110 protein-coding genes, 5 tRNA genes, 1 pseudogene and 1 riboswitch (2 of these 117 running past the window's edge) are annotated in these 115,343 nt (G+C 48.5%); of the genes and pseudogenes, 71 read left to right on the top strand and 45 right to left on the bottom strand.

Translation table 11 applies throughout. The features are described 5' to 3' along the window. The 7 genes from codA to C8J48_RS09780 form a co-directional block, all read right to left on the bottom strand. On the bottom strand, positions 1-834 hold the 5' portion of the coding sequence (gene codA, locus C8J48_RS09810) for a cytosine deaminase (protein ID WP_107726346.1). The gene continues 438 nt to the left of window position 1, outside the view; only the first 834 of its 1,272 coding nucleotides appear in the window; it begins with the start codon at positions 832-834; its stop codon lies off the left edge, out of view. Then, complete coding sequence (gene codB / locus C8J48_RS09805) at positions 824-2,077, bottom strand: cytosine permease (RefSeq protein WP_107727684.1); 1,254 nt, start codon at positions 2,075-2,077, stop codon at positions 824-826. The genes codA and codB overlap by 11 nt, the downstream gene beginning before the upstream one ends. Positions 2,078-2,500: 423 nt before the next feature. Continuing rightward, the gene (locus C8J48_RS09800; protein WP_107726344.1) at positions 2,501-3,175 is read right to left on the bottom strand and encodes a methionine ABC transporter permease; all 675 of its coding nucleotides are present in this window, start codon (positions 3,173-3,175) and stop codon (positions 2,501-2,503) included. Continuing rightward, positions 3,147-4,187: a methionine ABC transporter ATP-binding protein gene (locus C8J48_RS09795; RefSeq protein ID WP_107726342.1), complete on the bottom strand. Its 1,041-nt coding sequence runs from the start codon at positions 4,185-4,187 to the stop codon at positions 3,147-3,149. Before C8J48_RS09795 ends, C8J48_RS09800 begins: the two co-directional genes overlap by 29 nt. A gap of 23 nt (positions 4,188-4,210) precedes the next feature. Further along, positions 4,211-5,026 carry a MetQ/NlpA family ABC transporter substrate-binding protein gene (locus tag C8J48_RS09790; protein WP_107726340.1) on the bottom strand — a complete coding sequence of 272 codons (816 nt, stop codon included), beginning with the start codon at positions 5,024-5,026 and terminating at the stop codon, positions 4,211-4,213. Continuing rightward, complete coding sequence (locus tag C8J48_RS09785) at positions 5,023-6,123, bottom strand: iron-containing alcohol dehydrogenase family protein (RefSeq protein ID WP_170105350.1); 1,101 nt, start codon at positions 6,121-6,123, stop codon at positions 5,023-5,025. The genes C8J48_RS09790 and C8J48_RS09785 overlap by 4 nt, the downstream gene beginning before the upstream one ends. A 73-nt stretch (positions 6,124-6,196) precedes the next feature. Continuing rightward, positions 6,197-6,305: riboswitch (SAM riboswitch) on the bottom strand. Between the two features lie 287 nt (positions 6,306-6,592). Further along, positions 6,593-7,732 carry a hypothetical protein gene (locus C8J48_RS09780; protein ID WP_107726336.1) on the bottom strand — a complete coding sequence of 380 codons (1,140 nt, stop codon included), beginning with the start codon at positions 7,730-7,732 and terminating at the stop codon, positions 6,593-6,595. Between the two features lie 368 nt (positions 7,733-8,100). Between C8J48_RS09780 and C8J48_RS09775 the strand changes: the two genes are divergently transcribed. From C8J48_RS09775 to C8J48_RS19195, 8 genes are all read left to right on the top strand, one after another. Continuing rightward, positions 8,101-8,799, top strand: a complete 699-nt coding sequence (locus tag C8J48_RS09775) for a SatD family protein (RefSeq protein ID WP_170105348.1) — start codon at positions 8,101-8,103, stop codon at positions 8,797-8,799. A 5-nt stretch (positions 8,800-8,804) separates the two neighbouring features. Further along, positions 8,805-9,698, top strand: a complete 894-nt coding sequence (locus tag C8J48_RS09770; protein WP_107726332.1) for a DUF3307 domain-containing protein — start codon at positions 8,805-8,807, stop codon at positions 9,696-9,698. A 113-nt stretch (positions 9,699-9,811) separates the two neighbouring features. After that, entirely contained in the window at positions 9,812-10,864 is a 1,053-nt protein-coding gene (locus C8J48_RS09765) for an NAD(P)H-dependent flavin oxidoreductase (protein WP_107726330.1), read from the top strand. Positions 10,865-11,184: 320 nt separating this feature from the next. Next, on the top strand, positions 11,185-12,438 hold the full coding sequence (locus C8J48_RS09760) for an extracellular solute-binding protein (RefSeq protein ID WP_107726327.1): 1,254 nt from the start codon (positions 11,185-11,187) through the stop codon (positions 12,436-12,438). 170 nt (positions 12,439-12,608) lie between these two features. Then, the gene (locus tag C8J48_RS09755) at positions 12,609-13,916 is read left to right on the top strand and encodes a sugar ABC transporter permease (RefSeq protein ID WP_107726325.1); all 1,308 of its coding nucleotides are present in this window, start codon (positions 12,609-12,611) and stop codon (positions 13,914-13,916) included. Positions 13,917-13,972: 56 nt separating this feature from the next. Then, the gene (locus C8J48_RS09750; protein ID WP_425430478.1) at positions 13,973-14,755 is read left to right on the top strand and encodes a sugar ABC transporter permease; all 783 of its coding nucleotides are present in this window, start codon (positions 13,973-13,975) and stop codon (positions 14,753-14,755) included. Positions 14,756-14,769: 14 nt separating this feature from the next. Then, a complete protein-coding gene (locus tag C8J48_RS09745) occupies positions 14,770-15,960 on the top strand; it encodes a glycoside hydrolase family 13 protein (protein WP_281261198.1) in 1,191 nt (396 codons plus the stop codon). A gap of 41 nt (positions 15,961-16,001) precedes the next feature. After that, positions 16,002-16,523, top strand: coding sequence for an alpha-glucosidase C-terminal domain-containing protein (locus C8J48_RS19195; RefSeq protein ID WP_483863832.1), 522 nt, complete (start codon positions 16,002-16,004; stop codon positions 16,521-16,523). An 82-nt stretch (positions 16,524-16,605) separates the two neighbouring features. Here C8J48_RS19195 and C8J48_RS09740 read toward each other — a convergent pair whose 3' ends face one another. Beyond that, positions 16,606-16,932: a TetR/AcrR family transcriptional regulator C-terminal domain-containing protein gene (locus tag C8J48_RS09740; RefSeq protein WP_107726321.1), complete on the bottom strand. Its 327-nt coding sequence runs from the start codon at positions 16,930-16,932 to the stop codon at positions 16,606-16,608. Positions 16,933-17,055: 123 nt separating this feature from the next. Between C8J48_RS09740 and C8J48_RS18545 the strand changes: the two genes are divergently transcribed. Next, a complete protein-coding gene (locus C8J48_RS18545) occupies positions 17,056-17,256 on the top strand; it encodes a hypothetical protein (RefSeq protein WP_146160473.1) in 201 nt (66 codons plus the stop codon). A gap of 242 nt (positions 17,257-17,498) precedes the next feature. On the opposite strand, the gene C8J48_RS09735 is transcribed toward C8J48_RS18545, so the two are convergent. The 6 genes from C8J48_RS09735 to garR form a co-directional block, all read right to left on the bottom strand. Then, on the bottom strand, positions 17,499-18,935 hold the full coding sequence (locus tag C8J48_RS09735) for a HAMP domain-containing sensor histidine kinase (RefSeq protein ID WP_107726319.1): 1,437 nt from the start codon (positions 18,933-18,935) through the stop codon (positions 17,499-17,501). Between the two features lie 7 nt (positions 18,936-18,942). Next, positions 18,943-19,662 carry a response regulator transcription factor gene (locus C8J48_RS09730; RefSeq protein WP_107726317.1) on the bottom strand — a complete coding sequence of 240 codons (720 nt, stop codon included), beginning with the start codon at positions 19,660-19,662 and terminating at the stop codon, positions 18,943-18,945. 161 nt (positions 19,663-19,823) lie between these two features. Beyond that, positions 19,824-20,408 carry a class I SAM-dependent methyltransferase gene (locus C8J48_RS09725; protein WP_107726315.1) on the bottom strand — a complete coding sequence of 195 codons (585 nt, stop codon included), beginning with the start codon at positions 20,406-20,408 and terminating at the stop codon, positions 19,824-19,826. 193 nt (positions 20,409-20,601) lie between these two features. Further along, a complete protein-coding gene (locus C8J48_RS09720; RefSeq protein ID WP_107726313.1) occupies positions 20,602-21,945 on the bottom strand; it encodes a GntP family permease in 1,344 nt (447 codons plus the stop codon). A gap of 171 nt (positions 21,946-22,116) precedes the next feature. Next, a complete protein-coding gene (locus C8J48_RS09715) occupies positions 22,117-23,541 on the bottom strand; it encodes a four-carbon acid sugar kinase family protein (RefSeq protein WP_107726311.1) in 1,425 nt (474 codons plus the stop codon). Further along, positions 23,528-24,436 carry a 2-hydroxy-3-oxopropionate reductase gene (gene garR, locus C8J48_RS09710; protein WP_107726308.1) on the bottom strand — a complete coding sequence of 303 codons (909 nt, stop codon included), beginning with the start codon at positions 24,434-24,436 and terminating at the stop codon, positions 23,528-23,530. The genes C8J48_RS09715 and garR overlap by 14 nt, the downstream gene beginning before the upstream one ends. A gap of 153 nt (positions 24,437-24,589) precedes the next feature. Between garR and C8J48_RS09705 the strand changes: the two genes are divergently transcribed. Both C8J48_RS09705 and C8J48_RS09700 read left to right on the top strand, forming a co-directional pair. Further along, positions 24,590-25,261 carry a GntR family transcriptional regulator gene (locus C8J48_RS09705; RefSeq protein WP_211316614.1) on the top strand — a complete coding sequence of 224 codons (672 nt, stop codon included), beginning with the start codon at positions 24,590-24,592 and terminating at the stop codon, positions 25,259-25,261. A 187-nt stretch (positions 25,262-25,448) separates the two neighbouring features. Beyond that, a complete protein-coding gene (locus C8J48_RS09700; protein WP_170105344.1) occupies positions 25,449-27,461 on the top strand; it encodes a DUF6359 domain-containing protein in 2,013 nt (670 codons plus the stop codon). Positions 27,462-27,730: 269 nt separating this feature from the next. On the opposite strand, the gene C8J48_RS09695 is transcribed toward C8J48_RS09700, so the two are convergent. The 7 genes from C8J48_RS09695 to C8J48_RS09665 form a co-directional block, all read right to left on the bottom strand. Then, entirely contained in the window at positions 27,731-29,737 is a 2,007-nt protein-coding gene (locus C8J48_RS09695; protein ID WP_245891205.1) for an alpha-glucuronidase family glycosyl hydrolase, read from the bottom strand. Between the two features lie 25 nt (positions 29,738-29,762). Further along, complete coding sequence (locus tag C8J48_RS09690) at positions 29,763-31,019, bottom strand: ABC transporter substrate-binding protein (RefSeq protein ID WP_245891204.1); 1,257 nt, start codon at positions 31,017-31,019, stop codon at positions 29,763-29,765. A gap of 21 nt (positions 31,020-31,040) precedes the next feature. Continuing rightward, a complete protein-coding gene (locus C8J48_RS09685) occupies positions 31,041-31,874 on the bottom strand; it encodes a carbohydrate ABC transporter permease (RefSeq protein ID WP_245891117.1) in 834 nt (277 codons plus the stop codon). Further along, positions 31,875-32,813 (bottom strand): carbohydrate ABC transporter permease, encoded by a 939-nt coding sequence (locus C8J48_RS09680; RefSeq protein ID WP_245891116.1) that lies wholly within the window; start codon positions 32,811-32,813, stop codon positions 31,875-31,877. Beyond that, the gene (locus tag C8J48_RS09675) at positions 32,746-34,845 is read right to left on the bottom strand and encodes a beta-galactosidase (RefSeq protein WP_245891115.1); all 2,100 of its coding nucleotides are present in this window, start codon (positions 34,843-34,845) and stop codon (positions 32,746-32,748) included. Before C8J48_RS09675 ends, C8J48_RS09680 begins: the two co-directional genes overlap by 68 nt. Further along, positions 34,820-36,493 (bottom strand): glycoside hydrolase family 43 protein, encoded by a 1,674-nt coding sequence (locus C8J48_RS09670; RefSeq protein WP_107727679.1) that lies wholly within the window; start codon positions 36,491-36,493, stop codon positions 34,820-34,822. The genes C8J48_RS09675 and C8J48_RS09670 overlap by 26 nt, the downstream gene beginning before the upstream one ends. A gap of 227 nt (positions 36,494-36,720) precedes the next feature. Further along, positions 36,721-37,656 carry an AraC family transcriptional regulator gene (locus tag C8J48_RS09665; RefSeq protein ID WP_245891114.1) on the bottom strand — a complete coding sequence of 312 codons (936 nt, stop codon included), beginning with the start codon at positions 37,654-37,656 and terminating at the stop codon, positions 36,721-36,723. Positions 37,657-37,909: 253 nt separating this feature from the next. Between C8J48_RS09665 and C8J48_RS09660 the strand changes: the two genes are divergently transcribed. The 6 genes from C8J48_RS09660 to C8J48_RS09635 all read left to right on the top strand — a co-directional run bounded on the left by C8J48_RS09660 (position 37,910) and on the right by C8J48_RS09635 (position 43,929). Then, a complete protein-coding gene (locus C8J48_RS09660) occupies positions 37,910-38,470 on the top strand; it encodes a thioredoxin family protein (RefSeq protein WP_107726299.1) in 561 nt (186 codons plus the stop codon). A gap of 155 nt (positions 38,471-38,625) precedes the next feature. Then, positions 38,626-39,648 carry a LacI family DNA-binding transcriptional regulator gene (locus C8J48_RS09655; RefSeq protein WP_107726297.1) on the top strand — a complete coding sequence of 341 codons (1,023 nt, stop codon included), beginning with the start codon at positions 38,626-38,628 and terminating at the stop codon, positions 39,646-39,648. A gap of 102 nt (positions 39,649-39,750) precedes the next feature. Next, the gene (locus C8J48_RS09650) at positions 39,751-40,914 is read left to right on the top strand and encodes a cysteine desulfurase family protein (protein WP_107726296.1); all 1,164 of its coding nucleotides are present in this window, start codon (positions 39,751-39,753) and stop codon (positions 40,912-40,914) included. After that, positions 40,911-42,107, top strand: a complete 1,197-nt coding sequence (thiI, locus tag C8J48_RS09645) for a tRNA uracil 4-sulfurtransferase ThiI (RefSeq protein WP_107726294.1) — start codon at positions 40,911-40,913, stop codon at positions 42,105-42,107. Before C8J48_RS09650 ends, thiI begins: the two co-directional genes overlap by 4 nt. A gap of 119 nt (positions 42,108-42,226) precedes the next feature. Next, complete coding sequence (locus C8J48_RS09640) at positions 42,227-42,820, top strand: YkoP family protein (protein ID WP_107726292.1); 594 nt, start codon at positions 42,227-42,229, stop codon at positions 42,818-42,820. Then, on the top strand, positions 42,817-43,929 hold the full coding sequence (locus C8J48_RS09635; RefSeq protein ID WP_107726290.1) for an MGDG synthase family glycosyltransferase: 1,113 nt from the start codon (positions 42,817-42,819) through the stop codon (positions 43,927-43,929). Before C8J48_RS09640 ends, C8J48_RS09635 begins: the two co-directional genes overlap by 4 nt. Before the next feature lie 76 nt (positions 43,930-44,005). Here C8J48_RS09635 and C8J48_RS09630 read toward each other — a convergent pair whose 3' ends face one another. Beyond that, entirely contained in the window at positions 44,006-44,830 is an 825-nt protein-coding gene (locus C8J48_RS09630; RefSeq protein WP_107726288.1) for a metallophosphoesterase, read from the bottom strand. A 146-nt stretch (positions 44,831-44,976) separates the two neighbouring features. After that, positions 44,977-45,051: transfer RNA gene (locus tag C8J48_RS09625), tRNA-Gln, on the bottom strand. Between the two features lie 184 nt (positions 45,052-45,235). Between C8J48_RS09625 and C8J48_RS09620 the strand changes: the two genes are divergently transcribed. The 14 genes and pseudogenes from C8J48_RS09620 (at position 45,236) to C8J48_RS09555 (ending at position 56,647) form a co-directional block, all read left to right on the top strand. Then, positions 45,236-46,354 carry a GspE/PulE family protein gene (locus C8J48_RS09620; RefSeq protein WP_170105342.1) on the top strand — a complete coding sequence of 373 codons (1,119 nt, stop codon included), beginning with the start codon at positions 45,236-45,238 and terminating at the stop codon, positions 46,352-46,354. Then, positions 46,314-47,366 (top strand): type II secretion system F family protein, encoded by a 1,053-nt coding sequence (locus tag C8J48_RS09615; protein ID WP_107726284.1) that lies wholly within the window; start codon positions 46,314-46,316, stop codon positions 47,364-47,366. The genes C8J48_RS09620 and C8J48_RS09615 overlap by 41 nt, the downstream gene beginning before the upstream one ends. Positions 47,367-47,558: 192 nt before the next feature. Continuing rightward, positions 47,559-47,960 carry a transposase gene (locus C8J48_RS09610; protein ID WP_107726282.1) on the top strand — a complete coding sequence of 134 codons (402 nt, stop codon included), beginning with the start codon at positions 47,559-47,561 and terminating at the stop codon, positions 47,958-47,960. Between the two features lie 30 nt (positions 47,961-47,990). Beyond that, positions 47,991-48,416, top strand: a pseudogene (locus C8J48_RS09605) (RNA-guided endonuclease InsQ/TnpB family protein); the annotation flags it as partial. A 157-nt stretch (positions 48,417-48,573) separates the two neighbouring features. Beyond that, a complete protein-coding gene (locus C8J48_RS09600; protein ID WP_170105340.1) occupies positions 48,574-48,912 on the top strand; it encodes a competence type IV pilus major pilin ComGC in 339 nt (112 codons plus the stop codon). 4 nt (positions 48,913-48,916) lie between these two features. After that, positions 48,917-49,357: a GspH/FimT family pseudopilin gene (locus C8J48_RS09595; RefSeq protein ID WP_107726276.1), complete on the top strand. Its 441-nt coding sequence runs from the start codon at positions 48,917-48,919 to the stop codon at positions 49,355-49,357. Then, the gene (locus C8J48_RS09590) at positions 49,354-49,737 is read left to right on the top strand and encodes a type II secretion system protein (protein WP_107726274.1); all 384 of its coding nucleotides are present in this window, start codon (positions 49,354-49,356) and stop codon (positions 49,735-49,737) included. Before C8J48_RS09595 ends, C8J48_RS09590 begins: the two co-directional genes overlap by 4 nt. Next, positions 49,674-50,207 (top strand): competence type IV pilus minor pilin ComGF, encoded by a 534-nt coding sequence (locus C8J48_RS09585; RefSeq protein WP_170105338.1) that lies wholly within the window; start codon positions 49,674-49,676, stop codon positions 50,205-50,207. The genes C8J48_RS09590 and C8J48_RS09585 overlap by 64 nt, the downstream gene beginning before the upstream one ends. After that, positions 50,191-50,562, top strand: a complete 372-nt coding sequence (locus tag C8J48_RS09580; protein WP_107726270.1) for a hypothetical protein — start codon at positions 50,191-50,193, stop codon at positions 50,560-50,562. The genes C8J48_RS09585 and C8J48_RS09580 overlap by 17 nt, the downstream gene beginning before the upstream one ends. A gap of 157 nt (positions 50,563-50,719) precedes the next feature. Then, positions 50,720-51,868 carry a glycosyltransferase family 4 protein gene (locus C8J48_RS09575; protein ID WP_107726268.1) on the top strand — a complete coding sequence of 383 codons (1,149 nt, stop codon included), beginning with the start codon at positions 50,720-50,722 and terminating at the stop codon, positions 51,866-51,868. Positions 51,869-51,885: 17 nt separating this feature from the next. Beyond that, on the top strand, positions 51,886-52,815 hold the full coding sequence (gene galU, locus C8J48_RS09570) for a UTP--glucose-1-phosphate uridylyltransferase GalU (protein ID WP_107726266.1): 930 nt from the start codon (positions 51,886-51,888) through the stop codon (positions 52,813-52,815). Then, complete coding sequence (locus C8J48_RS09565) at positions 52,812-54,149, top strand: UDP-glucose dehydrogenase family protein (RefSeq protein ID WP_170105336.1); 1,338 nt, start codon at positions 52,812-52,814, stop codon at positions 54,147-54,149. The genes galU and C8J48_RS09565 overlap by 4 nt, the downstream gene beginning before the upstream one ends. A 281-nt stretch (positions 54,150-54,430) precedes the next feature. Further along, the gene (locus tag C8J48_RS09560; protein ID WP_107726262.1) at positions 54,431-55,768 is read left to right on the top strand and encodes an aminotransferase-like domain-containing protein; all 1,338 of its coding nucleotides are present in this window, start codon (positions 54,431-54,433) and stop codon (positions 55,766-55,768) included. Positions 55,769-56,089: 321 nt separating this feature from the next. Then, positions 56,090-56,647, top strand: coding sequence for a dihydrofolate reductase family protein (locus tag C8J48_RS09555; protein WP_245891113.1), 558 nt, complete (start codon positions 56,090-56,092; stop codon positions 56,645-56,647). A 129-nt stretch (positions 56,648-56,776) separates the two neighbouring features. On the opposite strand, the gene C8J48_RS09550 is transcribed toward C8J48_RS09555, so the two are convergent. From C8J48_RS09550 to C8J48_RS09540, 3 genes are all read right to left on the bottom strand, one after another. After that, positions 56,777-58,030, bottom strand: a complete 1,254-nt coding sequence (locus C8J48_RS09550) for a M20 family metallo-hydrolase (RefSeq protein ID WP_170105334.1) — start codon at positions 58,028-58,030, stop codon at positions 56,777-56,779. Positions 58,031-58,051: 21 nt separating this feature from the next. Further along, entirely contained in the window at positions 58,052-59,287 is a 1,236-nt protein-coding gene (locus C8J48_RS09545) for a M20 family metallo-hydrolase (RefSeq protein WP_107726257.1), read from the bottom strand. A 99-nt stretch (positions 59,288-59,386) separates the two neighbouring features. Continuing rightward, on the bottom strand, positions 59,387-60,847 hold the full coding sequence (locus C8J48_RS09540) for a YfcC family protein (RefSeq protein WP_107726255.1): 1,461 nt from the start codon (positions 60,845-60,847) through the stop codon (positions 59,387-59,389). 225 nt (positions 60,848-61,072) lie between these two features. Between C8J48_RS09540 and C8J48_RS09535 the strand changes: the two genes are divergently transcribed. Further along, complete coding sequence (locus C8J48_RS09535; RefSeq protein ID WP_107726253.1) at positions 61,073-62,710, top strand: PucR family transcriptional regulator; 1,638 nt, start codon at positions 61,073-61,075, stop codon at positions 62,708-62,710. 60 nt (positions 62,711-62,770) lie between these two features. Here C8J48_RS09535 and C8J48_RS09530 read toward each other — a convergent pair whose 3' ends face one another. The 7 genes from C8J48_RS09530 to C8J48_RS09500 form a co-directional block, all read right to left on the bottom strand. Next, positions 62,771-63,532 (bottom strand): ABC transporter ATP-binding protein, encoded by a 762-nt coding sequence (locus C8J48_RS09530; RefSeq protein WP_107726251.1) that lies wholly within the window; start codon positions 63,530-63,532, stop codon positions 62,771-62,773. Positions 63,533-63,544: 12 nt separating this feature from the next. Next, complete coding sequence (gene ssuC / locus C8J48_RS09525; protein ID WP_107727676.1) at positions 63,545-64,321, bottom strand: aliphatic sulfonate ABC transporter permease SsuC; 777 nt, start codon at positions 64,319-64,321, stop codon at positions 63,545-63,547. Next, complete coding sequence (gene ssuD / locus C8J48_RS09520; protein ID WP_107726249.1) at positions 64,321-65,472, bottom strand: FMNH2-dependent alkanesulfonate monooxygenase; 1,152 nt, start codon at positions 65,470-65,472, stop codon at positions 64,321-64,323. Before ssuD ends, ssuC begins: the two co-directional genes overlap by 1 nt. Positions 65,473-65,492: 20 nt before the next feature. After that, a complete protein-coding gene (locus C8J48_RS09515; RefSeq protein WP_245891112.1) occupies positions 65,493-66,269 on the bottom strand; it encodes a sulfonate ABC transporter substrate-binding protein in 777 nt (258 codons plus the stop codon). 201 nt (positions 66,270-66,470) lie between these two features. After that, a complete protein-coding gene (gene ssuE / locus C8J48_RS09510) occupies positions 66,471-67,040 on the bottom strand; it encodes an NADPH-dependent FMN reductase (protein WP_107726247.1) in 570 nt (189 codons plus the stop codon). Positions 67,041-67,391: 351 nt separating this feature from the next. Beyond that, the gene (locus tag C8J48_RS09505) at positions 67,392-68,072 is read right to left on the bottom strand and encodes an LrgB family protein (RefSeq protein ID WP_107726245.1); all 681 of its coding nucleotides are present in this window, start codon (positions 68,070-68,072) and stop codon (positions 67,392-67,394) included. Next, positions 68,069-68,446: a CidA/LrgA family protein gene (locus C8J48_RS09500; RefSeq protein ID WP_107726243.1), complete on the bottom strand. Its 378-nt coding sequence runs from the start codon at positions 68,444-68,446 to the stop codon at positions 68,069-68,071. The genes C8J48_RS09505 and C8J48_RS09500 overlap by 4 nt, the downstream gene beginning before the upstream one ends. A gap of 286 nt (positions 68,447-68,732) precedes the next feature. On the opposite strand from C8J48_RS09500, the gene C8J48_RS09495 reads away from it, so the two are divergent. The 10 genes from C8J48_RS09495 to ispG all read left to right on the top strand — a co-directional run bounded on the left by C8J48_RS09495 (position 68,733) and on the right by ispG (position 76,668). Next, positions 68,733-69,755: a LacI family DNA-binding transcriptional regulator gene (locus C8J48_RS09495; RefSeq protein WP_107726241.1), complete on the top strand. Its 1,023-nt coding sequence runs from the start codon at positions 68,733-68,735 to the stop codon at positions 69,753-69,755. Positions 69,756-69,772: 17 nt separating this feature from the next. Next, positions 69,773-70,684 (top strand): ribokinase, encoded by a 912-nt coding sequence (gene rbsK / locus C8J48_RS09490; RefSeq protein ID WP_107726238.1) that lies wholly within the window; start codon positions 69,773-69,775, stop codon positions 70,682-70,684. A gap of 94 nt (positions 70,685-70,778) precedes the next feature. Continuing rightward, positions 70,779-71,666, top strand: coding sequence for a dihydrodipicolinate synthase family protein (locus C8J48_RS09485; RefSeq protein ID WP_107726236.1), 888 nt, complete (start codon positions 70,779-70,781; stop codon positions 71,664-71,666). A gap of 16 nt (positions 71,667-71,682) precedes the next feature. Then, entirely contained in the window at positions 71,683-72,645 is a 963-nt protein-coding gene (locus C8J48_RS09480; protein WP_107726234.1) for a tripartite tricarboxylate transporter substrate binding protein, read from the top strand. A gap of 54 nt (positions 72,646-72,699) precedes the next feature. Continuing rightward, on the top strand, positions 72,700-73,137 hold the full coding sequence (locus tag C8J48_RS09475; protein WP_107726232.1) for a tripartite tricarboxylate transporter TctB family protein: 438 nt from the start codon (positions 72,700-72,702) through the stop codon (positions 73,135-73,137). Positions 73,138-73,150: 13 nt separating this feature from the next. Beyond that, positions 73,151-74,635 (top strand): tripartite tricarboxylate transporter permease, encoded by a 1,485-nt coding sequence (locus tag C8J48_RS09470; RefSeq protein WP_107726230.1) that lies wholly within the window; start codon positions 73,151-73,153, stop codon positions 74,633-74,635. A gap of 125 nt (positions 74,636-74,760) precedes the next feature. Next, the gene (locus C8J48_RS09465; RefSeq protein WP_107726228.1) at positions 74,761-74,970 is read left to right on the top strand and encodes a YqzE family protein; all 210 of its coding nucleotides are present in this window, start codon (positions 74,761-74,763) and stop codon (positions 74,968-74,970) included. Further along, entirely contained in the window at positions 74,967-75,146 is a 180-nt protein-coding gene (locus tag C8J48_RS09460; protein ID WP_107726226.1) for a hypothetical protein, read from the top strand. The genes C8J48_RS09465 and C8J48_RS09460 overlap by 4 nt, the downstream gene beginning before the upstream one ends. 5 nt (positions 75,147-75,151) lie before the next feature. After that, the gene (locus tag C8J48_RS09455; protein ID WP_107726224.1) at positions 75,152-75,406 is read left to right on the top strand and encodes a YkuS family protein; all 255 of its coding nucleotides are present in this window, start codon (positions 75,152-75,154) and stop codon (positions 75,404-75,406) included. A gap of 167 nt (positions 75,407-75,573) precedes the next feature. Beyond that, entirely contained in the window at positions 75,574-76,668 is a 1,095-nt protein-coding gene (gene ispG / locus C8J48_RS09450; protein ID WP_107726221.1) for a flavodoxin-dependent (E)-4-hydroxy-3-methylbut-2-enyl-diphosphate synthase, read from the top strand. A gap of 106 nt (positions 76,669-76,774) precedes the next feature. Here the strand turns inward: ispG and C8J48_RS09445 are convergent, their stop codons facing one another. Continuing rightward, positions 76,775-78,301: a BCCT family transporter gene (locus C8J48_RS09445; RefSeq protein WP_107726219.1), complete on the bottom strand. Its 1,527-nt coding sequence runs from the start codon at positions 78,299-78,301 to the stop codon at positions 76,775-76,777. A 332-nt stretch (positions 78,302-78,633) separates the two neighbouring features. Here C8J48_RS09445 and C8J48_RS09440 point away from each other — a divergent pair, with 332 nt between their 5' ends. Next, positions 78,634-78,861, top strand: a complete 228-nt coding sequence (locus C8J48_RS09440) for a DUF378 domain-containing protein (protein WP_107726217.1) — start codon at positions 78,634-78,636, stop codon at positions 78,859-78,861. 148 nt (positions 78,862-79,009) lie between these two features. Continuing rightward, on the top strand, positions 79,010-79,753 hold the full coding sequence (locus tag C8J48_RS09435; RefSeq protein WP_107727675.1) for a gamma-glutamyl-gamma-aminobutyrate hydrolase family protein: 744 nt from the start codon (positions 79,010-79,012) through the stop codon (positions 79,751-79,753). A gap of 20 nt (positions 79,754-79,773) precedes the next feature. Here the strand turns inward: C8J48_RS09435 and C8J48_RS09430 are convergent, their stop codons facing one another. Both C8J48_RS09430 and C8J48_RS09425 read right to left on the bottom strand, forming a co-directional pair. Next, a complete protein-coding gene (locus tag C8J48_RS09430; protein ID WP_107726215.1) occupies positions 79,774-80,808 on the bottom strand; it encodes a cytochrome d ubiquinol oxidase subunit II in 1,035 nt (344 codons plus the stop codon). Positions 80,809-80,825: 17 nt separating this feature from the next. Next, positions 80,826-82,148 (bottom strand): cytochrome ubiquinol oxidase subunit I, encoded by a 1,323-nt coding sequence (locus tag C8J48_RS09425; RefSeq protein ID WP_107726213.1) that lies wholly within the window; start codon positions 82,146-82,148, stop codon positions 80,826-80,828. 253 nt (positions 82,149-82,401) lie between these two features. Between C8J48_RS09425 and C8J48_RS09420 the strand changes: the two genes are divergently transcribed. The 4 genes from C8J48_RS09420 (at position 82,402) to C8J48_RS09405 (ending at position 86,657) form a co-directional block, all read left to right on the top strand. Beyond that, entirely contained in the window at positions 82,402-82,671 is a 270-nt protein-coding gene (locus C8J48_RS09420; protein ID WP_107727674.1) for a DUF1294 domain-containing protein, read from the top strand. A 76-nt stretch (positions 82,672-82,747) separates the two neighbouring features. Continuing rightward, positions 82,748-83,806, top strand: a complete 1,059-nt coding sequence (locus tag C8J48_RS09415) for a VanW family protein (protein WP_245891110.1) — start codon at positions 82,748-82,750, stop codon at positions 83,804-83,806. Positions 83,807-83,979: 173 nt separating this feature from the next. After that, the gene (locus C8J48_RS09410) at positions 83,980-85,008 is read left to right on the top strand and encodes a resuscitation-promoting factor (RefSeq protein ID WP_107726211.1); all 1,029 of its coding nucleotides are present in this window, start codon (positions 83,980-83,982) and stop codon (positions 85,006-85,008) included. 170 nt (positions 85,009-85,178) lie between these two features. Beyond that, on the top strand, positions 85,179-86,657 hold the full coding sequence (locus tag C8J48_RS09405) for a YecA family protein (protein ID WP_107726209.1): 1,479 nt from the start codon (positions 85,179-85,181) through the stop codon (positions 86,655-86,657). A gap of 143 nt (positions 86,658-86,800) precedes the next feature. Here the strand turns inward: C8J48_RS09405 and C8J48_RS09400 are convergent, their stop codons facing one another. Together C8J48_RS09400 and C8J48_RS09395 are read right to left on the bottom strand one after the other, a co-directional pair. Next, entirely contained in the window at positions 86,801-88,162 is a 1,362-nt protein-coding gene (locus C8J48_RS09400; RefSeq protein WP_245891109.1) for a sodium-dependent transporter, read from the bottom strand. A gap of 133 nt (positions 88,163-88,295) precedes the next feature. After that, positions 88,296-88,643 (bottom strand): hypothetical protein, encoded by a 348-nt coding sequence (locus C8J48_RS09395; RefSeq protein WP_107726207.1) that lies wholly within the window; start codon positions 88,641-88,643, stop codon positions 88,296-88,298. A 155-nt stretch (positions 88,644-88,798) separates the two neighbouring features. Here C8J48_RS09395 and C8J48_RS09390 point away from each other — a divergent pair, with 155 nt between their 5' ends. Then, the gene (locus C8J48_RS09390) at positions 88,799-89,638 is read left to right on the top strand and encodes a PHP domain-containing protein (protein ID WP_245891108.1); all 840 of its coding nucleotides are present in this window, start codon (positions 88,799-88,801) and stop codon (positions 89,636-89,638) included. A gap of 37 nt (positions 89,639-89,675) precedes the next feature. Here C8J48_RS09390 and C8J48_RS09385 read toward each other — a convergent pair whose 3' ends face one another. After that, positions 89,676-90,113 carry a GNAT family N-acetyltransferase gene (locus C8J48_RS09385; RefSeq protein ID WP_107726205.1) on the bottom strand — a complete coding sequence of 146 codons (438 nt, stop codon included), beginning with the start codon at positions 90,111-90,113 and terminating at the stop codon, positions 89,676-89,678. A gap of 12 nt (positions 90,114-90,125) precedes the next feature. Continuing rightward, on the bottom strand, positions 90,126-90,638 hold the full coding sequence (locus tag C8J48_RS09380; RefSeq protein ID WP_107726203.1) for a 2'-5' RNA ligase family protein: 513 nt from the start codon (positions 90,636-90,638) through the stop codon (positions 90,126-90,128). 269 nt (positions 90,639-90,907) lie between these two features. Here C8J48_RS09380 and C8J48_RS09375 point away from each other — a divergent pair, with 269 nt between their 5' ends. The 8 genes from C8J48_RS09375 to C8J48_RS09340 all read left to right on the top strand — a co-directional run bounded on the left by C8J48_RS09375 (position 90,908) and on the right by C8J48_RS09340 (position 94,544). Further along, entirely contained in the window at positions 90,908-91,447 is a 540-nt protein-coding gene (locus tag C8J48_RS09375) for a phosphatidylglycerophosphatase A family protein (RefSeq protein WP_107726201.1), read from the top strand. Positions 91,448-91,748: 301 nt separating this feature from the next. After that, the gene (locus C8J48_RS09370; RefSeq protein ID WP_107726199.1) at positions 91,749-91,982 is read left to right on the top strand and encodes a hypothetical protein; all 234 of its coding nucleotides are present in this window, start codon (positions 91,749-91,751) and stop codon (positions 91,980-91,982) included. 69 nt (positions 91,983-92,051) lie between these two features. Beyond that, positions 92,052-92,127: transfer RNA gene (locus tag C8J48_RS09365), tRNA-Met, on the top strand. A 6-nt stretch (positions 92,128-92,133) separates the two neighbouring features. Then, positions 92,134-92,210 (top strand) — tRNA-Asp (locus tag C8J48_RS09360). Positions 92,211-92,218: 8 nt separating this feature from the next. Further along, positions 92,219-92,294 (top strand) — tRNA-Ile (locus C8J48_RS09355). Between the two features lie 15 nt (positions 92,295-92,309). Further along, positions 92,310-92,384, top strand: a tRNA-Val gene (locus C8J48_RS09350). 444 nt (positions 92,385-92,828) lie between these two features. Next, positions 92,829-93,920, top strand: a complete 1,092-nt coding sequence (locus tag C8J48_RS09345; protein WP_107726197.1) for a M23 family metallopeptidase — start codon at positions 92,829-92,831, stop codon at positions 93,918-93,920. 93 nt (positions 93,921-94,013) lie between these two features. Further along, positions 94,014-94,544: a phosphatase PAP2 family protein gene (locus tag C8J48_RS09340; protein WP_107726195.1), complete on the top strand. Its 531-nt coding sequence runs from the start codon at positions 94,014-94,016 to the stop codon at positions 94,542-94,544. A gap of 75 nt (positions 94,545-94,619) precedes the next feature. Here C8J48_RS09340 and dinB read toward each other — a convergent pair whose 3' ends face one another. Beyond that, entirely contained in the window at positions 94,620-95,843 is a 1,224-nt protein-coding gene (gene dinB, locus C8J48_RS09335) for a DNA polymerase IV (protein WP_107726193.1), read from the bottom strand. Between the two features lie 104 nt (positions 95,844-95,947). Beyond that, on the bottom strand, positions 95,948-96,373 hold the full coding sequence (locus C8J48_RS09330; protein ID WP_107726191.1) for a DUF1885 family protein: 426 nt from the start codon (positions 96,371-96,373) through the stop codon (positions 95,948-95,950). A gap of 219 nt (positions 96,374-96,592) precedes the next feature. Here C8J48_RS09330 and C8J48_RS09325 point away from each other — a divergent pair, with 219 nt between their 5' ends. From C8J48_RS09325 to treR, 5 genes are all read left to right on the top strand, one after another. Next, the gene (locus C8J48_RS09325; protein WP_107726189.1) at positions 96,593-97,030 is read left to right on the top strand and encodes a hypothetical protein; all 438 of its coding nucleotides are present in this window, start codon (positions 96,593-96,595) and stop codon (positions 97,028-97,030) included. Between the two features lie 128 nt (positions 97,031-97,158). Continuing rightward, positions 97,159-97,464, top strand: a complete 306-nt coding sequence (locus tag C8J48_RS09320) for a DUF3055 domain-containing protein (protein ID WP_107726186.1) — start codon at positions 97,159-97,161, stop codon at positions 97,462-97,464. A 214-nt stretch (positions 97,465-97,678) separates the two neighbouring features. Then, positions 97,679-99,268: a PTS transporter subunit EIIC gene (locus tag C8J48_RS09315; protein ID WP_170105331.1), complete on the top strand. Its 1,590-nt coding sequence runs from the start codon at positions 97,679-97,681 to the stop codon at positions 99,266-99,268. Positions 99,269-99,284: 16 nt separating this feature from the next. Beyond that, on the top strand, positions 99,285-100,967 hold the full coding sequence (treC, locus tag C8J48_RS09310; protein WP_107727670.1) for an alpha,alpha-phosphotrehalase: 1,683 nt from the start codon (positions 99,285-99,287) through the stop codon (positions 100,965-100,967). A gap of 16 nt (positions 100,968-100,983) precedes the next feature. Then, the gene (gene treR / locus C8J48_RS09305; RefSeq protein ID WP_107726182.1) at positions 100,984-101,691 is read left to right on the top strand and encodes a trehalose operon repressor; all 708 of its coding nucleotides are present in this window, start codon (positions 100,984-100,986) and stop codon (positions 101,689-101,691) included. Positions 101,692-101,866: 175 nt separating this feature from the next. Here the strand turns inward: treR and C8J48_RS09300 are convergent, their stop codons facing one another. After that, positions 101,867-102,511: a flavodoxin family protein gene (locus tag C8J48_RS09300; RefSeq protein WP_107726180.1), complete on the bottom strand. Its 645-nt coding sequence runs from the start codon at positions 102,509-102,511 to the stop codon at positions 101,867-101,869. 145 nt (positions 102,512-102,656) lie between these two features. Between C8J48_RS09300 and C8J48_RS09295 the strand changes: the two genes are divergently transcribed. From C8J48_RS09295 to C8J48_RS09255, 9 genes are all read left to right on the top strand, one after another. After that, positions 102,657-103,511, top strand: coding sequence for a LysR family transcriptional regulator (locus C8J48_RS09295; RefSeq protein ID WP_107726178.1), 855 nt, complete (start codon positions 102,657-102,659; stop codon positions 103,509-103,511). A gap of 231 nt (positions 103,512-103,742) precedes the next feature. Beyond that, on the top strand, positions 103,743-103,868 hold the full coding sequence (locus tag C8J48_RS09290; protein WP_107726176.1) for a GapA-binding peptide SR1P: 126 nt from the start codon (positions 103,743-103,745) through the stop codon (positions 103,866-103,868). A 301-nt stretch (positions 103,869-104,169) separates the two neighbouring features. Then, positions 104,170-105,204, top strand: a complete 1,035-nt coding sequence (locus tag C8J48_RS09285; RefSeq protein WP_107726174.1) for an extracellular solute-binding protein — start codon at positions 104,170-104,172, stop codon at positions 105,202-105,204. Positions 105,205-105,214: 10 nt separating this feature from the next. Continuing rightward, entirely contained in the window at positions 105,215-106,342 is a 1,128-nt protein-coding gene (locus tag C8J48_RS09280; RefSeq protein WP_107726172.1) for an ABC transporter ATP-binding protein, read from the top strand. Then, positions 106,339-108,048: an ABC transporter permease gene (locus C8J48_RS09275; protein WP_107726170.1), complete on the top strand. Its 1,710-nt coding sequence runs from the start codon at positions 106,339-106,341 to the stop codon at positions 108,046-108,048. The genes C8J48_RS09280 and C8J48_RS09275 overlap by 4 nt, the downstream gene beginning before the upstream one ends. A gap of 13 nt (positions 108,049-108,061) precedes the next feature. Then, positions 108,062-108,832 (top strand): HAD-IIA family hydrolase, encoded by a 771-nt coding sequence (locus C8J48_RS09270; protein WP_107726168.1) that lies wholly within the window; start codon positions 108,062-108,064, stop codon positions 108,830-108,832. 124 nt (positions 108,833-108,956) lie between these two features. After that, positions 108,957-109,280 (top strand): spore coat associated protein CotJA, encoded by a 324-nt coding sequence (locus C8J48_RS09265; protein ID WP_425430455.1) that lies wholly within the window; start codon positions 108,957-108,959, stop codon positions 109,278-109,280. Beyond that, on the top strand, positions 109,204-109,485 hold the full coding sequence (locus C8J48_RS09260; protein WP_107726164.1) for a spore coat protein CotJB: 282 nt from the start codon (positions 109,204-109,206) through the stop codon (positions 109,483-109,485). Before C8J48_RS09265 ends, C8J48_RS09260 begins: the two co-directional genes overlap by 77 nt. Before the next feature lie 19 nt (positions 109,486-109,504). Beyond that, on the top strand, positions 109,505-110,074 hold the full coding sequence (locus tag C8J48_RS09255; protein WP_107726162.1) for a manganese catalase family protein: 570 nt from the start codon (positions 109,505-109,507) through the stop codon (positions 110,072-110,074). Positions 110,075-110,991: 917 nt separating this feature from the next. Here the strand turns inward: C8J48_RS09255 and C8J48_RS09245 are convergent. Then, on the bottom strand, positions 110,992-113,391 hold the full coding sequence (locus tag C8J48_RS09245; protein ID WP_107726158.1) for an RHS repeat domain-containing protein: 2,400 nt from the start codon (positions 113,389-113,391) through the stop codon (positions 110,992-110,994). 60 nt (positions 113,392-113,451) lie between these two features. Next, positions 113,452-115,343, bottom strand: the 3' portion of a protein-coding gene (locus C8J48_RS09240) for a DNRLRE domain-containing protein (protein WP_107726156.1). The gene runs 1,264 nt beyond the window's last position; the window shows 1,892 of its 3,156 coding nt (coding positions 1,265-3,156); its start codon lies beyond the right edge, outside the window — the gene reads right to left on this strand; it ends in the stop codon at positions 113,452-113,454.

Here is a 115,343-nt window from a genome sequence, read left to right as displayed (position 1 = left end):
CCGTCCCTGTAGATGGATATTGACCAAGGGGTTGGCCACAATGTTGATGTCCGCCAGTTTTAACAGCCGAAACAGCTTAGAGGTATAGGCGTCGTTGTAAGAGTGCATCGCGGTAGTATGGCTGGCGGTCACTCTGTTGCCCATATCGAGACGATACGCTTCAGCGGCCACCGTTTCCACAAAACGGGATTGTTCATCATCGATTTCATCGCAGTGGATATCGACTAAACGGTCATATTTGGCAGCCAGGGCGAGTGCCATCTTGACGGATTCGACGCCGTACTCCCGTGTAAATTCAAAATGGGGAGTCGCTCCGACAGCATCCGCCCCCATCCGGATCGCTTCTTCCAATAGCTCAGCCCCTTGAGGGAAGGATAGGACTCCCTCCTGGGGAAAAGCGACAATCTGCACATCGACCCAGGGTTTCATCTCACTTTTGACTTCCAGCATCGCTTGTAGCGCCGTCAGCTGGGGATCGGTGATATCGACGTGGGTGCGGATAGATTGGATCCCCTGTGCGATCTGCCATTTTAATGCTTGTTTGGCTCGTGTTTTCACATCTTCGATCGTCAGCCGCTCTTTTCGTTCCGCCCAGCGTTCAATCCCTTCAAACAACGTTCCGCTTTCATTCCAACGGGGTTCACCGGCAGTTAAGGCGGTATCCAGGTGGACATGAGGTTCCACAAAAGGGGGTAACAGCAGCTGTCCTTCAGCATCGATCACCGGCTGCTCTAAAGGGTTAAAGTCTTTCCCGATTCGGGTGATGATTCCGTCTGTGACGACGATGTCCCACAGATCGGCACTGCCCCTTAATTTGGCCCGTTTAATCAGCATATACCTTCTCCTTTTTCGCAGTGATCAATGTGAGTATAGCATAAAGGATACCGGATCCCAGGATTGCATTTAACGGTGGGATTCCAGGAGCAAATATTGCGAGGATCACGCCACCGATCCAGGCAAGGATCGCCACCCAATTGATCATTTGAAAGGTTGCCTCGGACCACGGGCCAATTTTACCGCGCCGGATGAGGAAATAGTCGGTCAGAATGATCGCCCCGATCGGCGGCAAGGTAGATCCGAGAAAGGTGAGCCAGTCGATAAAATGATAATAAAGCCACAACGCCATTACCGTGCCCAGTATGCCGTTAAATATGACGGTGACGGTTTTAGGGAGCTTAGTGATGTTGGAAAAACCGAGCCCAGAGGCGTATAACGCATTATCGTTGGTTGTCCAGATATTTAATCCCAGCACGATAATGGCGGGAATGATCAGTCCTTGTAAAAACATCACTTCCGCGATATCCGATTCACCGGTAGCTACTGCACCGGCGGCGCCAAAGGCGAACATGAGGGAGTTACCGATAAAAAAGGCGATAACAGTCGTAATGACACTAATCCCTTTCGTTTTAGCGAAGCGGGCAAAGTCAGGCGTCAACGTTCCACCGCTGATAAAAGAGCCGATCACAATCGTCAAAGCTGCCGCCAGTGATAGGGTGTCCGTCGGCTGGTACCGGATCAGCTCGTCCCATCCACCGATAGAGTCGACCGCCCGAAAGACGGAGAGGCTTCCCAATAGGGTAATGGCGGGAACGGCGATAAAGCTGAGAATGGTTAACGCTTTTATCCCGAAATAAGCGGTGACAGTCATCAAGAGGCCGGCAACGACGATCAAGATAGAAATGTTTATCCCGGTCACTTTTTGTACCGGCAAGGCAAACATGGTGACTCCGACCCCAAACCAACCCACTTGTGTGATTCCTAGCAAAAAGGAAGCGAGATAAGAGCCTTTTTCGCCAAAGGCGTAACGGGCCAGCAAATGAGTGGATAGTCCGGTGCTTGCTGCGATATAGCCCAACAAGCCGGTGTAAGCCCCGAGGATCAAGTTACCGAACAGGATCACGATCAAAAAATCTTTTATCGTTAATCCGGTACCCAGTGTTCCTCCGGAAATCATGCTAGCTGAAAAAAAGGTAAAGCCGAGCATCACCGCAAACATCGCCCAAAATCCCCGGCGGTGGGAAGGGGCTACCGGGGATAAGGCAAAGTCTCGGTTTGCGGGATTTTGTTGGTCGCTCATGATCGTTCCTCCATAGGTTGTCGTGGGAATGTGAGATAAATTGACATAGATATCTATTATCTTAACCAGTGCCGTGGAAAGGGTCAACAAAGAGCGCGATTGGTGTATGTGGAAATGATGTCCATTATCCTCCGCCTCTATAAATAAAGCTTCCCGCTGAGGGAAGCTTAAGGCTGCTGAAAACTGGTCGGGGTGGTTATCCGTCTCCGCTCCATGCACTACAAAGCACAAGTCTCACTACAGTCGCTTCGTTCCTGAGTCTCACTGTGCCCAGCGGAGTCTCCTTAGACCCCAACCGTTTAGCGGCTACACATGCTTTTCTTTTGGCCGCTGATTGGGGACGAAAGATGGAGCGGACAGCCCCACATCCTTGAGAGGGAAAGAGGAGCGAAACGGAAGTCGTGACCCAGGACCACTTTGTCATCAATCCTTTTTCAAGGTGGCTGCCAGACGGTTTCCGATTGATTGCAATCCTTGTACCAATAGGATCAGCAAAATGACGGTCACATACATCACATCGGCTTCATAGCGGAGGTGGCCAAAGCGATAGGCAAGGTCGCCCAATCCGCCGCCACCGACCAAACCGGCCATCGCTGTAGCGCCGATCAGGCCGATGGTGGCGATGGTCAATCCCAGCACAATCGAGGGACGGGCCTCTCGCACCATCACATGCCAGATGATTTTGTGGGTGGGGATGCCCATCGATTCATACGCTTCCAACACCCCGCGATCCACTTCCAACAACGCCGATTCCATCAAGCGGGCAATATAGGGAGCGGTGTAGACCACTAGCGGAACAATTACGCCTGTGACGCCGATGCTGGTTCCAACGACCCATTTGGTAAAAGGTAGGATAAAGAATAGGAGAATGATAAAGGGAATCGAACGGATGATATTGATAATGGCGTTTAGGATTTGATAAACCCAACGATTGGAAAGGCTTGCTCCCGGTCGGGTGAGTACCAGCAATATCCCTAGTGGTAAGCCAATCGCCACCGCGATCGCTAGGGCAATCGACGTCATCTGGAAGGTTTCCACCGTCGCTTGCCCGATTTGATCTCCCCATCGGTCAAGAAATTCGTTGATCGCGGCGATCATGGTACTCCACTCCTTTCACGCGAATCTGTTGCTCTTCGAGGAAACGAATCGCCCGTTGGGTCTCTTCCGGTTTTCCTTTTAAATGAACCATCAAGCGGCCGTAGGGCTGCTGTTTTAGTTGGGTGATATTGCCCGACAAGATATTGGGATAAACATCAAACCGCTTTGCCACTGTAGCCAGGGCGGGATCGCCGGATTGAGCCCCTACAAAGGAGAGGGTGACGATCGGGCCGCTATCCTTCAATTCCGCCATAAGTGCGGGAGGGAGGTCCTGTGGGAAGAGGCTGTTGATAAATTTTTTGGTGGTGGGATGTTGTGCCTCGGTAAAAATGGTTAGCACATCCCCCTGTTCCACGATCTCTCCATCTTCCATTACCGCCATGCGATCGCATACTTTTTGGATGACGGCCATCTCATGGGTGATCAACAGGATGGTGATGCCCAATTCCTCGTTGATCTTCAGCAACAATTGCAGAATCGATTCTGTCGTATCGGGGTCCAAGGCACTAGTGGCTTCGTCACTCAACAATACCTCTGGTTCATGGGAGAGGGCGCGGGCGATGGCCACCCGCTGTTTTTGACCGCCCGACAGTTGCGCCGGATATGCGTCTTTCCGTTCAGTTAAGCCTACAATATCCAGATAAGTGTCTACTCGCCGTTCCACTTCTTGCTTGGAGTGTCCGGCCAAACGAAGCGGGATGGCGATGTTGTCTCGAACCGTCGCCGTTTTTAGCAAATGAAAGCCTTGAAAGATCATCCCGATCCGTTTACGCGCCTCCCGCAATCGCTGGGGGGAGAGGGCGGTCAACTCCTCGTCGCCAACTACTACCGTACCTTCTGTCGGCCGTTCCAACAGGTTGACACAACGGATCAGGGTGCTCTTGCCTGCGCCACTGTAGCCGACCACTCCAAAGATCTCACCCTTTTTTACATGGAGGGAGACCTGATTTAAAGCTTTGACAGCCCCTTTTTTCGTTTGGAATGTCTTGCTGATCTCCGTTAATCGGATCATGGGAATCTCCTTTCACGCTGCCCTTACCACGAGGGAAGGACGGATCCTTCGTATTTTTCCTGAATAAAGGCTTTTACTTCTTCGGAATGATACGCTTTTTCCAGCTTCTTCAGGACGGAATCATCCTTATTTTCGGTACGGACGGCCATCAGGTTGACGTGGGGAGAGTCTTTTCCCTCGATAAAAATGGAATCCTCTGTTGGAACAAAGCCGTGTTCAATGGCAAAATTGGTGTTAATCGCCGCTGCGTCCAACTCGCTCAGTTGTCGCGGAATTTGAGAAGCTTCTAATTCCACAAACTGAACGTTCTTTGGATTATCTACGATATCCGCTGGAGTGGCGAGTGTCCCGGAATCTTCTTTTAACTTGATCACACCGGCCTTTTCAAACAATTGCAGGCCGCGGGCTTCGTTGACGGGATCATTGGGAACACCTAGTTTTGCTCCCTTGGGAATCTTTTTGATATCCTCGATCTTGTCGGAATAGATGCCCATGGGGAACGTGACGGTATCAAATACGGCCACTATATCCAGGTTGCGATCTTCCTTGAATTGTTCCAAATAGGGGTGTGTTTGGAAGCTGTTTGCGTCCAATTCATTTTCCGCTAAAGCGACATTGGGCATCACATATTCATTAAACACTTTCAGCTCAATCTCAAGACCGTCTTCAGCGGCTACTTCCTTCACTTTTTCCATAATCTCTTCATGGGGGCCGGCGGTAACGCCAATGACCAGTTTATCGTCGGGAAGTGGACCGCCGGATTGGTCAGCACCGCCGCCGCAAGCGGATAAAATTAAAATCAAGGCGGCTAAGCCGGCAAAACGGGTGAGTGATTTCATTGTGTTGTCTCCTCTCGGATTGCATTTGTCAATGGTTCTAATCGTTGAAAGGCGTCAATCAGATCCTCTACGGTAACATTGTCGTCCATGAGATGGATCGACTCTTCTGGTGCCAGTGTGGCTTGTGCCAGGGTTAGGAGTTGATCGTGATCAGTGGGGTCCAATCCCAGCTCAGTCAAGGAAGAAGGGAGTCCCACGTTGTGATAGAAGGGAAGGAGGCGCTTGATTTCCTGCTCTTGTTGCAACAGAGCCAGTTGTACCAAAATTCCATATGCCACTTTATCCCCGTGCAGCCACCGGTCAGTTGTCGGTAGTCGAGTAAGGCCGTTATGAACGGAGTGGGCGGCAGCGGTGCGGCCGTATCGTTCAGCAAAGCCGCCCACGGTTCCACCCAGCACCAAAATGGCATCCACCACCCGTTGAAAAGCGGGGGTTACCTGCTGCTGTTTGGCGGTGTGCAATGCTTCCTCCCCGTCGGCCAGCAACACTTCGCGGCAGAGGAGAGCGGCCTTTAAACCCATCCGGACCGGTACGGGCGGATGGTCAAGGGAGGTGGCGAGCACTTCTGCTTCATACCATTTGGCCAGTGTGTCACCGATACCGGCACGCAGCCCGGTCAGCGGAGCTCGCACCAGAATTTCCGGTTCTACCCATACGGCAGTGGGAGCATGGGGATGAATATCATAGCGGATAAACGAACCGCTCTCATCATAATAGACACTCAAAGGCGTATAGGCCGCACAAGTGGCGGGAAAGGTGGGGATCAACAGATGGGGTAGCCCGATTTGGTTGGCGACCGCTTTGGTGATATCCATCCCTTTGCCGCCACCCACCCCGATGATGATATCCGTCTGTGCAGCGGATATCTGTTGTACCAATCGCTTCACTTCCTGATCGGTACACTTCCCTCGATAAGGCACCTCTTTGCATCGGTCCAAGATTGTAGGAGGAAGATAAGGGTGGGCCGCCTCCCAAGAGGGTTCGCCGTGAATCAAAGCTCCTCGTCTCCACCCCCGTTCCTCCCACAGTGACTCCAATCGGTCTAATACGCCGTTTTCGTGCAGATAATGATCCGGTCCCGGCCGTACAGGAATCATTCTCATTCCTCCCATCACAATAGAAAATCGCTTCCCTGATAAGAGGGAAGCGATGGGGTTCTCAGTCGCTTTCCTCTTATCTATCAGGATCAAAACATCCTGCAGGAATTGGCACCTATACTGCAGATACAGTCGGTTGCCGGGCGTCATCGGGCCAGTCCCTCAGCCTCTCTGGATAAGAGTTTAGTCGTATATCGTTTTTCTGATCATTGCGATTGGAATTACTACGGATTATAGAGCGACTCTGACAAAGCGTCAAGCGTAAGGGGGATAGTTGTTTAATTCGGACAGTTGGAAGCCTTTTCAAGGGAGCTTTCATAAGAAATCACGGCTGTAGTGAAAATGGTCTGTGTTCAGTTGGTTAGGTAGTATACAGCGGAAGGATTGATTGATGATTTGACAGAATGCAAACGGGAGGGTTTCGACTACAGGGAATCGATTATTTCGAAATATAAGCCGATTGCTGGGATTATTGATTCCGCCGTGCTAGCCATGTTTCATCCCCTTCCATTCCATACTGGGCAATTAACCGGATCCATTTCTCTTCCGCCTCGTACCAAGCAGCCGTATTTTTATAAGATTCAATCGATCGAAACAGGTCGGCAAAAGCATGGAAAGGGAAGTCATCGGTACAGATATGACGCTTGGAGTAGATGTCCATCGGTGCATCACAAGCGTGGTATCTCCCCGTCTCCGCTTCATAAGACCAAGTAAAGTGTGGTTTATATGTTGCGATACGATCGAGCTGTTCAATCTCCTCTTCACGGAATAAATGGAGAGAACGCCAAGCTGCCTTAATCATTTTACTGATTTCCCCTTCATCCTCTTCTTTGGTTATGGGGGCAAAACGTAACAATAGCAGGAAAGGAACGACAAAGTGATCCGGGTAACGGATTGTTAAAAAGTATATAAGTGGTTTAAACTCAGCCCACCTTAATACATGTGGACGCCAATGTGCTGCATCGTCCCATCCCAATCGATATGGATGATCAAGGGAGGGGTGTTTGAACAATAACATCGATTGAAATATTTTATCGCCAATATCCACTAATAATCCGATTTTTGGTTCAATTTCAAAGTAAATGGGCTTCGCTAACGCAGGATAGATGAGTGCTTCTTCGTCTTTCACCTCATTATCACTTGTAAAACGAGCGTACTCATTCCAAAAGTTTTTTTGCTTAAAAACCGTCTTCCATAAATCGTATTCATCGATGACTTCGATATCGATTTGGTAATGATGTACGATGCGGTTCATTTTACTCTGTTGAGTTAACGTATCATAAAGGTCCTCATGACTCACTTCGTTTATACGCGCACGTATCACCTGCTCATCTGTTTGTGGAAAGCGAATAATCACATGGCAAAAAAAAGACATCAAAAACTGTATTAACACCAAACAGCGCGGATCTTTTCTACTTTTGGCATAATAGATCGACACCGTATTCTCTTCTTTGGCTTTGTTACAAGCACATTCATAGGCGGATCGTTCAAAAGATAGGGCCAACAATGGGATCAGATCAGCTAGTAACTTATCAGTGTCCGTTGGATTTAATGTCAATTGATATTGCATGATCCCTGCATATTTGTCCAACATTTGTTCTTCATTCATCACAAATCCCTCGCTCAACCAACGCTTTTTTTATACGTCTTCGGACAACTCTTTCGCATCGGCTTCAATGGAAGATTAAATGGTGTAGGTCAGTCCATTCACATTACTAAGAACACTCATTTCACCCCTATACCATGATAGTTTATCATAAGATCATATGTTTGTATTAAGTGTTATACATACAAGGAAGTCAGTAATTTTGTCTGAATGGGCAACAATGGTCGATTCGTTGGATGTCATGATCGATCTTGCATTGCCCATCAATTCAGACTATAGTTGTTATAAAGGCATCAACAAAAGTGTAGTTGATATAAAATCATCAACAAAGGTGGGGTTGATGGAATCATAGGATGCAGGAGGTGAGGACGTTGCCGCAAACTTGTATTTGTATTGCTGGAGATGTAAAAAAGTCGAGACAAATGGAGGGTCAGCATCTCATTACAGCGTTACAACAATGTGAGGACAAGCTGAACAAATCCTTCTCAGAAGAGCTTCTCATTCCCTTTGCTGTAAGAAACGGAGATGAAATCGTCGGTGTTCTCAAAGAATTTCCCCAAGGGTATCTCGCTGCTAAAACGATGATGGAAGAGCTAAGGGGAAAAGGGATTCATCTGTATATCGGGCTGGGTCTTGGGGAACTGGAGTCGACACAAGCGACGATTCACACCATGAACGGAACCGCTGTCTACCATGCGTTTCAGGCCAGAGACCATTTTTTGAAGCAACAGCATCAACAAGCCAAACCTTGGCTGCTGGGAGAGGATGCCAGCTCGTTTTTCTTTTATGATGAAGCGGTTCCCTACCAAGCGCTTAACGCCCTCACCTACTCCATTTGGGAGAAGATTGTTCATCGCAGTGAAAAACAGCAAAACGTGATTCGGCTGATTCAGGAAAACCCCCAATTCAGCTATGAACAAATTGGAAAAAAGCTGGGTTATAAATCAGCCAAGTCGACGGTGAGCTATTTGTTATCTAGAGCCCATTATCCGCTCGTTCAGGCGATGGAGGCTAGCTTGATGCAGTTGTTGCACCGATTGCAAGCAGGATATTTGACAGGGAGGTCTTAAACCCCATGCTTCTCTTGTTTCTTACCTTTTTATTGGCGCATTTTGCAGCGGATTTCGTGTTTCAGGGTCATCGCCTGATTCAATTGAAAAAGAAACATCTGCATCAAGGGTTAGCCCTTCATTCGCTCTGCCATCTGGTCATCACCATGTTGGCTGTCTCCTTGTATACGGTTATCGTGGGAGATCCCGTTGATATTACATGGGGAACGATGGCAGTTGCTGCTTTTTTTGTCGCGATCCTTCATTATCTGATCGACTGGATGAAAGTGGCGAGCGGAAAGCGATTTACCAACACCATCATTTCCGCCGGGCTTTTCCTCATCGATCAACTCCTCCATGTGATCTCGATCATTGTGGTGCTTCATACCATGGGCCTTATCCGCTATTCGTTTGCGGCGTTTAAGGCGGATTCGCTTCAATTCTTATTTGGACATATGATCTTTTCCGATCCCGTCAAGTTAATGCTACTTGTCATTATTTTTATCCTGGTGACCCAGGGAGCCGGTTACTTTTTAAACATCCTCCTGCGGAATTTGGGGCCAACGCCTAGCCTGGGGAAAGGGACGTATAGTATTGCCGATGAACAGACCCAGATCAAAACATATCACAATGAGCAGGGAGAAGAAGCACAGGAAGTCATCACCGTGAAGACGGAAAGGATCTACCGAGATTCTCCCCATCATATCGGCCGCTATATCGGCATGATTGAACGGGTGCTCATCATCATTTTTATCGTACAAGGGATTCCCCATGGCATGATGTTTCTGATCGCAGTGAAATCCCTGGCTCGCTTTAAGCAATTTGAAAGCAAAGAGTTTGCCGAATATTACCTCGTCGGCAGTTTATCCAGCGCCTTGATCGCCCTAGTTTTCGGGTATGCGGTGCTGCGGATTATTTAGCAGTCGAGATTTGTTCAATGGTTTGCTTTCGGAGCACCGATCCCTGCAAAATTAAACTGCAACATAACGGGCGTTATCTTATTCTCAAGTGAGAAAAAAGGAGGAAACTACTGATGAACCATCGTTTGACACAATTATTGCACATTCGTTATCCCATCGTACAGGCAGGGATGGCGGGAGGAATTGCCACCCCTCAGCTAGCGGCGGCGGTTTCGGAAGCGGGAGGATTGGGGACGTTGGGTGCCGGTTACTGGAACGCTGAGCAGTTAAGACAGGCGATTGCTGTGGTACGGGAACGGACAGCACGACCGTTTGCGGTAAATCTATTTGTAACAAAAACGCCCGATCAAGAAGAAGATGACGGGGAAAAAGTGAAAAAGCGACTAGGCATTCTCCGGCAGCGATGGGGACTTTCTACCACACCACAGCAAGGAGAGATGGAGGATTGGCGCCGGTTGTGGTCGGTGGTACGGCAAGAGCGTGTACCTGTGGTCAGTTTTGCATTTGGCCGACCAGAGGCGGCGGAAGTAAAAGAGTTGCAAGCAGGTGGGACGGTTGTGATCGGCACGGCTACTACAGTAGCGGAAGCGGTAGAATTGGAGAAAATCGGGGTAGATGCACTGGTGGTCCAAGGCTGGGAAGCGGGAGGACATCGCGGTGGATTTCATCGACCGAATGATGAGAGTGGGATCGGTTTAATGGCGCTGTTGCCCCAGGTGGCTGACCGGGTGCAAATCCCGCTGATTGCAGCTGGTGGGGTGATGGATGGTAGAGGAATGGTTGCGGCGATGGTGTTGGGGGCGTCAGGGGTGCAACTGGGGACGGCGTTTCTCACCTGTGTGGAAAGCGGCGCCCATCCGGCGTATAAACAACGGGTGTTGCAATCCGATGATGAAAGCACACATCTCACCCGTTCTCTGACCGGTAAAACGGCGCGGGGAATTCGCAATGCGATGATGAAAGAGCTGGAGTCCCAAGGCACATGGCTTCCGTATCCGCTTCAGCATCAGTGGACGCAAGAAATACGGCAAGCAGCCCAACGAGCCAATGATTCGGAGTGGATGTCGCTGTGGGCAGGGCAAGCCAGCGGGATGAGCCGGGAGGAAAAAGCGGGGGAACTGATACGCCGGATGATGGAAGAGGCGGAAACGGTACGGTGGAATTAGTGATGCCCGAGTTATTGAATGAGGCAAGAAAACGAGCATCAGATGGGGGCCCGCTGGATACCGTATTTAAAAATATCATCAATGGTATCTGGGGGGACTCAGAAACGATATCCGGTTTGTTTTTAACCAAACCAGAAGGGTTTCTATAGCTTAAAGGCGATTCAGCAAAAAGGTTAAATCAACAAATAACGTTTTCTTTAGAAGGAAAAAGGACAAGCGCTCGCGAATAAAAATATTGCAAGCGCTTTCTCATACAGGTTGTTTTCTTTTTTTGCATTTTGCGCAAACGGTTGCACAATTAGTCAAGGGGGTTAAACGAAATGAAGAAGTGGAGTCAATGGTTGTCAGTCGCGGTGGTGATGTTACTGGTGCTTACCGCCTGCGGTCCCCAGGATGACGGAACGGACGCCGATGGTACCGGTGCGGAGGAAAAACCGCAGCAGCTGGTGATCTGGGAGAATGACGAGGAAATCCAGGTGGAACACACGAAAAAGATGGCTGCTAAGTTTGAGGAAGAGACCGGGATCGAGGTAAAGGTGATCGCACTGAAACAGGATGATCAACAACAGAAGCTAAGCCTTGACGGACCTGCCGGCAAAGGACCCGATCTGGTGACATGGCCCCACGACAACAACGGGGAAGCGGTGTTAAAGGGGTTGATCCGGCCATTAGAAGTGGATAGGGAAGTCACATCCGCCTTTATCGATCCTGCGATTGAAGCGATGACAGTGGAAGGTGAATTGTATGGATTGCCGCGGGTGACGGAAAATGTAGCCTTGTTTTACAACAAAGCGATTTTAGAGGAAGCGCCGAAAAGCTATGAGGACTTGGTCGCTTTTGCCGAGGATTATACCGATACCAAGCAGAAGCAGTACGGATTTTTATTTGAAGGAACTAACTTTTACTTTAACTATTTTTTGTTTGATACGATGGGTGGATATATCTTTAAACAAGGCGATGGGACCTATGATGCCGATGATATCGGTTTAAATAGTGAGGGTTCCGTCAAAGGCATGGAGAAACTGGAGGAGCTGTACCAGGCAAAATTGATTCCTACGAATCTTAACGCAGATACGTTAAATGGATTATTTAAGGAAGGAAAGGTAGGAGCGGTGATCAGCGGTCCTTGGGCGGTACGGGATTATCAGGATGCCGGGATCGATTTTGGGGTTGTACCAATTCCGACGGTGGAGGGAAAACAGCCTATCACCTTCAGCGGTGTCAAAGGACTGTATCTATCGGCATACAGTGAACATCCTTACTGGGCGACGGAGCTGATGAAGTTTTTAACCAGTGAAGAGGCGTTAAAAGAGCGGTATGAAGATACTGGGGAAATTCCGCCGGTACAGGCGCTGTTGGACGATCCCCTGATCAAAGATGATGCGATTGTTTCTGCCTTTGCCGAGCAGTCAAAACATACGGTGCCAATGCCCAATATCCCGGAAATGCATCAGGTGTGGGAGCCGATGAATCATGCCGCAACCTTTGTGGCCCAGGGCAAACAGACCCCACAGCAAGCGCTAGACAGCGCGGTAAAACTGGTGAAAGACAAAATCAAAGCCCAGCAAAACTGATGCAAACAGGAGCGGGCTTGCCGTTCCTGTTTGTGCGTTGAGGGACCATTCGAGTTTGTGGTCGGATGGGTTGCCAATCTTGATCGTCGATTGCAAGGCGGAAGGCTTGGGTTCGGCGGTGTGATTTACTGTGCCTTCCGTCTATCTGATTTGTTGAAAGGAGTCTCAACATGGAGCCCCAGAGACAACCTACCACCAGCCGAGCCGGATCTTGGGGGAAACGGAATACAGCCGCACTGCTTTCCGTTTTTTCTATGGGTTTGGGCCAGTTGTATAACCGACAATGGATCAAAGGATTGCTGCTCTTGATCCTGCAATTTTCCTATATCATCGTTTTTCGCGATATTTTCAATATGGGTCTATGGGGGATTGTCACACTAGGGGAAAAACCGTTTCGGGATGATTCCATCATGTTGATGGCGGAAGGGTTAATCGCCATTTTCTTGATTTTGTTCGGGGGTCTGTTTTACGCCCTCAATATTCGCGATGCGTATCAGGTGGGGCGGATGCGGGAAGAAGGGTCGCGCCCGCCGGGTATTTGGGCTTCTTTCCGTGCAGTGACAGATAAAGGGTTTCCCTATCTGATCGTCTTTCCTTCCTTTTTGTTCTTGGTGTTTGTCGTTATCTATCCGTTGTTGTTTATGATGTTGATCGCCTTTACCAACTATGACCTCTATCACTCGCCGCCGGCGAAACTGGTGGATTGGGTGGGCTTGGATAACTTTGTGGCGCTGTTTCAGTTGGATTTGTGGCGAAATTCTTTTATCAACGTCTTTTCCTGGACCGTCGTGTGGACCTTGGTAGCAACGACGGTGCAATTTGCCTTGGGCCTGATCCTGGCAGTGCTGATCAATCAGAAACGGGTAAAAGGAAAGCGTTTTTTTCGCACCGTATTGATTTTGCCTTGGGCGGTACCACCCTTTGTTACCATTATCACCTGGTCGGCGCTGTTTAACGATGATTTCGGTTTTATCAATCAGATGCTTACAACGATGGGAATCGGGGCGATTCCATGGTTAACGGATGTGTTTTGGACTAAAGTGGCATTGCTTTTAATCCAATTTTGGCTGGGTTTCCCCTTCAATATGGCGCTATGTACTGGTATCTTACAAAGCATCTCCAGTGATATGTACGAAGCAGCGGAAGTGGATGGGGCGACTGCATTTACCAAGTTTCGCCATATCACGCTTCCCATGGTGCTGTATGCGACGGCACCGCTTTTGATTGTCCAATACGCCGGAAATTTCAATAACTTTAACGTGATTTATCTGTTTAACCAAGGGGGACCGGCAGTGCCGGAGTCGACGGCAGGAGGCAGCGATATCCTGATCTCCTGGGTGTATAAATTGATGTTTGATATTTCCAAGTTTAACTATGCCGCCGCCATCTCCATCGTCATCGGCCTGATTGTGATGAGTTTGGCCGCCTATCAGTTTACCCGCACCCGCTCCTTTAATGAGGAGGATATGATCCAATGAGCGAACAAACCAAAACCAATATCGGATTGGGACTCACCTATGTAATATTGCTGGTGATGGTAGTGGTGACGCTGTTTCCGATCGTATGGACGATTGGGGCCTCGCTTAACCCAGGAACCAGCCTCTTTTCCACTCAGCTGATTCCGGAGAAGGCGACCCTCACCCATTATCAATACTTGTTGACCGATCCAAACAGTTCGTATCTCACCTGGTATAAAAATTCGTTGAAGATCTCCTTTTATACCGCGATCTTATCGGTGTTGCTGACATCGATCACCGCTTTTGCTTTTTCCCGCTATCAGTTTATCGGGCGCAAGTATACATTGATGGCGTTTCTGGTGTTGCAGATGTTTCCCTCACTGATGGCGATGGTGGCCTTTTATGTGTTGCTCAATATGGTGGGGTTGCTGGATAATCACTGGGGTTTGATCCTGATTTATCTTGGGGGGCAGATTCCTTTTAATGCATGGCTGATGAAAGGATATATGGACACCATTCCCCGGGGATTGGATGAAGCGGCACGAATCGATGGAGCCGGCCATCTGACGGTCTTTTTCCGGATTATGATGCCGTTGTGTACCCCGATTTTGGCGGTGGTGTTTCTGTTTAACTTTATGGCGCCGATGATGGATTTTCTGCTGCCACAAATTGTATTGACCAGTCCGGAAAACAAAACATTGGCTGTGGGCTTATTCGATATGATCAATGATCGTTTCGGCCAATATTACACCCGCTTTGCCGCCGGTTCCGTCTTGGTCGCGCTCCCCATCGCCGCTGTTTACCTGATGTTGCAGCGCTACTTTATCTCTGGGCTGACCTCCGGTGCTACCAAAGGGTGAGGAGGAGGATATACATGTTGTTGGAAGCGATTGAGCATCGGCCCAATGGGGAGATGGCTTTTCCCCTGGGGCCCCACGCCTTGAAGGTGCGCATCCGGGTAAAAAGAGGGGATGCCAGCGCAGTCGGTCTCTTGCATGGGGATCGGTATCAACCGCAGGAACAGGATCAGCCGCTTCCCCTGGAAAAAGTGGCAGTTGACAGCCGCTTTGATTGGTGGGAAGGGGTGATTCCCACAGCGACGCGCCGTGTGCGCTATTGTTTTTGGCTGGAGCGGGAGGGGAGGCGCTGGTGGGTGGGAGAAAAAGGCGTTTGCCAGGAGCACTCCCAGGCGGGGGTGTTTCAATATGCCTACCTCTGTGAGGGGGATCTGTTTGAGGTGCCGGATTGGGCCGTAGATACGGTCGTTTATCAGATCTTTCCGGAGCGGTTCGCCAATGGCGACTCCCGTAACGATCCACCGGGGACACTCCCTTGGGACTCATCGTTACAGCCGCAAGCGGACAGCTTTTACGGCGGCGATTTGGCGGGGATTATCCAAAAGATGCCGTATCTAGCCGATCTGGGAATCAATGCGATTTATTTAACGCCCATCTTTCGCTCTCCCTCCAACCATAAATATAATACCGATGATTACTATCAGATCGATCCCCATTTTGGTGAGTTGGAAACGGTAAAAGCGTTGGTTCACACGGCTCATCATTATGGAATGCGGGTGATATTTGACGCGGTGTTTAACCATGCCGGTGACGGTTTTTTTGCCTTTCGCGATGTGGTGGAAAAAGGGGAGGCATCCCCCTATAAGGATTGGTTTCGGATTGAGTCATTTCCGGTGACAACCACACCACAACCCAATTATGAAACCTTTGCTAATGGAGTTTCCACCATGCCAAAACTGATGACCCAGCATCCGCCCGTACGGGAATATTTGCTACAGGTGGCGGAGTATTGGACGCGGGAAGCAGGGATGGACGGGTGGCGCCTTGATGTAGCTAATGAAGTAGACTTTGCTTTTTGGCGGGAGTTTCGCCGGCGCGTGCGTTCCATCAATCCCAACGCCCTCATCATTGGTGAGGTTTGGCATGATGCAGGGCCGTGGTTGCGTGGGGATCAGTTTGACGGAGTGATGAATTATCTGTTTCGAGATGCGGTACTCGCCTTTTTTGCGGAGGTTCCATCGATGCAAACGTCTTTGCTGAAGAACTAACCGCCGCGCGCATGCGTTATCCGGATCAGGCAAATGCGGCCATGTTCAACCTGTTGGGCTCCCATGATACCGAGCGATTTCTCACCATGTGTGAAGGGGAGCGACGAAGGATGCAACTGGCGGTCTTGTTTCAGCTCACCTACTGGGGCATTCCCATGCTCTACTATGGCGATGAGGTGGGGATGACAGGGGGCCCAGACCCGGATTGTCGCCGTCCGATGGTTTGGGATCGCGCGGAGCAGGATGGCGATCTGTTGGCATGGCACCGAAAACTGTTGGCGTTGCGGCGGGAGTTGGCCCCGTTGCGTCGCGGGGATGTGCGTACATGGCTGGCGGATGGAGAAAAAGGGGTGTATGGCTTTCTGCGCCGACTGGAGCGAGAGACAGTCGGTGTAGTGTTAAACAATAGTCCCCACCGTCGTCGGATGGTACTGGAGACAGCGGAGTGGAAGGACGGCACGGAGGTGGTGGAGCGGCTGAGTGGTACCCGCTTCACGGTTAAGAAGGGGCGAGTGCGGCTCACATTAGCACCGATGAGTGGGGCTGTATTAACCTCGCTTTAGAGAAGGACTGATTAGATTGGTAAATCTGGTGAAAACGCCTCTATTCCTTAAAAGGTCTAGGGGCGTTTGTAAAATGGAAGCTCTACGGCTGTAAATCAAACCGGAAACAGATTCCATCCAGGATGGTTTGAAGGCCAAACTGGAATCGATCTTCCAGACTGGTCGACATCAAATGTTTCATCATCGGTTCAAGGTCTGGGTATTTTTCGATCCCCTTTGGTTCATCGTGGAAAGATCCCGGTGAATTTTGATTTTCGGCTACTCCGGTAAAACGTACCTCTTCCATCACAAAGCCGATCACATAGTTGTTTAATAGATCCAGGGCCAATGTCGCTTGTTCTTGTTTCATCCCCGTCGACAACAGGTTTTGGTACAGAGATTGGATCAATTGCAAACGATGCGGCGTCAGGGGGGGGTATTGGCGAAGATATCAACGGCGTCACGATACCGAAGCATCGCTCTCCGATAGCTTTCTAACCCCAAAGCCAAATGGATTGGCAACGCAGCCGTTATTATGTTTGGCGCAGTTTTTATGCGCGTCTGGATTCATGACACTTTTGGTGAGATCTTCTCCAGTCAACTACCTCCTTTGGGTAATCCAATGTATCTGGAGAATCGACAGATGTTGTTTGTCGGCATCGCGATCAGTCTGTCCATTTTAAGCTTTTTAGTGATTATTTCGTATATAAAACCTTGGGGGAAAAGAAAAAAGTACAAAAAGAAAGCAACGTGACTATGATGAATCACGTAATGCCTTCTAGTCGAACGTCAGTGGGATAGCATTATATCACTCCTGTACTTCAACCATTGAACCTCTCCCGCTTTCGGAATTTTCTTACCACCAGAATCAAGAAGCATTCACGGATGGCTAGTGCCGATGGTGGTGTTGGATTTTCGATTGTGGATGTACGATAAGCGGTGATAAATAAGAAAAAGCAGCTTTCCGTTGGAGAGCTGCTTTTTTCACCATCGTAATCATGTAAGGTCGTGGTGAAGAGGCAACCAAACGGTAAAACAGATTTCCCCCTTCGCATAATCGGCACGGATCTCCCCCCCATGTAGCTTTGTCACGTTTTTGGCGATTGCTAGCCCAAGGCCGGACCCTTCCCCAGTACGGGATGCATCCCCAGTGACAAAGGTGTCAAATAGGCGTGATACCAGCTCAGGATCCAGTTCTTTTACTGGATTCGTTAGGGTGATTCGGGCCATTTTACCTTCTGGGACAGCTTGTATCCGGATCCATCCATCCTTTCCGTATCGAATAGCGTTATCCAACAAATTTTCAAATAGACGGGCTAACAGGGATGGATCCCCATCCAACAGTAGAGAGTCCTTCGGCAATTCCCTTTCCAACCGAATCTCTCTTTCCGTCATGAGGGGGGATGCTTCATCCAACAGCTGCTCCAATAGGTGGGTAAGTGAGATTGATTCTTTGCGCAGACGAACATCGGGATGGGTCAGTTTGGCATATTCAAAAAGATCTTCGATTCTTCGCTGAAGTCCACGGGATTTGTTTAGAGCAATTCCACCATAGGCCAGAAGTTCCGCTCGTTCGAGATTCGGTTTATCCTTCATCAACTGCAAATAGCCGATAATCGATGTAAGAGGGCTGCGCAGATCATGGGAGACATTGGAGATCAATTCCAGTCGTTGTCGCTTCCAAGCCTGTTCCCGTTCCCAAGCGGATTCTAGACGTTCGGCCATGCGGTTGATATTGGAAGAGAGAGAAGCCAGCTCATCCCGCCCCTTCTCGTGCAAGCGAAAGGATAAGTCTCCTTTGGCGAAGCGGTCCATTCCGTGAGCTAGTTCGCGGATTTGGTTTAATTTCCTTCGGGTCAACCACAGGTATGTAAATAGAAATGTAAGGATGGCCGCAGGTACCGTGAGAACAGGGTTCCCTATACGGTAGGTGGTCGCTTGCCCCTCCGCCGTTTTTACTCCAAACAGATAACGTTTTTTTCCATCCGCCGCAAAGGGATAAACGGTGACTATCTCCCGCTTCTCTGGATGGTCGCTCGGATCTTCGGTTTGTGTTTCCATCCTCTGTAGAAAGGAATGGATATCGATTGGTTCAGCTGATAGAGTACGGGTATGGAGTAACACTTTTCCCTGCTCATCGGTTAAAGCCAGGGACAAGGAATTATCGTGACTATATCGATCTAGAAGTTTTCTTTTTTTCTTATTGAGGGGCTCTGACACCAGATTTCGTTTCTTTATTAGCATTAGCTCCCGTTGGACTTCCTGTTGAGAAGGATAATAGTAGCGATTTTTTTCGGTGACGCCGATTCCGAGTAAAAAGAAGGAATAGGGGGCGATGATTGCGACCAACAGGGAGATCACGACAAAGCCGATCATCTGAATGCGTAGACTGGATACGATCCAGTTCCAAAAAAGACGAAATGATTTTCGCATTTTTTCATCATGCCCTCCCCGGGTCGGGAGATTGCTCTGCTTTATATCCCACTCCCCAGACGGTTTGAATAACCGTGGGACGGCGTGGATCAAGTTCTACCTTTTCCCGGATTTTGCGGATATGGACCATAACCGTATTGGCGTTTGTCAGCATCGGTTCGCCCCATACCCGTTCATAGATGTCTTCCGAGGGAAAGACCACTCCCGGTCGCTGGGCCAGAAGATAAAGAATATCAAATTCCCGCGGGGTCAATCGTACCGGCTTCTCCTCGACTAAAACCTGACGACGCTCCGGGTCGATGGTAAGATGTTGCAATTGAATGATCCCTGCCGTCATTTCCGCATCCGAGCGAAGCATCTGTGATCGGCGAAGTTGAGCTTTGATCCGGGCGACCAGTTCCAACGGGTTGAATGGTTTGGTAACGTAATCGTCGGCACCGACAGTCAATCCTTCGATTTTGTCTATGTCTTCCGTTTTGGCTGTTAACATAATGATCGGCATTTGATATCGATCCCTGAGACGCATACATACCTCTACCCCGTCTATCCCCGGCATCATGCGGTCGAGAACAATCAGATTCAGATACTTTTTCTCCACCAGCTCCAATGCTTCGACTCCGTTTTTTGCCTCGATAACCGTAAAACCTTCATTTTCCAGGTACAGTTTGATTAACCTTCGGATCTCAGGGTCATCATCGACGATCAGGATGGTGGTGGGGCGATGCATGGGCTTCTCCTTTCGCTACCCATCTAGCCTGGGAAAGCAATCTTTTTAAGGATCATGCTTTTCGGTGGTAGTGGCTTGGGTATACAAGACTATTTTTAGGTAAGCGATGATCGGCACATAGACGGTCAAAATCAATTGTATCACGAGGTAGGTTTCTACTTTCATCCTGATCGCTCCTCCGGCCGAATCGGTTTTCGGCAAATGTAGACAAAGGCGGGGGGGAAGTTACGTGGTACCCAACGGATTTCCACTTGCTGAAAACGTTCCTCCAACAGCGGCTTAATCTGTCGTGAATATTGATAAGCGGTAAAAACCCCATCCGTTGTCAAGCGGTCCCGTACCTGATCCAAGAGAGCGCTTTGAAGCGATGCGGAAAAATTGGTGAAGGGGAGGGACGAAAAGATGGCATCCACCTGATCGAGCCCCTGTTTGCCTAGAATATCCTCCATCTCCCATGCTTCCGCAAAATGATGGAGTTCCGGATGGTTTTGGCGCAAATGGGAGCGAAGAACCGAATCTTTTTCAAATATCAATGCTTTGGCATCGGGGTGGAGTCGCTGTTTTAATTGAGCGGTTACCACTCCAGTTCCCGCCCCCAACTCAACCGCGGTGTTTACACGCTCCCAGGGAATCGGGCTTAACAGTGCTTGTACCAGTTGAGCAGAACTGGGCGTTATACTGCCGATTTGAAGAGGAGAGCGGAAAAATCGAAGCAAAAAGATCATTCGATCAACTAAAGTATGCATCACTACCAACTCCCTTAGAGGATAGGTCCATCATAGAGACAGGACCTTAAGAAAACAGGAGTCAAATTCTTATCATTTCCTTAAGTGCGCAAAAAAGTGATAAAAAAAGAGATGTGAATGAATTCCCTGCGCAATCGCGGCTAGGATTCCATTACACATCTCAAAGTATGTCCAGAAATGGAAAATTTCTTGTTTAAATCCCCGGTAAAATCCCTGTAAAGAGGCTGAGGATATACACCATGACAAGAGCGCTCATACCGGCGAGAAATCCACCGACGGTCCATGCTTTTAATGTTTGGCTGATCGTCAGTTTGCCGAACTTATTAACCACCCAAAAGCCGGAGTCGTTGGGCAGCGAGAGGCCGACACCGCCGGCACAGATGGCTAGTCCCAACAAAATGGGAGAGACGCCTAAGTCATGAGCAAGCGGACCCATGATGCTGGAGGTGGTTACAAGAGCGACAGTGGCGGAGCCGAGGGAGGCCCGTAAAATTTGGGAGAAGATAAAGGCCAGCAACAAAGCGGGGATGCTCCAGCTCTGCATGGTAGCAATCAGATGATCGCCGATCCCGCTCTGGTTGATGACCGCTCCAAACGCTCCCCCTGCTCCCGTAATTAGGATAATAATCCCCGCTGAGGACATCGCTTCTGAATAAAGCGCTTTCTTTGGCGCCGAAATATAGGGGGAGAGCACAATCATGGCTGCGATCACACTGATAAACAGCGCGATATTCTTTTCCCCGATAAAACCGAAGAAAGTAGCGATCGCCGTATCCGGTAACAGCAGTTGTGACACCGTGTTGGTAAGAATCAGGAGGATGGGAAGAGCCAACATGATGAAGGACAGGCTCGTGCTGATCTCCTTTTTAGCAGTAGCTGATGCTGTGGGTTCCGTTTCTTCGATTTCTCCATGATGTTGAATGCGCTTTCCAATAAACAGACCATAAACATAACCGCCGATCAAGGTAGCTGGAATCGCACAAATCAAACCGTATAGGATGAAGAGACCGAGATCCGCTTTTGTGTTTTCCGCAACCACCAATGGACCGGGGGTGGGGGCGATCATACTGTGGGAGACGATTAAGCCGACACCGAGTGCCGTGACAAAAGAGACAATGGAGATTCCTGTTTTCTTGGATAAGCTTTTGATTAACCCACTTAAAATGACAAATGCAGCATCAAAAAAGACGGGAATCGAGACTGCGCTACCGGTAAGGGCGAGACCGGCAGGGGATTTTTGAATGCCAAAAACCTTTAAAACTGCCTGTGCGATTTTTTCAATCGCGCCGGAAGCAGCAAGAAACTGGCCAAAGATCACACCGAGACCGATTAAGATACCGACACCTGCCAATGTGTTGCCAAAGCCGGTGGTAACGATGGCGGGGGCTTCCTTTACGGGTATGCCGATGACCAGAGCTGTTGCAAATGCGACCCCGATCAAGGCCAAAAACGGTTCCAACTTCAGCTTTAAGATTAAAAAGAACAATACGGCTAGCGACAGCAAAAAGATCACGATCAACATATTTCCGGTAACCATTGAAGCTTTCCTCCTTTTATATTGTGCATGCCTCTTCTCGGATTGTTGTTGAAGGCAAGGCAATTGGGTCAACTCGATCAATGTCCCATTGCGGAAGGGGGATCAGCCAAGGTGACCACACGAGGGGGCACCGTAGTCCGTTCAACCTCTTCCGCAATGAGAAAAAGGGGATTAGTGTTGCTCCAATTTCTCTACCACCACCTTCAATGTATCCGCTGTGCCGACATTCCCAGGGAAAATCACATAGGGAATAAACGGAAAGGTGCTTTCCGCCCCCGTCTCCCATACGGGAATGCCGGGTTCGATTTGGCCACGTACTGTGGCGCGTTTGACACACAGCCCTTTGGTGCCGACATCGCTGGAAGTGATGCCGCCCTTGGCGATAACATAACTGGGTCGAACCGCAAACTCCCGCACAATTTGGGTGACGGCATCGGAGATTTTGACCGATAACGCCAATTCCTCTTCTTGCCGATTCTCTCCTAAATCGAGCCGCTCCCGTTGGGTGTAAATCACGGTCGTCACACCCTTGGATACTTGTTTTTCCGCTTCAGTGCGTACACGGCTTACTTCTGCGGCGAAGGCTTCCGGTTGTAGTACCAGATGAGAGTTAAACGGTATGAAATGAAGCGACGACAGGCGTTTTAACGCTTCCAGCTGCTGTGTCGTTTTTTGTACATGGGAACCGACGATAATCAATCCGCCGTTGGCGGAATCCGCTTCAATCAAATCCGACCGCTCTAGCAGTGGACGGGAGGAGATACCGCCAATCACTTTTGTAAAGGTGGCTGCGGTGCGGAAGAGAAAGCGCTTTCCCTGTGCGAGAGCCTTGATCAGTGCAATGGAAAAGACTGTGATATCCGCTTCCTCCAATGCATTGACGACCACTTTGCCAAAGTGGGATATCGCTAAGAGTTGCTCGGTAATCTCCTCAATCGCCAACCGACGAAGCGATGATAACGAGATGTAGGTCACTTCTTCTTGTTTGTAGGCGCCTTTCGTTTTTTCCTCAATCCATGCGCCGAGATGGCTGGCTTGGAAACCGAATGTCCGATCTTTGGCAAATTCAGTTTCCCCCGCTGGAATCAGCTGTTCATCCTGTTGCACATAATGAATATTGTCGATCGTCAAGCGCCCCCCTTCCTGGAAGAAAGGGATCAGAATCTCTCCGTCAATGCGCTGACCGCTGCTGTGTTCAATTGTCTCCTTCATCACGGCGGTTTCCAGCGGATAATGACCGCGCAGGGTGGAGTCGCTGCGGCTGATCAACAGATAAGGCTGCTTCAGTTTGGCAGCGATTCGTTCTACCCGATGGGCGATGTCGCGATGAACTTGTTCCGTCTTTTTAGCCGAAAATGAGCGGGAGTTGGTCAGAATGAAAAAGAGGGAAGCGGATTCCAGAAATCCCTGTTCAATCGTGCTCTCTTCCCAGTCGGTATACACCGACACGCCGTGGACCGTCTGTACACCAGTGGGATCATCATCAAGCACGATAACTTTATGATCGAGGGACGGGTAGGTCTCTTCCCACAACTGCTGGATGGCGATGGTGTCAGCCGGTGGATAGGAAGCAATCACTTCCTCAGCTTGTCTCATCCGCTTCTCCTCCTTTCTTGACCACGACGTGAGCCAACTTCTCATAATATTGAACCAGTCCGCTATGATCATCCGCCGCTTTGCCGTCCACTTTCAGCGCATGGAACATCTCCAGCACTTGACTGGACAACGGCAGCGGCACACCGATGGCGTGGGCAGTATCCATGACGTTAGTTAAATCTTTGAGGTTGATGTCGATACGGCCGCCGGCGACAAAGTTACGTTCTAATATCATTGGTGCTTTGGCGTCAAGAACAGCGCTTCCGGCGAGGCCACCCCGAATCGCTTGAACCATTTTCTCGATATCGATTCCAGCCTTGGCGGCTAGGACAAGTGCTTCCGACATGGCCGCAATATTGACGTTCACCATAATCTGGTTTGCCAATTTTGCTGTCGTGCCGCAACCGTTTTCACCTACAAGCGTGATCTCCTGCCCCATACAGGCGAGAAGCGGTTTGACCCGTGCAAATGTCTCTTCGGCTCCCCCCACCATGATTGCCAGGGTACCATCGACCGCTTTGGGCTCCCCGCCGCTCACAGGGGCATCCAACATCGCGATCCCTTTTTCCTGTAAAGTGGCAGCGATTTCTTTGGATACCACCGGCGATATAGAGCTCATATCAACTACGATGCTGCCTGCACTCGCTCCATGGATAATTCCGTTTTCACCAAGGACTACACTCTGGACATGAGTGAAGTTGGGTAACATCGTAAAAATGACTTCGCTTTTTGTAGCGACATCCTGAGGAGAGTCACCGGCCTGTGCACCGGCTGCAACCAGCTCTTGGATAACGGATGAATTAATATCGTACACGGTAACGTCATAGCCGTGTTTTAACAGATTGAGCGTCATTGGCTTTCCCATGATTCCTAAACCGATAAAACCGAGTCGCATAATGGCCCTCCTATTCATATAAAAGCGTTTTCATTGAGGATATTGTACACAAATAATTCGTTTTTGTATACAATAAATTTTATAATGTATACATTTACCTGTGTATTCCTTTTCATTGCTGGGCAAACCCACTATACTGAAAGAAGGAGCTCAATGAGCAAAAAGGAGGGGAGTTGCTGTCGCCATCGATCACTTGACAGCAGCGTACAAACATTGACACGAACATCTTCACAATCCGCTTATTTACACGCTTATGAAGCGATACGCGATAAAATCCTCAGCGGTGAACTGCCGAGCGGTTCCAAACTGGTGGAAGAACGGTTGGCAAAGGAGTTGGGAGTCAGCCGTACCCCTGTGAGAGAAGCGATCCGCCAGTTGGAGCAAGAGGGGTTGATTAAGCAAAAACGGGTGGTCAATCCGACGGAGAGTGACTTACGGAATATTTTTCAGGTTCGGATTTTGCTGGAAGGATACGCCGCTCGGGCGGCAGCCACCTATATGGATGAAGCATCCCTCCTCTGTCTGGATGAATGTATTACCATTGGCCGTACGGGGTCGGTCGAAGACGTGATGAAGGCCAATAAAACCTTCCATGACCAGATTGTACAAGCGAGCCGCAATCCGATGATGATCGATATCATCGATCGTATGCAGTCGATCATCTACCTGTTTCGCAAAACGGTCGTCATTTATAAACGACCCGGTCTGATCGATGAGCATGAGAAAATTTATGAAGCGATCCGTACCCACGATGTCGATGAAGCAGAGCGGCTGATGAAGGAGCATTTGCAGGCGGATTTAGATTTTTGTCTGCACTTGATTTAAGCGTGGATGAAACGAGCATAGCGGTTTTCCGCTATGCTTTCTTTTTTCCAGCGATCCAAGTAAAGTGTTTGAATTTACAAACAGAAGAGGGATTTAGCTTTTCCATCTCTAATAAAAAAATACAGGTAAAATTAACAATGTTCGTGTATAATCAGCGGGTAATCCATGTGAAATGGAGGATATGCGTATGAAACGCTTTGCTCGCCACATCGCCATCGTTTGGTTGGCCATCTTTACCCTGTTGATGACGGCCGTGGTGTCGCCAGTCGCTGCCGCTGCGGGGCCGATAACGGTTGCCGATGCCATTGCCAACAATGATGGAGCGGCAACGGTGGAAGGTTATATTGTGGGTACCACCAGTACAACCAGTTCTTTTGGAACGGGAAATTTTGCTGCACCCTTTTCGGTTAACACCAATCTGCTATTGGCGGATGATCCCGATGAACGGGAAAAAACGAAGCTATTACCGGTGCAACTGCCCAATAACACAGTGCGCCAGCAGTTAAATCTGGTGGATCATGCTGAGCACTTAGGAAAAAAAGTGCGCATCAGCGGGGATCTTGGCGCCTATTTTTCCGTACCCGGCTTGCGCAATGCTTCTTCCTTCAGTTGGGCTGACGGGACTGAACCCTCGGAACCGGTCAGTATCCAGGAAGCTCGCTCTTCTCTGGGCAGCCGTGTGATCACGGAAGGAATCGTCAATGTGGACAATGGAGTTCTCTACCCCGGTAAACTGTCGGTTTACATACAAGACGGGGACGCGGGCATCCAACTGTTCAGCCATAATGCCAACCAGTTTCCCGCTGTAAAAAAAGGGGATCAGGTTCGGGTGAAAGGGACCGTGGGTGAGTATGATAATGTCACCCAAATTATCGTCGAGGAACTGGAAGTGTTGACGCAGAACCAACCGGTGGAAGCAAAAGCGGTCACCCTGGAGCAGTACCGTGATGCGGCTACAGCGGAAGCATTGGAAGGGCAATTGGTCATATTGGAAGGGTTTATCCGCCATGTGCCCGATTATTACAACGGTGGGGCGAATGTGACGGCGATCAACGAGAACTTTGATCCTTTGACCCTGCGCATCTGGGAAAGCACGGGGATTGATCTGGGCTTGCTGGAAGGGGAGAAGTGGTATCAAATAACGGGCATCTCCAGCCAGTACCGTGACAGCTATCAGCTGCTTCCACGGGAACAGTCGGATTTGACCGTTTCCGATGTGCAAAAAGAAAAGCCAACCACCGATGGACGTCAATTTGAAGCGGTGGTGGAGCGAGTCGTCGATGGGGACACCATTCGTTTACAGGAACCGGTGTTGGGGTCGACTACGGTTCGATACCTTAATATCGATACCCCGGAAACCTATCACAAGGTGGAGAATGAACTAGACCAAAACCAGATGGATCACGGCAACCGGGCTGGAGCGTATCTGGGCACCCTGTTGTCGCCTGGGGATACGGTAATCCTACAATTGGGAGAAGAGCCCACCGATAGCTATGGTCGTATCTTGGCTGAGGTGGTGCGGCAAGATGGCCTTAACACCAATCTAAAGTTGGTGGAAGAAGGATATGCTGCCACTTACTTTATTTGGCCCTTTAAGAATGAGGAAGTGGAACGCTATGGTGCGGCGCTAAAATCGGCAAAAGAGGCGGGCAAAGGAATCTGGAACCCGGATGATCCGCTGTTGGAGCAGCCGTTTGTCTTCCGGGCGCGGGAACGGGGCGATGAGTTGTTCCGTCCCGCCGGTGATTATCGCAGTAAAACGTATGTACCTGCTGATCAGTGGGACTCGATCCCGGATGAGTGGCGTGTCTTCTTCCACTCGGAAGCGGATGCGCAGAGAGCCGGCTATCAACCACAAGCACAGACACGCACTGGGCAGCTGGAGCAACTGCGTTCCCAATTGGGACAATATCACCAAGCAGGTGAGGTAACGAATTCGTTGTTTAAGCAATTGGATAACGATGTGGAAACGCTGATTCAGTTGGAGAAGCAGCGGAAACAAGCAGAAGATCAAGGGGACGCGAAAAAGGCCGGCAATCTTCAGTATCAATGGGAAAAGGCTTGGTCCAAGACCGGCGCTGATTTGGAAAAAGGTTACCGCAAACAACAGGTCACCGTTGAGGTGTACCACGGGCTGAAGGAAGGGCTGGATCGCTTGGCACCAGCCGACAGCGGGTTGGGCAAAGAAAAAGCAAGTTAAAAAAGGAGGGAGATCCCTTACGGTAGAGGTGAAAAACGTCCTGCTCATAAGATGAACCAAAGCACGGATTATACCGAAGGGATTATCAATCACGTTTTCGCAAAAAAATGGGCGGCCTTTCTCCGGCGAAACATCGGGAATAGGCCGCTTTTTACTGTCGACGGGGGCGGGACAAGTCTATAAAAGGAAAACCCTTCAATACATAAGAGCTTCTTGGTTCTGATAGCAAAAAATTTCCATTTCTTAACGATAGCGAAAACGGGAGAGGTTTACCGGTAAATCGTCCTTCCGTGTTTGTCTTCAATCCCCGACATCCGGTAATAGTAGGTGTTTACTTGATCGCGCCACTCGACTGCATTGGCAAGCTGGGCGTCAAACTTGACTCGCACATGCTGGTACAAGGCTTCAGGCAGTTCTTGTTTATGGGATTCCCAGGCAGCGATAAACGCTTTTACTTGCTCCACCCCATCAAAATGGGAATCGTAAATATGTTGGATGACGGTTTTGCCGCTCGTTAACACATGAGTATAGGGAACATGGTGAAAAAACAGCAACAATTCGTCCGGACAGGTTTGTAGGTTTTCATAGCGTGATCCCACCGGCTCTGCGTATTGGCTGACATAGTTGCTCCCTTTTCTCGTCCGGTCCACCCCAAGCCCATTCCGATCGGAAAAATGATAGGTACCCCAAGGCGAAAACTCATAACCATTAACATTTGGACCGTAATGATGGCCGGGATTAACCATCCAGCCGATACCGAGGGGGGATGTATACGACTCATATACGATCCATGAACACTCTTGAATCGATACAATTGTCTTGCGGACGTTTTTCGGTAAATAAGGATACGTTCGGTCCGCCCATTCCTCTGCAATCGCGTGTAGACAGCGTTTTGGATTCCACGCCAGTTGACCGTAGCCGTATAGATTGGCTTGGGCAAAAGAATGCCCGGTCCAGTTTTCATCTCTGCCCGTATTGACGACAGCGGTCATTCCTTGCCCAAACCCGCCATTTGCCCGGCCGGACACGAGGTCTGCGACTGTTGTGTCTTTTCCGTTTGCATGGGTATCAAAATCGAGAATCTCTTTCCACTGCGGGGGCAAATAACAGACATCAATCTGCTGGCCGGTATATTCCTGGGTTATCTGTAGCTCTATCACATGCTTCGTCTGCTTTAATGCGCCAATTAACGGAGAGACCGCCTCACGCACTTGAAAATCCATCGGTCCGCTTTTAATTTGCAAAATGACGTTATCAGCAAAAGCGCCATCGAGGGGAGCAAAGTGGTCGTAGGCCGCCCTTGCCCGATCCGTTGAGCGGTCACGCCAATCTTGGAGGCAATCATAGACAAAGCAGCGCCAAAATAGATGGCCTCCATAGGGTTTAAGCGCTTTTGCCAGCATATTGGCCCCGTCAGCATGGGTTCTCCCGTAACTGAAGGGCCCTGGGCGATGTTCAGAGTCTGCTTTTACAACAAAACCGCCAAAGGAAGGAATCGATCCATAAATTCGTTCCACTTGTCGCTCCCACCAATCGGCGACAGAGGTCTCGAGCGGATCCGCCGTATCCAGTCCACCGATGGTAATCGGGCTGGCATAATTAATACTCAAAAACAACGTGAGTCCATACTCTTGAAAGAGTTTGGCCAGCCATGCCACTTCCGGCAGCCAGCGATTTGTAATTAGTGCCGACTCCTGCTCGTGGACATTGACATTGTTTATGGTTAACGCGTTGATGCCCACGGATGACAACAGCTCCGCATAGGAACGCATGCAGTCTTCATCCTTGGTAAAGGATCCGCCTTCAAAAAAGAGCGATCTGCCTGCATACCCCCGTTCGACGGAACCGTCCATATTGTCCCAGTGGTTAATCATTCGAAAAACATTTGCCGGCTTTTCCTGTGCGGAGATTTCCAGTAAGGGTGTCCCAAGCTGAATTTCCTTCAAGAAATGGTAGAAGCCATAAAGCAATCCGCGTTCTTCTTCAGCAACAATCCACAGGCGTCCTTCTTCGGAAAAGATGGTGTAGCCTTCACTTCCGAGATTCGGTGTGCTTTCTTTTCCAAGACTGGTCCAAGTGCCGATGATGACATTACTCTTCCCTGTGTCACGGTCTGTGATGGCTGTCTCTACAAAAAACTTTGCTGCATGATTTTGACACAGGCGTCTAATCGTTGCAAACATCGGTGCATCGCCAACCAGTGACAGAAGAAGCTTTTCAGTCCGGGGTTTTGATGATTCAGTCGTCAGCCAGCAAGCCTCTCTATCGGTTGTCACCGTTTCCAATATGATTTCACTCCTTTTACTCCACTTCTAAATCCGGGTAAGCGCTTTTTACGTTACGTTTAAAGTTTGTAAGCGCCTCATCCTTTGGAGTGGTGCCAACGGCGTACTGGCGCAAAACATCCAAAAAATAATTGTTAATGGAACGATCATATTGCGTAAGGATATTGCTTCGTTCAATCGCCGCATCGTGAAAGGCTGCATAAGGGTCTTGGCCGCCAAGCACATCAGAGGGGCGTTCCTCTGCTACAATCCGTTCCATCACTCGTTCATTTGCAGGGACGTCCCCTCGCTTCATGGCATCCTGATATAGGTGCTCCTCATCCAATGCTACCCGTTTGACAAATTCCCACGCCAGTTTCGGATTTTTGGCATCCTTGGTAATGCCGATCCAAGTACCGCCATTATGGTAGGGGATAAACGGATTTGCGATGCCCCAATTTCCGTATCCCTCTGTCTCTTTCGTCAGGTCAGCGATGGTATTTAGTTTCCATGTCGGGTTATAGTCAAGGAAGAATGAACCTTCAGTAAAGCCCGTCGTGTAGGAAGAATCAGTTGGAACTTCCGCCGCAAACATGTTCTCTTCGTACATTTTCTTCGATATGTCAAACAGCTCCATCGCCTCATCGCTGATGATGAGTTTATCCTCTATCACCCAGGGTTCTTTCCGTTTTAATAGATACATCTTTTGAAAATCTTCGATATTACCAATCAGTTGGCTGCCAACATTCATTTCCTTTAATTGATCGTTCAAAGCAAATAGACGCTTAAGGGATGAGGTTGCTTCTGCGACTTTCTTCGGGTCATCGCTGCCGATCAGTTCTTTTGCCAGCTCCCGGTTGTAATAAGCGACACCGATGGGATTTTGGTAGCCGACAGCTTTCATTTCCCCCTGGTCATTTCGCCCGAGAGCGGTGACATGCTCCGGGAAATTTTCCTCATAGTAAGCGATGTCTTCGGGAAACGCTTCTGACAGATCCAAGAAAGTGACATCGCTTTCGACCCATCTTCGTGTAATCGAATCATAAAGGTAGACAATATCAGGAACATTTTGCTGGGTTTTTAATACTTGCGTCAATTTCACCTGTAAATCAGTCGCATTTAAAATGGTGACATCGATGGTTACTCCATACTCTTCTTCAAATTCTTCCATCGTCTCTCGATCCAAGTCAAAGGGGATCCAAATAGTAAGGGTATCTTTTTTTTCGGATGAGGCGTCGTAGTTACAGCCGTACAGAAGGGTGGCAAGCAAGACAACAAGCAACAGCATTCGCATAGGCTTCACACCGTTCTCCCCCTATTCTTTGACAGCACCGGCTGTAAGTCCGGCGATGACGAATTTGGAGCAGAAAAAGAAGACGATCATAATCGGCATCGTGGATACGGCGATGGCTAAATAAAGGACGCCTAAATTGGGATCATACACCGATGAGCTCATCGATGCGATCAGAACCGGGAGCGTATATTTCTCCGGATCAAACAACAGGATGAGCGGATACAGGTAGTTGTTCCAGTTGGCGACAAATTGAAAAATCGCCATAGTGGCGATCGCCGGAGCGAGAATCGGCAGGCCAATCGCATGGAAAATCTTCAATTCTTTCGCCCCCTCTACGCGTGCCGCTTCAATTAAGCTTGGCGGTAGCGCAATTTCACCGTATTGTTTGATAAAGAAAACAGCAGGAGCAGCGGCAGCAGCCGGGATAATCAGTGGGGTATAGGTATTTAAAATACGAAGAGCCGCACTTAATTCGTACAGTCCAAGAATGCCGAGCTGTGATGGGATCATCATCGTGATCAGTACAAGCGCAAACAAAAGATTTCTTCCTCTAAACCGATACACGGCAAAAGCGAAAGCGGTCAAAGCAGAAACATAACAAGTAAGCACCGTCGCGGAAACGGTTACAAAAACACTGTTCCAAAAAGCGCCGAAAACATTGTAGATTTCGCTCATATCACGAAAGTTTTGGAGCAGATATGTCCCTGGTATAAATCGAAACTGACTCAGGATTTCGCCGTTGCTCCGTGTTGCATTCACGATCATTAAGTAAAACGGCATAAAACAGATGACCGCTAGTAGGATAAGGGACAAATACAGTAGATATTTAAGTGGGCGTTTCATGACTCGCTTCAATTACCGCACCTTCTTTCGGTAGCTGAGCAAAAAGAGAATACAGGAAAAGACAAGGATGATCATAAACATCCCGTAAGCAATCGCAGAGGAATAGCCGAAGTTATTAAACACAAAACCTTGGTTATAGAGATAAAGAACCAGTGTGTTTAACGCATTATTGGGTGCTCCCATGCCATCGGTCATGACCTGAGCCAAATCAAACAATTGCAAACCGCCGATGAACGAAGTAAGCATGAGGTACAAAAGAATGGGCTTCATTAACGGAAGCGTGATGGATGTAAAAATTTTCGCTAAGTTTGCACCGTCGATTTTAGCGGCTTCATAATAATCGTTTGAAATGGCGCTCATTCCAGCCAAGCAAATTAACATGTTATTTCCAAACCACATCCACCAGTTAATCGCAGCAATCGTGTTCTGGGTAAAATGGGGCATGGTTAAAAAGTTCATCGGCCCGTCAATGAGATTCCATTGTAGAAGCAGCTGGTTTAAAAGGCCGTTTGGAAACCCGAGAATGGCGCTAAAAAGCACACCAATCGTTGCTGCGGTTACTAAATTGGGCACATAATACACCGCTTTAAACAATGCTGCTCCCTTTACTTTCGCAATCGTAAACGTATACGCGATGATAAGGGCCATCGTAATCTGCGGAATAAAACCGACGATCCATATTTTGACCGTGTTATAAAAAGCCTGGTAAAACAACGGATCGCGCGCGAGCGTTACATAATTTGCAAGGCCGACAAACTCAGGTTTATTTAAGCCATCATAGCTCGTCATGCTTAAATAAAACGTATACAAAATCGGATAGAGATTAAAAACGATAAAAATAACCGCAAAGGGTACAAGAAAATAATAGCCATAGCGGTTCTTGTCAATGCGTTTGTTTTTTTTCGGTGTTCTGCCCAATACGGTTCGTTCTGCTTGGCGTGCGACTTCCACTTGGCCTCCTCCTTTCCCACCTTAAAATCATGACATCCTTTGCCCTTAACGCAACCATATCGCCTGCTTGATACTCACACTTACTCAAAAGCTCCTCGGCATCCAGCGGCATCACCATTTGTTCTCGATGATTTCCGTGGTTGAGGACAAAAGTATAGGTCCAGTCGCCTTTTTTTCGACTCGCTAGCTCGACATTTTCGGAAACAGCGATAAGAGGGTGAAGTTGATGGTGCTTGCATATCGAAGCAAACAGATCGTTTAGGAATTTGTCGTCTGCTTGACTGCCGATATACCAGGCTTCTCCTTTTCCATAAGCATTGCGTGTGACAACGGGGGTTCCCTGATAGTAATCACTTCCGTATGCAGCAACTACCTCAGCCGTCTCCGGGTGGATCACATCAAATAAAAGATTACATGGGTAAGACGCTTGCGTGAAAAATGGGTACCCCTGATTGACAACCATGGAGTTGTAGTGTTTTTCCTCCAACGAATCCGTTTCCTCTACCCATATGCCCAGCATCTTTTTCAAATGGCCGGGATAATCCATTAACACTGCTTGATTATTTTCATCCACCAGTCCGCTCAAATAGGTGGTTACAAGGGTGCCTCCGCGTGCGACAAATGACGCAAGGGCTTGATGAGCGTTTGACTTGACCATGTGATAAAGGGGAGCGACGACGATATCATATCCTTCAAAAGAATCGTCTGCGCTGACGATATCGACGGCTATCTTTTGCTGATACAGCGCTTGATAATAAGCGATGATGGTCTGCTGGTAATTGATATAGCGGGAGGGGCCATCGGACATCTCGATCGCCCACCAGCTATCCCAATCAAACAACAAGGCACATTTTGCCTCTGTTTGCCCGCCTGTGAAGGCATCCCCGAGTTCGTTCAATTCTGCGCCAATCTGTTTACATTCTTTAAACACCCGCGTATCATTTCTGCTGCCATGATTAATGATGGCACCGTGGTATTTTTCACAAGCCCCCTTTGACTGCCGCATTTGGAAATAGAGTACCGTATCCGACCCATGGGCCAGGGCTTGATAACTCCAAAGTCGATTTACACCTGGGCGCTTAATCGGGTTCACATCGCGGCAAGCAGTCACATTCGGCGTCTGCTCCATCAACCAGAACGACTGCCCTTTTTTTAATCCTCTCATTAAATCATGGGTTAAGGCCATGCGGGCCTCTGACTGCATATCAGGTGGGTAATTATCCCAAGAGATGAAGTCCAGATGAGGGGCCCAATCAAAATAATTAAGCGGCTTAAATAGGCCCATCATATTGGTTGTCACGGGGATCGAAGGGGTAATCGCTTTCAATTCGTTCTTTTCAGTAATGAAATTGGCAAGCAAGCTATCGGAATTAAAGCGCATATAATCGAGGGTGATTCCTTGAAAGGCGGTTACCTTTTCCCGCCCGAGATGCTCGCTCAAGGCATTGGGTGGAACGATTTCGTCCCAATCGTAAAACGTATGCGACCAAAAGGAGGTGTACCAGGCATCATTTAGTGCTTCCAGTGATCCATACTTGTTCCTGAGCCATATGCGAAACGCTTCTGCCGACTCATCCGAATAGCAAATGCCACCGTACTCATTGTTTACATGCCAAGCGACAATGTTATCGAGGTGACCATACCGTTCAGCCATCTTTCTCGCCATCAGCGGCGCAAACTTTTGATACGTCGGGCTATTGGGACAAGAATTATGCCGTTGCCCAAAACGTCGTTTCCTACCCTCGAAATCGACCCTGAGGATATCGGGGTATTTTTTAGCCATCCATGCGGGATGAGCAGCCGTTGCCGTTCCTAAACAAACGTTGCGTTTGGTACGATATAAATGCTCCATAATTTCATCCATCAGCGTAAAATCATACTCTTTCTCGCTTTTTTGGATTAAGCCCCACATAAAAATCCCAACGGAGACGGTATCGATATGCGCCTCATCAAACAGAGCCGTGTCTGTTTCCCAAACGTCTTTTGGCCACTGTTCCGGGTTATAGTCACCCCCGAACAACACTTTCCTCATCTTTTCCGCCCCCATGTTTGAAGGGAAGTTCCTTTATCTGTTTCCCTTCCAGTTCTTTGTAAGAAAACGAATGGAAATCAGCATGTTTGCGCATTCCGGATGTATCTTGGCAATGCATGCCGACAAAGGCGCCGGTAAAGAAGCCACCGTGAGCGATATAATCATCCGAAAGCTTATAGGAATCAAATGAAACGCCAAAATCTTCATAATGGAGACCATCAAAGGAATAGAAAAACGAAAATGTATCGTAACGGACACACACTTTTAGATGAACAGAAGCCGTATCTTCCGGGATGGTCACTTCATGTCCCTGTAACGGCTGGTACACTTGAAAGTGATCGCATTGGACCAGATCCAAAATCCGTCCTTTCTCCTCATGCCATGTGATTTGTGCAGAGACCCAATTTTCCGTGTCATAATAACAAATGATGCCCGCTGCCTGCTGAAACGTCTCTGGATAGAAAGAGACTACCGTTGCCGTATCAAAGGTAAGGCTTTGCCAACGCCGGGCGACAAGGGCCTGGGTATGCTTGGAATGGAGCGACTCCCGCCCGAACAAGCGCAGAATGCCCGCCTCGTGGTCAAGCACGCCAATCTCCTTATCAAAAGGAATGCGCAATGTCTGGAAATGATGGTTTAACACAGGTTCTTGAAACTGATCGCAGCTGGGGTAGTCCTGCTCCCACTCCACTTCCGGCAAATGAGGCGCTTCCACTTCAAGCGAAGGCAACGGTCCATCGACTACATACGGCCAATCGTCTTTCCATTCCACTTTTTGAATGGAGGTTTCCCGGCCTAGTGGACAAAATCCTCGTTCTTGTAAGATTTTTTTCCCTCGCCGTTTCACGGGCCGACCCATTAAATGAGCCATATACCATTCTCCTTGCTGTGTTTCCACAAGGGAAGCATGCCCGGCCTTTTGCAACGGGTGCCTCGGATCTGACCAGCTTGATAAAACCGGGTTGTGGGGATGGACTTCATAGGGCCCGTATATGTGCGTGGAGCGAGCGATCGTCGCAGCATGCTCATACTTGGTCCCACCTTCTGCTGTAAGCAAATAGTAATAGCCGTTTTTGCGGTAGAGATGGGGTGCTTCCGTTAAACCTAAGTCCGTCCCTTTAAAGATGATTTGCGGTTTGCCGATCAAACGTTTTTGCTGGCCATCGTATTCTTGTATTGCAATTCCGTAAAATTGATGGTTGTACACACGCTGATCCCACACCATATTGAGCAAATACTTGCGTCCATCTTCATCATGGAATAGGGAAGGATCAAAGCCGGAGCTGTTTAAATAAATCGGTTCGCTCCAATCGCCATCGACGGTTTCGCATGTCACAAGATAATTGTGCCCGTCCTTCCATGCACCTTCGACCACTTTGATATCGGAATAAATCAACCAAAACTGACCATCGTAATAGCTTAAACAAGGTGCCCATACCCCGCCTGAATCCGGGTTGCCGATCATGTTTAACTGACTGATGCGGTTAAGGGGTCTGCTGATTAAGTGCCAGTTCTTTAAATCGCGCGAATGGTGGATTTGCACGCCTGGAAACCATTCAAATGTTGATACCGCCATATAAAAATCATCACCGACGCGACAGATGCTGGGATCGGGATTAAAGCCTTTCAATACCGGGTTGTGAATCATCATGAAATGTCTCCCCTTTCGTTGATAGCGCTTACATTTAATGGCTAAGCCAATCATTTTCACTGCTTTTTATGCCGTTTATTCTACCAGTCTGCACAACCGAAAAGTATGTACATTCCTGCGTTCTTTTTGCCCAGAACTGCACTTGAAGGTAAACGATTGCGAGCATGGTAACAAGGGAGGCCTAGGCAACCATCGATTAAAAGGCTGCCCAAGATGGTGTGTTCTCACCTTTTGGCAGCCTTTGTTCTTCCGTCTATTCGCGTTGTGTGGTTGTTGCGGAACTGACTCGGGGTAAGCCCGGTCCAACGCTTAAATTGGCGGCTAAAATGAGAAAGGTCATAATAGCCGAGTTCATCTGCAACTGCTTCGATCGTCATGTTTTTTTGTAACAGCAGTGCTTTCGCTTTATTTAGCTTTTTAAACGACCAATATCTTCGCGGGGACATATGGTAAACTTTTTTAAACAATTGGTTGCAATAGGAAACGCTAATGTTTAGTTCGGTGGCGATTTTTTCTATCTTGCTGTTTTGCAGCTGCCCGCTTCTCTCTAAATTGCGCTCAATCTGCTCGGCAATTTGATAGGCAAGTTCCACTGTCCGCTCAGAAAGCGGCCTCCCTTCCTGCTCGTCCAGTCCGATCACAAGCATGCCGAGCATTTCAAACATCAACGCTTGCATATTCATTTTCTCAACCAAGCCAAATTTGGGATGTTTGAGCAAGGTGGCGATCCGTTCAAGAAAAGGCGCCATTCTCCGGGCTAGGCTGCTGTCTGCTTTAAAAAACAATGGATCGACATGGGTTAAATAGGGCAAGAACAATTTATCGTCGATATTAAAATGGATGCATAGGTATGTGAAAGGTTCCGTATTTCCGCCTCGGCTGGTATGGAGTTCCCCTGGTCTGACAAGGATCAAATCGCCGGTAAACTGTTGATGCTGTCTGCCCTCGATGGTGAAAATTTGGTGTCCGTTGAGGACCCAGTTGATCTCATAAATCGTATGATGGTGTTCCGGGTAAACCCACGATCCCTTTACTTGTCGTATATGCACACCGAAAAGTTCAAGCTCTGTTTTTGTATCGGGGTAAATGGATTCACTAATGACATACTGCTTGGTGATGTCTTCGCTTGCCTGCCCATCGTCTGTAAAGATGAGGTTCACGTTGCTCCCCTCCATTTTTTCTTTATTATAACGCTGCTTAAGTACTACTTTTGAAAGGGCTTCTCTGCTACTGTTCTCGTTTACCATGTTCGTCAGCCTGCTTCATAAATGCGGCTTATTAGGCGGTAAATGGGACGGGAAGGCGAGTAGAGGAGAATGGATTGTGTATAACGTTTTTGCAGGGTTAAGGGATTCAAAAGAGGGTAGGGTATGATACGATGATAAAAGAGAAAATCGAGAAAGGGTGGTCACGATGGCACGAACTGAATCCAACATGATTCCCCTCGGCAGCCCAGCTCCACTGTTTTCCCTACCGGATGCGGTATCAGGAAAAATCGATTCCCTGGATGAGTTAAAGTCCGACAAAGCGACCGTTATTATGTTTATCTGCAACCACTGTCCCTTTGTCAAGCATGTGCAGGCGCAACTGGTACAAGTGGCACAGGACTACCAAGCGAAGGGCGTCACTTTTATCGCCATCAACGCCAATGACGCAGAGACGTATCCCGACGATTCCCCAGAGAACATGAAGGAAGTGGCAGCAGAAGCGGGCTATCCATTCCCTTATCTTTTTGATGAATCCCAAGAAGTAGCAAAGGCGTATCAAGCAGCATGTACCCCTGACTTTTTTGTTTTTGACGGCGAGTTGAAGCTAGCCTATCGCGGCCAATTGGATGATTCCCGTCCCCAAAACGGCATTCCAGTGACCGGTGAATCGCTCCGGGCAGCTTTGGATCTTTTGTTGCAGGGAAAACCAGTCCCGCCGGAACAAAAACCGAGTATCGGCTGCAATATCAAATGGAAACCGGAATAACTGAACCCCAACCCCATACCCTTGATGTTGAAACCCGGCTCCCAACCGTTGTTGTGAAGCCGGGTTTTTTGCTGATGCTTGGGGTTTTCCCGTAGAAGGAGATATTATAATATAGTGAAAACGGTTGCACTACCTAAATAAAAGGAGCTCTTACCATGGCTACGATCAAAGATGTTGCCACGATTGCAGGTGTATCTCCGTCAACGGTTTCCCGGGTGATCGCCGGGAGTCCCCGCATCAGTGAACCGACGAAGGAGAAGGTGCGGCAAGCGATGGCACAGGTGAACTATGTCCCTAACGCCATTGCCCGCAGCTTGGCCCAAGCCAATACACGTACCGTCGGCTTTGCTTTATCCCGAAGGGCTGATCACGCTTTTTCCAATCCCTTCTTTTCCGAGGTGTTACGGGGAATGTCTGCGGTGGCTCAGCTGCAGGGTTATAATATTTTACTTTCCATCAGTATAGATGAAAACGAAGAGAAGGAAAAATGTCTGCAATTGATTCGGGAGCGACGGGTGGACGGGTTGATCATTTCCACCTCCAGGATTCGCGATGAGCTGATTTCTACATTAGTGCAAGAAGAAGCTCCTTTTGTTGTGATTGGGCGCAGTATGGAGCATCCGGTGCCAGCAGTCAATAACGACAATGTTCACGCTGCTGCCCAAGCCACCTTACATCTACTGGATCAGGGGTATCGGGACATCGCCTTCATTGGTGGTCCAAACGATATGGTGGTAACGCTGGATCGGTTGCAGGGGTATAAACAAGCCTTGAAACAGCGGCAACTTGCGGTGGAAACGGAACGGATCGCATCTGTCGGCTTTTCGGAGGAGAGCGGATTTCAAGCCTTATGTCACATGCGCGCCCATGGGATTACATTTGATGCCATATTGGCCTCTGATGATCTGTTTGCCTTGGGTGCGCTTCGCTTTGCCCATCATGCTGGTTTATCCATTCCTGCCGATTTAGGGATCGTCGGCTTTAATGACACTCCGATGATGGCTTATGCTCATCCGCCTTTAACCAGTGTTCGCATCCTTTCTTATGAGCTGGGAGTGGAAGCGATGCAGTTGCTTTTGGATGGATTGGCGGATCCAGAACATTGGCAGCATAAAAAAGAAGTGGTTCTACCCTCCCACTTGGAGGTGCGCGCCTCCACCGCCCGCCTTAAGGAATAAGCATTGACCTGAGTCTACGGTTTGATGTGTCCCTTGCCTGTGATATGATGTTCAGAGGCAGAGTTGAGCTTGAATTTGTGTGTAGGAAAAGGATGAAGAATCATGATCTATCTGGACAATAGTGCTACAACGCGAATCAATCCTGAAGTGGTACGCGTCATGACGGATGTCATGCAAAACATATATGGAAATCCCGCCTCTCTCCATGGTTTGGGGGGGAAGGCGGAACGGCTAGTCACCCAGGCACGGCGGGCGCTGGCCGATACATTACGCGTCTCCCCTTCATCCCTCGTGTTTACTTCAGGCGGGACGGAATCAAACAACCTCGCCGTCAAAGGGGCGGCTTATCAGTTTCGCCAACGTGGTCGCCACATTGTGACGACTGCGGTCGAACATGCTTCTGTGTATGAAGTGATGGGACAGTTAAAGCAGGAAGGCTGGAAGGTTACGGTTTTGCCTGTGGACAGTCTGGGAAGAGTAGATCCGCAAGCGGTGGAAGAGGCAGTTACAGAGGATACCGTGCTTGTATCGGTGATGCATGTCAATAATGAAACGGGTACCATCCAGCCGGTACAAGCGATCGGGGAGCGACTGCGCCGCTACCCCAAGGTTCTTTTTCATGTGGATGCGGTTCAGGCTTTTGGCAAAGTCCCGTTGCAACCGCAACAATGGGGCGTTGATCTGATGACCTTCTCCGCCCATAAATTTCATGGACCGAAAGGGGCAGGTGCCCTCTATATTCGCGAAGGGGTGCGACTAACCCCGCTACTAGTCGGAGGAGGCCAGGAAGAGGGTTTTCGTTCAGGAACGCTAAATGTACCAGGAATCGTCGGCTTATCCAAAGCGGCGGTGTTAGCGGAGCAACAGCGCCTGGAGGCGACAAATCGGTGGGCGGACTGGAAAGAATCGATGTTGGAACAGGTGAGTGAAACATTGACAGGGATGCGGGTAAACGGAGATGTGAGTCGTACGGGCAGTGCTCCTCATATTCTTTCTCTTTCCTTTCCGGGGTTGAAGTCGGAAGTGATCGTCCATGCCTTAGAGGAAGAGGGAGTTATTGTCTCCAGTAAATCAGCCTGCTCTTCTAAAGGGGAGAAGCCTAGTCGCATTCTGAAGGCAATGGGGCTAAGTGATGAAGAGGCGATCGGGGCGATTCGAATCAGCATGGGGATGGATACGGAAGCAAATGATATCGACCGAGTCGCGGAGGCTCTAAAACGGGTAATTCCGCGATTACAACAACTGATGAAGGTGCATGGTATATGAGTGAATGGATTTTGGTACGATACGGTGAGTTAGCCTTAAAGGGGCGCAATCGCTCCGATTTTGAAAATCGATTAATGCAAAATATCCGCTTCAAACTGGCTTCATTTCCTAATGCTAGATTAAAAAAGACATATGGTCGCATTTTTGTAGAGTTACAGGGAGAGCCGATGGAAGCAGTGATCGATTCCTTGCGTGAGGTATTCGGTGTAGTTGGCATCTGTCCCGCCAAAAAAGTGGAGACGGACTTGGATACGATCAAGCAAGCAGCCATTGAGTTGGTAAAGGAACATGAGCCACTTCCGCGGACGTTTAAAGTGAAGGCCAAACGGGCGCACAAAGGTTTTTCCCATGATTCCAATACCATCAATCGGCAGGTAGGAAGTGCGATTTTGCGGGAGATTGAAGGTCTTCGGGTCGATGTGCACAATCCGGAATTATTGCTGCATGTAGAGGTACGAAAAGAGGCGACCTATCTGTATGGTCGTGATGTTCCCGGTTTGGGTGGATTGCCTGTGGGCAGCAGTGGACGGGTGATGCTGATGTTGTCCGGTGGCATCGATAGCCCGGTTGCCGCCTATCTGGCGATGAAACGGGGGGCGACAGTGGAAGCGGTCCATTTTCACAGTTATCCCTTTACCAGTGAGCGAGCCAAACAAAAAGTGGTGGATCTTGCTCAGATTTTGACTCGATACGGCGGGGATATTCGTTTGCATGTTGTCCCCTTTACGGAGATTCAGACACAGATCCGGGAAAAATGCCAGCAATCGTACTTGATTACCATTATGCGCCGTTATATGGTACGGATATCGGAAGCCATTGCCCGCAATCAAGGCGCATTGGCACTGGTGACGGGGGAGAGTTTGGGCCAGGTGGCCAGTCAAACACTGGAGAGTATGAATGCCATCAATGATGCGGCTCGCCTTCCTATTTTGCGTCCGCTGATCGGCATGGACAAACAGGAGATCATGGATATCTCGAAACGGATCGGTACCTATGAAACCTCCATCCTTCCTTATGAAGATTGTTGTACCGTTTTTCAGCCCAAATCACCGGTCACCCGGCCCAGTGTCGCCTTATCCCGGGAATTGGAAGCGCGCCTGGATGTGGAGCAGTTGGTGCGGGAAGCGGTAGCAGGAACGGAATTGATCCATCTTAAACCTGGACAGGGAGAAGACGAATTTCATTATTTTTAAGGAACCACCCGACTGCCGGGTGGTTTTTCCTTATCCGCATCAACTCCTTCGAGTTGGAATGGGGGCTTTTGCTTTGGCCCATACTAACTCTGTTCCAGTTGAAAGGGGGAGAAGTTGGAGTGGTGACCGGCGGAATTATTCATTTATGGCGTGTGGTGGACTGGATTTATTTTCATATCAGTCGGTTACAGTACGTGGATCAGGAAAATCAAAACTTATTTCGGGTGGTGATTAAACGATATCGCGGAGAATCATTGACAACCCGTGATGGGGTCAAATTACATCCTGGTGATCGGTATGCCAAACTCCATCTTCACAATTGGCGCTTAGCCCAGTTGTTACGTTCGGCCCGTAAAAACGGAGGGCAATCAGTTACAGCCCTCCGCATGGAGTTGATGGTGATGAGGCGAATTCGGCAGTCATTGCCTGCTTTGGCGATGTTTATTAACCAACATCCCCATAGTGAAGAGATTCAAGTGTTGGCAGGAACCACTTTTCTCTTCCGGGGAGCCGATCATCTTGGGTTTGATATTGCTGATTTTAATCATCCCTGGAAAAGTAAATCCAAAACGATGCTTTTAAAATTGATCTTACTCTTTTGTCAGCCGACACAATGGAAACAGCTTTACAGCCGACGCGGTTTAGTTCCGAAACGGGTGTTTATCTCCCGCCATCAATTGAATCGAACCTATAAAATGAGGACGGAGCCATGAGTGGGACACGGGTATTGCTTTTAACCGAAACCATTGGAGGCAGCGGACATTATCAGGCGGCCAAAGCGATTCGTGCCGGTCTCAAGCGGGTCGATCCCCATGTTCAGGTAAAAATTGAATGCGGTTTATCCCATTTTAGCCCATCGCTGGAGATCTGCATTCGCCATTTTTACTTAAATACCCTCCGCTTTGTGCCTAATTTGTGGGGGGTGGCTTATCAACGGGAAAGAACCTGGAGCCAATGGTTTCAAACCCCATTGGGAGAGGTGCTATCAGCTAAACTGTCCCGCCTGCTCACACAATATCAACCGGATGTTGTGGTATGTACCCATGCCTTTTGCCTAGGGGCAATGGGGCGGCTAAAGGAGAAAAACAGACTTCATTTTCGCTTGGGAGCGGCGATTACCGACTTTGCCGCCAATGCTTTTTGGATGCACCCAGCCGTTGATTTTTACTTAGTCGCTCATGAGAGCTTAGCCGAGAATATCCATACGGTGTTTCATGTGCCCCGTGAGCGCTTATGGGCGACCGGCATTCCGATCGACCCTCGCTTTGCCGATGAAACAGAAGAAAAAACGTCATTAAAGCAGAAGATGGGGATCGATCCTGCCGCCTTTACTGTGTTATTGATGGGTGGAGGTGTCGGTTTGGGGCCCTTGGAGCAAGCGATGGCATCGTTTCAAAGGGAGATGCCCACTGGGGAGCTGATTGTGGTAACAGGACGGAACAAACGGTTGTTGGAGCGATTATCTTCCCGTTATCGGGGGGAGCCCGGTGTTCACTTGGTGGGCTATACACATAAGATACGGGAATGGATGAACGCATCCGATTTGATTGTTAGTAAAGCAGGGGGATTAACCAGTTCGGAAGCGTTAGCCGTTGGGCTTCCCATTATGATATGCCGTCCGATTCCAGGACAGGAAGAGCGAAACAGCCGCTTTTTAACCAATCATCGCGTCGCATTGAGACAGGATCGGCCGGCGTCTATTCCTCGTCATATCTATCCCCTGATGCAAGCGCCGCAACGCTGGGAAGAGATGCGAATACGGGCCAGCCGTTTGGGTAAGCCGCACTCAGCTTTAGATGCCGCCGAGGTGATATTGGGTTAACTCATTTATCCCCACTAAAAATAAAAAAACAAGCGTTGGCACCAAGAGGTCGCCAACGCTTGTTTCGAGATGCATTTTACGATTTCATGGATGGTCCGGAACCGAGGCTGTGAAAGGTGATCTCTGGACGGGAACCGTAGCGCAAATTAAATCCGGTCTGTCCCAAGCCGTCACTGATATAAAAAGCGCGCTGTTGGTGATAGTGCAGGCCACTGATGATATTGAGACCGGGAAGCTTACCCATTTTGCGCAGATGGTAGGGTTTTGGCCAACAGATTTGCCCACCGTGAAAATGCCCAGATAAGAGATAATCAAAATGGTGATCCATCTCCAACACAATGTGGGGATCATGGGTTAACACCAGATTGATTCCATCTGAAACGCCCTCATAGGCACGATCCGCATCACTACGGCCAGTATAGGCATCGTCGATTCCGATGATATTTAGTTTTTGACCGTCAATCTCGATGGTATGATGCTCGTTTTTAAGAACGATACAGCCACGACGTTCCATTTCCGTTTGAATGTAAGGCAAATGGTCAGCGATACAGTAATCGTGATTGCCAAAAACGGCATACATGCCGTAACGAGGCTTTAGGCTATTGAGGACGTCCATATATTGGAGAAAGCGTGCTGTCATCTGTTTGGTATCCAGATAATCACCGGTTAAGGCGATTAAGTCGATCCGTTCGCTTTTCACCTGTTCCAGCAGGATTTCAGGGGAGATCGAGCACCGTTCCATATGAAGATCTGATAAGTGCAAAATGCGTAGACCATTATTTTCGATGGGGTGAGTAATCTCAATATCAATGTGTTTAACAGTAGGTTTATAGGTGTTATAATGGCCGATTCCCCACCAGATAACGAACAGTACCAGTGCAATGGTTGATATGAGTAACATGAACTTTTCCACCCCCTATTTAAAGGCAATTCTTCTATATGGTAAAGGATTATATGGAATCAGTCGAGGGATAAAAAAGGAAAATTTGATGGATATTTTTTGAAGAGAACGTAAAGCCCCCATCCAACTCAGGATGGGGGGGCGTTTGGCTGGGGAGGCAGGGATCGAACCTGCGTATCACGGAGTCAAAGTCCGTTGCCTTACCTCTTGGCTACTCCCCATCAATACAGGGGGAAGGGCTTTTTTAGTTCTTTCCATGGCACTTTTACTATGTATCCAACAGCGATATATTATGCAACTTCGACAAATTTATATAAAAAAATACAATTTAGGAAGGGATATGGCGAAAAATGTCGAAGAGAAGGAATCGTAAGACAATCTTTCCAAACAAAAGGAGGTGAAAAGGTGGATGCGGCTCAAACGGTGACAGAATTATTGGAAGAGACCATTCGCTCCGGTGCGAGTGACTTACATATTGAACCACAGCATGATCACGTCAACATTCGTCAGCGGGTGGATGGTTTTTTAGTCCCTTTGCGTCAATTTCCCAAAGAGACTTTGGGGGCACTGGTTTCCCGGATCAAGGTGATGGCCCATATGGATATCGGAGAAAAACGGCTGCCGCAAGACGGTGCCATGATGATGCAGGACCGTAGAGAACGGGTGGATATCCGTGTATCCAGTATGCCTACGTTACACGGAGAGAAGCTGGTGTTGCGATTGTTGCGCAACCGGCCAGAGCTTCTTTCTCTGTCTGAGCTGGGAGTGGGCAAAGACGAGGCGGAACGGCTTCGATCCATGTTGACTAAGCCGGGTGGACTGATCGTTGTGACCGGACCGACCGGGACGGGAAAAACTACTACATTGTATTCAATGCTTCAGGAATTGAACCGCTCGGAGCGAAACGTCGTCACATTGGAAGATCCGGTGGAATTCCAACTTCCGGGGATTAATCAGATTCAGATGAACCGCAAAGCGGGTCTCACATTTGCGTTGGGATTACGTGCGGTTTTGCGGCAGGATCCCGACATCATCATGTTGGGCGAGGTGCGGGATCGAGAAACTGCGGAAATCGCGATCAGGGCCGCTTTGACTGGGCACTTAGTGTTGACTACTTTGCATACGCTGGATGCGGCCAGTTCGATTACGCGGTTATTGGATATGGATATTGAACCGTATAAAATCGCCTCAGCCTTGACAGGTGTGGTGGCGCAACGGTTGGTACGTTTGATTTGTCGTTACTGTCGCGGAGTGGGGTGTGAAAAATGTCATCAGACCGGGTATCGCCGACGAACGGGGGCATTTGAAGTGTTGGCGCTAAAAGAAGAAATGCAACCCCTCGTGGTGGAACGCGCTTCCCTTGCCCAGTTGCGGAATGCATTTAAAAAAGCGGGAATGCGTCCGCTTCAAGAAGTGATCTTGGAAAAAGTATTAACCGGCCAGACCACGATTGCGGAATATCATCGGGTGGTGGAGGTAAGCAATGAAACGATTGTGGAAAAGGGAAAAACGCATCCCGGTTGATCGTCTGGCTCAAGTAAGTCAACATCTGGGCCAACTGTTGGATGCCGGTTTTTCGCTCGTTCCCAGTTTACGGTTATTGCAGGAGCAGGAGATATTGAAACCGGAAGAAGCGGATGCGATTCAATCTGCCTTGGATCGCGGGGAGAGTTTGTCACATGCCTTGGCTGACGCTGGATTTCCGCCGTTGTTTGTCTCTTTTATTCGTGCTGCGGAAGAACACGGAGATTTAATTTTTGGATTAAAACAGTGTGAAGAGTATTACACCCAGCAAGCTCGCTTCTATCGGGAAGTGTCACAGGCAATGGCGTATCCGTTGGTTGTACTGCTGTTAGTAGGATTTTCCTTTTCCTTTCTCGTGACAACCATCGTCCCACGGTTTACCGAATTGTATGAAACCATGGGGTTGGAGTTGCCGCTTTATACGAAAACGGTGTTAACCGTCCATCAGTTTTTGCCGACAGTGGGATTGACGGTAGCGGGAATGGTTTTGTCGATCTGGATCTTACAAAGGGTGATCTCCCATCTATCCCCGGATCGTCGTGCGGTTGTTGAGGAACGGTGGCGGCGGCTTCCTCTCTTGCGCTCTTTTTATACCCTGCGCTTTACCCATTACCTGACCGTGCAATTAGGAAGTCTGCTTCAGTCTGGAGTGCCGCTGTTACGAGCGGTGGAAATCATTGGGGAATTGAGTCCATGGGGTTCCTTGGCCCGGAGTGTGGATCGAATTCGGTTGGGTTTGTTACAGGGGGAGGCATTTCACCAATCGGTTGAAAATGAAGGGGGACGATTTCTACCGGCGCTATCGCGGTTGGCTGCATTAGGTGAGGAGTCCGGCCGTTTGGATCAATCCCTGCTCACCTTGGGTAGGGGAACGGAATTGATCATGCGGGAACGGCTGAGACGATGGACGCGAAGCTTGGAACCAATTTTGATTTTTGTGATCGGGTTGTTGATGGCAGCTACTGTTATTGCGATGTTTTTGCCGATGTTGCATTTGGTACAAGCGATGTAAAAAAGGAGTGAAAAAACAGCACTCATTTTTATAGAAAAATATGGAAAGAAATGGAATCTCATTCTATAGTGGTTAGTATGAATAAACACCATTCACCAAAAGAAATGAGTCAGTTGAACAGTATCTTGCGTACATCGGGGCATCTTTTGACAAAGAAATGAGCGGAAAGACGGTCATTCTCGGCGACCGCGCTTGAAGAAAAAACAGCGCCAAGAAACAGGTGCCTATTTTCCAAAAAACAACAAAGGCGATTTACTTGTCAAACGTCATCGCATCAAAATCCCGACCATTGGATGGACGAGACTCAAAGAGTACGGCTATATCCCGACAAACGCCAAAGTCGTCAGTTGCACGCTGACGGAAAAGGCGGATCGGTACTATATTTCGGTGCTCGTTGAGGTTGAAGAAACATCCATTGACGTTCAACCAAATGGCTCGGGAATCGGCGTCGATCTTGGCATTAAAAGCTTCGCTTTTACAAGCGAAGGTGAAGTATTTCGCAACATTAATAAGTCTTCCACAGTGAAACAGTGCGAGCGACGTTTGAAGCGCGCCCAGCGCGCGTTGTCTCGCAAATATGAAGCAAAGAAGTGAGGTGAAAAGCCTGCTACTGAAGGTGGAAGCAACATCAGAAAAAACATCCTGCGCGTGCAAAAGCTACATCAGCGCTTAGCCAATAAGCGCAAAGCGTACCGCGCTTGGGTGGTGAGCCAACTGGTGAAAACCAAGCCAGCCACCATCACCATCGAGCAATTGAATGTGCGCGGCATGATGCGCAACCGACATTTAGCGAAAGCGATTGCCGCTCAAGGGTTTTACGACTTTAAACAGAAACTCATTCAAGCTTGTCAAAAGTGGAAAATCCAATTGCGTGAAGTTGCCTTGTTTTACCCTTCGAGCAAATTGTGTTCGTGCTGTGGTGCAAAAAAGGGCAAACTCTCGCTGTCTGAGCGGATTTTTCGCTGCGACCACTGCGGCTATGAAGGCGATCGCGATGTCAACGCAGCGATGAATTTAGCGCAAGCGCGCGAATATGTGGTGCTCACCTAACGAGCATGCATATATGTACCGTGGGCTACACGGGGATTTACGCCTGTGGAGTGTCATACTAACCGCAGTAGTGAGCTTTTGGCGAGACGGGACACGTTGAAGCAGGAAAAATCTAGACATAGGGATGTTTTCTATGTTTTTAGTAGCAGGTTATCGCGTGAGACAAAGGATCTGGAATAACGAGCGCGGTTTTACATTGATTGAGATGTTGGTGGTGCTATTTGTCATCGGTATTATAATTGCGATTGCATTACCCAATTTAAAGGCGGCAGGAGAGTCGGCACAAGCAAAATCATGTGAAGCGAATCGCAAATTGATCGGAACCCAGGCGGATAATCATTATTTGGAGACGGGAAACTACCCTGCCAATGTAGACCAATTGCAACAGCGGGATTATCTGCGTTCGACTCCCGTCTGCCCGGCCAAAGGGAAATATTCAATCCATCCCAATTCCTCAGCGGAAAAAAGGGTGAGCTGTTCCGTCCATGGTGACTAAAGGGATGTGGTGGCAAAATGAGGGCGGTTGGAATTTGGTGGAGCTCAATGTAACACTGCTGCTGATTACGCTGTTGGCGGGATTAGCCTATCCCGCTTTTGCCGGTTGGGCGGAACGAGTAGAGCGGGAGCTGTTCTTGGGGACATTGGCCGCCGATATCCGTATGGCCCAACGGGAAGCGATGGCGATGGAGCAAGAGGTGTCGTTGACCTTTGATGCACAAAACGGAAGCTACCATATCCTACGTGGAAGCGAGCGCATCCGACAAGGGCGGATCCCGGCCCGATTGCAGGTAGAAAGCAATTATCCCAGTGATCAAATTCTCTTTCGACGAACTGGGCAAACGCGCGGGGGAACGTTATTGGTTCGCTCCCAGAGGGAAGTGGTGGGCAAAATCGTGATCCAGGTTGCTTCTGGTCGTCCGCGGGTGGAGGTCGCGCCGTGATTAGTAAGGATGTCAGAGTAGGATCGGAAAAGGGATTTACCCTTGTAGAAGTAGCCACTGCCTTTATGGTATTGGGCGTGATTGTGGCGGTCAGTATTCCGATATGGTCGGAGCTGAGGGAACAGCAACATCTTCAAACCCAGCGCATGCAGGCGTTGTTATTGTTGGAACGACAAATGGAGGTGTTGCAGGCTTCACCTCTCTCTTCGCCGCAAGAGGGGTTTACACGTGAACAAGCAGATGGGATCGATTTTACTATTCACTGGGAACAACAACATGCCGGATCACACCTGGCTGAAACAAATGTGGAGGTGCAATGGAAGGACAGACGCGACAAAACACAACAACTCCGTCTACGTGCCGTTCAGTTCGTACCCTAATTAGTCAAAAGGGTTTTACCTATGTAGAAGTATCGGTTGTGTTGCTGTTGATGCTGTTCCTTATCCCTGTAGTGATGGCGGTAACTTTTCACATGGAAACAGGGGTAAAAGAGACATTTTGGGAGCAGCAGCTACAGATGGAATTGTCGGCGTTCGCCATGGATGTGCGCGACGAAATCCGTGCTTGTACCGATTATCGTCTCACTGAGGATGGGTCGCTTTTAATGGATACGGCTGATGGGGCCACCATCCGTTATAAACTGGATCAACACCGTATTATTCGGAGCGTGCGTCCACCTGGAGAGAGCCGGTTTCAAGGAACGACCATTTTAGCTTATAACGTCTCGCAGTTGATGTTTTCTCCGGATGATGTGGGCCTGTTACTAAAAATTCGCTTAGAAAACGGTTGGACCGAGCGGGAGGCGCAATATTATTTTCGGGGGAGGACCGAAGGTGCGAATAAGGGATGAACGGGGGATGGCGCTTCCATTGGTGTTGGGAGTGACGGTTCTGGTGTTTTTGTTGGTGACAGCCGTTCTTTCACAATCGATGCAGGCCAGACATAGCCATGTGACCGATTGGCGCATCATCCGCGCGCAATATGCGGCGGAGAGTGGAATTGCTTTGATGCAAGCACAGGCTTGCGAAGAGGAAAGTTTCTCAGCTATAACCACACAAGAGAACGGGATGGCGGTAACCACCCAGAGCCAACGCGAAAGTGGAGAGATAGTAATTACATCCGTTGCTGAAGGGCAGGGTGTCAAGCAGACGGTTCGGGTCCGTTTGGATATGGAGACGTGCCAAGTGGTTCGGTGGGAGCGGTAGGATAGGAATTTTTTAAAATCGCGGGCTGGCTTCATACCAGCCCGTTTTTTGTGCAATCTTGATTAAATAGTGATGGAATTTTTACGCGGTCTCAACTTTTTCTTGATTTTGGTTTTTTATGCTGAAGTCAAATCGTTGTCATGAGGGGCGTGGGATTTTGAAGATCGCATTATTTACCGATACGTTTCCTCCACAGGTGAATGGTGTATCGCTGACGTTGCAGCGCTGGGTTGCGCATATGGAACAACGTCAGGTGGAAACTCGCGTCTTCGTCCCCCGCTGTACCGCGGAAGATCTAGAAGCACCGGGTGTGAGGCGGAGTCGTAGTATCCCGCTGTTTTTTTACCCGGAGCATCGCCTCTCCTTCCCGAATCCCTTTGTCATCCGCCGCGAGCTGCGGGAGTTTCAGCCCGATCTCATCCATGTGACAACCCCCTTCAATATGGGTCTGATGGGACTTCACATTGCAAAGAAAGAGGGGATTCCCCTCGTTGCCTCTTACCACACCCACTTTGATCGCTATCTTCAGTATTACGGCTTACAATTTCTCTCTAACTGGATCTGGCATTATATGCGTTGGTTTCATGAGTCCTGCGAGATGATGTTGGCCCCGTCACAGGAGACAAAGAATCTGTTGGAAGAGGAGGGGTTTTCACGTGTGGAGTTGTGGCGCAGGGGGGTTGATACCCAGCTGTTCCATCCCGGACGGGCGAATGACGCCTTCCGTCAGCGTTATCACATCGAGCAGCGCCGCATCTTGCTGTATGTGGGACGAATCGCTCCGGAAAAGGATTTAGATGTGTTGGTGGAGGCGATCAAACGGTTACCCGAAAACCAACGAGACCACGTGCACTGGGTGTTGGTGGGAGATGGGCCCATGCGAGCAGAGCTGGAAGCGGAAGCATTACCCTCTGTCACTTTAACCGGCACTTTGCGTGGAGAGGCGCTGGCGGAGGCGTATGCGTCAGCCGATTGTTTTGTTTTCCCCTCTACCACGGAAACCTTCGGCAATGTTGTCTTGGAGTCGTTGGCAGCGGGAACGCCAGCAGTCGTGGCTCGAACCGGAGGTGTGAAAGAACTGGTGGAACACGGTCGAACCGGTTGGTGCACTTCCCCACGTTCGGTAGAGGGATTGATCGAAGGGATTCAATTCATGCTGGCGGAACCGACGCGCCTGTCCTGGATGGGAATCGAAGCACGGCGTTATGCATTGGAACAATCCTGGGATCGCATTTTTGATGGTTTACTCGCCCGTTATCAAGGGGTCGTTGCCCAGAAGCTAATTCAACAAGCCCATGCCGGCTGATCAAAGGAGTGTTTTCGATGACTGTGAAAAGCACCCGTGTGAGAAAAGCCGTTATACCGGCAGCTGGTTTAGGGACACGATTTTTGCCCGCTACCAAAGCGCTGCCCAAGGAAATGTTGCCGATTGTGGATAAACCGGCGATCCAATTTATTGTGGAAGAAGCGGTGGCTTCCGGTATCGAAGACATCTTAATCATCACCGGTAGAAGCAAACGGGCGATTGAAGATCACTTCGACCGCTCCGGAGAACTGGAAAATCTTTTGCAAACAAGGGGACAGCATGATCGCTTGGAACAGATTGAGGCTATCGCCGGTATGGCACGTATTCACTATATCCGTCAGAAAGAGCCCAAAGGCTTGGGAGATGCAGTTCTTCACGCTCGCACGTTTGTGGGAGAAGAGCCGTTTGCCTTGTTGTTGGGTGACGATATCGTCGAAACGGCGGAAGGGATGCTGCCATGTACCCGTCAGTTGATGGAGCAATATGAACAGACCGGCAATCCAGTGATTGGCGTACAAACAGTGGAAGCGGAGGATGTTTCAAAATATGGGGTGATCCGTTCCGTTAAACGGACGATTCGAGCTGGGGAAATCATGCCTTTATTTGATCTGGTGGAGAAGCCAAGCATCAGTGAAACACCTTCGCGGATTGCGATCATGGGGCGCTACATTTTAGAGCCGACCCTGTTTGATATTTTGGAAAAAACCCCGCGCGGCCTCAAGGGAGAGGTGCAGTTGACGGATGCCCTGCGTCTGTGGAAGAAAGATACAACGATGTGGGCCTTTGGCTTTACCGGGTCCCGTTTTGATGTAGGGAATCCCTTAGGTTTTCTTGAAGCCAATCTGACATTTGGTCTGCAAAACCCAGCTCTACGCGAACGCTTGCTACCGATGATGGAACTGATGATGTTGAAATATCACACGGCGGAAAGAGGGAAAGCGTTGTGAACATTACCGTGATCGGGACAGGCTATGTAGGGCTGGTGACGGCGGCGGGGTTGGCAGAGCTGGGGCATCATGTGATCGGAGCGGATATTGCAGCAGAGAAAGTCGCCACCCTCAATGCCGGGGGGATGCCCTTATGGGAACCGGGTTTACAGGAGATTTTGCATCGTTCCAGGCATAACGGTCTCATTCGCTTCAGTGACGATATCCCAGCTGCGATTCGAGCGAGTCAAGTTTATTTTATTGCAGTGGGTACACCGGAAGCGGCTGATGGCAGTGCCGATTTGCGACAAGTGGAGCGAGCGATTGATGATATTGGCAAGCATGGTCGCTCTGACGGGGTGGTAGTAGTTAAAAGTACGGTTCCCCCCGGAACCGGAGATGCCCTGGAAAAGAGGCTACAGCAGAAGTGGGAACGAAGCGATCTTCAGGTGGTCTCCAATCCTGAATTTTTACGCCAGGGCAATGCCGTGGCTGACTTTTTTCATCCAGATCGGATTGTTGTAGGAGCATCTTCTCCTGCTGCCTGTGAAGTGATGGCGCAAATCTACGAACGATTGGACGCACCATTACAAACCTGCGACAGGCGTAGTGCGGAAATGATCAAATACGCCTCCAATGCTTTTTTAGCGATGAAGATCTCCTATATCAATATGGTTGCCAATCTGTGTGATCACCTCGATGCAGATGTGGATGCCGTCGCTCAAGGCATGGGTTCCGATCCCCGTATCGGGTCCGCTTTTCTTCGTCCGGGAGCCGGGTATGGAGGTTCTTGTTTTCCAAAGGATACCCAAGCTTTTATTACGATGGGCAAACAGATACAAGTGCCGATGCCGTTGGTGGAGGCGGCAGTTGCGATAAACCGAAATCGCCCTAGGGATTTGTTGCAACGATTAGTAAAAGAGTGGGGTGGATTGCACCGCCGCAAACTCGGCATCTGGGGGTTGACGTTTAAACCGATGTCCGACGATTTGCGAGAAGCGCCTTCCATTCCTTTTTGCCGCTTGGCGCTGGACGCAGGAGCTACGGTCGCGGCATATGATCCGCTCATCGGCAGAGATTATCCCGTCAAAGATGTTCACCTCTATTCGGATCCGTATCAAGTGGCGGCGCTCTCAGATGCGGTGGTGCTGATGACGGAGTGGCCGGAATTTCGTCAGTTGGATTGGGAACGAGTGATGAAAGGTAGAAAATCGTTGCTCCTGCTCGATGGCAGGAATCAGTTTTCCTTGGAGGAAATGAAACAGGTGACACATCGGTGGCCACTCACTTATCTATCGGTGGGAAGGCCGCGATTAAATCCAGGTAAGCAGCCGCAGTCGACGATAAAACACTGACAATGTAAATAAATAGAGAAAGCCTAAAATGAGATGGTATACTTATCCGATGAGTATGCCATTTTTAATTGACTCCAATCGATCTGGGACAAACAATTGATTGTGAACTCCCTATGCATAAACGCAGGGGATTCTTAGGTAATCTCGAGTAACTCGGAGAGTTCCAAAGCGAACCCTGTGGGCCCACGGTTAAAAGAGAGATAATCGCCAGATAAATCCAGTGGTTTTCACGCTCGCAAAAATACAAAAATAAGTACATGTTTCTCTAGGGATGCGATCATATGAAAAAATATTTGTCCATTATGGCCGAGGTGGAACAATGGATACAGCGTGGCCGTTATGCACCGGGAAGCAAACTTCCTTCCATCCGAAAAATGGCCAATATGTTTCAATGCAGCACCAGCACGGTGATTCGCGCTTTTGCGGAGTTGGAGAAGAATCATGTTATCTACTCGATTGCCCAAAGCGGTCACTATGTTGTTGAAAAGAAAAAGGAGTCACCAAAAGAAGATAAGGGTATTGATTTTTCGGCGGCCTCCCCGGATTTGGATATCTTTCCTTATTTGGATTTTCAGCATTGCCTCAATCAAGCGATCGACCGATACAAATACAATCTGTTCACATATGGCGATTCACACGGTTTAAAAGCACTGCGGGATGTCCTTGTTTCGCATCTTTGGGCGATGCAGGTGTTTACTTCCGCTGATGGAATATTTATTACATCCGGTTCTCAACAAGCGCTGATGATTTTATCCACGATGCAGTTTCCCGCTGAAAAAAAGACGATACTGGTGGAGCAGCCCAGCTATGATATCTATTTGAAGTATTTAAAACATGAAAATATACCGATGATCGGCATTGCCAGAGATGAGACTGGAATTGATTTAAATGAACTGGAGTATCGCTTTAAGCATGATAACATTAAATTTTTTTACACCATGCCGCGATCGCAAAACCCGCTGGGCACTTCTTATAATCTTGAACAAAGAAAAGCGATTGCCTCATTGGCTCACAAATACGATGTGTATATTGTTGAAGACGACTATATCGCGGATTTAAATCAGGATCAACGCTATGATCCCATTTATACCTATGACCAATCGTCCCATGTCATCTACCTAAAAAGCTTCTCTAAAATTATTTTTCCCGGATTGCGGCTTGGCGTTGTTGTTCTACCGGAATCCCTCCGGCAACGGTTTCATGCATATAAGAAGTTTTCGGATATCGATACATCTGCCCTATCCCAGGCCGCTCTAGCCATATATATCAAAAACGGCATGTTTGAAAAACACCGGTACAAAATAAGGGCTTTATATGCAAAAAGGATGGAGGTTTTGCATCAGTGCTTGGCTCCTTATTGGCGTAAGGGTTTGGTACAGTCTGCACCTGTGGACTCCGGTATTTTTAAAACAATTAAGCTCCCAGTGGAAACAAACCTAAAAAAGCTTGTTAACGAACTAAAATTAAGCAATATCCTGGTGGTGCCGGGAGAAGGTTTTTACTTACCCGACTATCGGGAGAAAGTTAAATTTATTCGACTTAGTATTGCCAGAGCTCAGGAGGAGGAAATCGCCTTTGGAGTTGATAAAATCATTCATTACATTAAACGATATCGATAATAGTTGATTGTTAAAAACTGCGGAAAATTTGCAGAAACGAGATATGATCGGTCTCTCTGTTGTTGATTACCGTTCATGAGACGACGACGAACTTGATTATGAATTCCTATAAGCGGGACAGCAGTAAAGCGGAGTCGTAAAACCCCCTGCGTGTGAGGATCGTAGGGGGTTGCGTGTATAATTGGATTGGAAGGTTGAGAATATGGCAATTCATAAGAAACGATAAAGCCACGGACTTGTTATATTAAGTTCACGGACGCAATAGTTGACGATGATTATTACGCTAACCATATGGGATTTTATGAAGGGAGCGGCTGATTATTGGGTAATATTGTTTTGACCATGCAAATGTCACTGGACGGTATTGTTTCAAATGAAGACCAGTGGATGATGTTAAGTGAAGAGATTTTCGAAGATTACCTTGAATATTACAATACGGTAGAAACGATTGTTGTCGGAGGGAATACCTATTCTTCAATGGCACAGTATTGGCAACAGGCGGAAATGTCGTCCAATTCATTGGAACGTGCGATTGCCCAACGGATAAACGATCTTCCTAAAGTTGTGATCTCTCGCTCTAAAGTGGATTTAATTTGGAGGAATTCACAGCAAATCATTGTAAAAGATGATGATTCTGTCGCTCGTGAATTGGAAAATCTAAAAAAACATGCAAAAACAATTTCGGTTGAAAGTGGAGTAAAAACATGGCAACGATTAATCCAAAGCGACCTTTTTGATGAGCTGTGGGTGCTTATCCACCCTGTGGTCGCTTCCCAAGGTGAGCGGTTGTTTGCTCTTGCTAACAAGCAGTTTTCCATGCGTTTAAGCAGTACGAAAACGTATCAGAACGGTGTGGTTGGATTGTATTATCAGAAATGAACAGTTTTTGGACGTTGTAATCAGTACAATAGCGGCAGCCTTGGGATGAGTAATTTCTCGGTTGCCGCTATTGTTTTGAGGTCACATTCTTCTAGGTGTCTCATTTTTGTACTAAAACCATCCGTATCATCATGAAGAAGCCATGTGGAAGCGAAAGTTGCGACAGTACGCTTTGATCGCTTTTTCCAGCAAACGTACCCCGATTTCGATATCATCCATATCCGCATACTCCTGGGGATGGTGACTGAGCCCGTCGTTACAACGGATCAGGATCATACCCATATCACATATTTGCGCCATTGCTTGAGCGTCATGCCCTGCGCCGCTCATCATTTCGATATGGGGGGTCTCCATTTCTTGTGCCGTCGTTTTTAAGATATCGTTGAGAGCATTGCTACAGAGAGTGGGGGATGTGCGCAAGGTTTCTTGCAGTTTGAGTTGAAGGCCCCGTGTGTCGGCTATCCGTTGGGTGAAATCTTTGATTCGATTGACGGCATGTTGCAGACGGGAAGAGTCGAGATCGCGGATATCCACTGTTATGGTCGCCTTGCCGGCGATCGTATTAACGGCTCCGGGATATGCTTGTAAGGAACCGACAGTGCCGACCAAGGAAGTGACTTGATACTGTCGCATCAGATCATCCACTGCGAGCGCGGTTTCACAAGCCACCAACAGTGCATCTTTACGAAGGTGCATGGGAACAGTACCGGCATGGCCGGCTGTGCCGGTGAATTCGAGTAGTAGACGAATGCATCCCGCAATGCCGGTAACAATTCCGATTGGTATATTCCTTTGTTCCAGCAAAGGGCCTTGTTCAATATGGATTTCAAAATAGGCAGTTATTGGATCAGTTCTCTGTGCCTCCGGTAATAAATCCGGCTGTAGCCCTGCTTCCTCCAATACCTCTTTTCGTGACACGTTGTGAAGATCAACCTTGTCCATTTCGTTTTTGACGAGGTTGCCCGCCATTGCCCGGCTGCCAAATAACCCGCTTCCAAAGCGTACCCCCTCTTCATCGCGAAAAGCAATCACCTCCAAGGGGAGGGGGAGCAAGTCCTTTTCTTCCAGCAAGTGCTGAGCGATTTCCAACCCGGCGATCACGCCGATGGTGCCGTCAAAGCGGCCGCCGTTGATGACGGTATCAAGATGAGAACCGATCAAGACGGGAGGAGCTGTGGGGTTTCTTCCGGGAAGACATCCAATTAGGTTTCCGGCGCGATCGATACGGACATGTAACCCGGCTTCTTTCATCCAGTTAGCAACGAGGTTGTGGGCCTGTTGGTCTTCTTTTGAAAATGCGATGCGGGTGACTCCTCCATCGGCGCTTTTTCCGATTTGAGCCAGTTGATTGATGCGGTCGCTGATCCGATTGCGGTTGATCAAAAAATCCTTCCTTTCTATATATTATTTTTGCGATAGCTGTATCAAAGTTTGGGTTAAAACGGATATCCCGCTGGCGATCGCTTCAAAATTGGTCCATTCACGATGATCATGGCTAATTCCATCCCGACTAGGTACAAATATCATTCCTACCTGGGAAATTGCCGCCATGATCATACTGTCGTGGTAAGCACCACTGGGCATATGGTGATAGCTGAGTCCTAGCGTACGACATTGGGATTCAATCGATTGGACGATTTTGGTATCAGTTTGAACGGGGTCGTCTTTGCTCAAAAGTGTCCAATTAAACTGAATACCTCTTCCTGAGCAGATGTTTGTAATCTCCTGATGAAGCTTCTCCAACATCGAATGGAACGATTCGGTTTCCACACCGCGAATATCGATACTACATGTTACAAGTCCGGGAATGACGTTGCTCGTTCCGGGATCGACCTCTACGGAGCCGATGGTACCGACACAGTTCCATTGCCGTGCGAGTCGCTCCAACGCCATACTGATCTCTCCCAAGGCGGCAAAGGCATCTTTGCGTAGATTCATGGGGGTGGCTCCCGCATGTCCCTGTACGCCATAAAGCTGCAAACGAATATCGGCAGGAGCGGCGATGGCGGTTACAATTCCAATCTGCTTTTCTAGTTTTTCCAGGACGATACCCTGTTCAATATGGAGTTCGACAAACTTATGGATATGCTTTGGATCTGCTGGGCTGTTTACGGCTGCCCCAGGGTTTCGACCTTGTTGGATCAAGGCTTGGCGCAAGCTGATCCCATCTTGATCGACAAGATCATCCAACATCGTTTCTGAAAGCTGCCCGATTAGTGCACGGCTGCCGAGACAACCCACTCCAAAGCGAGTCGGCTCCTCCGACGCAAATATTACTGCTATAATATTTCGTTCTCGCGCAATATCCTGTTCTCGTATGAGCCTTAGCGCCTCCAGCGCACCAACAACGCCGACGACACCATCAAACATCCCACCGTGCAGGGGGGCGTCCACATGGGACCCGGTCCATACCGCAGGTAAATCTGGGTTACTGCCGGGAAGGGTGCAAAAGATATTGCCGATGGCATCCTCTTTAACGGTTAAACCCTGTTCTTGCGCATGTTGGATGAGATAGTGCTTGGCTTCTTGATCGATGGAGGTGAGAAAACGGCGAGTAATCCCTTTTTCCGGTGTTTCATTAAACCGGCTTAAATCGCGGATCAGTTGTTCCACCCGTTTGGTGGTTTCTTGCATAAGCATCGAATCATTCCTCCTGATTAGTTTTACATATAAAAGGTAGCGGAGGGTAACGTTGATAGATCATTGCAAAGATCCAACCCTGAATGATGATGTTCGCCTTCAAAACGGCCCCCATTGAATCGCGTGAGCGATTGTGATAAAAATGGCAGCCAAGATCACCCACATCAGCAGCAACGGCAGAATGAAGCGAACCCATCGATCCCAGCGTACATCAGCCAATGCCAAGGTGGCCATAAAATAACCGGATGTAGGATAAATAATGTTGGATATTCCGTCACCAAATTGAAAGGCGAGTACAGCGGTCTGGCGAGTTACACCCAGCAGATCGGCCAAAGGGGCCATAATCGGCATCGTGATTACCGCTTGTCCACTGCCGGAAGGGACCAGAAAATTGAATAAACTTTGCACGATGAGCATACCGAGGGCGGTTAATGTTCCTGGAAGAAATGAAACCGCCTGTGCGAACGCATAGATAACCGTATCCATAATTTTTCCCTCTTGCATCATCACCGCGATTCCACGCGCCATACCGATGATAAAAGCAGCCATTAAGACGCTTTTCAGCCCTTCATTAAAGGCCTCACAAATTTTGGTGCTTTTCAACCCGGCCAATACTCCAACGACGATGGTCATGAGCAAGAATAAACCGGACAATTCCATCATAAACCAGCCTTCAATCAAGACACCGTAAACCAACAGGGCGAAGAAGATGACGGCGGCGACAGAGGCCGCTTTTTGTCGGGGTGTTCCTTGCTGTTGTTTATGTTGGTTTTGTTGTGTCCGGATTTCTTCTCTTTTTACCTGATCATTTTCATAAGTAATGCTGTAGGAGGGATCTTTTTTGACTTTGATTGCGTATTGAACAACATAACCAATCCCAATGGACAACATGACGATAAAAACAATCAGCCGAAAACCGGCGCCAGAATATAGAGGCAAGTTGGCGATCTGCTGGCTAAGACCGATTGTAACGGGGTTGGTAAGCCCCCCTGTAAATCCTGCAGCAGTGGCAACCAGGGCGATAGCTACTGCGGTCATGGAGTCATATCCCAAGGCCAACAGCAGCGGCAATAAAACAGGGACATATACCAGACTCAGTTCTGGTGTGCCGATAAAGCTAGCGATGGTGGCGAACAAAATCATCAATACAGGAATAACCCAAATGCTGCGTTGGGCAAAGCAGTGAGTCAAGTGATTGACCCCTAGTTGAATGATGCCGGTTTTTCTTAGCACCATAAACATACCGCCGATAATAAGCGTAAAGACGACGACTTCTCCTGCATCCAGCAAACCTTTGGGTATGACCATCATTACTTGCAAGATACCGATGGGAGTGGAATCCACTTGCTGGTAAGAATCGGGTTTTATCACTTCTCGTCCTTCCGGTCCCGCGATTCGATCATACTCACCGGCGGGGATGATAAAGGTGGCGAGGGCAACCAAAACGATCATCCCCAATAAAATCACGTAAATATGGGGGATTCGCAGTTGGTTGACTGTAAATTCGGGGTCAGGACGAGATTGGCTGGAGGGAGAGGAGGCCTTGTTACCGGATGCCATAACGGTTCCCCCATTTCTAACTAAGGTTTTAGTTCAATCAAACAAATATTATATGTCAATAATACTTACATAAGATTGAGGGGTCATGATACGATTAGGACAAAATATGGTTTAGATTTTTGTTGCAATCAAACAAAAAAGAGATTATCACCCTTCTCGATGAATATCCATGTTATTTTTTGTGACAAATTTTAAAGAGTGATTAGTGAAGGTTGGGGAGTTGAGATGGAACTAAAACGATTACTACAATTGGCGTGTTTTGCAAATGCCCATGTCGTAGCTGGCTATAGCGGTATTACAAGGCGAGTAAAAAATGTGAATATGATGGATGCTCCCGATATCATGAACTATCTGAAGCCGGGAGAGCTGCTATTAACAACGGCTTATTCGATAAAAGAGAACGAAAGCGAATTGGAAAAATTGGTGGAATTTATGGCGGCACATGGTTGCGCCGGTCTGGGAATCAAGACGAAACGCTATTGGGACAACATCCCTAACCACATTATTGAGATAGGGAACCGGGTGGAGTTACCCATCATTGAATTACCGTTGACCCCTTCTTTGGGAGAATTGGTAAACCAAGCACTCAGTTGTATTTTGGAAAAGGAGACGCGTGAATTAACCGATGCTCTCAACACCCAGCGCCAACTGACATCATCGATGCTAAAAGGTAAAGGGTTGCAAACGATTGTGCGGCAGCTATCGACGGTATTGGACAAGCCGGTGTTGATTGTAGATGAATACGGTGACCAGGATGTTTCTTCCAATCCGCCGGCACCCCAGATCAGCTTCTCACTAAAGTTGCATCTCCTTCAGTACGGCCAAGCGGAGGCGTCTTACAACGGAATGGGGTCATTTTCTTTCCTAAAAACGGCAAATCAGGATCGGCAAACGGTATCGATTTTCCCGATTCCAACGGTAATGCCGAGGAAAAGGTATATGGTCGTCTTCGGTTGGGTCTCTCCTGCGGATACGACAACATTGCTGGTGATTGAACAATCCGCCCAAATTATTGCATTTGCGTATATGAAACAGCACGCCGTGCAGGAACGTATTCGTAATACAAAAAATCAATTTTTTAACGAACTTTTGCAAGAAAAAATCCCGACAAAACAGGAAGTGATCCGAAGGGGAAAGGAATTTCAACTGCATTTGGATCAGGATTATATTTGTGCAGTTGGTCAGATTGATCCATATTCCTTGCCGTCTTCCAGCGAAAATGGAGAGTTATTTCAGCATAAAACCGTCTATGAACATATGGAGTGGAGGTTAAAGCAGGCGGAAAGGCAAGGGATCATATTTGAGGCGGAAAATCGGATCGGAATTTTGTATCCGCTAAAAGCCGACGAGCAGGAGAGTGAAGCGGCGTTTATCGAAATATTGTGTTCGATTCAACAACATTTGTTGGACCTGTTCGGGATTTCAGTCTCATTTGGTGTTAGTCCCAGTACCCGAGATATGTTGGATATCGTAAAAGTATACCGTGAGGCTATAGACGCATTATCAGGGGGCTATCGTTCAAAGAAGTGTCGGTTTATACAGCTTTATCGAATTCGGCAATTGACAGAGCTATTGCGCATGATTCCGCGAAAACATTTGGAAGATTACTATAAAAATACGCTAACAGGATTGGTGGATAAAAAGGGGGGTAAGAAAGAAGAGTTATTGATGACTCTGGCGGTATATCTGGAGAATCATTGTCAGATCGCCAAGTCGGCAAAGCAGTTATATATTCATGAGAATACGGTTAAGTACCGCTTGCAAAAATGCGAAAAAATGTTGGGGCGATCTCTGAAAGAGCCGGATGAAATGTTGCGTCTGCGGATGGCGATTGTGATTCGAGATTTGTTAAAACCCTCGTGAGCAGCATTTACCTTGACGGAAAAAGGCTGCTGACAACCTATTAGTCAGCAACCTTTTTTGCTAAAGGATTGAGTTTTGAAGCTTTTCCGGTCGATCGAGGATATGGTCCAGGATGGTTTCGACCAGGGCGGAAAATTTGGCGCTCCCCCGTGGACGTGGACGGGGGAGGTTGATGGGGAGATCCAGTGCCACCTGACCCTTTTTTAACAGAATGACGCGATCGGCAAGTGCAACGGCTTCCGTGGCATCGTGGGTGACGAGGAGAGCGGTAAATCGCTGTCGTTGCCACAACTGCTCGATCAGTTCTTGCATGCCGATTCGAGTGAGGGCGTCCAGGGCTCCCAGCGGTTCATCCAATAACAGAACCCGGGGCCGACTGACGAGGGCACGGGCTAATGCGACCCGCTGACGTTGACCACCGGAGAGAACGGAAGGCCATTCATCCTTATATTCCTCTAGGCCCACCAGTTTCAACATGTTGAGAGCCTCTTCCTCTGCGGTTGTCGGATGCGCGGTTATGCCCAGTTTTACATTGTCAGAAATCGTTTCCCAGGGGAGAAGGCGTGAGTCTTGAAACATCATACGAGTTGCTGTGTTGTGTGCTGTAACTGGTTTGCCGTCTTGTATAATCGTTCCCTCTGTCGGTGTCTCCAATCCGGCCAGCAGACGGAGGAATGTGCTTTTTCCACAGCCGGATTCACCGACGATGGTCGTAAATTGACCGGGGCGGATCGATAAATCGATATTCTCCAGGACTTGCCGTTTTCCAAATCGTTTCTGCAGCCCTTTGATTTCCAGGCCGCCTACCGTAATCTCACTCATCTTTTCCCTCCTTCATAAACGGCCGGCTTGCCAGCGGAGGCAGTGGTTTTCTAAAACCTTCGCCAAGAGATCGGCTAATTTTCCAAGCAAGGCATACAATAAAATGCTGACCAGCACAATGTCCATTTGCATAAATTCACGAGCGTTCATCGCCATATAGCCAATCCCTGAATCGGATGAGATGGTTTCAGCGACGATCAATGTGAGCCACATCACGCCAAGGGAAAACCGGAGACCGACCAGGATGGACGGCAGCGCCCCAGGTAGAATCACTCTACGGTATAGGGAGAATCCTTTTAATCCATATACTTTTCCCATTTCGATCAATCCGGGATCAACGGAGCGAATGCCGTGGAAGGTATTTAAGTAGATGGGAAAAAAGACTCCTAATGCGACTAGAAAGAGCTTGGCTTCTTCGCCGATCCCAAACCATAAAATGGCGAGGGGGATCAAGGCCAAGTGAGGGATATTGCGCAACATTTGCACGGTCGTGTCCAGTAATTTTTCTGCGATGGGAAAGAGACCATTGAGAAATCCTAGGATTAATCCGATACCTCCGCCAACCAACAATCCCGTCAAAGCTCGTAGGGTGCTGTCGCCGATGTATTGGAAAAGCTCTCCTGACTGTGCCAGCAGCAGGGCTGCTTCGATCACTTTTGTCGGTTCCGGCAGTGTGCGATTGGAAATTAATCCGGCCTGGGCAAGAAGCTGCCACAGGAGGATCAATACCAAGGGAACGATCCATGGAATCAGCGAATCGACGGACTTGAACGGCTGCCGGTTTTTGATCACTGCAATCCCCCTCCATGCTTTTTATCGGGGTAATGGTCATTTGCCACGACTTCGCCAAATGGGCCGGTGAGTTGGGAATGAGAAATGCTTCCTTGCTGGGCCAGAGGCAGATGGGGAAATAGGAGTTCCGCCACCCGGTATGCTTCTTCCAGATGGGGATATCCGGACAGGATAAAAGTATCAATCCCGAGGGTGGAATACTCTCTCATCCGTTCGGCTACTGTGCGAGGATTACCGACAAGGGCTGTCCCTGCTCCGCCTCGTACCAGTCCTACTCCGGCCCATAGGTTAGGGCTGATTTCTAGGTTTGATTTGTTAAAGCCGTTCAGTCGTGACATCCGTTTTTGACCGACTGAATCAAAACGGGAAAATACTTTCTGGGAAGCAGCAATTGCTTCTTCATCTACGTATTGGATGAGACGATCCGCCGCATCCCAAGCTTCTTCTTCCGTCTCTCGTACAATGATGTGCATCCGGATTCCAAATCGGACTGTGCGGTTCTGTAGCGCTGCTAATTGGCGTACCTGTTCGATTTTTTTCGCCACTTGCTCCGGTGGTTCTCCCCAGGTAAGGTAGACGTCGATATGCTTTGCCGCTACCTGTTGGCCTGCCGGAGATGAGCCTCCAAAATAGAGTGGAGGATAGGGTTGTTGCGTAGAGGGAAACAATACTTTTCCGCCTTGGATGTCGAGATACTTCCCTTTAAAATTGACTTCCTCCCCTTCCATCTCTCGCCGCCACACGGTCAAAAATTCATCGGTCAGTTCATAGCGTTCATCATGACTGAGGTGAATCCCGTCTCCGGCCAGCTCCAGTGGATCACCTCCCGTCACGACGTTGATCAGTAATCTCCCATTGGACAGGCGATCAAGGGTGGAAGTCATCCGAGCAGCAGCAGAAGGGGAGATGAGTCCTGGGCGTACAGCTACCAGGAAACGCATCCGCTCAGTGACGGATAGGAGGGAAGAGGCGACTACCCACGCGTCTTCACAGGATCGGCCTGTTGGCAGGAGCGCTCCCTCGTAGCCGAGGCTGTCCACCGCCTGGGCCATTTGTCGCAGGTAAGCATAATCGACGATGCGCCCCCCTGTTGTGGTGCCCAGATATCGACCATCTCCATGAGTGGGAATAAACCAAAATAGCTGCACGATTGACTCATCCTTTCGTTTTATTTTTTCACTCGATTTTCAGGCCAGATAACCTCTTCTACCTGAATTTTTTTCGGAATTAGACCAATACGGGCAAAGGTGTCCGCTACTTGTTGCTGGTCTTTGAGCACATCGTCGTTGATCGGTTCCATCCCGTACTCGGTTCGTGTAATGGCCTTCTCCACCGGTATGGGGTCCATCTTGATTTGTTCGGCCAGCTGTTTCGCTGTTTGTTCAGGGTGGTCGTTAAACCAATCCGCCGTTTTTTTCAATTCTTCTAACAGGATTTTTACTTCTGCGCTATGATTGTCGGCAAATTCTTGTTCCGCAAAAACAAATTCACGATTGGAAGTATACCCGGTGGCGTCGGTGATCGTTCGTACCCCTAAGTCCTCTTCTGCGGAGGCATAATAGGGATCCCACACCACCCATGCGTCGACGCTTTTTTTGGAAAAAGCCGCACGGGCATCCGCCGGCGGGAGATAGACCGGTTCAATGTCTTCATATTGGAGTCCGGCGTCCTCCAGTGCGCGAACCAACAGATAATGAACGTTGGAGCCCTTGTTTAAGACCACCTTTTTTCCTTTTAAATCCTTGACGCTTTTGATAGGGGAATCGTTGTGTACAACGATTGCTTCTGTTTCCGGTTTGGGTGAACTAACCCCGATATAGGTGAGTGGTGTCCCAGCCGCTTGGGCGAAGATGGGTGGTGCGTTACCGGTATGACCAATGTCGATGCTACCCACGTTTAAAGCTTCCAACAGCTGTGGACCGGCAGGGAATTCCGTCCATTCCACTTTGTATCCACGTGGTCTAATGCTTGTTCCAGAGTACCTTGACTTTTTAAAATGCTCAGGGTGCCAAACTTTTGATATCCGATGCGCATGATCTTTTCATCTTCGTCAGCGGCATTGGAAGAGCAACCGGCTACCAGAGCAGACACTGCAACGAAGATCGCACCCAGGACCAGGAGCCTCGCCTGTCTTATTCGATTAATTTTATCCGTTCTCTCCTGCAACGATTTCACCTCGTTTATTTGTGCTGGCCAATGTCTTCTGGAATTTTTCGATTTCCTCATGAATTCGTTTTGCGAGCGTTTCCTCCAACTGAACTTGCCCGCTGTCGTGTTGTTTCACCCAAGAATCCTGGATATAGACTCCCTTGATGATTGTTTGAGCTCCCAAGGCGTAAAGGACCGGCTTTAGCGCATAATCCAAGGTGAGAAGATGGGCGAGTGAGCCGCCGACAGCAATGGGCCAAACCACTTTCTCTTCCAAAATCTCTTGTGGTAACAGGTCGAGATATGCTTTTAGGACTCCTGTATAGGATGCCTTGTAAACGGGGGTGGCGATAATGACTCCATCGGCATTTTTAAGCAAACGGATGGTCTCCTGTAAGGCAGGACTGTTAAAGTGAGCGTAGATCAAATCCTGTGGAGGCAAATCACGAACCTTGATGGCATCGGTTTGCCAGCCAGCAAATGCGAGTTGCTGGCGAATAATAGTAAGAACAGCGGATGTGCGGGAAGTCGCAGAAGGACTACCGGAGAGAGTGACGATTGTACCCAATGTGGAAAACCTCCATTAATCAGATGTCAGTATCCAAACAGGCCCCGCTCCCCTTGTAAGAAGGGAGACGGGGCCTCCAGCGGTCTGGTCGGCTCCAGATGGAACGATTTATATGAAAAAGGCCCTTTCACTTCCATGTTTATAAAGGAAGGAAAAGGGCCTCCGGTGGTCCGGTTGGCGTATGGTGTAATTTCTATATTTATAATTATAACTAATAAAATCGGGTTAGTAAGAATTATAGTTAGGAATGATTTTGTCGTCAACCCCTTTTTAAGAAAACGGAGGTGTTGGTGTCGGAGTGATTATAGGAACGAGAGATGTCTCAATAATGAAAGCACCCGCTGTGGGTGCTTATATAAACAGATGGGACAAAAGGGGAGTAACCAAGCCGATCAGCAACGCAGCTAAGCTCATCCCCACGATGCCCATCGCAGCGGAGGCATCCCCCCATTGGGATGCACGGGCAGCTCCGATCATCTGGCCGGCGGTGCCCATGGCAAGTCCTTTCGCTAAGTGGCATTGCACGCCCATCCAACGGAGTAGGACAGGCCCTAACACTAAGCCGAGAATACCGGTCACCACAGCGAAAATTGCCGCTAGTTCGGGAATACCTCCGGCGGAATGAGAAGCCACCATGGCAATGGGTGTGGTTGCTGATTTGGGAACCAGCGACAGGATGGTTTCATTGTTAAGATGAAGGAGCTTTCCGGCGAAAACGGCGATCACCATTCCGGTTATCGTTCCAACGCTGACGCCAGCCAATATAAAAGAGAGGTGTCTCTTCAGCATGGTCCAACCCTTATACAGAGGAACGGCCATCGCCACCTGGGCCGGGCCGAGCAATTGATCCAGCGGTGCATTGGCCGCTCGGTAAGTCGAATAATCGGTGTGAGTCAGCCATAGCCCACCGATCACCAATAACGTGCTGGTGAAAACAGGGCTTGTCAGGATATGGGGGATTTGGCGGTGCAGTTTGAGTCCCGCTAGATAAGCGATCAGCGTCCAACTCAATAGCAATACACTTTTGCTCATGGTTTATCCCCCTTTTTATTGGTGAGATGGGCAAAGACTGCTGTAGAAGTTAAAACAGCAATTGTGGTGATTACTAGAATCGTTCCCACTTTCCATCCCTCTTTTTCCAAGACGGGACCGAAGTGGATAATACCGGCGATCACCGGTAGAAGTAAAAGAACCAGGTGACGAATCAATAGACGGCTGGAGACTTCAAACAGCTGTACCTGTACTTTACCTGACGCCAACAGAGCGAATAGGATGCCCATGCCAAGCAATGCTGGTGGAATGGGAAGGTGAAGCCAACGAACCGCTGCATTTGCAAACTGGAAAACCAGGAACAGAATGAGGATCTCTACGGCTATGAACCAAATGGGAAGTTTTTTGCCGCTCATCCTTCATCCCCTTCCTGCGATTTTGTTATCTCCAATATAACAGGTGTTTTTACCATGGTACAAATTGAATGTGAGATTATTTAACATAAATAAACCGATTACATCCCTTTTTCGTTTCTGTTTTGATCATTTTGCGATGTTTTGTGTTAAATATTATGACACATTCGATTCGGAGCATGAATTGCCTATTTTTTCATAACGCCAATCAATTGACAGCGCTTTCAAAGGCGACTTATAATAAACGAAACGTTTTAGCATAACGTTTTAGCACTTGAAGGAGGACGTTATGGCCAGTATTAAAGATATTGCACAGCTGGCGAAAGTCTCCCCAGGTACGGCTTCCGTCGTCTTAAACGGAAAAGGGGATCAATATCGCATTTCGGCAACGACTCAACAGCGTGTACTAGAGGCTGCGCGCATGTTGGACTATCGTCCCAATATTTCGGCGCGGAGATTGCGCAGTGGCGGGGAAAAAGTGGTTCCGATTTTGGCGCTGTTTTGGACACTGGATACGCGTGCACCCTTGATTGGCCGTTTTTTGCAAGGGGTTCATCAGGGGTTGCAATCGTTGGAGGAGGAATGTGAACTATTGATTCAACCCTATGTCGGCGCAAAGCTGCAGGAAGAAAAAAGTCTGATTACCGGAACCCGCTTCAATGCAGCTATTATTGCTAATGCGACTGAGGAGGATGAGCGCTTTCTGCAAGTGGCCAACCTAAATGTGCCGATTGTGCTTCATTTACGGGAATCAGAGCGCTACTCCGCTGTTACGGTGGATCATGCTTCATCGGGTCGGCAAGTAGCCCGACTGTTTTCCAGTAGGGGGCATCAACGTGTAGGATTAATCGTTCCAAAAATATCATCGAAAGCGATTCGAACCCGGACGGAAGGTTTTTTGGATGAAGCACGCTTGTTGGGGATGAAAGTTGGCTCCGAGCATATTGCGGGGGGAGCGTTTACTGAGGTAGGAGGTTATCGGGCAGCAGAAGAGATTTTTCATTCCGGGGTAAGGCCGACTGCCATATTCGCTTTGAGTGATCAGATGGCGCTTGGTGCCTTGAGCAACTGTTACGAAAAGGGGATCGTTGTGCCGGAAGAGATGGAGATTGTAGGGCACGACAACAGTGAAAGCTCTCAGTTTACAATCCCGCCTTTGACGACGGTGCATCTACCGGTAGAAGAGATGGCGGCCTCCTGTGTTCAGATGTTGGTTGATTTGATCAATCATCGCGTATCGGCACCGGTTGTAAAAAAGTTTCAAACCGAGTTGGTCATCCGCACCTCATGCGGTGATTTTATCGATACCTGATTGTGAGGAGCGTTTTCATGAAGAAGCCAAAGATTGCGATTGTCGGTAGCTTAAACATGGATTTGGTGGTTTCTGCGGACCGCATGCCAAAAGTGGGAGAAACGATCCCAGGAACCCAGATTCACTATATTCCCGGGGGAAAAGGAGCGAACCAGGCGGTCGGTTGCGCAAGGCTAGGGGCAGAAGTGTCGATCATTGGAGCGCTGGGGAATGATCCCTTTGGACAACAAATCTTTAGCAGTCTAGCGGATGATGGCGTGAACATAGAGGCGATTGAGCGAATGGATGATATCCCCACCGGCATTGCATCCATCATTCATACCGCCACAGATAACTGTATCATTGTCGTCCCTGGGGCGAACGATCGCTGTACAACGGATCTTGTTTCCAAACATCAGCGAGAAATCAGTAGTGCAAGTGTTCTGCTGCTGCAATTGGAGGTTCCGCTGGATACCGTTCGCCATGCACTTGTCATCGCCAAAAAATCCGGTGTGAAAACGATACTCAATCCGGCGCCTGCCAAAGAGCTGACAGAAGAAATCTTACAGTTGGTGGATTATTTGACCCCCAATGAAACGGAGTTTGAACAGTTGTGCGGATACTCCGCCAACACGGAGGAAGAACTGGAACAAGCGATGAGAGAGTGGGAAAATCGCTACCATCATCGACTTATTCTGACCCGCGGTGAGAAGGGATGTTCTTATTTGGTGAATGGACGCTTACGCACCATTCCCACTCCCGAGGTAGAGGTGGTCGATACCACGGGAGCGGGAGATGCCTTTAATGCCGCCTTGGCCTGTGGCATCGGTCAGGGATGGAGGGTAGAGCAATCCGTTCGTTTTGCAATAAAAGCGGCTTCACACTCGGTGACCAAATTTGGAGCTCAGTCGGGGATGCCGATAAGGGATGAGGTTGGGAGGGATTTTTGAGAAGGAGAGCAACAACCGAAAGTAACATCCGGTATGACGTTTATGTAAGCGCTATCCGAATCGTTGCAAAACATGAACCAAAAGGAGACTAGATATGCGATTTCAAGGCATTTATCCCGCGATGCTTACACCATTTGAAGAAGACGATCGTGTCGACTACGATGCAATGGGCCATTTGATTGAATTTCTCATCGGAAAGGGGGTGCATGGCTTATTCCCTCTCGGTACGACTGGAGAAGGCATGTTGCTCTCGATTGAAGAGAGAAAACAGGTGGCGGAGTTTATCATTCGCACGGTGAACGGTCGGATCCCCGTGGTTTTACATGTGGGGGATATCTCCACCGCACGGGTGGTGCAATTAGCCCAACACGCGGAAAGAATCGGAGCCAGCGGCATTTCTGTCATCTGTCCCTATTTCTTTCCCTTGGATGATGACGCGATCTTTGGTCATTACCAGCAGATATCCCAATCCGTTTCACAATCATTCCCGTTATTTGTGTATAACTTTCCCGGAAATGCACGCAATGAGATCCGTCGCCCCTTGTTAGCCCGTCTGATTGCAGATTTCCCTAATATTCGGGCATTAAAATTTAGCTCGGATGACTTTAGTGAGATTCAACGCATTTTGCTGGAAACAAGCGACGACTTTTCAGTTATGCTCGGCCCCGATCAGTATGTGTTTTCCGGGTTGGTAGCAGGTGCTTCCGGAAGTGTTTCCGGTAATGCCAACATCTTTCCTGAACCCTTTGTCCGTCTGTATCAGCATTACCAAAAAGGGGAGTGGGAAGCGGCGAAAAAAGAACAAGCAAAAATTATACAGATATCAGATGCACTAATGCACGGAAAAGATCTTTCCGTTTTTAAAACCGCACTCGCGTATCGGGGACTTTCCGGTGGAGTGGTTCGATCTCCTCTGCGCAATATAACGGCAGAGGAAGAGAAAGATCTGTTTCGGAGGTTGGAACGATTAGAACTCAAGTGAGTAGGAGGGATCGGCGATGAAAAAAGTGTTCGGGATATTATTCTTGGTACTAAGCATGGTGGTGGTGGCGGCATGTGGAAATCAGCAAGCGGCGGAGGAGTTTCCCAGCGATCAGATTACATTGGTGATTCAAGCCGCCCCTGGGGGCGCTTCGGATACGATTTCACGTACCGTTGCTAAATTGGTCGAGGATGATTTGGGTGTGCCGGTAGTGCCTGTCAATAAGACCGGGGGTGCAGGCGCGGTTGCCATGTCCTATCTAAAATCACAAAAGCCGGACGGCTATACCATTGGGTATGTGCCGGTGGAACTAGCGATGGTCCAATCCTTGGGTTATGCGGATCTAAAGCCGGATGATCTCTATTTATTGGGCCGTTCCCATCTCTTACCGGCGGCGATTACGGTGCGGGCGGACGCTCCTTATGATACCATCGCGGAATTTATCGCATATGCCAAAAAGAATCCCAGCAAGATTAGAGTGGGAAATGCAGGTACCGGATCGATCTGGCATGTTGCTGGGGCCGGATTTGCGGAAGAGGCGGGTATTCAACTTTCCCATGTGCCCTTCGATGGCGCCGCTCCCGCTGTAACGGCGTTGATGGGTAAACATGTGGATGCGGTTTCCGTCAGTCCATCCGAGGTACAGGGTGGGGTAAAATCCGGTGACTTAAAAGTATTGGCTGTGATGGGCAATGAACGGGATGCACTTTTTCCGGAAGTTCCCACATTAAAGGAAGAGGGAATCGATGTGGAAATCACCGCATGGGGTGGATTTGCGATGCCCAAAGGGGGATCGGAAGAAGTGAGGAGCAAACTGGAAAGCGCGATTAAAAAAGCGATCCAATCAAAGGAGTTCCAAGAGCTAGCTAAAAAACAAGGGTTGACGTTGTCGTATCAGGATCCACAAGCATTTTCCCGTTTTGCAGATGAACAGCTGGAGCTGTATAACGGGATCATTCCGACGATGGAGTTGGATTAACAAAAATCTAACAGGTCTTCCCTTGGGAAGGCCTGTTCATTCAAGGTGATCGCGATGACAAAACCTCTTTCCCTTCTTTTTAACGCAGGGATGGTGTTGGTGGCTGTCTATCTGTTCACATTGACCAGTCAATTTCCGTCACCGTCCAATCCCAACATACCGGGACCGGCTTATTTTCCTCGGTTGATGTTGGGGCTTCTGGTAATCTTGCTGATTGCTGACGGGATTCGAACCCTTTTGCAGCGGCGAATGGGACCTTTTTTTAGCGATGAGGAAAAAAAGGGTCTAAAAAAGTGGCTGTATATAATCGGGGTCGTTCTTTTATTCGTATTCACTTTGGGAAGGCTCCCTTTTCTACCGGTGATGGCGGTTGTGATTTTCGCCATGTGCAAGCTATTGCAATTGAATTGGAAAGGATCGATCCTGACGACTGTTATTTTAAGCTTGCTCGTTTATCTGATCTTTATCAAAGGGTTTCATGTCATGATCTGAGGAGGTGTGATTGATGGTAGAGGCAATGTTGCAGGTGCTTAGCCCTACAGTTTTGTTATATATGATTTTAGGCGTGATCCTGGGGGTTTTTATCGGCGCTTTGCCGGGGCTAACCTCAACCATGGGGGTGGCGATCATCGTTCCCCTCACCTTTTGGCTGGAACCGCAGGAAGGCATGGCCATGTTAATTGCTGTCTATTGTTCATCAGTTTTTGCTGGTGGGATTCCAGCGATATTAATCAATACACCGGGGACGCCTGCGGCGATTTCCACGACATTTGACGGATATGAGCTGGCTAAACAGGGGCGAGCCAAGTTAGCGTTGGGGATCAACACCCTGTATTCCGCGCTGGGTGGGATTGTAAGCACGGTTTTTTTGCTGATGTTTGCCTTTCCGATATCCCGTTTTGCGCTTTCCTTTGGTCCACCGGAATATTTTGCCTTGGCTGTATTCGGTTTGTCGATTATGATCAGCGTTTCCGGAGCCTCGATCACAAAAGGATTGATTGCCGGAGGTATCGGTCTGTTTATTGCGACGATCGGATTAGATCCCATGCTGTCTTCGCCGCGGTTCACCTTTGATCAGCCGGATTTGCTGGAAGGGATTGCATTTATACCGATGATGATCGGCTTATTCGGCTTTGGCGAAGTTTTGTATCAAATGTTAAATCCCCCTACAATGAAACCGGTTGGTAAGGGTCAACAGGAGAGCGGATTTCCCAAATGGAAAGAGATTAAAAAGATGAATCGGCCCTTTTGGCTATCTTCCACCATTGGGACATTTATTGGGGCGGTCCCAGGCGCAGGAGGTGATATCGCCTCGATGATCTCCTGGGATCAGAGCCGGCGTATTTCCAAGGAGCCTGAGCGGTTTGGAAAAGGATCACTGGAAGGGTTAGCCGCCAGTTCAACCGCCAACAATGCGGTAATCGGGGGTGCCTTTACCACCATGTTAACCCTGGGCCTTCCGGGAGACACGGTGACAGCCATCCTGATTGGCGCCTTGATGATGTATGGAATGCAACCGGGGCCGGCACTGTTTAGCGAAAATCCCGATTTTGTTTATGTCATCATTGCGTTGTTATTTGTTTCCAGCCTCATGATCCTATTGGTGGGAGCGATCGCTTCCAATTTGTTCTCTCGCTTGATGAGACTTCCGCGGGAAGTGATTTGGATTGCCGTGGTCGTCTTTAGCATCGTTGGCGCTTATGCTTTAAACAATTCCTATTTTGATGTATGGGTCATGATTATCAGCGGATTTGGCGGTTTGCTGTTGCGAAAGTTGGGTTTTCCCTTGACACCTCTGATCCTGGGCTTGCTGTTGGGAGAAATGGCGGAATCCAACCTGCGTCGTGCAATGATGCTAACCGATCAAGGTTGGTGGATTTTTTTCGAGCGGCCGATTTCCTTGATCTTAATTGTGTTAGCAGCGGTATCCCTCCTATTTCCGCTGATTAAACGGGGGTTGGAAATGAGGAAAGAAGCAAACACCGGTTAAAACAGCCGAGTTGGAATAAAACTGTGTAACTTTAACCTCTATAAAGCGACATAAACACGGTTCCCCGCCTGTAAAGGTTTAAAGAATCACCCCCTGGTTATCCTATAAAAACAGGGGGTGATTCCGTGTCTTCGCAGGATTACATCAAATTTTTGGTTCAGGAAATGGTACGGTACATGGACACGCCAAAACAAGAACGAAAAGAGACCCGGCGTCAGCGAAAAGAGCAACGACCAAGTTGGGCAACCCATTGGTTTGGGATGGTTCCGCATAGCGTGAAGATGTTTACCGATAAGCAACGGCATCGCTTCTTAAGGAACGGGGGATCCAAATGAGACCCGACCGAAAATCCTTTCATCTGGTCAATCTGAGTCAGCGTTCCGATGTGATGCGCCGCATCAGTGAAACGGAGTCCGATCTACAAGAGTTGCTGGATACTCCTGTTGCTCTTATCGCTTATCTTGAGGGAAATGATGGAAACGAAAAAAACGGAACGGAAAAAGGAGTGTAAGGACGATGAACCAACGTGTAGCGGTGGAACGAGGATTATCCCAAATTAGCCAATATTTACGTCAACAAGGATGTGAGGTGGAGGATCTCTCCGCTGACAATATGGATGCCAACAATTATGCTTGTTGTGTCATTTCCGGTGGAGATAAAGATATGATGGGGATTCAGAACGTACAATTTCAGGGATCAGTGATCAACGCCGAAGGGATGACGGCAGATGAGGTGTATCAGGCGGTACAACAGCGGATCGGTAAACAGTGACTTGCCCGACTGTGAGGCTGCTGACAAACCTCGATAAACGAAATAGGGACCCGGTCCCACTTTGTTATCAATCTGAGAGCCAAATGGCTCCTTTTTTACGAGAGAGAAATGATATATAATAGATAAAGCTAAACACCCAAGTTTTCTGCGACCAAAGGGGCGATTTCATGTATCATCGCACGCAGACGCGGCCGGTGAAGGTGGGTAACATCCAAATCGGCGGCAATGACCAAGTCGTGGTGCAAAGTATGACCATGACCAAAACCCATGACATTAAAGCCACAGTGGAAGAGATTTTGCGACTAGAGGAAGCGGGTTGCCAAATCGTCCGGGTGGCTTGTCCGGATGAGCGGGCGGCGGAAGCGATTCCGCATATTAAGAAAGAGATCAATGTCCCTTTAGTGGCGGACATCCATTTTGATTACCGCTTGGCGTTAAAGGCGATCGAAGGCGGCATCGACAAAATTCGGATCAACCCGGGCAACATCGGCAAACGAAACAAAGTAGAAGAAGTCGTTCGTGCCGCAAAAGAACGCGGAATTCCGATGCGAATCGGGGTTAATGCCGGATCGCTTGAGCGGCGGATATTGGAGAAGTATGGGTACCCTACCGCCGACGGCATGGTGGAAAGCGCCCTCTTCCATATCGGAATTTTGGAGGATCTGGACTTTCAAGATATCATCGTTTCCCTGAAAGCATCCGATGTGCCGCTCGCGATTGAGGCTTATACCAAAGCAGCGGAAAAGATTCCTTATCCGTTGCATTTGGGCATTACCGAATCCGGAACCCTGTTTTCCGGTACGGTAAAGAGTGCTGCCGGTATGGGGGCGATTCTGTCCAAGGGGATCGGCTCTACGATGCGGATCTCCTTAAGCGCTGACCCGGTAGAGGAAGTAAAAGTGGCGCGTGAACTTTTGAAGAGTTTTGGCCTTGCTGCCAACGCCGCCACCTTGATCTCCTGTCCGACTTGCGGCCGTATTGAGATCGATTTAATCTCCATCGCCAATGAGGTGGAAGAGTATATCTCAAAAATTAAAGCTCCCATCAAGGTTTCTGTTTTGGGTTGCGCCGTAAACGGCCCGGGTGAAGCCAAGGAAGCGGATATCGGGATTGCCGGTGCCCGCGGGGAAGGGTTGCTTTTCCGCCACGGTGAGATCATCCGGAAAGTGCCGGAGGAGACGATGGTAGAAGAATTGAAAAAGGAAATCGATAAATTGGCGGAAGAGCATTACCGCAAACAGCAAGAAGAACAAAAGGTATAAGGATGCCTTTACGCTTTTTGGAAGCCTCACTTCGTGGGGCTTCTTTCTTTGCAACAAAAAAAAGCTTCTGCACAAAGCAGAAGCCAGAGTGATATTTCTGTTTCACTTACTCATTTGTAACTTTTTTCGTTTCTTCTGACGACGATTTTTTTTCCGCATTGATTGCTTTTACTAATGAGGTAGCAACGATAAAAAGTAATAGGGTAAAGGGTAAGGCCGCCACCAAGGATGCGGACTGTAGACTGTCCAATCCACCTTTTAGCAGTACTCCTGCAATCGCGGCAATGAGGATTCCCCAGATCACTTTTACCAGCAATTGGGGGTTGAGGCTGCCATGACTCGTCATCGATCCGAGAATATAAGTGGCGGAGTCAGCAGATGTGATCAGGAAAGTAAAGATGAGTAGAATCGACATAACCGAAAGCAAAAAGCTTAAGGGCAATTCATTAAAGGTGACAAAGAGAGAAGTGGTTAGATTTTGATTGACCGCTTCTGCAATTTGGGTTCCATGGAATAAATCGAGGTTGAGGGCGGTTCCGCCAAAGACGGCGATCCATACCAGGCCTAACATCGGTGGGATGATGAGTACACCCATCACAAATTCACGAATCGTGCGGCCACGGGAAACCCGGGCGACAAAAGCGCCGACGAAAGGTGACCAGGCAATCACCCATGCCCAATAAAAAATGGTATTTTGATACACCCATGTGCTTTCAGTATAAGGGGTTAGACGAAAGCTAAGTTGCACAAAATTTTGTAAATAGTCCCCAATACCCAAAATGAAACTTTCCAGAATGAAGACCGAGGGGCCGGTCAAAAAGACAAAAGTCATCAAAGCCAAAGCTAGTCCCAAGTTGAGGTTACTCAAATACTTAATTCCCTTATCCAAACCGGTAATGGAGGAAGTGAGGTAAAGGGCGAGCAATACACCGATGATTGCCAAGTACATGTAATTATTATCGGCAGGAGTGCCGAAAACCGAGTGTAGTCCACCGTTGATTTGTAATATCCCTTGACCGAGAGAAGTGGCAACTCCCATTACGGTGGCGATAACGGCAATGGTATCGATTGACTTGCGCAGAAGCGGCTTTTTTCCTTTGCCGATCAATGGATTAAATGTGGTGGAGATTAGACCGTCTTCCTGTTTGCGAAATTGAAAGTAGGCAATCGCCAGTCCAACGATGGTAAAAGCGGACCATTGACTGATTCCCCAATGGAAAAAGGCATATTGCATGGCGACTCGGGCGGCGGCGGGGGATTGCTCTTCCAGCCCGCCGATGGGGGGCGAAAAGAAATGGGTCATTGGTTCGGCGACACCCCAGAAGACCAATCCCACGCCAAATCCACAACTAAACAGCATGCCTACCCAAGTGAAAAAAGGGTATTCCGGTCGTTCATGATCACGACCCAATCGTATTTTTCCGTATTTGCTGAAGGCCATAAACAAACAAAAGGAAACGAACAGAAAAGTAGAAAGGAGATAAAACCATGCAAAGTTAACATTTGCAAAATCCTTTGCGCTAGTGGCCACATTTTCAAATTGGGCGGGATAGGAGACTCCCCAAATTACCAAGAGAAAAATGGTAATCGTGGATACCCAAAAAACCGGACCAAGCGGTTTGTTGTTTTTCAACACATTTCCTCCTTTTTATCCAAACAGGGTTAGATCCTCTTCACGGTATCGAAAGTACCCATGTTTTCGCAAATAACCGATAGCGAGGTGACAAGGGCTTTGCCCTGAAATATTGATGTGGTCACAAAGAGGAGCCTATATCCAGCTTTATGCTCCCATATACTCTCAATAGCAGCGAAAAATTATACGACGCTTGGATGAGGAACCCTCTAACAGCGGAATAAACCCCCGAAGAGACAGGGGATATGATCGATTTTGGTTTGGATGGATAAGAATGGTCTCTTTTTTTCATACTAAGACCGATCCATCGATCATAAGAAGGAGGGTTTAAGATGAGCGGTTGGTCTCGACTCGCTTTAATCTTAGTTGTTGTCGGAGCTCTGAACTGGTTGTTGGTGGGGCTGTTTCAATGGGATTTGGTATCAGCCCTGTTCGGCGGAGAAGCAATCAGGGTCTCTTCCGGATTCAGCCGTGTTATTTATGCCATCATCGGTTTGGCTGGAATTTACTGCATCAAATTTTTGTTTGAAGCGAGAACGCCTGCCGGCCATGTGGAATGACCAATTCCACATACAAGTGACAACTTAAAGCGCCGCTCTCTGTCAATGGGGAGTCGGCGTTTTCTTTCAAAGTGATAGGAGTATGTCTATGATATGATAAAATTATCCGAATAGAATGAGTTGGGAAAATCAATATGGGGGAGAAATGATGAGACCGTTAGTGGGAATGACCATGTCTTATCGGCTTGAGGGAATGTGGAGTTTAAGTCGTGACAACAGCGAAGCGATATGGATGGCCGGTGGGTTGCCGGTGGCGTTACCTTATCGGGACGACGAAGAAAACATAAAAGCTTATGCCCAACGATTGGATGGGTTGGTGCTGACCGGTGGCAACGATATCGATCCTCATCTGTTTGGAGAAGAGCCAATTTTGGGGTTGGGTGAAGTGGAACCGGAACGGGATCGGGTGGAAATCGCACTGGTACGGGAGATAGTGGATCAAGGTAAACCGATTTTGGCGATTTGTCGCGGATGCCAAATATTAGCGATCGCTTTAGGGGGCGATATGTACCAAGATTTAGGAAGTCAGCGAGAGGGCATTTTACAGCACAGCCAGCGTGCCCCTCGCTCGCATCCTTCTCATTCCATCCGGATTCGGACAGGGTCTCGCCTTTATCGTTTGGCGGGAGGTGAGACGGTTCGCGTAAACAGTTTTCACCATCAAGCGGTGCGGCAGGTTCCGGATGGGTGCGCTGTGGTGGCTACCGCTCCAGACGGTGTGGTGGAAGCCTTTGAATGGGAGGGGGACAATTTTATCGTCGGTGTACAGTGGCACCCGGAGAATATGATGCCGGAAGACCCGTTTGCATTTAAGCTCTTTTCTTCCTTTATCGCGGCCTGTGTGAAACAAGGGGAAAAGAAAGCCATCCCCACCGCCCAAAATGAAGGATGACGAAGATGGCCGAGAAAACGTTAAGTCTTGTTGCCCGTTTTTTCCCCTTTGACATAGTTGGCATTGAACAGAAACAATTTCATCAGCAGGATGAGGGAAGGGATCAATAGCAACAAACCGGCAATAAAGGCGATCACCAACGCCCATCCCATGGTGGTATTGGTTAGAGCCGACTGAATGGTGACATAGGGATACAGCAGATACGGTAAATGGGATGCGCCATACCCGAAGAAAGCAAAGAAAAACTGGAACATCACAGATACAAATGCCCATCCGAGCGATCGTTGTTTCCAGATTAACCAGACGGCACAGACAAAGCAGAGAAACGACAGCGCAAACATCCAGCCAAAATCCTGGACAGCCCGCCCAAAGTGAACCGGATTGTGTTGGGATAAACCGGCAAACACCAACAAACTGGCCAAAATCGTAGGGCCGCTCCAAGCGAGGGCATAGCGGCGCAAGATACTCATCGCAGTCGCATCTCCCGCTTGGGAGGCATAGTACGTTAAAAAGCTGGCACTGATAAATAAAATGCTGACCAATGCGAGAAAGACGACAGACCAAGAATAGGGGCTAGTAAAAAACTCCCAGGCTAAAAAGCGAACTTCTCCTGTCGCCGTTTTTTCGATAAAGCCCCCTTCTGAGATGGTGAGGACGGTTGAGAGGGAGGCGGGGATAAACAGCCCCGTTACGCCATATAGAAAGAGGGAGGTGCGGCTTTTTCGCGCCCCGTAGTTGGCAAAGGCATAGAAGGAGCCGCGGATAGAGAGCAACAGAAGTGCGACACCACCCGGCAGCAACAGGGCAGTGCCGTAGTAATAGGCGGTATCGGGAAAGAAACCGACGATCCCGACGAAGAAAAAGACGAGAAATACGTTTGTCACTTCCCATACCGGTGACAGATAGCGATCGATAATCCGGTTGATCAGGTGTTCTTTTTTGGTGAGAACGCTGTAGTAAGAGAAGAATCCGGCACCAAAGTCAATAGACGCCACAATGAGGTATCCATATAGAAACGTCCACAAAACCGTGATACCGATCAATTCCAATGACATCCGCTATTCCTCCTTCCTCAGGCGATACCGCGTTGTTCCATTTCTTTTTCCGCCGGTCGATTTTTAAAGAGGCGCAACAGAACGAGACTGGCAAAAATGGCGAGAGCGATGTAGAGAGCAGTAAACATCAGCAACAACACACCAACGTTGTCAGCAGTGGTGGAGGCTTCGCTCACTTTCATGATCCCGCGCAAAATCCAAGGTTGTCGTCCCACTTCAGCGTAAATCCACCCAAACTGAATCGCCAGAAACGAGAGCGGAGCCGCCCATACAATCCCCTTTAATAGCCATGGACGATAGGGGTTTTTTTGGCGCCACCACAACCAGGCGAAGAGCGCCGCAATCACAATTAGATAGGTGCCAATTACAACCATGCCGTCAAACAGATAGTGAATCCATAAAGGAGGGCGTTCATCCTCGGGAAAATCGTTAAGACCGATAATTTCAGAGCTGGGCGTCCCTCCACCAAGAATACTTAACGCCCAGGGAATCTCCAGTGCCCCCCGTACATTGCCGTTATCATCCAACCATCCGAACAAAACCAGGGGCGCATATTGGTCTGTCTCAAAGTGCCACTCTGCCGCAGCCAGCTTTTCCGGCACGTATTCAGCCAGGAATTTGCCGGAGAAATCGCCAGCCAACGCGGTTGCCAAGGCGAGTACAAGGCCGAGAATCATGGTTAGTTTCAACGCTTTTTTGTAATAGACATGATTCCGCCCTTTTAAAAGGTGCCAAGCGGCAATCGCAGCCAGCAAAAAGGCACAAGTGACATAAGCAGAGGTGAGAACGTGAGCTACTTTGGTTGGAGTGGCCGGATTAAACATGGCTTCCAGCGGACGGATGTTGATCACTTCTCCGTCCGGGCTTAAAGAGAATCCGGTGGGTGTATTCATAAAAGCATTGACCGTGGTGATAAAGACTGCTGACAGCGATGACCCCAACACGATTGGAATCGACATCAACCAGTGATAAATTGGCTTCTTAAATCGATCCCAGGTGTAGAGATAGATACCCAGAAAGATGGCTTCAAAGAAAAAGGCGAAGGTTTCCAAAAACAAGGGCAAGCTGATAATGTTGCCCGCCATTTGCATAAATCGTGGCCATAACATACTTAACATCATCCCGATACAGGTGCCGGTTACAACTCCTACCGCCACAGTGATGACAAAGCCACGGGTCCAGCGGCGAGCCATCAAAATATAATGAGGATCTTTTTTGTAGATGCCCCATCCTTCTGCAATCGAGATAAATACAGGAACACCGACACCGATGGTTGCCCATATAATGTGAAAAGAAAGTGTTTCCGCTGTTAGAATTCGACTTAGAATAGTGGGATCCATGGTATTGCCCCCTCTAATACCCTTGTTACCGTCATCATACCTTCTTTTTGTTTGTGAAGAAATACACAAATTTAACCTTTCATAAAGTCTTCACTTATTTGACATGGGATCAACAAAAATAAGACATTAAACTGTCAGAGTGTTGGCGAAAAGGTTTACTTAAATTTAAACTTTGTTCATCATTGAACAAATAAACCCAAAATCGTCTAGAAGTCCTATAGCCAAGCCCTATACTTCTCGTTATGCTGTTGGCATGAGTCTGTTTATCCTTTATCTTCTAATGATTAACGGTTATGGTTGCCTTGTCATGTGGCACGATAAGCGACGAGCGAAACAGGGGGGATGGCGCGTTTCCGAGCGACACCTGTTTACGGCTGCGCTGGCGGGAGGAGGCGCCGGTATCTGGGCAGGAATGCAATGGTTTCGCCATAAGACGACCCGTCCTGCCTTTCGCATCGGTATCCCCTGTATTATGGTCGTAAACGGATTAATGACGATTTTATGTCTTTATTGGCTGTGGTGATCGTTTTTTCTGCATGATGTTGGCAGATGACATCTTTCCCCTTTGTTACACACTAAGAAGCAAAGGGGTGACCAGAATGAAAGGAATCATCACAGGATTATCGATCCTTCTGTGTATCTGTGGCTGTACAACACAGACTCCACCCCCACAAAGCCTTGGGGAGCCCCCTTTACCACAACAGATGGGACAGCAGCCGACCTCCAATTTAATCCTAACGGATGGAGAGAGACGCTGGGAGCTCAATTTAGCAGATGTAGGCTTTGATGGAGTGGATCCGACCACGTTGGATCGTGCCGCTTTTTTTGAGTGGTTGGCCAGTAATGTGGAATCACAGGTGAATCGCCCCCCGGTTTCAGCCCGGTTTGAAAACCGAAAGCCGATCCCTCACCGGGACGGTCGCCAAGTTGATCGGCACGAATTGGAGGGGTGGTTGGATCATATTCACGAACACGTCAACCAAGTATCGGAAGTCCCGATCCAAGTCTGGAAGCCGATGATCACCACCAAAACACTGCTTCGTATCAAAGAAAAACGGCTAGGGACTTATAGCACTCGCTATAACCCTGGGAACGTCAACCGCACGCACAACATTCATTTATCGACCAAGGCGATGGATCATGTTGTGCTACCTGAAGGTGAGATTTTCTCATTTAATCAAATCGTAGGGATGCGTACACCCAACCGAGGGTATAGACCGGCACCGGTTATTGTTCGCGGTGAGTATACAGAAGGAATTGGCGGAGGGATTTGCCAAACCTCATCCACTTTGTTCAACAGTGTAGAGCGAGCGGGTTTGCGGGTTATTCAGCGAGTCAGTCATACAAAGAATGTTACCTATGTCCCTCCGGGCCGCGATGCGACAGTCTCTTGGGGAGGACCCGATTTCAGCTTCCAAAATCAACTCAATCAACCGATCTTGGTTGCTGCCCGCGCCAATCAGGGGTGGTTGACAGTGGATATCTACGGATCGGGAGATACTCACAATCATCCACGATCCACACCCGAACCGCCAAAGGATGAACCGAAAGTGGAAAAAGTTCCACCGAAAACAAAGCAGCCGTTGGATAAAAGCGCGGAAGAATATCGTAATCCGCCTTTACAGAAGAAAGAGTGGGAGCAGGATATAACTGAATGAAGGTGAAAAAAGAAGGGGAGGGGGACCTTCTTTTTTCATCGCTTTCCTATTTCAGATTTTTACGCATTTTGTATGAAACGAGCCGTTTAATGCAAAATTTGCATAGATCTTCGCTTCACTCTTTGTTATAATGGGTACCGTTCTTCTGAGTGTAGAGGAGAAGGAGGGATTGGATGAAGAAAACCTTAATCATCGTGTTGGGGGTTTTAAGCGTCCTTCTTTTGTCAGGCACAGCGGTCACATATGCGATGATGCAGAAAGAAGTAACCATTTCGTTTAGCGATACAGATGAAACCGTAACAGTGACTGTTATGAAGGGTACATTGATTGACGCTCTAGAGAAGGAAGGATTTGACAAGAAAGAGTTAGAGCAACAATATAAACCGGAGATATCCTGGAATACCCCCATACAAAAAGACACCAACGTACATCTAACCTGCATGTGTGAGGTTACCTTAAAGATGGGAGCCGAAGACGGCAAATCGGTGAAAACGACACAACCGACCGTTAAAGAATTCTTGGAAGAACAAAAGGTGAAATTGAGCAAAAACGATCAGGTAAATGCCGCTTTGGATCAGAAGATTACCAATGATTTAACCATTGTGGTGGAACAGATCGAAAAACGGGTACAGAAAAAAGTGGAAAAAACGGATTTTCAAGTGAAGGAAGAAAAAGATCCCGATCTTCCGGAAGGTGAGAAAAAAGTAACCCAAGAAGGAAAAGCGGGACAAGAAATTTATCAGGTGACTGCGCTCTACAAAAATGGTAAAGCGATGGTAACCGATAAGAAATTGGTTGAAAAAGTGGATCCGGTTCATCAAATCGTCAAGGTAGGTTCCGGCAAAAAAGAAGAAGAAGAAGAAGAGACTGCCGACGACAAGGATGATACGGAATTAGCTTCGTCTGGCGGTTCACGCATCGCCGGATTGAAATACTCCAAATCGATGAATGGTCAAGCGACAGGGTATACCCATACGGGAAATCCGACGGCGACCGGTAATATGCCCAAACGGGGTACCGTTGCCGTGGATCCGAGTGTGATTCCATTAGGAACGAAACTCTATATACCCGGTTACGGTCAAGGAGTCGCGCAGGATACCGGTGGAGCCGTGAGAGGAAATATTATCGATCTCTTCTTCGAGACGAGAGAAGAGGCGATTCAATGGGGACGTCGCAATGTGACCATCTATATATTGGAATAATCTTTTGCTTTTTACACCCTGAGGATCTTTACATCCCGGGGTGTTTCTTTTTAAGATGGATGGAGAAAGCGAAAGTGGGAATTGCATCAGTCTTTTCCAAATATTTTTGTAAAAATGGGTCTGTTTCATATATACTACAGAAAAGGACTTTTTAATAGGGTGTGTCGCCAATGGCTGGTCGCAATGATCCCTGTCCTTGCGGGAGCGGAAAAAAATACAAAAAATGCTGTGAGCGGGTCGTTGCCATTCGATCTGCTCAACAGGTGCGTGAAGAAAGGGACTCCAAGATCAAATCCCAATTGTTCCAACATTTGATTCAATGGTTTAGAAAACAGAGCTCTGGGGAAATCGAACAATACTGGTCTGAAAGGTTTAAAGAAAGTTTAAACTTGCCATCGGATCAACCCATTCCACCGCATTTTACATTTGCCTACCAATTTTGGTTGATGTTGGACGCTCCGTGCCTCGACAGCCTTCGCCCGGTGGAGGTCTGGAGAGAAAAGGGAAGCTTTTCACCGGACACACGTTTGTGGGTGGACGAACTGTGTAACATTCATTTAGACTGCTATAAAGTGGAGGAAGAGATAAGGGAGACAGTTGTACTGTGTTCCTTGTCGAACGGGGAGCGTTATACCGTTCCCCAGACAAAAGGGATTTCCCCCGGTATGTTCCTTGTCACTCGCCTCTCCCGTTTGGGTAGCCGTCATGAGTTGTTTGGCCCGTATACTTTTTTTGGGGTCGAGATGAGGGGGGAGATTGAAGTGTATATAAAAAACAGATCCAATGAAGGGGAGTTAAACCGGGAGTTCTGGCAAAATAACGGTTTACAGATTCTCGGATGGATGGTGCAACGAGCGAATGAGATCGATCAACTGGAGAAGATAACCGCATCAAGACAGGCGAATCAGGAACTGGCATCAACCATGGAGCATCCATCGGCGATACCTGCCGAGGAGAAAAAGAATTCCCTTCCACGGGTTCCGGTTTTATCCTCTGAACAAGCGGGATTGCCGGATGTGGTGGAACAGCAATTGGCACAATTTCAGAGCCGGTATGTAAGTCAATTTCAACTGAAAACACAGGAATTGTACCGTGAATCCCTTGCGTTGTTTCGTGAGTATATCGCGGCTCACTTTGGAAAATCCTTTACCTGGTCGCAATTGAAAGAAGAAGTTTTTTTGCATTTTTTAGGTGTATGGTATGTGGATCAAGGAGTAGGTGGTCCCATTCGAGCGAAGATTTTTCTCAACACGATCAAACACTTCATTCGCTGGGTGCGAGATGAAGCGATCGGGGACGTCTATCCCGCCTTTTCCCGTGTGTACTCGGAATTAATTCATCATCTCCCGCAAAGCTTTGAAGCTCGCAAATGGCTGCAGGAGAACGGAGTGGCAGAAGAGCCGGAAGAACCCAATCTGGCGGCAAAAGGGACGTATATATTGGCGATCTCCGCTGCTGGTGCCAGCCTAGATACCGGGGAAACATGGATTCCAGTCCAACTGAATACACGCAGTTGGCCACCGGCTTGGATGGAAAATCGTTTTTGGGTGCGCGGAACCATTTATTTGAAACGGGAAGAAAGCGTGATGACGGATATTGAATCGGTATATCCTTTTTTTCAATCTAAAGCGGTTGAGATCGTTTCATGATTGACAGCCTCTTACAGATGGCTTGTAGAAAGCAATCTTACCCAGGTTGGTGGTTCGTTTTGATTTGTGCCGAAGTGCCTTCACAAGCGATGATAGAGCCGTAAAAAACCCCGCAACCATAAACGGATGCGGGGTTTTTATAATTAGAGGCTGGTGAATATTTGAAACAAAAATACCGCGATTATCAAGAGTGGTGTCACCCAACGAATGACGATGGGCCAAAAGGAGCGCGCTGGTATTCCTTTGCCATCAACGCCTTCTGCCTCTGCAAGCATTTTGCTAACGCCCCACTTCCAACCGACAAACAGTATGACAAACAATCCGCTTAAGGGGAGCAGGACGTTGGAGGCGACGAAGTCCATCGAATCAAAGATGGGCAGTTGCCCAATCACCGAGATATCCGCCAATGAACTAAAGGAAAGGGTGGCAGGAATCCCCAGCAGAAAGATACCTCCTCCAACCAACCAGATAATCTGTCGAGAAAAACCATGTTCATCTTGTAGATAACGAAGGGGTACCTCCAACAAGGAAATCGCGGATGTTAAAGCGGCAAAGCTTAATAAGGCGAAGAAGAGTATGGCAAAGAGGCTGCCAACAGGCAGATGAGCAAATACCGCCGGTAAAGTGATAAAGACCAAAGCCGGTCCCGCATCGGGTGTATATCCTAAGGAAAAGACGGCTGGGAAAATAGCCAAACCGGCAGCGAGGGAGACGAGTGTGGAAAAGACGACAACGTTGCCGACGGCACTTGGGATATTTTCCTGGCGGGAGAGGTAGCTACCATAAGTGATCATGGTGCCTGCACCAACACTCAGGGAGAAGAAGGCCATACCCAGCGCTTCAAAGAATGTGGTCCAGGTGACAGCTGACCAATCGGGAAACAGAATAAACCGAACCCCTTCCATTGCACCGGGCAATGTAACGGCACGAACGACGAGAATGATCAGCATTATACCTAACAACGGCATTAGAAATTTGTTGGTACGTTCAATCCCCTTTTGTATTCCAGACAGACAGATAAGAATGGTAAAACCGATAAAAGCAGCCTGCCATAAAATTGGAGACCAAGCGTTGTTGATGAATGAACCGAAGCGGACTTCCGCCTGATCAATGGTGATGGAACCAAAAGCACCCGTCACCGCCTCTAGCGTATAGGCCAATGTCCATCCTCCGATGGTACTGTAAAAAGCCAAAATAATGATGGTAGCAACGATACCGATATATCCGCTTAAAAACCAGGGGGTGTTGGGTGCATGATGCCGGTAGGCACCGATCGGGTTTTTTTGTGCCGAACGGCCCATTACAATTTCGCTTAATAATACCGGCAATCCCAACAGCAATATGGACAACAGATAGATAAGGACAAATGCCCCTCCCCCATTCACTCCTGCCACAAATGGAAAGCGCCAGATACTACCCAAACCGACGGCGGAACCGATCGCTGCTAAAATAAACCCCATTTTGTTTGACCATTGTTCACGGGATGATTTCGATGTTGAAGCCACGACGAATGTCAGTCCTCCTTAAATGAAAATAGATATCGTTTTAGTTTATCACAGGAACGTTTTTCGTAAAGAGGCGAGGGTTTATTTCCATTTTTTGAGGCGGGAGAGATTGAGGAGAGGTGCAGAATCCTACTTACGTCACTGTGGGATGTGAGCGTAGATAAGAGACGATCTCTGCCAGTTTATCATTGGCAGCGTCCAAAACAGGGGCGGGGATATCTCTGTTTTGCGCTTGGAAACGGGACAATCCTCTGTTACAGTGAATGGAGGGTTCACCCAAACGAATAAAAGGCTGTTCTTGTGCCTGGGAATTATGAGGCAGAGCGGGGATTTGAAGTTGGTAGACGTTTCCCGATGTACTGTCCTGGATACGGATGTTATATAGACCGGAACGGTAAACAAATCCCTGGGATCGCAGAATGCGGTCAATATGGGCCTGAGATCGGATCAGACCTGTGATCGGCTTCACTCGCAGTTTCAAGTGTCATCCTCCTCATGGATGGGATGGAAGCGTAACCAAATCGGATTGGAATTAACGCGTAAGCACCAACTTTCGAAAAGTATTTTTATGTCTATGATCCGCTCGGAGACGGTATGATTGGCAATGCTAAAATGCAGATAAAAGGAGAGAGGAATATGGAACATTGGGACCTGCATGTACATACCACGGCTTCCGATGGAATGCAATCGCCTGAAGACGTTGTCCGGCTCGCTCGTGAAATAGGGTTAGCGGGGATTGCGATCACCGATCATGATACAGTTGAAGGGGTAAAACGGGGGCAAAAAGAGGGGGAACGCCTTGGGGTAAAAGTAATCGCCGGAGTGGAAATAAGCACATTGGCTGACGGGCGCGATATTCACGTTTTGGGTTATGGGATGGAGATAGAGGATCGTCATTTTTTGGCCCGCTTGCAACAGCAGCGGGAGTCGCGAAAGCAGCGGAATACACAGATTATCCAACGCTTGCATAAACTTGGAATCGACATTCGCATGGAGGAGGTAGCGGCGAAAAAGCGGGATCGTTCCCCTGATGCAAATATTGGTCGGCCGCACATTGCGGAGGTATTAGTGGAAAAAGGTGTGGCGGGCAGCATGGACGAGGCGTTTAGCCGCTGGGTCGGAGAGGACGGCGCTGCTTATGTCGCTATCTCCCGCATTACACCGGAAGAAGCGATTCAGCTAATTCAACAAGCAGGTGGTGTACCGGTATTGGCCCATCCGGGATCGTATAAAAACGATGGCTTGGTGGATCGTTTAGCAAAGAGGGGACTAGTCGGAATTGAAGTTCGTCATCCGGATCATAATGAACAGATGGAACGGCGTTATCGCCAGCTAGCCAGCAACCACGGCTTGATTCCCACAGCGGGTTCCGATTTTCACGGGGAGAGACAGGGCTCGATGTATCATGCTCCTTTAGGCACTTGTTACGTTGATGAAACTATCGTAAAAAAAATACAAACATGGAAAAAGGGTTAACTGAAGCCGATCTCCGTCGAGATCGGCTTCATATTCATCAAAGGGATTTTGTCATCGTTTTGTGGGGAATGCCAGCATCGTCAAAGGGCTCTCCATAGTCACGGTAGTTCAAGCGGTGATAAAAAGGGAGAGCCTGAACTTGGGCGTTCAGTACCATCTCTTTTTTTCCCCGTTCGATTGCTACCGCTTCCGCTTGCTTCATCAGCAGTTGTCCGATTCCTTGGCCGCGGTAGTTGGGAAGGGTAGCCAGCCGCTCCAGTTTGGCTGTTGTCACTGACGGAAAACGAACGCGTGCAGTTCCAACAGCTTCCTCTCCCTGAAGCGCCAATAGGTGAACAACATCGGAATGATTGTCCCATTCGTCGATTTCTAGCGACGAGGGGACTTGTTGTTCTTCTACAAATACTTGAAACCGGATTGCCATCGCCTGCTCTTTTTGAAAGGGGTTGGTTACGATTTGCACGGTTGTTTTCATCGATGTCTCCTGTTAGTTGCCCCGTAGCAAAAATGTTTGGTAAATGCTCCAGGTATTATTGTCCAATTGATATAGCAGATGGAAGCGGTCGATGTTGGATTCCAACTCAAATCGCCTCATACGCAAACTTCCATATACATCATGCAATTCATCCTCCAACATCTTTTGTCCAAGGGTAATATGGGGAATAAATTTGTAAGCACTCTCATGATGTAACATGCCGGAATTGATTTTCTCGTGCAATCGACGGATGGAGTCTTCTTGCTCCAAGGCGATATAGATCACATTATTGGTGGGGTAAAAGCTACTCACTTTTGTTAGTGTAATCGGAAAAGGTGCTACTTCTTGAGATACCCGTTCTAAATGTTCAATTGCCTGGGGCAGTTCGTCATCCTGCAAATCAAACGCTTCCTTTAAGGTAATATGGGGTGGAATCCAGGCATAGTGAGGATCATAGCGCTTTCGATAAGAGTTGATCAAATCCTGTACTTTTTTTTCAGGAAAAAAAGTGATTCCGTATTTCATGTCGCTCCCTCCTCGGATTCGGCTGAAGCCCTTGGTTAAGGTTTTGGTTGTCGCCTAAATAAGTGCAGACTTTTGCCGAATTGCTAAACGCTTCATCACTCCATTATAACGCTTACTTCTTTATGAATAAAGGGAGTAGCCGGACTTCTGTGGTAAAATCTCCGTTTTAAGCATTATAACCCCGGCATCAGTAAAATAAATATGGCTTTGTTTTTCTGTGATAAAATGGAGGTGGTATGATGTGGTGAAACATGGAAGGAGGAATAGACATGAAGCGGCGAGTGCATAGCAAAGAAGTGAAACAAGCAGCTGTTGATCGTCTCCGCCAGCGCGGAGTCACAATAGAAGGGATCGCGGAGATTGTATTTCGCATGCAGTCCCCCTATAGCCAGGAATTGACGATAGAAGATTGCGTAGAGAGCGTGATTGCCGTTTTGGAAAAGCGGGAGATGCAACATGCCATACTGGTTGGGGTGGAGCTAGATCTATTGGCTGAAAAAAATCAGCTGTCTGAACCGCTACAGTCACTCGTTCAATCCGATGAAGGGTTGTTTGGATGCGATGAGACCCTGGCTTTGGGATCGGTATTCGGGTATGGAAGTATTGCGGTCACCACATTCGGCTACCTCGATAAGCATAAAATCGGATTAATTAAGAAATTGGATACCAAAAAAGACGGACCCGTCCATACTTTTTTGGATGACCTGGTAGCCAGTATTGCAGCTGCAGCCTCAAGCCGGCTGGCCCATCGCATCCGCGATCGGGAAGAAGCGGAAGAAACGCAAGCAAAGAAGGAGACATCGGCGTAAGGTACGCAGGGTGATTGGATGGCGGGTGGGGCGTAAAAACGCTCCCCGCTATCCCTGATGCTTCGCTGATGAAACTTTATGCAGCAAAAGATCCGTCGCATGAAAAAACCGGACAGTTGCTGTCCGGTGTAATAAGGAGGGAACATCTGTCCAAAAGACCAGATTGTTGAACAAGCGCAATTGAATTCAATTGCTGATTTATCGTATGAACAGGAGACGTCAGCGGTTTGGGACTATAAGTAAAATGGTCGTCAGCCCGGTGGATGAAACGGACCCGCCTTTGCCACACTAAAAAAGGCAAATGGGCAAAGAAAAGAGGGAAGTGTCGGTGTCCGATTGGATTTATTGGGCAAAATTGTATGATACCCGTTTTCAAGCGCGTTGTTTGGCAACCCGTATGGAGGAAGATTGGTGGATTTATGGGTACGACAGCCCGGCGGAAGTGGAGGTTTACCAATGTAAAAGCGGACGATATGGGGTTCGCTATATGTGGGAATCCAGACAGAACCCTACAAAAAGCCGTTTCCAAAAATAACGGTAAAAAAAATCTCAAAAAACCCTTGCATCAAAGATCTAAATCATGTATATTAATAAATGTCGCTGCCGCGGGGTGGAGCAGCTGGTAGCTCGTCGGGCTCATAACCCGAAGGTCGCAGGTTCAAATCCTGCCCCCGCAACCAAAATATGGAGCTGTGGTGAAGTTGGAGTTCACGCCGGCCTGTCACGCCGGAGGTCGCGGGTTCGAGTCCCGTCAGCTCCGCCATATTTTTTGGGCCTATAGCTCAGTTGGTAGAGCGGTCGGCTCATAACCGATTGGTCACAGGTTCGAGTCCTGTTGGGCCCACCAACACAGAGGCTTTTCGGGCAGTTAGCTCAGGGGGAGAGCGCTACCTTGACACGGTAGAGGTCACTGGTTCGATCCCAGTACTGCCCACCACCGAAACCCTTAGATATGAGGGTTTTTTGTTTTGTTGGGGCTCCAGCATAAATACCAAGAGCCCCCGTTCCTAAATAACACGGAAAATCAGGTCGGCCCACGGTTGCAGAGAATTGTTGATATGCTTTTTTTACCCAGTCAGGAGCAGCAAGAGAGTCAGAGGCGAAGTCCTTTGGTAAAAGTAGACGCATTTACATCCTCCTAATGTCTAATTATCGGTGCTTTTCCTTATTTTCATTGTATTACAATCATTGTGTCATAGAAAGAATTCGTTTTAGGGAATCTGTCTATCGTATTAGTTTTTTTTGCCTATCTGATTCTGTTTGATATGATCCTTTATCTCCTGATTCATATGGCGAAAGATACAGGGAAAGATGGGTCTTTTTTCTTTGCTTGTCCGTGTTACAATGATAAAACAGCAAAAGATTGTATGAGGGGTGAGCTATGGGAAGACCAGTGGTCATGGTGGCTGCCGGCTTGTTGCTGATATTGCTGCTTGTGGCTGTCGCTCATTCGGTAGCACCGGAGGTTTCCGGAAAATCCGCTTTGGTTCAGGATAAAACTGGGCAAACGATAAAACCGGAAAAAGAGTCCCTGCTGGTTCGAAAGGTTGAGGGACGATCTTATTTTCATTTGCAGGAGTTAAAACGATTAGGGATTCAAATAGATGTGGATGAAGAAATGGGAACCGTAACCTTAAACGAGGGTGCGTTAACCCTGCACCTGGTGCGGGAGGCGCCGGTTCTTAGTCGCAACCACCGCTATCTACCTGTTGACGCTACCCCTTTGTGGGAAGGGGAGAATGAGATCTGGATTCCGGTGGAAGTGGTGGAGGTTGGATTTGATCGATCGGTGAAAGTGGATAGTGTGAAAGGTGTGGCGACGGTGGGGCCTCCAGCGGCGGAGGCGTCTGCATTTTCCGATCATTCCCCTGATTCCCCTGAAGAGATAAGCGTCGCCCAAATGATTGAGTATTTATCATTTTTATCCAGTCCAATCGAGGGTGCACAGGTGAGCAGTCAACCCTCCCACCTCCCAGGGGCGCCTCGCACTTATCGCGGCGGTACGCATGAAGGGTTGGACTATTATACGGCTGCTTCGGGGATGGTGATTGATACCGATACCGCCGTCATCGCTGCAGCAGATGGCATCATTGTCCGGGTGGATCATGATTATGTGGAAATGTCGGAAAAGCAACGAAACCGCTTGTTGGAGATTGCCGCTCGTCATCAGGGACAAACGCCTGCCCATATCTTTGACAAGATGCGAGGACGAACCGTTTGGATTCAACATAAAAACGGTGTGCTTACTCGTTATGCCCATTTGGACCGTGTCTCTCCCAACCTTCAGTTGGGGGATGAAGTAAAACGTGGCGATCGAGTGGGATATGTGGGGAATTCCGGTACGCGTGACGGGGTAAAAGGGAATGATCGGGGGTTGCACCTTCATTTTGATATCTTGATCGATGATCGTTGGATCTGGGAGCCGTATACACCGGCGGAGAGGCGTCAGATACTGGAAGGCGTCTTCAATTGACAGGATCACCAAAGGTTAACAATCTATTTAATTCCTTTTTAAATTGATCCAATATGATGGATTGTAGAATGTGGCAAAGAGGGGATAACCGGCATGAAACGTTTGGCGGCGCGTTTACAGAGTGTAGATGATCGCTGGGTCAGTTATGTGAACCAACAGTGGAAATCCCACACGATGGATTGGCTGATGCCCCGTATCACTCATTTGGGTGGAGCGGGATTCACTCTGTTGTTTTTGGCGGGATGGTGGTTCTTGATTTCAACCCCGTCCCGGTATCAGGCCCTTGAAGCTTTTATTGCTCTCGCCGGCAGTCATCTGGTCGTCCGTTTGGTAAAGTTGTGCTGGAATCGGTTGCGTCCTTATCTTCAATTATCGGATCTCCACACCTTTCCCAACCCTTTGAAAGATTATAGTTTCCCTTCAGGGCACACCACGGCTATTTTCTCGATCGTTGTTGTCTGGATTTTAAATACACCGATCTTAGGCGTTGTCTTATTGCCGCTGGCGTGTGTCGTCGGTCTTTCACGGATGTACCTTGGCTTACACTATCCCACGGATGTGGCAGTAGGGGCTTGGTTGGGCTCTGTGTCGGCGGTTTTGGTTCATTGGTGGTTTCCTTTGTAAAAAGTTGTGTAAAACAATGAGAAAGCCAGCGACCAACTCTCGGGTTGGTACGCTGGCTTTCTCATTTTGTAACCCTTAGATGCGATGGCCACCGATCTTTCCGTTTCGGTCCGTGAAGACACTGGGTCCGAGGAGGGAAGGCGCCCAAAAAAGGCTGCCGTTTCCATATTTATCGTGGATATGGTCGATGGCTTCTGCTAGGCGACGCTCTTTGTCTCGCTCCTCAAACAGGCTGAGTTGAATACCTTCGTCTTTGTGCAGATTGCTTAATGAGATGCCGATTAAGCGCACGGGCTGCCCGTTCCAGTGCCGTTCCAGCAAGGCAGAGGCGGTTGTAAACAGATGGCGGCCGATATTGGAGGGTTCCGCCATCGTCTGGGAATGGTGGATGGAGGAAAAATCATGTCCTTTTAGGGTGAGGGAAACCGTTCGTCCGATATAACCCGCTGTTCGCGTGCGGCTGGCCACTTCTTCCGCCAGTTCGCGCAATACCAATAAAATCTCCGCTTCTTCCTCGTAATCCCGCGGAAGGGTAAACTGGTGGCCAATCGATTTGCTTCCCTCCAGGGAATGGGGATCGACGGGGCTAGGGTCGATGCCGTTGGCCGATTGATGCAGCGCTCTGCCGATCACACCAAAGCGGTGGGCCAGGTATTCCGGATCTGCCTGCGCCAAATCGCCAATGGTACGGATGCCCATCCGGCGAAAATGGCGGTTCATGCGACTACCCACACCAAATAATTGCTTCACCGGCAAGGGCCAGATCCGTTGGGGTACATCTGCGGGGGTGAGCACGGTGATGCCGTTGGGCTTTTTCATTCCCGCCGCCATTTTAGCCAACAATTTGTTGGGGCCGACCCCGATGGAAGAGGGTACACCCACTTCTGCACGTATCTGCTCCTGGATCAGTTGGGCAGCGTTAAAGCCGGAGCCAAACAATGTTTCACATCCGGTCATCTCCACAAAAGCTTCATCGATAGAGAAAGGTTCCACTAGGGGGGAGAATTGACGTAAAAGCTCTACGATGCGCACGGATACCTGCACATAGATCCCCATGCGTGGAGGAATCAAATGAGCGTGCGGACACAGTTCTTTGGCCTGGGAAACGGCCATCGCCGTTTTGACGCCAACCGCTTTGGCTTCGTAGGAAGCCGCCAGCACAATGCCGTGGCGACGGGTCGGGTCACCGCAGACAATGACAGGCTTCCCGCGCAGTGCAGGGTTTAAGGCTTGCTCTACACTGGCGTAAAAAGCGTTCATATCCGCCAGCAGCACCGTTCTCTCGCGATGTGCAGTCATCGGTTTTTCCACCTCTCGGAAATCGAACATTTGTACGCTATCAGCATACCCGACATCAGTCGGAAAAAGAAGTGGAAAATAAAGGGGAGAAAAGGGGCTAAAGATTAAAGCTTACGCGGATAAAAATACATCACGCGTCCATTGAATAAGTGAAGTTCCCCTTGAAAGGTTTTAGCTAGGTAACGGCAAAATTCATTGGCTTTTGCCATGTCGCCATGGGTGGAGCCGGTGGGCAGAACCAATTGAATATGATGACGATCCTTGCCATTCGCTTGTGTTTGTCCCACCCCGACGAGAAGATGTTTGTATAGAGGGGTGTCTCTTCCGGTTAACAAAAGAAAAGAAGTGCCGTTTTCATCCTTTTGCGCAACCGTATAAGGAAAAGCGGCGTCAGCATATTTCCATCCCAGTTGTTCCCCTGTATGCGATGTCATTTCCATATAGCGGTTAAAAGCGGCCTCAATATCATCTAAGGAGACTTTCTGCTGGGTCGATCCTTCCACTAAATAAATCCAAGCGCTTTTGCCCATGAACAATCCTCCGATCGGTCCTTGGGAATCAATAAAAAAAGTGTGGCGATTTTGCCTGCAAATCCATTGTAGCGGATGGGTGGAATTAGGCCAAGAGAAGAAGGGAGGGTTTACTATCATTCCAATAAATGACGATAAAATATTATGAATATACATTGTAATCATGTGATTGCTATGATAAACTGAGATTCAATTGAAAAGGTTGGGGGATGGAATCTGATGCGCAAAGCGGATCTGTTGGATGAGCTCCGCGCAGAAGTGGGTGTCGTGTCAGATAAAACGAATGGGAGTGTCCATGACCTTTACCGCTTCGTTACACACACGTTGCAAAAAAAGATGGATGCGTACCAATATACAGGGATTTATCTGGTGTCCGGCTGGTATTTTCGACGTTTCTGTGAATCGGGTACCTCTCCCCTTCCACCTGCAGTCCGATTTGGGAAAGGATTGCACAGTTTAGCGGCTGTCCGAGGTGGAATTGTAAGGGAGCAAGTAGGAGAAGAGGTACATGTTCTCGTTCCCTTTTACCGCAATCATCATCTGATCGGTGAGTTGGTGGTGGTTGGAGAGGCAGAGATGATAGATGAAGAAGATATCGCATTTTTTGCGGAGCTAGCCTCGCTTTTTGAAAGCAAAATGCAAAAACTAAATGGGTAAAATCTGGCGTCTGTTTCGAATGGAATCATTTTTCTAACCATCAATGGATTCTCCTATAACCTAAAGTGATGTAGACCTTGTGGTGTTGCGATTATCCCATACAGGATCACATAGAGGAGGAGATTGTGATGAGTCCATATGAACGGTTGTATGATGAGTCGGAACAGGCCAATGTTCGCTTTGTCGGCTTTGTATCCAACCATGGACGGTATGATTTTGGCATTGTGTACACACGGATGTTTTTTGGCAAACCGCTGGTTGTCTGTATGCAGACGGGACGCTCATCTTTACTCTCTCAGGATGACGTGGAAAATTTGGAGTATCTGCAACACCATTACCGTCTAAAGTCGTTGGCTGAAGCGAAAGAGGTATCTATCTTCCTGCAAAATAATGTACCGGATTTGACATTGGAAGCGGAAGTGGAATCCGGTTAATAACCGCACGATTAAAAAACCGTCGTAAAGGGCGGTTTTTTGTATATATTTCCATTGATAACCGGCATTGACAACTTGTATAGACAGGAATATGATAAGCAGTGAAAGCGTTTTTTGAAAGGGTTTTCTCAAGTGGGTGTTTGGTTAGTAAAATTTTTTGCGTGTTATCCTGTATAGACAAGTAAGAAGATCGTTATGAATGGGAGGAACTCCGATGGTAAAGAACTTGTCCTTTGATTTTTTTCAACGTATCGGACGATCGATGATGGCGGTTGTGTTGATTCTGCCCTTGGTTTCTATTTTGATGGGATTGGGCGGTGTGTTGCTCAATCCCAGTGTGCATGAAGTGTTGCCGTTTTTGGCGGGCACCGGCTTTCAAGTGGCCGGTGAGTTGATGCAGCGTGCTGGACAAGCCGTCTTTAACAACCTGCCGGTTTTGTTTGCTGTAGCGATCGCAATTACCTGGACCGGAAAAGGGATGGCTGGGTTTGCAGCGTTGATCTCCTTTTTGATCATGCATACGGTGATTGGCGCCATGATCAATATTACCGGGCTAGAGGTAAATGAAAAACTGCTGGGCCGTGAATTAGGCATTGAGACGATGCAGACGGGCGTGTTTGGCGGGATCTTGATCGGGTTTTTAACGGCCTATCTCTATAACCGTTTTTATCGTACGCAATTGCCGGAAGCGATCTCTTTGTTTAGCGGAGAACGGTTGGTGCCGATTGTCTCATCTTTTGCCGCGATTGGGGTGGCTGTCGCCTTCTACTTTGTATGGCCTCCGATCGGGATGGGGATTTTTGCGCTGGGTAACTTTGTCGCTACCCATACTAACCCGATCGTTGTCGGTCTCTACGGTGGAATTGAGAAATTGTTGATTCCCTTCGGTTTGCATCACATCTATAATACACCGCTGTTGTTTACAGAAATCGGTGGCTCATATACCACCGTCAGTGGTGCCCATGTGGTAGGCGACCAAAACGTTTACATCGCGCAAGTGATCGATCGGCTGCGCGATGCTGGGGTGGCGATTACCGGAGGCACCTATATTGCAGGTAAGTTTATCCCGGTGATGTTTGGGTTGCCGGCAGCGGCGTTGGCAATGATCCATGTAGCCAAAAAAGAAAGGCTGACCAAGGCGAAAGGCTTGTTGATCGCGGCGGCGGTTACCGCTTTTCTCACCGGGATTACCGAGCCGCTGGAGTTTACGTTCCTGTTTGTCGCTCCCGTTTTGTACGGTGTGCATATGGTGTTGACCGCATTGGCCTTTGCAATCGCCAATGCGTTAGGGATGCATGCGGGCTTTGCCGGTGGCTCAGGGCTGATTGACTTTGTGCTGTTTAATGTGCTGCCGAACCAATCCAACGCCTGGATACTGACGATTGGGCTAGGCTTGCTGTTTGCGGTGCTCTACTATTTCACCTTCCGCACCTTGATCCTCCGGCTCAATCTGAAAACGCCGGGACGGGAGGATGATGGGGAAGAAACCCGCCTCTATAGCAAAGAGGAAGCCCGCGAGAAAATGGGCATCAATCAGCAAAACGATGGCGCGGAAGGAGAAGCGGATGACAGCCGTGCCGCTAACATTTTGCGGGCATTGGGAGGCAAAGAGAATATCACCAAGTTGGATGCTTGCATTACGCGCCTTCGGGTTGGGGTGAAAGAGCAAGAAAAGGTGGATGAGGCGGAATTGAAGCGATTGGGCGCCTCCGGTGTGCTGCGGGTTAGTGACGGGGTGCAAGCGGTATACGGCTCCAACTCTTCGGTGATAAAAGAGGAGATTCAAGATCTGATCGATGGCTGAGGGAGGTCGGGATAGCATGAATGAATGGTGGAGAAAGGCGGTCGTCTACCAAATTTACCCCAAGAGTTTCAACGATACCACCGGAAATGGCGTGGGCGATCTTCGGGGCATCATTGCTAGGCTGGATTACTTGCAGAACCTAGGGGTGGATGTCATATGGTTGACGCCGATCTATTCCTCTCCGCAACGGGACCATGGTTATGATATTCGCGATTACTTCTCCATCCATGAAGAGTATGGGTCGATGGATGATTTTGATGAGCTGTTGCAAGAGGCGCATGCTCGCGGTTTAAAGGTGATTATGGATATCGTGGTTAACCACACTTCAACGGAACATCCTTGGTTTCAGCAAGCGCGTACATCCAGGGATAATCCGTATCGGGACTTTTACATCTGGAAAGATCCCGTCGATGGTGGAGAACCGACCAATTGGAAATCAAAGTTTGGCGGATCCGCATGGGCCTGGGACGAAGAGACGGGACAATATTATCTACATCTGTTTGATGTCACCCAAGCCGATCTCAACTGGGAAAATGAACGGGTTCGGCATGAGGTGTACAAGATGATGCGCTGGTGGTTGGATAAAGGGATAGACGGATTTCGCCTCGATGTGATCAATTTGATTTCCAAGGATCAGCGCTTTCCCGATGATGATGGTTCAGTGCCGCCGGGAGATGGCCGTCGCTTTTACACCGACGGCCCCCGGGTACACGAGTTTTTTCGGGAGATGAATGAGGAAGTCTTTTCACGCTACCCAGATGTGATGACGGTAGGAGAGATGTCCTCCACCACCATCCCCCATTGCATCCGCTACACCCATCCCGACAGCCGCGAACTGGATATGGTGTTTAACTTCCATCATCTAAAAGTGGATTATCCCAGTGGGGAAAAATGGGCGTTGGCAGAGCCGGATTTTGGCGCGTTAAAAGAGATTTTGTCCAGCTGGCAGCAGGGGATGCGTGAGGGCGGCGGATGGAATGCCTTGTTCTGGTGTAATCATGATCAACCGCGGGTGGTGTCCCGTTTTGGGGATGATGGGCGCTATCATCGCGAGTCGGCGAAGATGTTGGCGACGTTGCTCCATCTAATGCAGGGAACTCCCTATCTTTATCAGGGAGAAGAGTTGGGTATGACGGATCCCCATTTTTCATCCATTGAACAATACCGGGATGTGGAAACGCTCAATATGTATCAGATCCTACAGGAGCAAGGGTTGTCGGAGGACGAGGTGATGGCTATCATCGGTGCCAAGTCGCGGGATAATTCCCGTACACCGATGCAGTGGGATGGAACGAATCATGCCGGCTTTACCACAGGTACGCCGTGGATTGGTGTGGCACCCAACTATCAGGAGATCAACGTCGAGCAAGCCCTTGCTGATCCCGATTCCATTTTGTATCATTACAAAAAATTGATCCAGCTGCGTAAACGATACAACATCATCACCGTAGGCGATTTTTTCATGGAACATCCCTACGATCCCAATGTGTTTGCTTACACTCGTAATACAGAGGGGGAGACGCTGTTTGTGGTGAATAATATGCGTGGCCATGAGGCTTCCTTCCACTCCCCCTATGTGTCCGGATTATGCCGAAAACGGCAAGTGGAGACGCTTTTATGTAATTATCCTTCTGCTCCCCGTCCGGAGGGACGGATGGAGCTGCGTCCCTTTGAGTCGATCGTCTATCGCTTATCTTAACTGTGAGGAGGGCACCGTGGATAATAAATACCTTCAGATTTATCACGATTATGTGGAGAAAATTGAATCCGGCGCTCTTCGTTCTCAATCAAAACTGCCCTCTGAGCACGAATTGTGTCAGCAGTATGGAACCTCACGGGAGACCGTGCGCAAGGCGTTACATCTGCTGTCGCAAAACGGATTGATCCAAAAGATCAAAGGAAAGGGATCGTTTGTCCTACCGGTCGAACAGATGGATTTTCCCGTATCCGGTCTGGTCAGTTTTAAAGAATTGGCGGCGAAGATGGGCAAACCCTCCCAAACTCGGGTGATTTCACTGGAAGCGCTGGCGGCGGATGACAAAACCGCTTCCTATCTGCGGGTAAAGTCGACCACACCGATTTGGAAAGTGGTTCGAACTCGGACCATCAGCGGTGAGACGATTATTTTGGACAAAGACTATTTTCTACAACAAATCGTGCCGAAGCTGACGGTATCCGTCTGTGAGAGTTCCATCTATGAGTACCTGGAAGAAGAGTTGGACATCCCAATTAGCTTTGCCAAAAAAGAGATCACAGTGGAAAAGGCGACAGCGGAAGATCGTGAGTGCTTGGATTTAGAAGGATATCCTATGGTGGTCGTAGTGCGAAACTATGTCCATCTAGAGGATGCGATGCTATTTCAATATACGGAATCCCGCCATCGCCCGGATAAATTTCGCTTTATCGATTTTGCTCGGCGCTAGCGGAAATTGGACGTTGAATAGTGTTTTTTTGCTTGCAAACAGGGTACTTTGGCCGTTGACCGGTGGAAGTACCCTGTTTCATTGTAAGTAACGATTGGGTTGGGTCTGACATATCCGTATGAGAACACAGATTTAAAAATCGAGCCTCAATCTTTATCCAGCGAAACGGCTACGATTAAGTAGACCAGACCTGGGTACTTCTGTCTGTGTCCAGACCATAATCAGTATACTTCCGTTCAAATATTTCACGACCAAGGCGCTGCGCATCCAGTTCGGGTGAGCTTGGATCTCGCTGGACTTCTCCCCTGCGGTTGCCAAAACCCCGAACAACCCCGACAAACTGGGAATAGGTGTAGCGGGAGTATTCCTGTAGTTGATGGATGATGCCGAGGGAAGCGCCTGGATAGGTTTCTTCTGAGCTTAACACGAGACCGATTCGTTTATTGGACATCCGTTTTAAAACTTGTTGAGACTCGGGATATGAGTTTGCGTAGTAACAAAAGGTACGGTCAAAAAAAGCTTTTGTCTGAGCGGACATTCCATACCAATAAACCGGTGTGCAAAAGACGACACCATCTGCGGAAAGAAAATCGTCAAGGAACAAACTGTGAAAACGATCTGAGATGGAACACTCTCCATCAGGCAGACGGCAGTTGCGGCAATCGCGAAGAAAACCGGAAATATAATCGTCGATCAAGCGCATAGATACGTTTATTCCTGCTTCTTCCGCTCCGTGTTGCACAGCTGTGGCAAGCGTTGCAGAGTTTCCGTCACGTCGCGGGCTACCGATCAGGATAAGCAGTTTTTTCGATGCGTCCATTTTTCCATCCCTTCCCTGGTTTGATAAAGATCTTTGCTACAGCTATATTTTAGCTTGATCCATTCATTTCGTATAATGATTGTTATTGATTATGGTATCATTTTTATTGATGGGATCTATCGAAAGGGAAGGGACTAATGTTGTTGTGGAACTGACCGACCTGAAAATATTTGTAACCATCGCGGAAGAGGAGAGCATCACACGTGCGGCGGAAAGGCTTCAATATGTCCAATCCAACGTGACGACCAAACTGCGCAAGTTGGAGCGGGAGCTGGGTGTTCCGTTATTTATTCGACACTCCAAAGGAGTCGTGTTAACCGAAAAAGGAGTGGTATTTCTCCAATATGCGCGAAACATTTTGAATTTGGCCCAGGAAGCACAACAAGCGGTGGGTGAGACATCGTATCCCAGTGGGCCGTTGGCGATTGGCGTAGTAGAGACGGTTACCTGCGGCGGCTTTATCGATGCGATCGCTGAATTTCAAACGATGTACCCGGAAGTGTCGCTCTCCATTGTAACCGGCAATACAATCGAACTTCTTACTAAAGTGCTAGATCATCAACTGGATGGAGCGTTGGTGGTAGGGGATGTTCACTCCGACGATATCGTTTCCGAATATACGGTTCATGATGAATGTATGTTGTTATCGCAAAAGCGTTATCCCTCCGCCCGCGATTTGATCCACGGAAAATGGGCCGTTTCCCCTGAAGGTTGTCCATTTCGAGCGGTTTTGGAAAAATGGTTGCACAGTGAGGGGGTACCGCTGAACAATATCATTGAAATCAGTTCGTTGGAAACATTGCTAAGCTGTGTAAAATCGGGATTGGCTTCTACCCTACTGCCCCAATCCGTAATTAGCGGGGTCTACAGTTCACTGGCAAGCTATCCCTTGCCGGCAGCGTATCGTGTCATAAATACCAGCTTGATCAAACGAAAGAAACGATACACAAGTAAGGCGTTTATCGCTTTTAAAGACCTGATTGAAGCAAGAGGTTTATAAGGGAGCATGCCACAATTGCCGATTTTCCTTGTCAAAAGGGAAAGTCGGCGTTTTTTGTTGCATATGTTGACAACAATTACGCGGAAGCTGGTGCGAATGGATGAGGTTGAAGTAGGTAGGGAAAGGCGGAATTTCAATAAAAGCGGTTGACACAATTAGTATGACCTAATATAATAAATAACACATCATATTAAAACGTTTTCACTTTAAATGTGTTGGAGGGATAATCCCATGGAAGCGATCATTTGTCAAACCTGTGATGAAGTGATCAGTTATGTGGATTGCGATAAATCCGGAACCCTCTACGGACAATGCCCCAACTGCGCAAGCGCTAAAACGAAAGAACAGCAAAACTGATCGATATAGCGTGCCCATGGTTTAAACCAGGAGCTCATATTGATGACAAACTACTAGAATGGTTAGAAACACAGGTCGGGGTGGTTTTCCGGCGAGCGACTCTGCCACGCATGGAGCGAAGACGGATAACTACTCCGACCATACAGCGACCAATTTGTCAGCAAACCGTGCCCATGGTTCATACCATGGTTTTTTTGTATGCCTAAAAGAAACCAGCATTCGTCATAATTGCTTTCAACGAGACATCTAATAGGAGTAGGGCAAGCTGCCTGTCAAAAAGAAAGATGCGGAGGGGGAACGTATGAATCGATCAAGGGGGATATGGGGAGCAGTATGGGTGATCGGATTGGCGATGGTGACGGCAGTGGGTTGTTCGCAAGATGCTTCACAAGGAGGAGCTGCCGGCACAATCGCTTTTTATTCGCCAGAGACACCGGATATGACTAAAGCGCTGGGACAGGAGTACGAAAAAAACAATCCCGGTGCCAAGGTGGATGTGCAATATGGTGGAACCAATGTAATCGTCAACCGCCTGATCGCGGAGAAGGATAACCCGATGGGCGATCTGTGGTATGGCGGTGGTGGGATTCTTCCGTTTGAGACAGCGAAGGAACGGGAGATTATCACTCCCTACACTCCCGAAGAGGCTGCGGATTGGCCGGTAGAAAAAAGCGGAATCAAGATCCGGGATGAGAACTGGGAGTGGGTTGGTACGGAAGTGTTTGTATTGGGATTTATTTATAACACGGAAAAAGTGAAGAAAGAGGAATTACCTAAGAATTGGGACGATCTGTTGGATTCGCGCTGGAAAGGCAAATTTCAGATGCCCAACCCGGCTGCTTCCGGTACCGCCACATTGACCGTGATGAGCCGCATGATGGAGTTGGGAGAGGAAGAAGGATGGGGATATTTTGAAAGGCTGATGGAACAGGCAAACGCCCTGCCCGATTCCGGTTCTGCACCGTCCCAGGCGGTGGCCAAGGGGGAGGCAGAGATCGGAATCGCTTTTGATTTTATGGCTTATGAGATGCAGGCCAGAGGGGAAAATGTTGATTTTGTCGTACCGGAAAAGACACCGATTTTGGTGAATCCCGTCTCCCTCGTCAAGGACGGCCCTAATCCCGAAGGCGGAAAGGCATTTATCGATTATCTGCTGTCTGAGGAAGGACAGCGCGTCTTAGCGGATTGGTATCATATTCCGATACGGGAGGATGTGGAGTCAAAAACCCCGCTCACACTGGAAAAAGTGATGCCCCATGCCATGCCCTTGGATATCGATTGGGCTGTGGACAATTATGATCGCATCCGCAACGAATGGCGCAGCAAATTTGAGTGAGGGATGAAGGATGAGTTATTTGTCGGTGGAGAAGCTGACGAAGTCCTTTGACGGTACTCCCGTCTTAAAAGAGTTAGAGCTGGAAGTGAAAGAGGGGGAATTGTTTGCGCTGCTGGGGCCTTCCGGTTGCGGCAAAACCACTACCATGCGCTGTGTGGCGGGCTTTGAAGAGCCGACTGCGGGTACTATCCGAATCGGTGGCAAAGTCGTAAATGGGATTCCCGCTCATCAGCGCAACTGCGGCATGGTGTTTCAAAGTTATGCCCTCTTTCCCCATATGACAGTGTTTGACAATGTGGCTTACAGTTTGCAGGTGCGGCAATTTTATCGACAAGGTTTGGGAAAAAAGTGGGGGGTATTGGCGCGACTGCTCCACCCGCGCTTAGGCAAAGTTTCAGCGGAAGTGGAGCGAAAGGTGCGGGATAGTCTCGATCTGGTGGAGTTGACTCATCTGGCTGATCGCTTGCCGGGGCAGCTGTCCGGGGGGCAGCAGCAACGGGTGGCTTTGGCGCGGGCAGTGATTATGGAGCCAAAACTATTGCTGATGGATGAACCGCTATCCAACTTGGATAAACGCCTGCGTCACTCCATGCGACGAATGATCCGCGATATTCAGCGAAAGTTGGGGATCACCACTCTGTTTGTCACCCATGATCAGGAAGAGGCGATGAGTATGGCTGACCGCATTGCCATCCTGTATGAGGGACGATTAATGCAAGTGGATGTACCGACGGCGCTCTACAGCCGACCGGCCAATCCATTTGTGGCTGATTTTGTGGGATCGTCCAATCTGTTGACCGGTGAGGTGATCTCTCGTGAGGAGCACGGTTCCTGGATCGCATTGGGGTCCGGTATCCGTCTGTTTACAAGCCACCCTGCCGAAAGGGATATCGTCGATGTTTTGATTCGGCCTGAGAGCATGCTGTTGCGGTTTCCGGAAGAAGCGGAGCCCGGCGGTAATCGGTTGGAAGGAAAGGTGGAACGGGGGACGTATTTGGGAGCGAAGGTGCGCTATGATATCCGGGTGGGGGAGCAGCTCTTTTTTGTCGATTACCCGTACACACGGGGAGAGGCGTTGTTGTCTGACGGGGATTCTGTGGTGTTGCAGGTGGAGCCGGACCGGGTGGTGGTGTTATGAGTCGGTTTCAATTTTGGCGCCGCTGGGGCGGCTTGGATCTTCTTCGATGGGGAATGGGGCTTTTTTTCTTCGTCTTTCTCCTCGTTCCCTTGTTGTCTATCTTGCTGGTCAGTTTCACCGGTGAACCGGTTAATCTGTTTGGCAGTTTGACCAACCCATCGATTTTGCAATCCACAGTGGAAAAGCTGTCGGGGGCGTCTTTGGACGGATATCGATCGTTGTTGGAAGAGTCTCGCTATTACAACGCGTTACTAAACAGTTTAAAGTTGTCAACCGGGGTAGCGCTGTGGGTGACCCTGATGTGCATTCCGATGGCATATGCTTTTGCCCGTACCGATATGCCGGGGAAAAAGTGGTTTGCTGCCTTATCCACTGTTCCACTGGTGATGCCCACGTTTATCGCCGCTTATGCCTTTACACTGATGTTTGGACAGACGGGATGGGTAAACCATGTTTGGCGTGCCATCGGTGGCGATGGGGTTCTGTTTGAAATTAAGTCGATGTTGGGCATTACACTGGTGCAAATTTTTTTCTTTTTTCCCTATGCGTTGTGGCCGATGGTGGCTGCGTTTAAAGCGGCGGACGGCGCGTTGGAAGAGGCCTCCCGCAATCTGGGTGCCAAAAGTGGATTAACCTTTACGATGGTGACGCTCTCTTTGGCGCTGCCCGGGATATTGTCGGCGATGTTGTTGGTCTTTACTATCAGTTTTTCCGACTTTGGCACACCGATTATTATGGCGCCGAAAGAGCTGAATCTGATTGTGGTGGAAGCATACCGGGAAATTGCCGGTTTTTTCAACTGGTCTGGCTCTGCCATCCTGACAGTAGTGATGTTGGTAGTAGCTGCCCTCTTTTTTTGGTTGCAACGCCTGGTGGTGAAAGGGCGGGAGTATGGCACCATTTCCGGCAAACCGACGGCGATTCGCCCAGTTCAGCACCGAGGTGTGATCACCGGCATGACGATCTATACCGGAGTGGTTTTGATCATACCCTTACTGGCGGTAGGTTCCATCTTTCTCTCCTCCATCGCCACCACTTGGGGCCATCATGCTTTACCTAATGGATATACCTTGCGCCATTATGCCACCGTCTTCCATTCCTCCTCCTCCCATATCGCCAACAGCCTGATTTTGGCGGGAGGAGCATTGCTGCTCAGTGTAGTCTTGGCTACTTTTCTCTCCTACTTCATCATTCGGCGTGGCGCGACAAAACTGGATCTGCTCTCATCGCTGCCGCTGGTGGTGCCGGGAATCGCCTTAGGGATCGCCTTGATCCAGACTTTTAATACGGCTCCCCTGCAGCTGACGGGAACGGCACTGTTGTTGATCATCGCTTACACCATCCGCCGCATGCCCTATATGATCCGTTCCACCATGGGAACGATGATGGCCATTCGCAAGGATATCGAAGAAGCGTCCGTCAATCTGGGGGCATCACCGCTGTTGACGGTGATGACAGTGGTGGGACCGTTGTTGTTGCCGGGGATCTCAGCTGGAGCCATTCTCGTTTTTGTCACGGTGATCAAAGAGACCAGCATCTCGATCTTGATGGCCCCCAGCCAATGGGCTCCCATGAGTTTAGCTGTTTTTCAAAATCTGTTGCGGGGTGAATTCTACACGGCTTCAGCGATGTCCATCCTGATTATCGCCTTGGTGGTGGCGTTGCAGTTGCTGGCCCGCCGCTTGACGAAAGAGCAGCTCTACTAAAAGGAGGAACAAAGTGAAAGGATTTATCTTTGATTTGGACGGCACGATTTATTTGGGAGAGCGGGCCATCCCGGGAGCGGCGGAAGCTGTAAATACGCTGTTGCGGCGGGGAGATCGAGTGGTGTTTCTCTCCAACAAACCGATTGCAACCCGTCGCTCCTATGTACAGAAATTAAACCAGCTCGGCATTCCTGCTGAGGAGAGCAATGTGATTCATGCATCGATGGTGACGGCGCGGTTGTTAAAGGAGCGCCTTAAGCCACATGAACAAGTGCTGGTGATAGGGGAGCGACCGATCCGCGAAGAGTTGCGCGAACATGGGGTGAAGCTGACTTATTGGCCGGATCAGGCCCGTTATGTCCTGCTGTCATGGGACCGGGATCTCACTTATGAAAAATTGAATCGAGCTTATCAGGCGTGGCGTCATGGAGCGGAACTGATCGCCTCCAATCCGGATCGCACCTGCCCGGTAGAGGGCGGGGAGCTGCCGGATACCGCTGCTTTGATCGGGGCGATGGAGGCACTGACAGGTGAACGGATTCGTCTGGTAGCCGGGAAACCCTCTCTTTTTATGGCCCAAGCGGCACTGGAGGTCTTAAAACTGTCTGCGGCTGACTGTTGGATGGTAGGAGATCGCTTGGAAACCGACATCCGGATGGCGGTTGAAGCCGGTATGCGCGCAGCCCTCGTCTTGACGGGGGTGAGTACGCGATCGATGGTAGAGGGTTGTTCCCATCCACCGGATCGCATCTTGGATAGTGTGGCTCAGGTGGTAGAGCTTTGAGGTATTGCCCGCCTAACGGTATGGGATTCTTGGGAAACACGGTGGTGGCAACTGACTGTAAATGGAGGTATCGATACCGGTTCTAAGGATTATTTTCCATCGATATAGATAAATGGAGTAAGTTGTGTTCGAAGGAGGGAGGACGGTGTATTACACCACGAGAAAATTCTACGCCCCCTATGTCAGCCCCCATGATCCCTGTCCCCCGTTACGGTGGAGAAGTTATGAAACCCCGCCACAACTGTATCTCGGTTTTCAACCGTATCATCTGCAACAGTTTCATCCGATGGAGGCGTTAAGGATGGGGACTCTTTGGCCCCAGCTGTATGCTCCCTATACCAATCCTTATACGGGAGAGGGGAGGGCGGTCGATGGGCAATATTCAGGGGTGGAGTCGCAAGAGGAAAACACAGTACGACCAGATGTTGAAAGAGATTCAAGTAGTTGATTTCGTTCTGGTCGAACTTACGCTTTATTTGGATACGCATCCCCATGACCGTGAGGCGATCGGACAATACAATCATTACATGGAACAAAGCCGACACCTCAAACACCATTTTGAATGCATGTTTGGACCGCTCACCCATTTTGGCGGCAGCCCTTCGACGGATCCGTGGTCATGGCATGAGGCTCCCTGGCCTTGGCAAGTATAACTGGAGGGGGGAAGGTCGGTTGTGGGTTTATGAAAAGAAATTGCAATACCCTGTACGCGTTAGCAAATGCGATCCCCGGATGGCAAAATATCTGATTGAACAGTATGGAGGGGCGGACGGAGAATTGGCCGCTGCTCTACGCTATCTCAACCAGCGTTACACCTTACCGGAAAAGGTGATCGGACTGGTCAACGACATTGGAACAGAAGAGCTGGCCCATCTTGAAATGATTGCAACCATGGTTTATAAACTGACCAAAGACGCCACACCTGAACAGATGAAAGAGGCTGGATTGGGGGACCATTACGCTGACCACGACAAAGCTCTTTACTTCCATAACGCCGCCGGCAACCCTTTCTCCGCCACTTACTTCACCGCCAAAGGAGACCCGATCGCCGATCTGTATGAAGATATTGCTGCGGAAGAAAAAGCGCGCGCTACTTACCAATGGCTGATCAATATGACCGACGATACCGACCTGATCGACAGCCTTACCTTTTTGCGGGAGCGGGAAATTGTTCATTCGCAACGGTTTCGGGAGGCTGTAGAGCTGATCAAGGAAGACCGGGAGCAGAAAAAGATGTTTTAAGAATTATAATCGGGATTTCTCCCTATTTGAATGTAGTTCAAAGATTCGCATCGGTTCAGATTTGATAACAACAATTGGATGGGGAGCGGAACTGGTGTGCAATTCTCCTAAATAAAGCGAGACTCGGTCATGAAGCGGCGGGATTTCCCCGCCTTTTTTCTTTAAAGGAGACAGTGGTAAATAATTCTTAACCTCCCTATACGATGGAATGAGCGACAATCTCTAATAAGATAAAGAAAATTGATTGAGGATAACCATCCGATTAAACAGAAAATCTATACATGGCTCATCCAATCGGCTGCGATCTTTCATTTTTATTCGTTTACTTGGGTGGCTTTTTTGCTGCATTTCCTGCTTTTTTTCTCGTTTTTGCGAGCATTATCCTCATACCGTTTTCGCTTCTATCAGACTATTTGACCAAACGATATATCCATCCAGATTTTCTTTTAATTAAAAATAGGTAGCACACCCCTTTAAAAAGGTGTGCTACATCATAAGACATTCATACAATGGATACAAAAAGTAAGAACTTCAAATCGATCACCCCAAGTATTCTACGTTGAAGATTTTATTATCTTTTCGATCTTCTATTCAAAATATATTCACTAATTGTCCAAGACAAGGCAGAACCAAAAGCTATGACAAGAGCCCGAATTACCCCATCAAAGTTCACATTAGAGGGTTCATAAACTTTACCCCAAACTATTATAGCTGCAAAAAATAATAGAAATCTAATTAGAAAATTAAATACGAGTTGTTTCATATTATCCTCCAATAAAATATAGATGGAAAATTCCTCTCGAAATCAAATTTCCTACAATTAGTTTACATAACATCAAAAACCAAAATAAACCCATTACCACAATAAAGTATATATTTTTATATATGGCAATGGGTTATGCAGAAATTATTTCACTTTAGAAATTAAGATACCCATTTCTAGGTCTACGATCTCTAGAATCTAGATACGCAAATATTCGTTCACCTGGGTTCGCTGCCCACATTAACACGTTAAATAAAACATTAGCTGCATTTGCAACGTAACTAGCAATCCTGTAAGAAACGCCCCTTCTTAAAAGTTGCCTTTTTATACGAGTCGAAAAAATTACTTTGGCTCTCTTGGTAAAATATCTCTTTGAAAGGGTTCTCAGATAAAGAGAAAGACTTCCAATTGAACCACCAATAAGCACAGTAATTGCCCAGTTTATAGCATTACTCACGAACCATTTAGAATTCCACCAGCGATTCTTCCAAGGTGCCCGTTTTTTATAGTGTCCATCAGGGTCTACGTTCATTACTGGATTGTTATGAGTATAAGCATACTTATTCAGACTAAGTTGCTCATTCTCGAACCCCTCAAACGTATCCCGTGTCAAAAATCTTCCTGTCACAGGGTTGTAGTACCGACTCTGCAGATAATACAATCCTGTCTCCTTATCATACCGATACCCCGCATACCGGTACGGATTCTCCACATTACCCGTTTCCTTCAGCAGATTCCCGAAGGCATCATACTCATAGGTTGTTACAACCGCTCCTGCGGAGTCAGTGAGGGTAGTCACATCCCCACGGTAGTTGCTTTGGTAGTAGTAGGTCTTCCCATTACGAGTCATGCTGACCAGCTCGTTATTCGCTCCATAGGTGTAACTGGCGACGATTTGGTTGTTCTGATCGGTTTCATAGGTAACGTTCTTGTTCTCATCGTAATGGAACATTAACGTTGTTGAGCCTGTGGTCATTGTTTTACGCATACCGTCAGCCCGGTAGGTGTAGGAGGCAATCGTTTTATCGTCTTCCTTCACGGCGGTGAGACGATTTTCGGCATCGTAAACGTAGGTTCGCTTGCCATCGCCGATCAGGTTTCCATTTTTATCATAGGTGTAGGCTTGGCCGTCCACTTTGGTCAACTGATCCGCATCATCGTAGGTGTAGGTCGTAGTGGTAGTTGTCCCGTCCTTGATCACTTTCTTGGTCAAACGATTACCGGTTTTATCATAGGTATATTCTGTCACTGTTCCATCTGGAAAGGTTTCCTTGGTCAGTTGCTCCAGTTCGTCATACTCATACGTTGCGGTTCCCTTGGAATCCCTTGCCTGGGTGATATTACCCTTGTTATCGTAAGTGTAGGTATAGGATTCTTTTTGTTCACCACTTTTGTCCAGAATAACCTGCAGTACAAGGTCATCGGCACCATTGTAGTGAAAAAGGCTGACGGTACCATCTTCGTTTTTACGGCTGGCAACTCGGTCATTTTCGTCGTATGTGTAGATGGCACGGTTTTTGCTACTTTCTTTAATTTGGGTTAGTTGGTCATTGCCATTGTACCCGAAACCTTGGGTGACAGTGGTACTACCGGCGGTTAATTTTTGTTCGATGACGTTACCGTTTTTGTCATAAGAGTAATCAGTTTGGTTGTTGTTGGGTTCCTTCATCGTTTTTAGTTTGTTGTCATCATCATAGCTGAAGGTGGTGGACTCGTTTTTGGCTTCATCGGTTTCTTTGGTGGTGTTGCCGTTAGAGTCGTATTCAAAGGAATACTTCTTCTCGCCGTTGTAAGAGACAGCCGTTTGTCGATCAACAGCATCATAATCGTATTCGACCGTGTTGCCATTAGGTTGGGTCATCTTCGTTAGATTGCCGTTCAAGTCGTAGGCAAAGAGAACCGACTCTCCCATTGCGTCAATGATTTTACGCACTTGATCTTGTTCGTTGTATTCAAAAGTCGTTTCTTTACCACGAGCATTGGTGATCTTGGTCTTGTTACTGTTGTCGTCGTATGTGTAGCTGGTTTCGTTCTTTTTAGCGTCAGTTACCTTGGTAAGGCGGTCATCCCCGTCATAACTAAAGGTGGTAGTGTCAGTCACCTGTTTTTCACTGGTCTGGTTCCCTACGGTGTCATATCCTGACTCAATGACCCGTCCTTCCGGATCGGTGGTTTTCGTCTGATAGTTTTTGTTGCTGTCATATCCATACTTCGTAGTGATCGATCCTGGGATTACCTTGGCGGTATCGAACCAGGCTCTTCCGGATTGTTCGCTGAATTGGTAATGAACCCGAATGCGGTCAAAGGATTTTGTCGTTTTAATCTCACGGGCAAGATGTTGCCAATCGTGGGATTTGGACTTGTCAAAATGATAGGTGAAGGTCTCCTGTTCTGTCGAACCCAGATAGGTTCTAACAATATAGCCGTAGATACCACCATTAGGATTGGGATTTTCCACCTTGGAAAAGCCAGAGATGGTAAAGACCGCTCCCGCACTTCCTTTGACGGGGATATCCTGGTAGATCGACTTGTATACCCCAGATGCTCCAACCAATCGAACGGATCGTTGCCCCGTGTGGGCATCGGTGGTTACTAGGGTGTCCTGATTTGTGGTTTAGGGAGACATAAACCAACTGTCGGGAATAGTGGCGTTCTGGGCGTTAGGCCGTTCCATACCGGAGTTTTCCAGGAGGTTGTACCCGCCGAGGAATCCTTCCTCCAGCTGCAAGCCGTCAAAACGATAGGTTCCCGCAGTTTGGCCGTTATTGTGGAAAGCATAGGCCCGTACTCGAAGCTTGATCGTGTTTTCCGGATCAAACGCTCCTGCTTCCGCCACTGCATGTAAACGGATGGGTCCCTGGGTTCCGCTGATTTCGTTAGATTTGATTCGGCCGGTGATGTTGTTGTCCTTATCATAACCCGTAATCTGAATGCCGGCTTTTCCCTGGGCGTTTGCTGTCTGGACGATCCCACTGGCAAAGTAGGTTTGATTGGAATCATAGGGAATCGTATAGTTACTACCACTGCCGATCAGGGTATCTTCAGTCGGGTTCACGATCTCGATCTTCTTTTCACCCAAGGTGATCCCGTTGGCCGTCAGCCCACCGTTGGCCCAGTGGACAGCGGTTGAAGTAGACGGGAATTGGTACCATCCATCCGGTAAGCTGCTGCTTCCCTTTTCAAAGCTACCGTTACGGGCCAGATTCACTCCTGGGCTCATGGCGGTGGTCTCTTCAATCACATTGCCAACATCATCCACGAGGGTGGCGGAAGATTTCTCCACTGGATCTGTGGTGGAAGTGGGATTGCCGTTATCATCATATTCGTTGGTGGTGGTGTTTCCTTCCGGGTCCGTCTCCTTAATCGGGTTATTGTTTTCATCGTATTCCGTCGTCGATTTCTCATTTAACGGGTTGGTAACGCTGGTTAGGTTGCCGTTATCATCGTAAGTATAGTTGTAGGTGGCGTCGCTGTTGTTGGCATTGGCATTAGCGTCCTTCTCGCTGATTAGTTCGTTTTTGTCGTTGTAGGTAAAGGTTTGTTTGATGTTTAACCCGTTAGGATCCTGGGTGATTTGGACGACGTTGGCATATTCGTTATGGGTGTAAACAGTCTTGGTTCCCTTAGGGTTGGTGACGGTCGTGATTTTGTTTATGGCATCGTACTGGAATGATGTGGTGGCCTCTTTTTTCTCTCCATCAATGGTGACGGGTTGGGAAAGCTGCTTCACCCGATCTTCGCTGTCGTATTCTACCGTTTTATCGTTGCCGTTGGCATCCTTGATCGACGTCAGATTGTGATCGGCGTCGTACCCGTAAGTGATAGTGGATAAGGTATTATCGCCAGCATCCTTCTTGGTTACGGTCTTGAGGTTGCCGGCAGTGTCATAGGTGTATTCCGTTGTGCGATTGGCTGGGTTGGTTACCTTAGTGACATGGTTGCTGGTGTTGAACGTAAGATTGACTTTACGTCCGGATGTATCAGTGATACTGGTGGGATTGTTTCCCGTATAGCTGATGGTCGTCTTGTTGTTATTGGCATCGGTGATCGAGGTAAGACGACCAGCGGTGTTAAACTGATAGTTCGTCTGGTCATTATCCTCCAAGGTGTAGCCGCTTTTTTTCGTCAGCTCAAAGTGGATTCCCGGTGGCGCCTGATAAGTGCCATCACCGTTGGAAATAAAGGTATGGGTGGTTCCGTCCCCATCGGTGTAAAGCAGGGGGCCATGGCCGTTATCAGTGATGCGCTGTTCTAAGTTGGAGGTCCAACCGTAGCCGAAGATCCCTTTTTCGGATGAGCGGCTATTGTACGCCCGTTCCACCGTTGCTGGAATACCACGCCCAGCGATGCTGACATCCGTTTCCTCCAAGAAGAAATTTCCGTTATAGGTATTTACATTGGAAGCTGCAGTGGTCCAGAACTCTTCCTTGCCCAAGGGATCGATGGTATAGGTAATCGTTAGCTTGGGTTTTCGGGTCGGATCAGCCGCATACTCGCTGGAAAAAT

The sequence above is a fragment of the Desmospora activa DSM 45169 genome, assembly GCF_003046315.1.
In the GTDB taxonomy this organism is placed as follows: Bacteria; Bacillota; Bacilli; order Thermoactinomycetales; family DSM-45169; genus Desmospora; species Desmospora activa.
This window is presented reverse-complemented; position numbering and strand designations above follow the sequence as displayed.

Bases quoted from the DNA above. Each gene is read 5' to 3' on its own strand.
- codB (WP_107727684.1), bottom strand. From the start codon at position 2,077: ATGAGCGACCAACAAAATCCCGCAAACCGAGACTTTGCCTTATCCCCG.
- C8J48_RS09800 (WP_107726344.1), bottom strand. From the start codon at position 3,175: ATGATCGCCGCGATCAACGAATTTCTTGACCGATGGGGAGATCAAATC.
- C8J48_RS09795 (WP_107726342.1), bottom strand. From the start codon at position 4,187: ATGATCCGATTAACGGAGATCAGCAAGACATTCCAAACGAAAAAAGGG.
- C8J48_RS09790 (WP_107726340.1), bottom strand. From the start codon at position 5,026: ATGAAATCACTCACCCGTTTTGCCGGCTTAGCCGCCTTGATTTTAATT.
- C8J48_RS09785 (WP_170105350.1), bottom strand. From the start codon at position 6,123: ATGATTCCTGTACGGCCGGGACCGGATCATTATCTGCACGAAAACGGC.
- C8J48_RS09780 (WP_107726336.1), bottom strand. From the start codon at position 7,732: ATGAATGAAGAACAAATGTTGGACAAATATGCAGGGATCATGCAATAT.
- C8J48_RS09770 (WP_107726332.1), top strand. From the start codon at position 8,805: ATGCTTCTCTTGTTTCTTACCTTTTTATTGGCGCATTTTGCAGCGGAT.
- C8J48_RS09765 (WP_107726330.1), top strand. From the start codon at position 9,812: ATGAACCATCGTTTGACACAATTATTGCACATTCGTTATCCCATCGTA.
- C8J48_RS09760 (WP_107726327.1), top strand. From the start codon at position 11,185: ATGAAGAAGTGGAGTCAATGGTTGTCAGTCGCGGTGGTGATGTTACTG.
- C8J48_RS09755 (WP_107726325.1), top strand. From the start codon at position 12,609: ATGGAGCCCCAGAGACAACCTACCACCAGCCGAGCCGGATCTTGGGGG.
- C8J48_RS09750 (WP_425430478.1), top strand. From the start codon at position 13,973: ATGGTAGTGGTGACGCTGTTTCCGATCGTATGGACGATTGGGGCCTCG.
- C8J48_RS09745 (WP_281261198.1), top strand. From the start codon at position 14,770: ATGTTGTTGGAAGCGATTGAGCATCGGCCCAATGGGGAGATGGCTTTT.
- C8J48_RS19195 (WP_483863832.1), top strand. From the start codon at position 16,002: ATGTTCAACCTGTTGGGCTCCCATGATACCGAGCGATTTCTCACCATG.
- C8J48_RS18545 (WP_146160473.1), top strand. From the start codon at position 17,056: ATGCGCGTCTGGATTCATGACACTTTTGGTGAGATCTTCTCCAGTCAA.
- C8J48_RS09735 (WP_107726319.1), bottom strand. From the start codon at position 18,935: ATGCGAAAATCATTTCGTCTTTTTTGGAACTGGATCGTATCCAGTCTA.
- C8J48_RS09730 (WP_107726317.1), bottom strand. From the start codon at position 19,662: ATGCATCGCCCCACCACCATCCTGATCGTCGATGATGACCCTGAGATC.
- C8J48_RS09725 (WP_107726315.1), bottom strand. From the start codon at position 20,408: ATGCATACTTTAGTTGATCGAATGATCTTTTTGCTTCGATTTTTCCGC.
- C8J48_RS09720 (WP_107726313.1), bottom strand. From the start codon at position 21,945: ATGGTTACCGGAAATATGTTGATCGTGATCTTTTTGCTGTCGCTAGCC.
- C8J48_RS09715 (WP_107726311.1), bottom strand. From the start codon at position 23,541: ATGAGACAAGCTGAGGAAGTGATTGCTTCCTATCCACCGGCTGACACC.
- garR (WP_107726308.1), bottom strand. From the start codon at position 24,436: ATGCGACTCGGTTTTATCGGTTTAGGAATCATGGGAAAGCCAATGACG.
- C8J48_RS09705 (WP_211316614.1), top strand. From the start codon at position 24,590: ATGAGCAAAAAGGAGGGGAGTTGCTGTCGCCATCGATCACTTGACAGC.
- C8J48_RS09700 (WP_170105344.1), top strand. From the start codon at position 25,449: ATGAAACGCTTTGCTCGCCACATCGCCATCGTTTGGTTGGCCATCTTT.
- C8J48_RS09690 (WP_245891204.1), bottom strand. From the start codon at position 31,019: ATGCGAATGCTGTTGCTTGTTGTCTTGCTTGCCACCCTTCTGTACGGC.
- C8J48_RS09675 (WP_245891115.1), bottom strand. From the start codon at position 34,845: ATGAGGAAAGTGTTGTTCGGGGGTGACTATAACCCGGAACAGTGGCCA.
- C8J48_RS09670 (WP_107727679.1), bottom strand. From the start codon at position 36,493: ATGATTCACAACCCGGTATTGAAAGGCTTTAATCCCGATCCCAGCATC.
- C8J48_RS09660 (WP_107726299.1), top strand. From the start codon at position 37,910: ATGGCACGAACTGAATCCAACATGATTCCCCTCGGCAGCCCAGCTCCA.
- C8J48_RS09655 (WP_107726297.1), top strand. From the start codon at position 38,626: ATGGCTACGATCAAAGATGTTGCCACGATTGCAGGTGTATCTCCGTCA.
- C8J48_RS09650 (WP_107726296.1), top strand. From the start codon at position 39,751: ATGATCTATCTGGACAATAGTGCTACAACGCGAATCAATCCTGAAGTG.
- thiI (WP_107726294.1), top strand. From the start codon at position 40,911: ATGAGTGAATGGATTTTGGTACGATACGGTGAGTTAGCCTTAAAGGGG.
- C8J48_RS09635 (WP_107726290.1), top strand. From the start codon at position 42,817: ATGAGTGGGACACGGGTATTGCTTTTAACCGAAACCATTGGAGGCAGC.
- C8J48_RS09630 (WP_107726288.1), bottom strand. From the start codon at position 44,830: ATGTTACTCATATCAACCATTGCACTGGTACTGTTCGTTATCTGGTGG.
- C8J48_RS09615 (WP_107726284.1), top strand. From the start codon at position 46,314: ATGAAACGATTGTGGAAAAGGGAAAAACGCATCCCGGTTGATCGTCTG.
- C8J48_RS09595 (WP_107726276.1), top strand. From the start codon at position 48,917: ATGTGGTGGCAAAATGAGGGCGGTTGGAATTTGGTGGAGCTCAATGTA.
- C8J48_RS09585 (WP_170105338.1), top strand. From the start codon at position 49,674: ATGGAAGGACAGACGCGACAAAACACAACAACTCCGTCTACGTGCCGT.
- galU (WP_107726266.1), top strand. From the start codon at position 51,886: ATGACTGTGAAAAGCACCCGTGTGAGAAAAGCCGTTATACCGGCAGCT.
- C8J48_RS09560 (WP_107726262.1), top strand. From the start codon at position 54,431: ATGAAAAAATATTTGTCCATTATGGCCGAGGTGGAACAATGGATACAG.
- C8J48_RS09545 (WP_107726257.1), bottom strand. From the start codon at position 59,287: ATGCTTATGCAAGAAACCACCAAACGGGTGGAACAACTGATCCGCGAT.
- C8J48_RS09540 (WP_107726255.1), bottom strand. From the start codon at position 60,847: ATGGCATCCGGTAACAAGGCCTCCTCTCCCTCCAGCCAATCTCGTCCT.
- C8J48_RS09535 (WP_107726253.1), top strand. From the start codon at position 61,073: ATGGAACTAAAACGATTACTACAATTGGCGTGTTTTGCAAATGCCCAT.
- C8J48_RS09530 (WP_107726251.1), bottom strand. From the start codon at position 63,532: ATGAGTGAGATTACGGTAGGCGGCCTGGAAATCAAAGGGCTGCAGAAA.
- C8J48_RS09505 (WP_107726245.1), bottom strand. From the start codon at position 68,072: ATGAGCAAAAGTGTATTGCTATTGAGTTGGACGCTGATCGCTTATCTA.
- C8J48_RS09500 (WP_107726243.1), bottom strand. From the start codon at position 68,446: ATGAGCGGCAAAAAACTTCCCATTTGGTTCATAGCCGTAGAGATCCTC.
- C8J48_RS09495 (WP_107726241.1), top strand. From the start codon at position 68,733: ATGGCCAGTATTAAAGATATTGCACAGCTGGCGAAAGTCTCCCCAGGT.
- rbsK (WP_107726238.1), top strand. From the start codon at position 69,773: ATGAAGAAGCCAAAGATTGCGATTGTCGGTAGCTTAAACATGGATTTG.
- C8J48_RS09485 (WP_107726236.1), top strand. From the start codon at position 70,779: ATGCGATTTCAAGGCATTTATCCCGCGATGCTTACACCATTTGAAGAA.
- C8J48_RS09480 (WP_107726234.1), top strand. From the start codon at position 71,683: ATGAAAAAAGTGTTCGGGATATTATTCTTGGTACTAAGCATGGTGGTG.
- C8J48_RS09475 (WP_107726232.1), top strand. From the start codon at position 72,700: ATGACAAAACCTCTTTCCCTTCTTTTTAACGCAGGGATGGTGTTGGTG.
- C8J48_RS09470 (WP_107726230.1), top strand. From the start codon at position 73,151: ATGGTAGAGGCAATGTTGCAGGTGCTTAGCCCTACAGTTTTGTTATAT.
- C8J48_RS09460 (WP_107726226.1), top strand. From the start codon at position 74,967: ATGAGACCCGACCGAAAATCCTTTCATCTGGTCAATCTGAGTCAGCGT.
- C8J48_RS09455 (WP_107726224.1), top strand. From the start codon at position 75,152: ATGAACCAACGTGTAGCGGTGGAACGAGGATTATCCCAAATTAGCCAA.
- ispG (WP_107726221.1), top strand. From the start codon at position 75,574: ATGTATCATCGCACGCAGACGCGGCCGGTGAAGGTGGGTAACATCCAA.
- C8J48_RS09440 (WP_107726217.1), top strand. From the start codon at position 78,634: ATGAGCGGTTGGTCTCGACTCGCTTTAATCTTAGTTGTTGTCGGAGCT.
- C8J48_RS09435 (WP_107727675.1), top strand. From the start codon at position 79,010: ATGAGACCGTTAGTGGGAATGACCATGTCTTATCGGCTTGAGGGAATG.
- C8J48_RS09430 (WP_107726215.1), bottom strand. From the start codon at position 80,808: ATGTCATTGGAATTGATCGGTATCACGGTTTTGTGGACGTTTCTATAT.
- C8J48_RS09425 (WP_107726213.1), bottom strand. From the start codon at position 82,148: ATGGATCCCACTATTCTAAGTCGAATTCTAACAGCGGAAACACTTTCT.
- C8J48_RS09420 (WP_107727674.1), top strand. From the start codon at position 82,402: ATGAGTCTGTTTATCCTTTATCTTCTAATGATTAACGGTTATGGTTGC.
- C8J48_RS09415 (WP_245891110.1), top strand. From the start codon at position 82,748: ATGAAAGGAATCATCACAGGATTATCGATCCTTCTGTGTATCTGTGGC.
- C8J48_RS09410 (WP_107726211.1), top strand. From the start codon at position 83,980: ATGAAGAAAACCTTAATCATCGTGTTGGGGGTTTTAAGCGTCCTTCTT.
- C8J48_RS09405 (WP_107726209.1), top strand. From the start codon at position 85,179: ATGGCTGGTCGCAATGATCCCTGTCCTTGCGGGAGCGGAAAAAAATAC.
- C8J48_RS09390 (WP_245891108.1), top strand. From the start codon at position 88,799: ATGGAACATTGGGACCTGCATGTACATACCACGGCTTCCGATGGAATG.
- C8J48_RS09385 (WP_107726205.1), bottom strand. From the start codon at position 90,113: ATGAAAACAACCGTGCAAATCGTAACCAACCCCTTTCAAAAAGAGCAG.
- C8J48_RS09380 (WP_107726203.1), bottom strand. From the start codon at position 90,638: ATGAAATACGGAATCACTTTTTTTCCTGAAAAAAAAGTACAGGATTTG.
- C8J48_RS09375 (WP_107726201.1), top strand. From the start codon at position 90,908: ATGAAGCGGCGAGTGCATAGCAAAGAAGTGAAACAAGCAGCTGTTGAT.
- C8J48_RS09370 (WP_107726199.1), top strand. From the start codon at position 91,749: ATGGGCAAAGAAAAGAGGGAAGTGTCGGTGTCCGATTGGATTTATTGG.
- C8J48_RS09345 (WP_107726197.1), top strand. From the start codon at position 92,829: ATGGGAAGACCAGTGGTCATGGTGGCTGCCGGCTTGTTGCTGATATTG.
- C8J48_RS09340 (WP_107726195.1), top strand. From the start codon at position 94,014: ATGAAACGTTTGGCGGCGCGTTTACAGAGTGTAGATGATCGCTGGGTC.
- dinB (WP_107726193.1), bottom strand. From the start codon at position 95,843: ATGACTGCACATCGCGAGAGAACGGTGCTGCTGGCGGATATGAACGCT.
- C8J48_RS09330 (WP_107726191.1), bottom strand. From the start codon at position 96,373: ATGGGCAAAAGCGCTTGGATTTATTTAGTGGAAGGATCGACCCAGCAG.
- C8J48_RS09325 (WP_107726189.1), top strand. From the start codon at position 96,593: ATGCGCAAAGCGGATCTGTTGGATGAGCTCCGCGCAGAAGTGGGTGTC.
- C8J48_RS09320 (WP_107726186.1), top strand. From the start codon at position 97,159: ATGAGTCCATATGAACGGTTGTATGATGAGTCGGAACAGGCCAATGTT.
- C8J48_RS09315 (WP_170105331.1), top strand. From the start codon at position 97,679: ATGGTAAAGAACTTGTCCTTTGATTTTTTTCAACGTATCGGACGATCG.
- treC (WP_107727670.1), top strand. From the start codon at position 99,285: ATGAATGAATGGTGGAGAAAGGCGGTCGTCTACCAAATTTACCCCAAG.
- C8J48_RS09300 (WP_107726180.1), bottom strand. From the start codon at position 102,511: ATGGACGCATCGAAAAAACTGCTTATCCTGATCGGTAGCCCGCGACGT.
- C8J48_RS09290 (WP_107726176.1), top strand. From the start codon at position 103,743: ATGGAAGCGATCATTTGTCAAACCTGTGATGAAGTGATCAGTTATGTG.
- C8J48_RS09285 (WP_107726174.1), top strand. From the start codon at position 104,170: ATGAATCGATCAAGGGGGATATGGGGAGCAGTATGGGTGATCGGATTG.
- C8J48_RS09280 (WP_107726172.1), top strand. From the start codon at position 105,215: ATGAGTTATTTGTCGGTGGAGAAGCTGACGAAGTCCTTTGACGGTACT.
- C8J48_RS09275 (WP_107726170.1), top strand. From the start codon at position 106,339: ATGAGTCGGTTTCAATTTTGGCGCCGCTGGGGCGGCTTGGATCTTCTT.
- C8J48_RS09260 (WP_107726164.1), top strand. From the start codon at position 109,204: ATGGGCAATATTCAGGGGTGGAGTCGCAAGAGGAAAACACAGTACGAC.